Origin of the sequence: Streptomyces chromofuscus, assembly GCF_015160875.1 — a bacterium.
GTDB classification, from domain to species: Bacteria; Actinomycetota; Actinomycetes; order Streptomycetales; family Streptomycetaceae; genus Streptomyces; species Streptomyces chromofuscus.
Genome location: NZ_CP063374.1, coordinates 853211 through 968553, shown reverse-complemented (window position 1 = coordinate 968553; position 115343 = coordinate 853211). Strand labels below are relative to the sequence as shown.

Here is a 115343-nt window from a genome sequence, read left to right as displayed (position 1 = left end):
GGACCGTCGCGGTGCCGGTGACCAGTGGGGTCAGCGCGATCATCCTGCCGGACGGGACGATCACCCAGCGCACCGGCATGTTCGTCGCCGACTCCCTGGTCCAGGAGGTGCCGCTGCGCTCCTCCCTGACCCCCGCCACCCGGCTCGGCGTGCTGCCGGAGATCGCCCTGGCGCTGGTCGCGGCGGGCGGCCTCGGCTGGGCGGTCGCCGCCTCCGCGCGCGGGCGGCGCGCGGGTGCCGTGTAGCGGTACGCCCGCCGTACGCCCCCGGAAGGCGTCCGGGACCGCGCAGGCCGCCGGTTAAGGTCGCCCCATGGCAACTCCTGACTTCATCCGCACCCTGCGGGCGTCCGCCGGGCATCAGCTGCTGTGGCTCCCCGGAGTCACCGCGGTCGTCTTCGACGACGACGGCAGAGTGCTGCTGAACCGCCGCTCCGACACCGGCCGGTGGTCGCTGATCGGCGGCATTCCGGACCCCGGGGAGCAGCCCGCCGCCTGCGCGGTCCGGGAGGTCCACGAGGAGACGGCGGTGCGCTGCCTGCCGGAGCGGGTGGTGCTGGTCCAGGCGCTGAAGCCCGTCACGTACGACAACGACGATGTCTGCCAGTACATGGACATCACGTTCCGCTGCCGGGCGGTCGGCGGCGAGGCACGGGTGAACGACGACGAGTCGCTGGACGTCGCGTGGTTCGACGTCGACGCCCTGCCGGAGCTGAACGAGTTCGGGTTGCTGCGGATCAAGCAATCACTGTCGGACGCACCCACATGGTTCGACCCCACGACTTTCGAATGAAGTGTGGGGGCTGACCACATGGGGCGGGAAACGAGGGCTGCCTAGGGTCGACTCCATGACCGCGCCCCGTGTCCTTCCCGGCCCCCACGCCCCCACGCTCGACCTCGGCGGCCGCACGGCCCTCGTCACCGGCGCCGCCGGCGGTATCGGCCGCGCCTGTGTCCTGCGGCTCGCGGCCGCCGGCGCCAAGGTCAGAGCGGTCGACCGGGACGACGCCGGTCTGGAGGCCCTCGTCGAGCGGTCGGCGGGCCTGCCGGGCAGCGTCGAGCCACACGTCCTCGACCTCACCGACCTGGACGCCGCCGAAGCCGCGGCCGCCGGCACGGACGTGCTGGTGAACAACGCCGGACTGCAACTGGTCCGCCCCATCGAGGAGTTTCCGCCCGATGTCTTCCACACCGTGCTCACCGTGATGCTGGAGGCGCCGTTCCGCCTGATCCGCGGGGCGCTGCCGCACATGTACGGGCAGGGCTGGGGCCGCATCGTCAACGTCTCCTCCGTGCACGGCCTGCGCGCCTCGGCGTACAAGTCGGCGTACGTGTCCGCCAAGCACGGCCTGGAGGGCCTGTCGAAGACCGCCGCCCTGGAAGGCGCGCCCCATGGCGTGACCTCCAACTGCGTCAACCCCGGTTATGTGCGCACGCCCCTGGTCGAGAAGCAGCTCGCCGACCAGGCCCGGGCGCACGGCATCCCGGAGGAGCGGGTGCTGTCGGAGGTGATGCTGCAGGACAGCGCCGTGAAGCGGCTCATCGAACCCGACGAGGTCGCCGAGGCCGTGGCCTACCTGTGCAGCCCGCAGGCGTCCTTCATGACCGGCACGTCGCTCGTGCTCGACGGCGGCTGGACCGCGCACTAGTTCGATCGATGCTCGGGGTACCCGGACTTTTCCACAGGGCTGACGGGGCGGCCCGGCGATGAGGAATCCTGTGACCATGTCCCGCGATCACGTGCAGTCCGCCGAGCGCCCCACGGGCGACCCCGAAGCGCCCCCGTACGGCGCAGAGGCGCCGTACCTGGAGCTGCTGGCCCGTGGCGTGTCCGCCGACGCCTACGAGCAGCCGGTGCTGCTCGCCCGCGCCCAGGGCCGACCGGCCGAGTGGATCGCCGCACTCGAACACGCCAAGCTGCTCGCGCTGCGCGTCCGGTCCGAGCTGGAGGGGCGGCGCCGCCGGGAGGCCGAGCTGTCGGCGCTCTTCGAGACCGCCCACGACCTCGCCGGACTGCGCGACCTGGACGCCGTGCTGCAGGCGATCGTGCAGCGCGCCCGGTCGCTGCTCGGCACCGATGTCGCCTACCTCAGCCTTAACGACCCCGACCGCGGCGACACCTACATGCGGGTGACGGAGGGCTCGGTCGCGGCCCGCTTCCAGCAGCTGCGGCTCGGCATGGGCGAGGGCCTGGGCGGCCTGGTCGCGCAGACGGCCCGGCCGTACGTCACCGACGACTACTTCAAGGACGCACGCTTCCAGCACACCGACACCATCGACGCGGGCGTACGGGACGAGGGCCTCGTCGCCATCCTCGGCGTGCCCCTGATGCTGGGGCACCACGTGATCGGCGTGCTCTTCGCGGCCGACCGGCGCGCGCGGGTCTTCGAGCGCGAGCAGATCGCGCTGCTGGGCTCCTTCGCCGCCCTGGCCGCCGCCGCCATCGACACCGCCAACCTGCTCACCGAGACCCGCTCGGCCCTGGCCGGCCTGGAGCGCGCCAACGAGATCATCCGTGACCGCAGCGCCGTCATCGAACGCGCCTCCGACGTGCACGACCGGCTGGCCGAGCTGGTACTGCGCGGCGGCGGGGTGCACGACGTGGCCGCCGCCGTCTCCGAGGTCCTGGACGGCACGGTCGAGTTCACCGACGCCACCGCCGCGCCGGCGCAGGCCCTGGAAGCCTTCCGCACCGAGGGGCACGCGGTACGGCACGAGGACGACTGGATCGCCGCGGTCGCCGCCGGCGGCGAACTGTTCGGCGCGCTCGTGCTGCGCGGTCATCCCGGGCTCGACCCCGTCGACCAGCGCACGCTGGAGCGCGCCGCGATGGTCACCTCGCTGCTGCTGCTCGCCCGGCGCTCCGCCGCCGAGGCCGAACAGCGCGTCCGGGGCGAACTCCTCGACGACCTGCTCGACGCCCGCGACCGCGACCCGCGCCTGCTGCGCGAACGCGCCTCCCGGCTGCACGCCGACCTCGACGCCACCCACGTCGTCCTCGCCGCCCGCCTGGACGGCCCCGCGGCCGACGCCGATCACGAGGCGGACGCCCGCCGGCGCCTGTGGTCCGCCGCTTCCCACCTCGCCGCCACCCGGCACGGCCTGGCCGCCGCCCGCGACGGCGGCACGGTGCTGCTGCTGCCCCTCGACACCGGCGACACGGCGACGGACGTGGCCCGCCGCACCGCACGGCAGCTGGGCACCGCCGTCCACGAAGCGGTCACGGTCGGCGCCTCCGCACCGGTGGAGGACCTCACCGCCCGCCCCGACGCCGTCGCCGCCGCCTACGAGGAGGGACGGCGCTGCCTGGACGCCCTGCGCCTGCTCGGCCGCAGCGGGGACGGTGCCGCCGCCGAGGACTTCGGCTTCCTGGGCCTGCTGCTGGCCGGCGACCGTGACATCGCCGGTTTCGTCGACCGGACGATCGGCCAGGTGGTGGCGTACGACGAGCGCAGGGGCACCGACCTGCTGCGCACGCTCGACGCCTACTTCGCCTGCGGGATGAGCCCGGCCCGCACCAAGGACGAACTGCACGTCCATGTCAACACCGTCGCCCAGCGCCTGGAGCGCGTCGGCCGGCTCCTGGGCGACGACTGGCAGACGCCGTCCCGCGCCCTGGAGATCCAGCTCGCCCTGCGCCTGCACCGCTTGGCCGCCGCCCCGATACGGCACTGACCCCCGCACGCGCGGGCGTACGGGGGTCGGTCGCGGGGCCGGGTGTCAGACGGTGTGCGCGTCGGCCGTCCCGACGTTGGAGGGGGTCGCGTCCGTGGGGGATTCCACCTCCGCCAGGTCCCGGTTGCGGGTCTCCTTGGCCAGCAGCACGGCGACGATCGTGAGGAGCGCCGCGGCGATCACGTAGAGGGCGATCGGTGCGGAGCTCTTGTACTCGGACAGCAGCGCGGTGGCGATCAGCGGGGCAGGAGCGCCCGCCGCCACCGAGGCGAACTGGGCGCCGATGGAGGCGCCGGAGTAGCGCATCCGGGTCGCGAACATCTCGGAGAAGAAGGCGGCCTGCGGCGCGTACATCGCCCCGTGCAGCACGAGGCCCACGGTCACGGCGAGGAGCAGGTTGCCGAAGCCGCCGGTGTCGATGAGGGCGAAGAACGGGAACATCCACAGACCGATGCCGACCGCGCCGATCAGATAGACGGGACGGCGGCCGATGCGGTCGGACAGCGCGCCCCACAGCGGGATGACCGCGAAGTGCACGGCGGAGGCGATGAGCACCGCGTTGAGCGCGGTCTGCTTGGAGACGCCGGCGGAGGTGACGGCGTAGACGAGGATGAAGGCCGTGATCACGTAGTAGCTGATGTTCTCGGCCATACGGGCGCCCATCGCCACCAGGACGTCCCGCCAGTGGTGGCGCAGCACGGCGACCAGCGGCATCTTCTCGGTCGTCGCCGTGCGGTCGGTCTTGCGGGCCTCGGCCTGGGCGAGCGCCTGCTTGAAGACGGGCGACTCGTCGACGGACAACCGGATCCACAGCCCGACCATCACCAGCACACCGGAGAGCAGGAACGGGATGCGCCAGCCCCAGCCGGTGAAGGCGCTCTCGGACAGGACGGCGGTGAGGAACGACAGCACACCGGTCGCCAGGAGCTGCCCCGCGGGCGCGCCGGTCTGCGGCCACGACGCCCAGAAGCCGCGGCGCCGGGCGTCGCCGTGCTCCGACACCAGCAGGACGGCGCCACCCCACTCGCCACCGAGCGCGAAGCCCTGGACGAGCCGCAGCACCGTCAGCAGCACGGGTGCCGCGCTGCCTATGGTGGCGTGCGTGGGCAGCAGGCCGATCGCGAAGGTCGCGCCTCCCATGAGCAGCAGGCTCAGCACCAGCAGCTTCTTGCGCCCGAGCCGGTCGCCGTAGTGCCCGAAGACGAGCGCGCCGAGCGGCCGGGCGGCGAAGCCGACGGCGTACGTCAGGAATGACAGGAGCGTGCCGACGAGCGGGTCGGACTCCGGGAAGAACAGCTGGTTGAACACCAGCGCGGCGGCCGAGCCGTACAGGAAGAAGTCGTACCACTCGATGGTGGTGCCGATGAGGGACGCGGCGACGATGCGCTTGAGTTTGTTCGGAGCTGGTGGAGCGGTTGTTGGCGACGACATCGGCACCACTTCCTGGGGATGTGCGGGGACGGGTTGCGTGTCGCCATACCGTAGGAACATGCAGATCAAAGGCGTATGTGGCGGCGCAACATAATCGCGCGCCTTACAGTGAGCTTGGGCACCATGGGCTAGGGGGCGGACCTCCGACGTCAAGTGATCTCGGTGGCCTGCCGGACGACGCCGTCCTCGACGTGGGCCCGGATGGGTTCAGAGCCCGGGGGAACGCGCCGTCCAGAGCGTAGCGCCGGACGCGGGATGTCGACCGTCTTCTACGGAGCGTAGCGTTCTGGCGGGAGCGAGGCCGACCCGTCGCGGCCCCGTGGTGCCACCGGAGTGAGTAACGCCCCTTGCGACCCTGGTGTCCGTCCAGGCGGTTACGAGAGCCGCTGACCCTCCAGGACGTCGTGAGCGCGGAGGAAAGCGAGGACCGAGGCGCTGAACCGTGCGGGCCGCTCGATGTGCGCGAGGTGCCCGGTGTCCTCGATGATCGACACATCGGCGGCAGGCAAGCCCTCGTGCAGGAGGCGGGCCCATCGAGGTCCGCAGATGAAGTCCTGTTCGCCGGCCAGGACGAGCGTTGGTGTCGTGATGCCGGGCAACTCGGCCCGCACGTCGAACGGGGCGCCCTGCCCCCCGGTGGGAGCCGCGTACATCCGAAGGGACTGACGGGCGGGCGCGAACTCCTCCTCCCTGCCCCAGTAGTCGAAGAGATAGGCCGGCATCATCGTCCGCAGCACCGCAGTGGTGCCCTCGTCATCGAGCTGGTCGAGACGGGTGGTGAGGGCGGCGACGTAACCGGCGACCTCCGAATGGTCGTTGACACGGTCTGCAACGAACCGCTCCATGGCGGCGACCGCCGCCGACCAGAACTGCTCGTCCGCAACCGGCGACGTGTCGTACAGGACAAGGGCAGCGAGCCGTCCGGGGTGATCGAGGGCGTACTGCTGGGCGACGAAGCCACCATGGGAGTGGCCGAGCAGCGTGACCTTAGGCAGCCCCAGGTGTTCCACCACACCGTGCAGGAGGCGTGCGTACGTGGCCACGGTGTAGTCGCGCCGATCGGGGAGCCGACCGGAATCGCCCGTGCCGACCGGCTCGACGTAGACCATGGTGAGGCAGTCTTCCAGGCCGAGCATGCGCAGGTACTCCCAGCCGATGCCCGGTCCGCCGGAGTGAGCGATGCACACAGGGCCCGAGCCGGCGACGTGGTACCGCTGTTCGACGCGGACGGGACCATGCGGGACAGCGATCGTGTGGGTGCCGGGGGACAGAGGCGAGGACGGATCGTCGGTCGCGCGGGGGAGTGTCTGCGGCTGATACGAGTGCTTCACGCCTTCCGATGATCCGCCGAGGACGGGTGTACATCAACACAAGGCGCGACAGGTGATCACACTGTTATGAGATGAGACCACTGTCTTGCACAACATCGCGTGTCCCCACCGCCGCCGCACCGGCCCCGGCATGTGAGAGTGCGGTAGACTGAACACAGTGTTCCCGGCGTTGGGTTGGACACCCCAGTCAGGCGTCGGGAACGCTCCCGAACCCGCTGCCTAGAGCCCAGCGGGTGAGTGCCCCGGACGCCCATCGATCCCCCGCGAGTCGGCGTCCGGGGCCACCTTTTGGTCGCCTGTCAGGGTTTGTCCAAGACCGTTGCGCACGCCGGGGAGCCGTTGGCACGGCCCAGCGCCACCGCTGCGTCGCGGGCGCGCACCTGGGTATCGCCGACCTGTGCGACGGTCGCTTCCCCGGCCCCGCCCCGCTTTTCGAGTCCGCTCGGCGGCCGGCCCCTGGACGCACTGGCATGCGTGAGCGGACTGCCGGCCGCACGGACTCCGCGGACGCGACGAGTCACACCCGGCGTGAGTCGTTCTTTCAACCGCCTCGTGTCGCGGGGCCGTCGAGAAGGGGGTGGGGCCGGTTCCAGCTGCGGAGTTTGTCGGGGTTGAGGACGGCCCAGACCTGGGTGACGTGGTGGTCGCTGATGTCGAAGCTGATGACGGCGGCGACCTGGTCGTTGTGGCGTACGACGATCGCGGTGCGGCCGTTGGCGGGATGAAGGTGCAGGGTGGTGTGGGGGCGCGGGGTGAGGAGGGTGAGGAGGGCGCGGGCGACGTGCTGGTCGCCGTGCACGGGCTGGGTCAGGGCGCGGATCTTGCCGCCGCCGTCGAAGAACGCGGTGGCGTCGGGCGACAGCAGGGACGCCAGGTGAGTGGCGTCGGTCGCGACGCAGGCGCGCCGGACGGCACGGACGATGCTGTCGTGCTGTTGCGGTGTCGTGGGGTGTGCGCGGATGGTGCGCAGACTGTGGCGGGCACGGTCGGCGAGTTCGGCGCATTCGCGTGGTGTCTGTCCCACGATGTCCGCGACTGTTTGGGGCGGCATGGCGAAGACGTCGTTGAGGACGAACGCTGCCCGCTCGGCCGGGGACAGGTTGTCCAGGGCGTTGAGCATGACGTCGCTGATTTCCTCCGTCAGCGCCCTGTGCAGTGCGGTGGTGGTGTCACCGTCCGTCCCCTCGGCGTTCGCGGGCCGGCGTTCGGGCAGGGACAGGCGTGCCAGGCACAGGGTGCCCGTGGTCTTGGTGAGCCAGGTACGGGGGTCGGTGATGGCCGTTCTCTGGGCGTCGGTCAGGCTGTACCACTGCCGGTAGGCGTCGCTGACGGCGTCTTCGGCTTCGCCGCAGGCACCGAGCATCCAGTGGGCGACGTTGAGCAGATGCCGTCGCTCGTCGAGCAACTCCGCGATCGGTACCGTGTCACCGGTCTGACCCATGAGGCGTCCTTCCTCTCGCACGGCACCACAGCGCCATCACCGCGATCGGATGGCAGTGCCCTTGGCAGTGCAGACCGGACAAGCGCGGATCGTGTGACATCGGTTCACGGTCGGTGGCCGGTCGGCCGCAGGGCTACCGGTCCGGCAGAATGCGTGCAGACAGTGTGACAGCACGGGATGTTGCTCTACCGGACGGTGCTCCAGCGGCCCGCGGAGGTGGCCGAGACCCTGCAGAGGCACTGGAACGCGCACGCCGGCGCATGACGAGCGCGACGGCCGGACCGATCGGACGGCGGGGCCGCCGGACCGCCGTGGGCGACGCACGGCGTGGCCGGTCGGCTCGCCTCGTTCATCACGGCTGCCTCCGTCGGTCTCGCCCGGCCGGGCTCCTCGGCACTGGTAGGCGCGCGTTGCAGTGACGAAGAACTGTCGACGGCGGGCGGTCGGTGGGGTGGGGCGTACGGCGACGATGCCAGGGGCAGCCCGGCAACGGCGTCGTCGGATGCACGTACGGGGCCCCGCTCCACGACCGTGTGGCCGTCGGCCGGCGCCGGGCAGGTGTGGTGGTTACCCGGGCCAGGCTCGGTCATGTCACACCAAGCGGTGCCGACCGGTCTAGAAGGCGGAAGCCTAAAAGAAACAGAGGACACCGTGCGTGAGATCTTGATCGTGGGCGGCGGTTACGCGGGTTTCTACACCGCGTGGGGCCTGGAGAAGAAGCTGCGGCCGGGTGAGGCGCGGGTCACCGTGGTCGACCCTCGTCCGTACATGACGTACCAGCCGTTCCTGCCCGAGGTGGTCGCCGGGTCGGTGGAGGCCCGTCATGCCGCGGTCTCGCTCCGGCGGCATCTGCACCGGACCCGCCTGATCTCCGGTTCGGTGACGGAGATCCGCAACAGCGCGCACACGGTCACGATTCGGCCGGACACCGGGCCGGACTTCGACCTCCACTACGACGTGCTGGTGGTGACGGCGGGCGCCGTCACGCGCACCTTCCCGATCCCAGGGCTGAGTGACCAGGCGTACGGGCTGAAGCACGTCGAGGAGGCCGTGGCGATCCGCGACCGGCTGCTCACCTCGTTCGACCGCGCGGCGACCCTGCCGCGCGGGCCCGAACGCCGCAAGCTGCTCACCGTCACCGTCGTCGGTGGCGGCTTCTCCGGGGTGGAGGGCTTCGGTGAGCTGCTGGGCCTGGCGACCGCGTTGCTCAAGCACTATCCGGAGATCGGCGCGGAGGAACTGGCCTTCCATCTGGTCGAGGCCCGGGGCCGCATCCTGCCCGAGGTCACCGACCGGCCCGGTGAGTGGGTGGTGCGCTCGCTGGAGAAGCGGGGTGCGCGGGTGCATCTGAACACCCAGCTCGTCTCCGCGAAGGACGGACACGTCGTGCTGTCGGACGGAGAGGAGTACGACTCGGGTCTGCTCGTGTGGACGGCGGGCAACGCCTCCAACCCGATCGTGCACAACCACAGCGACCTTCCCGTCGACGAACGTGGTCTGCTGACCGTGCGTGCGGATCTTCGAGTCGGTACGGACACCGAAGTCGTGGCGGACGTCTGGGCGGCCGGCGACGACGCCTCGGTGCCGGATCTCGCGGCCGGACGACCGGACGCCCGCACGGTGCCCAACGCCCAGCACGCCGTCCGCCAGGGCAAGCGTCTGGCGAAGAACATCCTGGCGTCACTGCGCGGCCGGCCGACCAAGAACTACGTGCACCACAGTCTGGGGGTGGTGGCCACGCTGGGGCTGGGCCGTGGCATCTTCCAGTACCGGCGGCTGGTCATCAAGGGCTTCCCGGCCTGGCTGATGCACCGGGGCTACCACGTCCTGGCCGTACCGAGCTGGGAGCGCAAGGCACGCGTGTTCGCCGTGTGGGCCACCGCCGCGTTCTACGGCCGCGACATCGTCTCCCTGGTCTCGGTCCAGCGGCCGAGGAAGGCCTTCGTCTCCGGCGGCGACCCCCATCGGAGCGAAGAAGCCACGGACGTTGTCGCCGGATAGGCCGTCCTCGACACGGCCGGGCGGCGGGCGTCCCGCTGTGAGCACCTGCTGCCCGGAACGGCTACTGACCCACGAGGAGAACGGCGACATCGCCCGACGTGGCGCAGCCCACCGTCGGCTCAGGGCTTGACCGCGCGGTACAGGCCGCGGCCGACACGGCGGACGCGGGAGGTGCCGACCAGACGGTCGAGTGTGCTCCGGACGGCATTGATGCTGCCGCTGTCGGTGTCACGGCCCAGAGCGGATGCGACGTCGCGGGCACGGACGTCGACGTCTTCGGTCTTGGCGAAGTACGCCAGGATCTGTTCGGTGAGCCTGCCGTACTTCTTCGCGGCGTCGGCGTCGGCGTCGGTGTGGCCGGCCGGCGCCCGGCTCTCGTCGGCGTCCTCGGTCGTGTCCGCAGGCGTCGCGTGTCGCGCGGGCGCCGGCTCCACCGTCGAAGGCATGTCCACCGGACCGGGTGCTGCGGACGACGGAGCGGACGCGGGCACGAGGGCCTGGAGGGCGCTGAGGGCTCGCTGTACGGAGCCGAGGTGAGCTGCGACGGCAGCCAGTTCCCGCTCCAGCGCCTGCTTCTGAACCTCCAGCCGGGCCAGGTCCTCCTGGAGGCTCTCGGCGGTGATCTCGATGGTGCGAGCCTTGGAGGCCATGGAGACCGTGCGTTCCTCTCGTCCTCAACCCCTGTTCCGGCGGGGCCGCCGGCTGCGCCGGCTCAGCTTCCCGGCCCAGCACCGGGGATGCTACCCGGGCATCACAGGAAGCGGCCCGCGCCGGTCGGGAAGGGAGCGGGCGGGCGGCGGCGGAGCACATCGCACCCACCGCGACGCCTCACCGGCTCTGCCCGCCCGATCCGTCACGGACGGCGCGTCGTCGAATGATCGAGCCCGGTGTCACTCGCCTCGTCCGAGCGCGCCTTGCCGTCGGCGGGCACGGCCACCGAATGCTGCAGTTGCCTGAGGGCCTTGGAGACCGCGTCGATGCGGGCGTCCACCGTGTCGATAGCTTCCCGGAGCAGACTCAGCCGCCCCTCGAGCAGGGCGGCCTCCGCCGCGAGCGACGCGACGGCGGCGGCCGGATCGGTCCGCCGATCTGTGCTTCGGGGCATCCTCTGGTCCTTCCTCAGCTCGTGCCGGAAGCCCCTGGACGGGCCTCTCTCGAACAGCGATCGCTCGAACGCAGCGGCTGACGTGTGTCCCTGCCGAGCCATGCTTCTCCCTCTTCGCTGCGGGGCTCGGGCGGACACCGCCGCAAGCCGTCGAGACATAGACCGGGCAGTGGGGAGAGCTGTGACAGCCCGTCGTGCCGCGCTGCGCTGGTGCAGTTCGCAGCGTCAGGGAAGCGTGCATGGCACGACGTCGAGGACCTCCACGACGAACTGCCCTCAGTGGTCACTGACATCCAACATGTCGCACACCGATCTCTTCGGGAGATGAGTGTGTGAGCGGCGGCTCGGGGTAGATCGGACGGGCAGGGTCAGGTGGAAGTACGTTCCGCTGCGGGGATGTCACAACCCCTGCCCGAGTCCGGTCTAGCTGTCAAACCGACAGAGCGAGGACGTCGTGCTTTTCCCCGAGAGACGGAGGCGGCGTCCTGGGCCACCGCCGGTAACGTTCCGGTGCGTACGCCGCCGCAGTGGCAAGGGCGCCGAGGGGCCGTTCGGAGGGAGAAGGCCGCATGGAACCTGTCGGTGACACCATGCCGATCGCGGAGTTGCTCGACGAGCGGCGGCATCTGCTGGAGGTCGCTCACTGGATGCTGGGCAGCCGCATCGCGGCCGAGCGCGTCATCGACGAGGCGTACCGGGAGTGGTACGGGCTCTCCGATCGCCAGCGGGCGGGGATAACGGCGCCACGAGCCTGGCTCAGCCGGATCGTGGGGACCATCTGCCTGGCGCGGCTGTCTCTGCCCGACCCTCCCGGTGCCGCACAGGGTTCCCCTCGGGAGAGGGGCCGGACAGACACCGCCCCGGCGAGCGATGTCGGCGCGGAGCTGCTGCGGCCGTGGAACACGCTGTCGCCGGCCGAGAGAGCGGCGTTCGTGCTCGACGACGTCTTGGGCATGGCAACAGGCACGGTCGAGGGCGTCGTGGGACAGTCCGGACCGGAGTGGACCGAGCCTGCGAACCGGGCCCGTCACAGCCTCCGGGCCCGCCGCGCAGAGCCGACTCCACCGCGTCGGCAGGACGAGATCGCCCACGCCGTACGGCAGGCGTGCGCCGATGAGGACACCGAACGTCTGGCGTCCCTGCTGACCCCCGACGTCACCGCATTCTTCGACGGCGGAGGCAAGGTCCGTGCGCTGACGCGGCCCGTCACCGGCAGCGAAGGGGTCGCCCGGAGTCTGCTGACCCTGCTCGCCCGGCACCCGCGCACCACCCTGCAGACCTACCCCGTCAACGGACGCACTGGTCTGATCGCTCGCTACGACGACCAGGTCGCCGCAGTCGTCACCCTCGACATGGCCGGCTCCCGAGTCGTACAGGTCTGGGTCGTCCTCAACCCCGACAAACTGCGCTCCTGGAACCGTTGACATCCCTGACATGTCGCACCGAGGTCGGTCTCAGACACCGGGGACGGCCGCACAGCGGGAGCGGGAGCCGACGAAGGCGGCGATCTTTCTCGGGTTGAAGACCCACATCACCTGATGAACGCCCCGGTACGTGGCGGCGATGGTCATGAAGGTGGTGGGCCGGCCGTCCCGGTGGAGCAGGATTCCGCTTCGTCCGTTCGCCTCGACCGGCTCCACCTCGACCGTCGGCCAGAACCGTGGATAGGCGGTCGACAGGTTCGCCACGCGGGCACGGCCCAGGACGGGAACGCGAGCCGCTCCCCGGATGCCGTTCCCGTCGGACAGACTGACCGCGTCCGGCGTGAGCAGTGCCTCCAGCGAGGCGACGTCCCCCTGCCGGGCGGCGGCGACGAACGCGTTGAGCAGCTTCCGGTGCTCGGCGGCGTCGACGCTGTCCCGCTGGTCGTCGGTGAGGTGTTTGCGAGCCCGGCTGACGATCTTCCTCACGTTGACGACGCTCAGTTGCAGGATGCGCGCGATCTCGGGATAGGCGTAGTCGAAGGCTTCCCTCAGGACGTACGCGGCGCGCTCGGTCGGGGGCAGCCTCTCCAGCAGCAGGAGCAGGGCGAGTTCCAGCGCCTCCGCCCGTTCGGCGCCGACCTCCGGGTCATTGCTGGTGTCGACGGGCTCGGGCAGCCACGGACCGATGTAGGTCTCGCGGCGGACGCGGGCCGACTGGGCCACGTTGATGGCCAGCCGTGTGGTGGTACTCGACAGGAACGCCACGGGGCTGACCACGACGGAACGGTCGGTCCTCTGCCAGCGCAGCCACACCTCCTGGACGACGTCCTCGGCCTCCACCGCACTGCCCAGCACGCGATAGGCGATGCCGAAGAGACGTGGCCGCAGCTCTACGAATATGGAAACGGCCTCGCTCATGTCGCCTTCCACGGGGGGCGCCTCTGGATGCATGATCCTTTGGTCTCCGTCTCTCTGGTACCGGTGTTTTCGCGGATGCGACCGTGTGGCCGTCTGTCGAGGACCGCGAGGGTGGCGGCCGGGCGTACTGAGGGTTCTGGCGAGGTGGTGCAGTCACCTCCGCTCCAAGTGACCGGCGGCGCGGGCGCTTCGTGACAGGTTTGCGGTGCATTTCTTGCCGGACCTTCGCAGAGCGGGCAGTCGACCCCGCCCCGTAGCCGGCACGCTCGACGGCTGGGCGGACGGGGGGCTGCCGGTCGGTACCGGCCCGATGTCACACACGCGTCGACCGTTCGGTCTTTCACGGGGAAAGGGTGATGTATCGCCCACCGCGTTCCTGGCGTTCCCTCACGACGAGCCACCCCCCGAACCGGTGTTTGTTCCTCACGCAGGAGGTGTTCATGGATTGGCGTGCACGGGGCCTCTGCCTACGCCGAGATCCCGATCTTTTCTTCCCGATAGGCAGCGTCAACAGTGGTCCGGTGGCGTTCCAGACGGACGAGGCGAAGGCCGTCTGCCGGCGTTGCCCCGTGACGGAGCAGTGCCTGGCGTGGGCCGTCGACGCGGGCCCGGTCGAGGGCATTTGGGGCGGCACGACGGAGGGGGAGCGCCGTGCGATGCAGCGGCGCGCGGCACGCGAGTCGGCTGCGACGGAAACCGCCGCCTGAGCGCGGTGCCGTCGTCGACCGTCACCGATGTGGGTGGGCGGGTGGTCCCGGAACCGGGACCACCCGCCCACCCACATCGGCTTCCCGTCAGGCCGCGTGCTGGTCGACCCGCACCGCCGAGACGTCCAGGGTCAGAGTCACCTTGTCGCTGATGAGGACACCCCCCGTCTCCAGCGGCGTGTTCCAGGCCAGCCCCCAGTCCGAACGCCGCAGGGTGGCCGTGCCCTCGAAGCCGACCCGGTGCTGCCCGTAGGCGTCGTCGCCGGCTCCGCCGAAGACCACGTCGATGTTCAGGGGCAGTTCGATGTCCTTGATGCGCAGACTGCCCGTGAGGCGGAACTCGTCGTCGCCGAGCGGGACGATGCCGGTCGAGCGGAAGCTCATCAGGGGAAACGTCGCGGAGTCGAAGAAGGAGGGTCCTCCCAGGTGCGCGTCGCGCTCCTGGACCCCCGTGTCCAGACTGTCGGTCTGGACACTCACGTACGCCTCGGAACGGGACGGGTCGGAGCCGTCGAGTCTGAGAAGGCCCTCGAAACGGTCGAACCTTCCGCGGACCTTGGAGATCATGGCGTGCCGGACGGAGAAACCGATCGTGCTGTGGACCAGGTCGATGGTGTAGTTACCGGTCACCCCCGGGTACGGGCCTTGGCCGGGAGGAACGGCCTGATCGCGTCGGACCAGCATGGTGAGTTGCCTTCTCTGTGGTGGTGGTCTGTCGGTGACAAGGTGTGTCGGTGTCTCGACGAGTACCGTGCCGAATGTGGAAGGGGGCCTGCCGTCCGCGGTGCGGACGACAGACCCCCGCGCGAGTGGCGGGCCCTGCTCCCAGGGCCGGCCCGTCACCCGGCGACTCAGTGCTGCTGCGCGAGCCAGTCGGTGAAGCGGCTCTCCGACGTGTGCGTCCGGCCCGGGGAGCGGCGTGGTCTCCTGCAGCTCCGCACCGAAGTACCGTGCGTGCACGTCGCTCACGACCGTGCGCGGGTCGTTCTTGGCGGCCGGACCCTTGCGGGCCGGATCTGGACCGGGCCACACGGACGGTGTCACCCTCGGTCGCCGCCTCGGCGATGCCCTTCATGAACTCGCGTCGTCCTCGAAGGAGGGCGAGTTGGAGACGTCGACCACGACCGAGGCGCCGGTCAGGACCTCGGCCGGGCCCTCGCCCGTGAGCGTGTTGACGCCGGTGTTGGGGGCGGCCGGCACTGCCTCGTGACCATGCTCGTTGAGCTTGGCGAGCAGCTTCGAGCCGATCAGTCCGGTACCGCCGATCACTACCACCTTCATGCTGAAGTTGCTCTCGGGTGGAGGGAAGTCGTCCGCAGCGGGAAAGACCGGGCACGCACCATTCGTGTGTTCCCGGCCTGGCCGACGGGCGGCTATTCGACGAGCTTTCCGTCGGTGGTGACGTCCACCATCAGCGCCGCGATCTCGTCCGGGACGGGGGGAATACTCTCGCGGGTGATTCCGGTCGCCGGGGACCAGACGAGGTTGACGCGGAGGGCGGGGTCCATGTCGGGGAAATCGCTGCGGTTGTGACAACCGCGGGTTTCCCGGCGTTCCAGCGCCGCCTCGAGGGTGGCGCGGGCCGCCAGGGCGGCCGACTTGAGGTCGAAGGCGTGGGCGAGGTCCTGGAAGCCGGCGATGTCGGGATGGACTCCGATGTTCTCCATGCGCTTCTCGATGGTGTCCAGCTCCGCCAGGCCGGTGCGCAGACCCTGTTCGTCACGGACGACGCCGGCGTGTTCGGTCATGGTGTTGCGGATGGCGCGCTGGAGGGCGCGGACGTTCTCGGGTCCGTCCGCGGCGAGCAGTTCGTCGACTTCGGCGCGGGCCTGGGCCACGGCGGCCGCGGATCGGGGTTGCGCGGTCAGCGACTCCGAGTAGGCGGCGGCGGCCTGGCCGGTGATGCGGCCGTAGACGAGGAGTTCGATGAGACTGTTGCCGCCCAGGCGGTTGGCGCCGTGCAGGCCGCTGGAGGCCTCGCCGATGGCGTAGAGGCCGCGGACGTCGGTGCTGTGGTCCTCGGGACGGACCCAGACGCCACCCATCGAGTAGTGCGCCGTGGGGGCGACCTCGATGGGATCACGGGTGATGTCGAGCATCTGCAGTTCGAGGAGCGTCTGGTAGACCCGGGGGAGCCGGTTCATGATCGTCTGACGGGGGAGGTGGGAGACGTCGAGCCAGACCCCGCCGTTGGGGGTACCGCGGCCTTCCTTGATCTCGGTGTAGGAGGCGAGGGCCACGCGGTCGCGCGTGGACAGCTCCATCCGCTGAGGGTCGTAGCGGGACATGTACCGCTCGCCGAGGGCGTTGCGCAGGATGCCGCCCTCGCCGCGGGCCGCCTCACTGACCAGGGTGCCGGCGGCGTTCTCCGGTTCGATGATGCCGGAGGGGTGGAACTGGACCAGTTCGGGGTCGCGCAGGCGGGCCCCGGCCTCGACCGCCAGGCGGAAGGAGTCGCCGGTGTTCTCGTCCCGTCGCGAGGAGGTGCGTCGCCAGATGCGGGTGTGCCCGCCGGCCGCGAGGATGACGGCGTCCGCGTGGACCAGGTAGCGGGTGCCGTTGTTGAGGTCGAAGCCGTAGGCCCCGAAGACGGCCCCGTCGTGGACCAGGAGACGAGTGATGTAGACGCTGTCCAGCATGGGGATGTCCAGCTGGCTCGCGCGCCGGATGAGAGTGCGCTGGATCTCCAGGCCGGTGTAGTCGCCGGCGAAGGCGGTGCGGCGGAACTTGTGGGCGCCGAAGAAGCGCTGTGAGATCCGGCCGTCCCCTTCGCGGGCGAAGGCCATTCCGTAGCGTTCCAGGTCGTCGATGCCGAGGGCCGCGCCCTGGGTGACGATCTCGGCCGTGCGGGGGTCGCCGAGCAGGTAACTCTCCTTGAGAGTGTCCGCGGCGTGCTGCTGCCAAGTGTCCTCGGGGTCCATCGTGGCCAGGGCCGCGTTGATCCCGCCGGCGGCCAAAGAGGTGTGGGTGTCCTCCTTGGGACGCTTGCCGACGGCGATGACGTCGATGCCGGCCTCGGCCAGCTCGATCGCCGCCCGCAGGCCGGCCCCGCCGGTACCGATCACCAGCACCGTGGTGGCCAGACGTTGTTCGGTGATAGGCACAATTGCTCCCGTCGCTCTGGGTGGTCACTGAGTAGGACCAGGTCCGGCGGTGGTTTGTGACAACGGCGCCGCCGCTCCCGGCGTCCGGGGGCGAGGTGTGGTGACCACCGAGTGTGTTCATGTGTCACAACATGACGGCATCCCCGGTCATGTCGACGAGCCCGACGGCCGCACGAGCCGGCCCTGTGACGTGTTCGACGGCGAGGAGGAGGAGAGGGATGACATACGTCATCGCGCAGCCCTGCGTCGACATCAAGGACCGGGCGTGTGTGACCGAATGCCCCGTGGACTGCATCCACGAGGGTTCACGCACGCTCTACATTAACCCCGTGGAGTGCGTCGACTGCCACGCCTGCGAGCCCGTCTGCCCCGTGGAAGCCATCTTCTACGAGGACGACCTGCCGCAGCACTGGGCGCACTACCGGTCCGTCAACGCGGAGTTCCTCGCTGCCGCGACCCCGGGGCAGCGACACCAACGTGACACGCTCGGTGACCATCCCCTGGTCGCGGCCCTGCCCCCGCAGAACCCGCACAAGAAGGAGATCTCCGTTTTCGCCGTCCGGAAGGAGGAAGCCGCCGACGCGGACCTGTGGTTTCCGTCCTGAGCGGCGGCGCCGACCACCAGTGGCCGCCGCGGGGGCGGCCACGCCTGCCGGACGTACCGGTCACGAGGCGAGCGTGATGGTTGTCGGCGTGCCCCTCCAGGCCATCCGCGCGTAGGGACACAGCGCGTCGGCCTGCTCCATCAGACCGGTGGCCGTCTCCCGGTCGACACCGGGCCACCGCACGACCAGGTCGACGCGCAGCACATATCCACCGTCCCCGGGATCCCGTCCGAAGGCGACGGTCGTCACGACGGAGATGGCCGCGGCGTCGAGTGCCTCCTGCCGTGCCAGGAGGCTCAGCGCGCCGTGGAAGCACGCCGCGAAGCCGGCCGCGAAGAGCTGCTCGGGATTGGTTCCCCGGCCGTCACCGCCCAGCTCGGCGGGCATGCGCAGATCGAGGTCCAGGGCGCCGTCGGACGAGCGTGCCCGGCCGGAGGCCCGCCCGTGCGAGGTCACACCGCCGTGGACGGTCACGGTGGTCGTGTAGATGGGCGAGAACTGGTCCCCGTCGTAGTCCTTCTCGGTCGACAGGCTGGGCAACTGGATCCGCTCGGTCACGGCATGACTCCGATGTCGTCGCGGTACGGCGTCCCGGCAGACGTCCGGGAGCGCGTACACGGGGGCCTGGGGTGCCAGAGGGCTGTGACGGCCCGATTCGCGGTGCGCCCCGGGAAACCCGGGTGCCCTCTCGCGCAGCCCGTACCGCACCGCACACGACGCACGTCACGTTGTCTGTCTCCAGAGTTGTGGGTGGCCCGGGGGTTCCGGACTACTGGATGACCGACAAGTGACCGTTCCTGTGACGCCTGCCCGTCGACGATCCGAGGACGCCCGGCAGCAGCTCAGCCGCTCAGAGAGGTCACATAGGGCGACAGCTTGGCCGGATTCATCACCCACATGAGCCGGTCGATGCCCTCCGTCGAGACGTCGACGGACAGCAGGGCGACCGGCTCCCCGCCGGACGAGACCAGCACGGCCGGCCGGCCGTTCGCCTCGACCCGGGCTCGATCGGGGGCCAGGGTGTCGATACCGGCCTCACCCCGGGTGGCGAGTACGTAGGCGACCTGCCGGCCGTCCGCCACCCAGGAGGCCACGGCGGCCGAGCATCCGTACTCCAGATCGTCGGGATGGGCCACCACGGCGAGTGCCCGTCGCCAGTCGTCCGGCATCGGACGCAGAGGTGGGCGGGGGTTGTCGGTCATGTGTCCGCTCTCGTCGGTCGAACGTGGTGGGGCGGGAAGCCGGCAAAGGGCTGACGCCCGTGAGACCTCGGTGCCAGGGCGCCGGCGCGGGTGCGTGGCGTGCGGAAGCGGCGAATCGTCCGAGCACTCTGTGGGCCGACTCGATGTGCTCGGGCACCGTCGTGCGCCCTGCGGTGCGCCGGTGTCTCAGGGAAGAAGGCCCTCCAGGGGAACCGCGGGATCGGACAGGACGGCGTCGTCCGTCTCCACGCCGGACTCGATGAGGGAGCGGATCGTGCCGATGACGTCCCACACGTTGACGCTCATTCCTGCCAGGACCCGGTTCCCGGACATCCAGAAGGCGATGAACCGCCGCTCGTCCCGTGCTCCGCGGAAGACGACACGGTCGTAGCCGCCCGGCTCGGCGTAGCCGGTGTACTCCATCCCGAGGTCGTACTGGTCGGTGTAGAAGTACGGCAGCCGGTCGTAGACCGCGTCCTTGCCCAGCATGCTCAGCGCGGCGGTGCGCGGCTGGTGCAGCGCGTTGGCCCAGTGCTCGACACGCAGGTGCCGGCCGAGCCGCGGATGGTAGGCGTTGGCGACGTCGCCGGCGGCGTGGATGTCGGCCGCGGACGTCCGCAGGTGCTCGTCCGTGACGATGCCGTCGCGTACCTCCAGGCCCGCCTCCTCGGCGAGGCGGACGTTGGGTGTGATGCCCACACCCACCACCACGGCGTCCGCGGGCACGTGGGTGCCGTCGGCGAGCCGGACCCCGTCCGCGCGACCGCCGGTTCCGGTGATCCGCTCGATCCGGGCGTGGGGACGCAGGTCGACGCCGTGCTCCTGGTGCAGGCCGGCGAAGACCTCGGCCGCTTCCCGGCCCAGTACCTTGAGCAGCGGCAGCTCGCCGCGTTCGAGCACGGTCACCTGCGCGCCGGCCGTCCGGGCCGCCGCAGCCGTCTCCAGACCGATCCATCCGCCGCCGACCACCACGATCCGTGCGCCCTCGGTGAAGGCGGCCTTGAGACGCTCGCTGTCGCCCACGCGCCGCAGGTACAGCACGTTGTCCAGGTCCGCCCCCGGGACCGTCAGGCGGCGCGGTGAGGAACCGGTCGCCAGGAGCAGCTTGGCGTAGGGCACGCGACGGCCGTCATCCAGCGTCACCTCCTTGGCCTGCCCGTCGACCGACGTCACGCTCGTGCCCAGAAGCAGATCGACTCCGTGTTCCCGGTACCAGCCATCGGGGTGCACGTGGATCGACTCGCGGTCCTCCTTGCCCAGCAGGTAGCCCTTGGACAGCGGCGGTCGGACGTAGGGCCGCTCGGGCTCGTCCCCGATGACGACGAGGGGCCCGTCGTGGCCGTGTTCGCGCAGTTCTTCCGCGGCCTTGCCGGCGGCCAGGCCGCCCCCGACGATCACGAACGTATTCACACGCGACATGAGAATCCCAGTCTGAGGTTGTGAGGCACACACAGCGAGGCGTGTGGCACGGTCATCCATGAGACCGGGCGCAGACACCGGTTGTGACACCGTTGCGTCGCAGTGCCGGGGTGAGCGTCGCACCACCGGGGACGAGAACGTTGGCGTGCTGATCACCCCGCACGCCGGCGCGTTCACCCCTTCCTTGTGGCCCCGTCTCGAGGGGCTCATCCGGCGCCAGTTGTCCCGGTTCGCCGCAGGTCGGGAAGCTGGACAACGTCGTTCCACGCTGAGGGGCGCCGGCGCGGCGTCACCGAGTCCGGCGGGTCCGTGCATGCCGCAACAGGGGTGACACGACAGGTCGATCGAACGCCGCATGTCACACCGGAGCCGTCTCATCGGTCTTATGACGACAGCAGTTCACGAATCCTGCCCGAACAGCACAGCCATGGACGAGTCGGCTTCGCTGTGCCACATGTGCGTTCCTCCGGCCCGTGACGAGGCCGGCTCCGCGATGCCGCGGACCACCGGATCGCCACGGACGGCTCCACCGATGGCCCTCACGAGACGCAGGTGCCGCGGCCCCACGGCAGAGCCGGGGACCACGGCGCCCTCGGACGCAGCGGGTGATGCAGAAATGAAGGGTGAAGAGATGGGCAACGACAGCCGGCCGGCCGAGCCGGGGCAGGGGCGCACCGGGGAGAGGCTCGCCCAATGGTCGCAGAGCCGACTGGGCTACCGCCGTCTGGCCGGCTCTGCTCGGCGCCTGGTCTTTCCCGACCACTGGTCGTTCATGCTCGGCGAGATAGCGCTCTACAGTTTCGTCATCCTGCTGGTCACCGGCGTCTACCTGAGCTTCTTCTTCCACCCTTCCTCCGAACTCGTGGTCTATGACGGCAGTTACGCCCCGTTGCGGGGGCAGTTGGTGTCGGAGGCCTTCGACTCGACCCTGCACATCTCCTTCGACGTCCGTGGCGGTCTGCTCATCCGCCAGGCTCACCACTGGGCGGCACTGGTCTTCGTCGCCGCCCTGTTCGTGCACATGCTGCGGGTCTTCTTCACGGGGGCGTTCCGCAAGCCACGAGAGCTGAACTGGATATTCGGGTTCCTGCTGCTCATCCTGGCCATGTTCGGGGGTCTGACCGGCTACGACCTGCCCGACGACCTGCTGTCCGGAACCGGCCTGCAGGTCGTCAACGGCACGATCCTCTCGATCCCGGTCGTCGGGACCTACCTGTCGTTCTTCCTCTTCGGTGGCGAGTTCCCCGGCGACGACCTGATCGCCCGCTTCAACACCATCCACGTCCTGATCATCCCTGCACTGATGATCGCCCTGATCGTCGGCCACGTGGCCCTGGCAGTACGCCACCGGCACACCCAACACCCCGGACCCGGCCGTACCAACAGCAACGTCGTCGGCCTTCCGGCCAAGGTGTACGCCGTCAAGGCCGGCGGCTGCTTCTTCCTCGTGTCCGGCGTCATCTTCTTCATGGCCGCCGTCGCGCAGATCAATCCCGTGTGGAACTACGGGCCCTTCCGACCCGACCACGTCTCCGCCGGCTCCCAGCCCGACTGGTACATGGGCGTCGCCGACGGCTTCCTGCGCGTCATGCCCGGCTGGGAAGTCAGCTTCTGGGGCCACACCCTGGCTCTGGACAACTTCCTGCCCCTACTGGTCGGTGTGCTGCTCTTCCTGGCCATGGGCGCCTACCCCTTCCTCGAAGCCTGGGTCACGGACGACGACCGCGACCAGAACCTGCTGGACCGCCCCCGCAACCGCCCGGTGCGCACCGCGCTGGGCGTGGCCTGGCTCAGCGTCTACGCGGTGGCCCTCACAGGTGCCGCCAACGACCTGATCGCCACCTATCTGCACGTCTCTGTCAACGCCGTCACCTGGGCCGTGCGCATCGGCCTGTTCGTCGTACCGGTCCTGGCCTTCGTCGTCACCAAACGCGTGGCACTGGGCCTGCAACGGCGAGACCGGGACAAGGTGCTGCACGGGCGCGAAACCGGCATCATCAAACGTCTTCCGCACGGCGAGTACGTCGAGATCCATGAGCCGCTCAGCCAGGCGCGGCTGCACGCCCTGACCGCCCACGAACAGTACCGGCCCCTCGGGCCCGCAGCCCTGCGGGACGCGGACGGTGCCATGCCCAGCCGTACCCAGCGCCTGCGCGTCAGGCTCAGCCGCGTCCTGTACGGCCCGGGTACGCAGATTCACAAGCCCACGGCGGCCGAGTACAAGGAGATCGGCGGCCGGCACCGGTCTTGATCACTGGCGCACACAGTTCCCCCGCGGGACCTCCGTCCCGCCGGCCCGAGCGGCCGTCCTTCCCCCGCGCAGCGGCGACGGTGCCGTCGGCACAGCCGCCGCGCACCTCACTCGTATCTCGGAAAGGCGCTTGCAGTGAGCCGTACGTCCCGCATGTGTCTCCCTCACCGTTCTGGCTGGCGCCACTGTCGTCGCAGGCCTGCTCGTCACCACGGTCGCCCCGGCCTCCGCCGACAAGAACGACTCCTCGCCCGGCCCCAAGCCCACCGTCGTCCTGGTCCACGGTGCGTTCGCCGACTCCACCAGTTGGAACGACGTCATAAAGAAGCTCAGGCACGACGGTTGTCCGGTGGTCGCCGTCGCCAACCCGTTGCGCTCGCTGAGCGGTGACTCCGCCTACCTCAAGGACGTTCTGGCCGGCATCGACGGTCCCGTGGTCCTGGCCGGTCACTCCTACGGCGGCTCGGTGATCAGCAATGCCGCCACCGGCAACAAGAACGTCAGGGCACTGGTCTACGTCGCCGCCTTCCTCCCCGAGAAGGGCGAGAGCGCGGTCGACCTGTCGGAAAGGTTCCCCGGCAGCACTCTCGGCGATGCGCAGCGCTCCGTGCCGTTCACGAACGCCGACGGCTCGCAAGGCACCGACCTCTACATTCAGAACGACAAGGTCCGGCACCAGTTCGCGGCGGATGTGCCCCGTAACGAGACCGACCTGATGGCCGTCACCCAGCGACCGGTCACCAACGCCGCCCTGACCGACGGCGCGGCCGAGCCGGCCTGGAAGACCGTTCCGTCCTGGGTCCTGGTTGCCACGCGGGATCTCAACATCCCGCCCGAGGCACAGGAGTTCATGGCCGGGCGAGCCGGCGCCCACGTCACGCGGGTCCGAGCCTCGCACGCGGTGAGTGTCTCGCAGCCCGGGAAGGTCACCGACGTCATCGAGGACGCCGCCCGCTCGGTGCGCTGACCCTTCCGCGCAGCGCCTGCAGGGCCGGCGCCCCTTTGGTGGCCTGTCCCGTGACGGCGGCCAGGCATGGTCCGGGCCGAAGGCGTTGGTCGCGGCCACGCCCACTCCAGTGGCACGGTTCGTCGGCGTTGTCACACTCGGCCAGTTCGGCCGGTCGAGTGTGCGAACCCCGCTCCATCGACCGCCGGTCCGCCCGTGTATGTTCCGCACCGGGTCCGGCCGCCCAAGGACAACCTCATGCGCCGCGAACCGCGGATCAGCCCGATAGGCCCCGACGACCTCGCCGACACCGTGGCGATGCATCGTCGCTGTTCGTCGCAGACCCTGTGGAGCCGCTACCACAGGGCGATGGCCGACCCCCGGACGTACCTGCCCGCACTGCTGAACCGTCCGGGGTCGGTCCATCTGGCCGCACGGGACACCACGGGCCGCATCGTCGCCGTGGGCCACCTGATGCCGGACCATTCTGCCGTGGAGGCCGCGCTCCTGGTCGAGGACGCCTGGCAGGGCCATGGATTGGGTACCCGCATGCTGCACCGCCTGGGGCACCACGCGCTCGTCGGCGGCTGGGCGACGCTGTACGGCCTCGTCCTGTCCGGTGACGAGCGCATGGACGCCGTCCTCCGCCACGCGTCGGTGCCCGTGCACCGCCGGGAGGAGGGCGGCACCGTCACCGCCTGGATCCACGTCCGTGACCTGGCGGCCGGCCCACCCACCCGCCGACGGCGAGGCTTCCTCCGCACCGGGCAGCGGTGATCCCGACCGCTCCGAGGTCACTCAGAGAAGACGGCACCGCACAGGCATCCTTCGGGCGACATCCATTGCGGCGAGAGAGCCCGAAGCACCGCCTCCCGTGCGGTCGCTGGCTCTGCGGGTGCCGCTGACGTGTCGCAGACGATCAAGGTCGCCCGCGGGCTGCCTTTCGGCCGGAGCACCTTGGCGGAGCAATACCTGTGCCGCACCCACTCGTAGGCCAGCTTCTTACGGATCACCGCACAAGCTCCGCCCTGTCGGTGGTGGGATGGAGCCATGCGCCCTGAGCATTGTGTGACCAGAGCCCACATCCAGGTGTGGTACGGACGTGTGCTGCCGTCCGGGCCGGAACGGATCAGGTTCTGGGCGGTGCTGTGCGGATCGTTCCTGCCGATCCTCGTCTGGACTGGTGTCGCGTGCTTCGCGTACGTCGTCTACGACCCGCTCGCAGCGATGGTCCTGGGCGGGCTCTTCGCGCTTTCGTTCATCGTCGGGTTCGGGCTGCGCCGCAAGGCAAGGCACTCGGTCCGCTGCAGCGTCTACGGTGCGCTGGGCGGAGTACTCGACAAGTCCATGGCCGGGTTCTGAGGCGTTGCGGCGGGGAGAACTCTGGAAGGCCGGTGCGGACCGCCGCCCGCACCGGCACATTCTCACGCCGTGGCGTCGGGCTACAGGTCGCCCTCGAACGGCGCGGACTCCAGGATCTGCTTGACCGTGGTCAGGTAGCGAGCCGCATCCGCCCCGTCCACGAGCCGGTGGTCGTACGACAGCGACAGGTGCACCAGGTCCCGGATGCCGATGAGTTCGTCGTCACCGCTGCGCACGACTCCGGGCTTCCTGACCGTGGCGCCCACGCCCAGGATCGCGGCCTGGTTCGGTGGCACGATGACGGTGTCGAACAGGGACCCGCGGGAGCCGGTGTTGGAGATCGTGAAGGTCGCGCCGGACACGTCGTCGGGGGTGAGGTGACCACTGCGCGCCCGGTCGGCCAGGTCGTGGACGGCCCGGGCGATCCCGGCGACGGTCAGGTCGCCGGCCGCCTTGACGACCGGAGTCATCAGACCGCTCTCCGTGTCGACCGCGATGCCGACGTTCTCGGTGTCGAAGTAGGTGATGGTCCCCTCGGCCTCGTTGATCCTGGCGTTGACGGCCGGATGCGCCTTCAGCGCCTGGGCAGCGGCCATGACGAAAAAGGGCATCGGAGACAGCTTCAGGCCCTCGCGGGCCAGGAAAGCGTCCTTCGCCTGCTCTCGCAGCCGCATCAGCCGGGTGACGTCGGCCTCGACCGTGCTGGTCAGTTGCGCCTGCTCCAGCAGAGCCCTCTTCAGGTTGTCGCCGATGGCTTTGCGGATGCGGGTCATCCGGACCGTCCGACCGCGTAGCGCGGACGGTCCCGCCGCCGGGGCAGTCGGAACAGCGGGTGCGGGGGAAACCGGCGCAGTCGGTGTCGGTGTCGGTGTCGGTGCCGCTGCCACGGCCGGGGGCAGTGCCGGTGCCGGCGGCGGGATCGGCGTCGGCGTCGGAGCGGAGGGCGTTGCCGGGACGACCTGCGAAGCCTCGGCCGCCGGTGCGGGGTCGACCGCCGGTGCGGGGTCGACCGTGGGTGCGGGATCGACCGTGGGTGCCGGGTCGGCCGCCGGGGCGGTGTCCGGCGCACCGATGACGCCGAGACTGGCACCGACCTCGACGGTCTCGTCCTCGGCCACGTTGATCACCAGGAGAACGCCGGCCGCGGGGGAGGGGATCTCCGTGTCGACCTTGTCGGTGGAAACCTCCAGCAGTGGCTCGTCGGCCTCGACGCGCTCGCCGACCTGTTTCAGCCAGCGCGTCACGGTGCCCTCGGTGACGGACTCGCCGAGGGCCGGCAGGGTCACGGAAACCGTCATGATGTCGTTCAGCTCCTCACGGCTCGGCAGGGCGCAACGGCCCACCGAACCTGTCGTCCATGGCCTGCGCCATGCGGGGTCGGTCGCGGCACATCGCCGCTCACAGTTCGAGGCCGTAGCGTGCGCGGGCCTCCGCCACGGTCGCCTGAGGGATCTGCCCGGCCCGGGCCAGCCGGTCCAGTGCGGTCACCACGATCGACTCGGCGTCCACCCGGAAGTAGCGGCGCACGTCCTCACGCGTGTCGGACAGCCCGAAACCGTCGGTGCCCAGGGAGTAGTAGTCCTGCTCGATCCACTGGCTGATCTGGTCGGGTACCTGCCGCATCCAGTCGCTGACGGCCAGCACCGGCCCCGGCGCACCGGCCAGGGCCCGGGTGACGAACGGCGTGCGCTCCTCACCGCGCATGCGGGCGTCGTCGGCGCGCATCGCGTCACGGCGCAGTTCCGTCCAGGACGTCACCGACCACACGTCGGCGTGCACGTTCCACTCGGAGGCGAGGAGTTCCTGCGCGCGCAGGGCCCAGTGAATGGCCGTACCGGACGACAGGAGTTGCAGCCGGGGCCCGGCCGCCGCGGGTTCGGCGGGCCGGAACCGGTAGATGCCCCGGACGATGCCCTCCTCGATGCCCGGCACCGGCGGCATGGCCGGCTGGTGCTTGGGCTCGTTGTACACGGTCAGGTAGTAGAAGACGTCCTCGGGCTGCTCGCCGTACATCCGGCGCAGACCGTCCCGGACGATCACCGCGACCTCGAAGGCGAAAGCCGGGTCGTAGCTGATCGCCGCCGGATTGGTGGAGGCCAGCAGATGCGAGTGCCCGTCCCCGTGCTGCAGGCCCTCACCGGTCATGGTCGTGCGCCCGGCGGTGCCGCCGACGACGAAGCCGCGACCCAGTTGGTCGGCGAGTGCCCAGAACTGGTCACCGGTGCGCTGGAAACCGAACATGGAGTAGAAGATGTAGAACGGGATCATCGGCTCGCCGTGCGTGGCGTACGAGGTCGCCGCTGCGGCGAACTCGGCCACGGAACCGGCCTCCGTGATGCCCTCGATGAGCAACTGCCCGGTCGTGCTCTCCTTGTAGTGGAGCAGCTGGTCCGCGTCGACCGGATCGTAGGTCTGGCCCAGCGGCGAGTAGATGCCGGCCGTGGGGAACATCGACTCCATGCCGAAAGTACGGGCCTCGTCTGGGATGATGGGAACCCAGCGTGCTCCGCTCCGTTCGTCGCGCATCAGGTCCCTGACCAGCCGGACGAGCGCCATCGTGGTGGCGACCTCCTGGTGGCCGAAACCCTGCTTCAACGCCTCGAAGGGCTTGGTGGGCGGCTTCGGCAGAGGCTTGGCGATCACGCGCCGGAGAGGGGCGGGACCGCCCAGCGCGGCCCGGCGCTCGCGCAGGTATTGCACTTCGGGAGAGTTCTCCCCCGGGTGCCAGAACGGAACCTCGTCGCCGGCGAGCGCGCTGTCGGGGATGGGAAGCTCCAGCAGGTCGCGCAGGTCGCGGAACTGGCCCATCGTGAGCTTCTTCATCTGGTGGTTGGCGTTGCGGGACTCGAACGCCGAGCCCAGCGTGTGCCCCTTGACCGTCTGGGCGAGGACCACCGTCGGCGCGCCCCGGTGCTCCACCGCGGCCCGGTAGGCGGCGTACACCTTCAACGGCTCGTGTCCGCCCCGCGAGTTCTCGAACAGCTCGACCACCTGCGCATCGCTCAGGGAGGCGGAGACGGCGGACAGGGCGTCGCCGGTGAAGAAGTTCTTGCGTATGTAGGCGGCGTCCCGCGCGGCCAGCGTCTGCATCTGCGCGTCGGGCACCTCGCCCAGGCGCCGCACCAGGGCGCCGGTGGTGTCCTGCTCCAGCAGCGGGTCCCAGGCCTCGCCCCACAGGGTCTTGACCACGTTCCAGCCCGCACCACGGAACCGTGCCTCCAGTTCCTGGACGATGCTCGAGTTGGACCGTACCGGCCCGTCCAGGCGCTGCAGATTGCAGTTGACGACGAACGTCAGGTTGTCCAGGCCCTCGCGGGAGGCCAGCGTCAGGGCGGCCATGGACTCCGGCTCGTCCGTCTCCCCGTCGCCCAGGAACGCCCACACCCGTGAGGCGGAGGTGTCCTTGATGCCGCGAGCCTGCAGGTAGCGGTTGAAGCGGGCCTGGTAGACGGCGCCGAGCGGGCCCAGCCCCATGGAGACCGTCGGGAACTCCCACAGCCACGGCAGCCGCCGGGGATGCGGGTAGGACGGCAGGCCATGACCGCCCGCCTCCCGCCGGAAGGCGGCCAGTTGCTCCCTGCCCAGCCGTCCTTCGAGGAACACCCGGGCGTAGATGCCCGGGGAGGCGTGCCCCTGGAGGAACAACTGGTCGCCCGAGCCGTCACCGTCCTTGCCCCGGAAAAAGTGGTTGAAGCCGATCTCGTACAGCCAGGCGGCCGACGCGTAGGTGGAGATGTGGCCGCCCAGCCCCAGACGCGAACCGCGGGTGACCATCGCCGCGGCGTTCCACCGGTTGAGCGCGGTGATCCTGGACTCCATCGCCAGGTCACCGTCGAACTCCGGCTGCGCGGCGGCCGGAACGGTGTTGATGTGGTCCGAGGACAGCAGCCCGGGCAGGGACGTGCCGGACTGCGCGGCGAACTCGTGCACCCGCCGCATCAGGTACACCGCGCGCTCCGGCCCGGCGTTGCGCACGACGGCGTCCAGGGAGGCCTGCCACTCGGCGGTCTCCTCGCGGTCACGGTCGGGTAGCTGGTCGAGCTCACTGATCACAGGGTTCTCAGTGGGCCGGGACGGTTCACTCATGGCAGCCTTCCTGTCACGGCGTGGGTGTCGGCGACGCCGACCGCGGACACGGTGGCTGTCGCGGGGCGACTGGTGGGGAAGTAACGGCGACGACGTGTCGCCGTCCGGTGGATCAGCGGCTCTTGAGCCACTGGGTGAACGTGTGATGGCCCACATGGGCGTCCGGGCCGGGAAGCAGGGCTCGCTCCTCGAGCACCGCGCCGAAGAACGGCGCCCGAGCGTCGGCGATCACCGGGCCGGGCCGGCCCAGAGCGGTCAGCAGCTCGGCGGTGACCTCGTCGAGCCGGACCTCTTCGGGCCCGGCTGCCTCGAGGACCCCGAACAGCGGCAGGCCCACCGCGACATGGGCGAGCGCCGCGGCGACGTCGTCCGTCGAGACCGGCCGCAGCAACAACGGTGGCACATGCACACCGTCGGGCCGGGTGCCGGCGGTCGCGGTCGCCTCCACCGACTCGTGGAACGGCGTGGCACGCACCAGGGAGTACGGAACGGTGGTGTGCCGCACCAGGTCCTCCTGTGCCGCCTTGGCACCGAAGTAGCCCGAGCCGACCCGGCCGGCGCCCACCACCGACAGTGCCACGTAGTGCTCCACGCCTGCCGCGGTGGCGGCCTCGAGGAGGTGGCCCGTCGCGGTGGTGAAGAACTCCGTGCTGACCTCCTGATCCCGTGAGGGTGCGTCGGTGACGTCCACGACCACGTCGGCGGTGCGCAACGCCTGGTCGAGGCCTCGTCCGGTGCTGACATCGACTCCTTCCCCACGGGATACCGGCACGACCTCCACCCCGTGGTCCCGGAGCCGGGCGACGGTCCTGGAACCGGTCAGACCGGTGGCACCTGCAACGACGACTCTCATCTGGATCTCTTCCGTCGGGTAGCCGATGGCCCGCTGGGTGTCCGTCGACGGACGGTGGCGGACGTGGGCGTGGAACCGTGTACATCACACCTAGACAGGACTGGTCCGGTTCTTGTGACACCGAGCCGGGCGCCCGGTGCCGGTCACGGCCGACTGTCGTGCGGTGTCACAGATCCGGCTGACAGCCGGTCAGGACGGTCGAGCGGTCTTCACGACCGGACATGACCACGTGACGGCGGACGATGTGCCGTCTGGACACGGTGAAACCACGGAAGGTGCGACTCAGTGTCGGAGAACTCACAGCACACCCACCACGGCCACGACGGACACGGTCACGGCGGCGAGGACGGGCCGAGCTGGACCCGAGCGGCGAAGATGCTTCAGGACGCCTCGCCGATCACCGTTCCCGAGGGTGCCTCGGCGATGACCGTCCACGTGCAGTGGGAGCCCGGTGACCCCGGCACCCCGCCGCACCGCCACTCCGGCCCGGCGTTCGGCTACGTCATCAAGGGCGCGGTTCGCTTCGAACTGGAAGGCGAGCCCGAGCGCGTCATCGGGGCAGGCGGCACCTTCTGGGAGCCGGGCGGCGACGTCATCCACTACCAGGACGGCAACGCCCTGTCCGACGAGAGGACCGAGTTCGTCGTCACCATGATGTGCGCCCCCGGCAAGCCCATGCTCGAGCTGGTCGACGAGGAGGAGCTGAAGGAGCGCGCCCACCTGCGCGCTCCGCGGCCCACCGCCTGACCCTCGCGGGGGTCTGGCGCCGTCCGCTGCCCGGTGGCGGCGGACGGCGGTGTGCCGGTGCTACACCGGGCAGAAGCTTCCCCGGGTCCCATCCGGCATCGGCTGGGCAGCACTCCGCTGTCGGTCGCTCCTACTCGACGAAGTACGAGTCGTGCTTGTCGAAGAACGCGGCACGCTCCTCCTCCGAAGCGTGCGCCAGTTTGGACACCTGCTCGAAGTACTCCTCGCGCGGGGCGCCCGGGGTGAACAGGAGCAGCATGTCGGCGGGGGCGTCGGAGTCGTTCCGGAAGGCGTGCAGCCCGCCCTGGGGCACGTGCAGGAAGTCTCCCTTGCGCGCGTCGACCCACTGCACGCCGTCGAACACGCGCACTGTGCCGTCCAGGATGTAGAACGACTCCGAGATCCGCTTGTGGTAATGCGTCTTGGGTCCGCCCGCCCTGGGCCGCATCTCCACCCGGTACAGCCCGAACTCGCCCCGTGTGGTGCCGGTGGTCGCCAGATAGTGGATGGCGTCCTTCCCGGTGCCGCTCTCACCGATGTCCGGCGGTGTGGTGGCGGGTCGGAAGACGGCGCTGACCTCCCCGTCCTCGCCCCAGTACTTCTGCTCCGGGTACGGGTACGACATGACTGCATCCTTTCCTGTGGCCGGCGCGATGTCGTGCGCCGGCGCGGACCACTGGACAGCGGTCCTCTCAACAAGGAGACCGGTGGGCTTCCACCGATGTGACAGCCGGGGGTGGCCGGCCTGGTGTCATTCGACGGCCTGGTGACGGACGAAGCGGGACACCAGCGGCGGCTCCATCAGCCAGCCGTGTGTCCGACCGTGCGGCGGATGGGCAGCCGTGGCGGTCTGCCGCAGCGTGCCGAAGGCGATCGACGCACCGACGGCCAGCAGGCCTGCGCACAGCGGCATGGCCCGGCTGAACGACGCGTCGAAGGCCGCGTCCGACCGGTAGGTGTCCGGTCCCATCCCGACGAGCAGCGGCAGCGCCGCCACGGACACCAGCCCGGCCGCCCGCGCCGCGGCGTTGTTGATGCCGCTGGCCAGCCCGGCGTTCGAGGCATCCACCGAGGACAGCAGGGTCACGGTCAGCGGAGAGACCATGACGACCATGCCGGCACCCAGCACCAGCAGGGCGGGGAGGACGTCCTGCACGTAGGACGCGCCAGGACCGACCCGCAGCATCATCAGCATGCCCGCCGCGCACACCAGCGGGCCGACGGTGAGCGGTGTCCGCGGCCCCAGCCGCTGGGCGAGCGTCCCGGAGTGGGACGAGAACAGCAGCATCAGCACCGTGTTCGGCAGCATGGCCGCACCGGCTGCCAGTGCCGAGTATCCGACGACGATCTGCAGTTGCAGAGCGGTCAGGAAGAAGAACCCGCCCGTGCCCGCGTAGACGCACAGGGTGATCAGATTGACGGCGGTGAACTGCCGGGACGAGAAGATCGCCGGTGGCATCATCGGGTCGCCGCTGCGCCGCTCCGCGCGGAGGAACGCGGCGCCCGCCACGACGCTGCCGACGGCCGCGGCAATGGCCACCGGACCGCCGTCGCGTGCCTCGGTCAGCGCGTAGGTGGCCAGGGCGAGTGCCAGGGCGCCCAGGACGGCGCCGGGTATGTCGAAATCGAGTCGCCGTCGGCCCTCCGCGCCGGCCACGACGACCGCATCCTTCGCAGGCGTGCCCACGGACTCCGGGACGTGGCGCAGCGCGACGGGCACGCACACCAGCGCCGGGAGGACGCTCAGCAGGAAGGTCCAACGCCAGCCGGGGCCGTCCACCAGCCACCCGCCCAGGAACGGTCCGAGGGCGGCGCCGATACCGCCGAAGCCCGACCACAGGCCGATCGCGCGCGGCCGGTCGTCCGGGTGGAACGAGGCCTCGATGATCGCCAGTGAACCGGGGGTGAGCAGGGCACCGCCGACGCCCTGCAGCGCCCGGGCGGCTATCAGCGTGCCGGTGTCCGGAGCCAGGCCGCACAGGAGGGAGGCCACCGCGAACCACACGGTGCCCAGGACGAAGATGCGGCGCCGCCCGAAACGGTCGCCCAGGGACCCGCCCAGCAGGATCAGACCCGCCAGGGTCAGCATGTAGGCGTTCACCGTCCACTGGAGGACGGGGAGGTCGGCGTCGAGGTCGTTTCCGATGTGCGGCAGCGCGACATTGGTGACCGTCGAGCCGAGCAGTACGACGCCGGACCCCAGGACGGTGGCCAGCAGGGTCCACCGTCCACGAGCACTGGCGACGCGGAGGGAGACGGGACCCTCGGGAGTGGGGGAGTGATTCATGGTGTGTCCTGGCGTCGTCCGGTGAGGCGGTCGCGGCGGGTGTTCTCCTGCCGCAGGGCGCGCACGTCGCGTACGGCCGCTGCGAACTTGTGGCCCGGGTCCGCCACCGTGCGGTGGAGTCGGGGGCCGGTGAAGCGACGGGCCGTCGAGGAACCGTCCGAGGCCGGGAAGTTGCCGTCGGCCGTGCCGTCGAGGGTGACGGCGGGAACCGTGATCGGGGGCAACTCGGTGAGACGTGCCTCGAGGTCCGCATACTCCTCGGCGCCCGGCGCGAAACCGAGCCGGTGCCGGTACGGATGGAGCACGACGTCGGTGCAGTCGGGATTGGCGAAGGCCCGCGCGGCCCGCTCCGGATCGTGCTCGTGGAACGGCCACTTGGGGGAGTTCCGCTTCCAGATCACTCGCGCGATCCCCCGAGGGTCCTGGGCCAGACCGGCCCGGTCCCGCTCGGTGAGGAGGTAGTAGAAGCACCAGAAGTACCAGAACCCCGCGTCCAGTTCGGGTGCGAGGGGCTTCGCCGCCGCACCGATGTCCTGGATGAGGTGGCTGTTGACCGAGACCAGGCCGAGAACGCGCTCGGGCCACAGGGCCGCGGCGACGTTGGGGGCGCGCCCGCCCCAGTCGTACCCGGCGAGATGGGCCCGCTCCACGCCCAGGGCGTCCAGGAGGGCGACGACGTCGGCGCCCAGGGCGGCCTGCTGACCCGAGCGCGGAGCCGATCCGGAAAGCAACGTGGTGGGCCCGTGGCCCCGCAGATGGGGGACGACGACCCGGAACCCGCTGTCCGCGAGCAGCGGGGCCACGTCCACGTAGCTGTGGAGGTCGTAGGGGAAGCCGTGCAGGAGCGGCACGGTGTCGTCCTGCGCGGAGCCCGTCTCGTAGTAGGCGACTTCCAGTACGTCGGTGCCGACTCGTCGGAGAGGGGCGAGTACGGGGCGTTCTGACATGACAGTCCTTCGGATTCCGTTGCCCGTGGGGGAAGCCACGGTTCGCCGGGGACGTGAGGTCGCTCGGATGACGGCGGCAGTCGTTCCGCGTGCGACGCGGCCGGGCGGCACCGGTCGACCGGGCGCAAAGAAGCCACGCGGTTGTAGGCGTGCGAGACGTCGATCGGCGAGATCAGCGCGACGAGCTGGTCGCCGTAGTGCTGCGCGGCGTTCGCCCATGTCTCGTCCGGCACGCCGCCCGCACCACCGCTCCGGTCGAGTTCAGGTGCTCAGTGACCTGGCCGGCAAAGGTGTTGCCGAAGCAGTCGATACGCGCGCCCATGATGGAATCCCCTCAGGTGCCAATCGGTTACGGCCCACTGACCGGGAGCCTTCGGCATCTGTGACATCGTCGGTCGTCGACGCCCTCCCGTCGGACCACGCCGTCGTTCTGATCGGCGCCACACAGCGACCGGAAACACCGTGTGACAACGACCTGTGGTCGAGCCCCGCTTTCGAGGCCGCCGTCGGGCACAGCCGATAGCATCGAACGGACAGGCGAGGGCCGTCGGCCCGAATAGGCGCGGTCGTCCTGGGTCCGCAGACACCGGGCACGGCGAGCGCACCATCAGCGAACTCAAGGTGATCACCATGGCAACCGACAGTGGCCTGCACCCGAGCCTCATCGTCCCGATCGGGCACGTGGAGCCCGTTCCCCGCCGCATCCGGGGAATGATCGGCGGACGTGTCGCCTTCGACACCCGCCGCGCGCTGTACGTGTGGGAATGGCAGGCCTACCCACAGTTCAGCATCCCGGTCGAGGACCTGGTGGACGGCGTGCTCCACGACGACAAGCACATGGAGCAACTCGGTGCCGGCCCCGCGCACCGCCACACCCTTCGGGTCGGGCCGGAGGTCCGCCCGGGCGCGGCGTGGGTTTGGGGAGAGGGCGCCCCGGAGCCGCTGCACGACACCGTGCGTTTCGAGTGGGAGGCGCTGGACACGTGGTTCGAGGAGGACGAGCCGGTCTTCGTTCATCCCCGGAGCCCGTACTGCCGCGTGGACGCCCTGCGTTCCAGCAGCAGCGTCCGCGTCGAGTTGGACGGTGTCGTGCTGGCGGAGGCCCTCGATTGCGTGAAGCTGTTCGAGACCGGCCTGCCGACCCGCTACTACCTCGACCGCACGACCATCGACTGGACCCGGCTGCGGCACTCGGACACGGTGACCGAATGCCCGTACAAGGGGACGACGAGCAGCTACTGGTCGTTCGACAGCGACACCGCCTCCCACGAGGACATCGCATGGACGTACGACTTCCCGACCATCCACGCCAACCGCATCGCCGGGCTGACCGCGTTCTACAACGAGCGTGTCGATCTGTACGTCGACGACTTCCTGCTGCCGAGGCCCACCGACCCCACCCAGGGGGCCTCCGACTAGTGCCGCGACAGGCAACGTTCACCCCGTCCCGACGCCCGGCACGCCCTCTCGCCGCACCGGCCGGAAGCCCAAGTACATCCAGTACGAGGGCTTCCGGCCGGCACGTCGAGAGCACGCACCGGACGCCGCTCCTTGCCGGGCAAACGTTGCCTGCCGCGGCACCAGCGACGCCGAATCGGCGGCTCGGGCCGGCGAGGAATGCGCTCGATAAGGCCGTGGGCGGTGAGCGATTTCCGTGCCGTTTTCCCCGGCGCGTCACACATCGACTCCCGGCCCGGTCTCATGAGGTGGAAAGCCTTCCACAACACACCACCTCGCAAGGAGCTTGCCGTGAATGACATCATTCTCGAGCCCGCCGCACAGGAATTCGCGGACGCGACCGCCAAGCCGCCGCTGCTGTACGAACTCGGTGTCGAGGGCGCCCGCAAGCTACTCGACGACGTTCAGTCCGGGCCGGTCGAGAAACTCGACGTGGACGAGAAGTGGATCACTGTCCCCGCCCGGGTCGGCGACGTGAGGGTCCGCATCGTCAAGCCCGTCGGCAGCACCGGTGTCCTGCCCGTGATCCTCTACGTGCACGGCGGTGGCTGGATTCTCGGGAACGCCGGCACCCATGACCGTCTGGTGCGTGAGCTGGCCGTGGGCGCGGAGGCGGCCCTGGTCTTCGTCGAGTACGACCGCTCCCCGGAGGCGAAGTACCCCGTCGCCATCGAGCAGGCGTACGCCACCGCCCAGTGGGTCACCACCAAGGGCGCCGAAGAAGGTCTCGACGGCTCCCGTATGGTCGTCGCCGGTGACTCCGTCGGCGGCAACATGAGCGCCGCCCTCACCCACATGGCCAAGCAGCGCGGCGACGTGACCTTCCTGCACCAGTCGCTGTACTACCCCGTCACCGACGCGGGGCAGGACACCGAGAGCTACCGGACCTTCGCCCATGGACCGCACCTGACCGCGAAGGCCATGGAGTGGTTCTGGAACGCCTACACCGCCGACCCGGCGGAGCGGGACCGGATCACGGCCTCCCCGCTGCGCGCGACCCTGGAAGACCTCCAGGGGCTGCCGCCGGCGTTCGTCGTGGTCGACGAGAACGACGTTCTGCGCGACGAGGGCGAAGCGTACGCCCGCAAGTTGATCCAGGCCGGCGTGCCGACCACGAGCATCCGCTACAACGCCACCCTGCACGACTTCATGATGCTGAACCCGGTTCGCGGAACTCAGGCTTCCACCGCGGCGATCGAGCAGGCCGTCCACGTCCTGCGCAAGGCTCTCGGCACCGACTGACCCCTCGCGCAATTCCGCGAAGAATCCAGGCGTACCGGCAGTGACGCCCGGCGGACGAGAAGCGTGATTCCCGTGGAATTCGGCATTGGAATTCGGATTTCCAGTCCGGCCCGTCCGCCGGTACCGAAGGTCGGAACGCCCCGCGATCCAGCACAGCCGCACGCCCGATGACGCGCGTATCTCACTGGCAAAACGAAAGGCCACTCCCATGAGTGCACAGAAGCCCACCATCGTCCTCGTCCACGGCGCTTTCGCGGACTCCTCCAGCTGGAACGGCGTCGTCGACAAGCTCCAGTCCCACGGCTACCCGGTGGTGGCCGCGAGCAATCCGCTGCGCGGACTGGCTGGAGACAGCGAGTACGTCAGACAACTCGTCGCCTCCATCGAGGGCCCTGTGGTCCTCGCCGGCCACTCCTACGGCGGCGCGGTCATCAGTAACGCCGCCAGGGGACTCGACAACGTCACGGCACTCGTCTTCGTCGCGGCCTTCCTGCCGGACGAAGGCGAAAGCGCGATCACCCTGGCCGGCAAGTTCCCGGGCAGCACCCTCGGGGAGGCGCTCCACCCGGTGCCGATCACCCTGCCCGACGGGAGCCAGGGCGCGGATCTCTACATCGAGAAGAGCAAATTCCACCAGCAGTTCGCCGCGGACGTCCCCGAGGAGACCGCGGCGATCATGGCCGCCACCCAGCGACCCGTGACCGATGCCGCGCTGGCGGAGGGCTCTGCCACCCCGGCGTGGAAGGACGTCCCGTCCTGGGTTCTCGTGGCCACCGACGACCGGAACATCCCGCCGCAGGCCCAGACGTTCATGGCCGAGCGCGCGGAGGCCACGGTGGTGAGCGTGTCCGCTTCCCACGCCGTCAGCGTCTCTCGTCCCGGTGACGTGGCGCGCCTGATCAACGAGGCGGCGCAGGCGACCGGCTGAGCGGCCGGCGCCCAGCGCACCGGACCGTCGGGGAGCGCGTGCCGACGGCCGTTTCCCTTCTGGTGCCTGACCGTGTGACATGCGGTCAGGTGCCACGCATCCATGAAGAGGACCATGCGGCACGCACCGGCGACGAGGACCACGGCACCGACGACCGGGACCCGGCCGCACGCGAGTCCCACGTGGCCGGGCTCATCGGTCCACTCCATGGGTAAACCGACTTCATGGGGTGCACCGACGCGAAGGGCGCGGTGTGCGGAGCACCGGGCCACGGACTCTGGGAGAGCATCATGAACACGAACGAGCAGGCCGCTCGTGGACTGGTCGACATAGAGGCTTATCTGTACCGGGCGGCTCATCTCAGTGCCGCTCGCCGACGCGTGGCTGCCTTCACCGAGCAGACGGACGGGCTGACCCATGCGCAGAAGAGGGATATCGAGCTGTGGTATCTCGAGGAGCAGAAGTACGTGGCCCGCTTGGTGACGAAGCACATCGCCGACAGCATCGGCGCCGTAGAGGCGGCGAACCGCGTTCGGTTCGGGCGATGGCTGCGAGGGACACTGATCGCCATGGCAGTGATCACCGTGTTGACGTTCGTGTGCACGGCAGTCGTCGTGGGATCGGTGACCTGATCCGTCGAGGCGTCATCGGTTGGTGCCGCGCGGGTCGGTAGCAGAGGCTTCCAGCCACGTGCGCGCCGGCCGGGATGCGCGTCCCGAACGGTGTCCCGCCGGTTCGTTCTGCGCGGTCGTCCCGCTCCTCGGCAAGCGCTGCCCAGGTCGGAACGACGAGCGCGGTGAAGCGGATGACGGCGGGCCGGAAGGAACGGGACCGGATCGCGTCTCACAAGGGCGCACGGCGTTCGGGATGCAGGTCGGTGATGCGCCCGACCGCTTTCTGGTCAGCCTGGACCCTGAGTCTGCTCGCCGGGACCGTCGGCGACGAGCCGTTGCTCTGCCTGGTCGACGACGCGCAGTGGCTGGACCGTGTGTCGGCCCAGGCCTTGGAGTTCGTCGCCCGCCGGCTGCTCGCCGAATCGGTTCTGCTCGTCCTGGCCGTCCGCGAGTCCGGGATCCCGCGCAATCTTCGCCGACCTGCCCGAGCTCGCCGTGCGTGGACTGAACGAGCACGACTCCCGCAGACTCCTCGAATCGGTCGTCACCGGTCCGCTCGACCACTGTCCCTCCAGTCCCGGGTGGAACTCGTCGAAGCGGCCGCACGCTGGGCGGACCGCGCGTGCGACCGAGGCTGCGCGGACGTGGGAGGAGATGGCCCAGGTGAGCGGAACCCGTTGGGCGCTCGGCATCTCCGCAGCCACTCGTGCCCTGGTGAAAAGGGCGGGCCGCCGACAGCCTGCATCAGGAAGCGATCGAGCAGCTGGACACGGCGCAGGCCGGCATGGACAGCGCCCGGGCACGGCTTCGCTACGGTGAGTGGCTGCGGCGGGAACAGCGACGGGCGGAGGCTCGATCCCACCTGAGCGAGGCACACGAGATGCTCGGCGCAGCCGGGGCCGAGGCATTCGCGGAGCGCGCGCGACGGGAGCTGCAGGCCGCAGGGGTGAAGGTACGCAAACAGGCCGCTCCGACGTCGGCGGTTCTCACCGCGAAAGAGGTCGAGATCGCGCGACGTGCCCCGGTGGCTTCACGAGCCGGGAGATCGCCGCCCGACTGTTCCTCAGCCGCCACACAGTCGAATGCCGTTGCGCAAGGTCTTCGCGAAGCTGGGCACCTCCTCCCGCAAGGAGATCGGCTCGATGCAACGCGTAGGCGTGGCGACGACGTCCTGACCCTGCTCACCGGCACCGATCAGCACCGTCGACTCCCTGCGACCTGATCGGAACGACAGGCCCTAGGCGTGAGACGCGTCCGGTTCCGCCAGCAAAGTGGGTACGGTGACGATCGTGAGGTCCTTGGTCAGCAGGCGGTGCACGGGACAGCGTCCGGCGGCTGCCAGCAACTGCTCCCGCTGAGCCGGATCCAGGTCACCGGTCAGCCCGACGTTCTTGACGATGCGTCCTTGTTCCGCGAACCGCACGGCCACGTCGATACGCTCGAGTGGCCAGCGGTGTCGGTCCGCGTAGGCCCGCACAGCCATGGAAGTGCAGGACCCCAGCGCGGCCAGAAGCAGCTCTCCCGGGGTGGGACCGGCATCGGTGCCGATGGGCTCGGGTTCGTCGGCCGTGAGTGTGTGCGTGCCGATCGCGATCGAGCGGGTGAATCGTCTGCCTTCGGCAACGGACACGAGGCGCGTGGTCATGGGTCTTCCTCTCGGCCGGGGCGCGGGGACCATGGTGTGGGGCTCGTCCCTCTTCCGCAGTGACCGAGCGGCGTGCGCGCGTGTGACAGCCGGCCCGAGGGGAAAACCGTGCGGGCCTCATGCCGCGAGGCATCGACGCGGTACGGCTGCGGGTGCCGCGCACCGACCGCACGGCCGTGCACAGCCGTGTGCGCCCTGTCCGGAGGGGGGGACGAACATCGTCACGACGAGGAAGAAGGCCGCCGTCGACTTCTTCTCCCGGATCACCGGCCACCTGATCTCCGCCGCCCGGTCGAACGGGATCGAGCACCTGGTCACCCTGTAGGTCGTCGGCAGCGACGAGGCCGACTTCGGGCCGCGCGTCGCCCCGGCGGCAGCGTCTCCGTCAGCAGGTGGACCGCCCGCTCGACGGCGTCCTGCCGCTCGGCAGGTGAGCGGCCTTGGCGGTGGCGTCCGCCCCCCCCGCACTCACCTCCACTTTCGTGCTGTTTGTCACATATCGGAGGGCTATTCCATCAGAAGGGGAGGAACCGCTAATTCTTGGCTACGCGCTGATGTTCCGGGGGTCAGGACGAACCGGCGTGACATCGGAGGCGGAGAGGAGACGAGATCGCATGCTGCTCGATATGGACCGTCCCATCTTCAGGGACAGTGCCGACACAGGGTTCTCCGTGGAGGAGGGCACCCCTGCCGCCGACTCCGCTCCCCGCGTTGCAGACCGGACGGAGCGGGATCCCCAGCCCCATTTCCACGCTGGGCTCGCGCAGCCCGAGAAATGGCTGATCGGCGTGCCGTTCCGGCCCAGCGCGTCCCGTGTGATCTGGATGTACTACGTGGTGGACGAGGCCCATGACGTCCCCGAAGCGGTGCACGCCGCCATGGAGCGCGCCAACAGCGCCCAGGAGCGGCGGGCGCGGGGCGGAATCCCTGCGACGGCAGAGCACATCGAGGTGCGGAGGATCACGGTGGATGCCGTAGGGCGCACGTGCCTGGACGGCTCCTGGTGACCGTAGGCCGTGGTGTGCGGAACCACTGTCCCGCCGACCGGCCGGGGCATGCCATGCGAGTGACGCGGATCATGGGCATGGGAAGGCATGGATGCCCCGCGGCGAGCGATGTTCTCTTGGCCGCATGAACGAAAACCCCGAGGTTCCCTTCCCGACTCCGTCCCACTGGATCGACGGCCGCGCCGTCCCCGGCTCCGGGCCGCTGATCGACGTGGTGAATCCCGCCGACGAATCCGTCATCGCCGCGGTGCGGGAGGGCACGGCCGAAGACCTGGACACGGCGGTCGAGGCCGCGGTCGCCGCCTTCCCCGGATGGGCGTCGACGTCTCCGCAGCAGCGGGCGGACGTCATGCGGCGCCTGGCCGAGGGCCTGCAGAAGCACAGCGAGGAACTGGCGGCCACCATCACCCAGGAGATGGGCGCCCCGATCGCCTTCTCCCGGCAGGCACAGGTGGGCTTCCCCGTCGCGTCGACCTTGGCCGCGATCGCAGCGGCCGAGCAGTTCGAGTGGACGGAGGTGGTCGAGAACTCGCTCGTCATCCGCGAGCCCATCGGCGTGGTCGGGGCCATCACCCCGTGGAACTTCCCGCTCCAGCAGCTCGTGACCAAGGTCGTCCCCGCGATGCTGGCGGGCAACACCGTCGTCCTCAAGCCCTCGGAGCTGTCTCCCCTCAGCGCCCGGATGTTCGCGGAGATCGCCACCGAGGCGGGTCTGCCCAACGGTGTGTTCAACGTGGTGCAGGGCACCGGCCAGGTCGTCGGTGAGGCCCTCTCCCGCCATCCGAAGATCGACATGATCTCGTTCACCGGATCCACCCGCGCCGGCAGAAGCGTCTCCGTCGCCGCGTCCGGCACCATCAAGCGGGTCGCACTCGAACTGGGTGGCAAGGCGGCCCACATCGTCCTCCCCGAGGCCGACCTCGACTCCGCCGTCGCTCGCGGACTGGCTTTCGCCTGGGCCAACGGCGGTCAGGCCTGCGGCGCCTACGTGCGCATGCTGGTGCCCGAGGGCCTCCAGGAGACCGTTGTCGAGAAGCTCCGGGCAGCGGCCGAGGAATACGTCGTCGGTGATCCCGCCGACGAGGCCACGCGGATCGGCCCGCTCGCCTCGGAGACCCAGCGCCGGCGCGTCGACGACTACATCCGGCGTGGCATCGCCGACGGCGCCACGCTCGTGGTCGGCGGCCCCGGTCGGCCGGAGGGCTTCGAGACCGGTGCCTACGTCAAGCCCACGATCTTCTCCGACGTCGACCCCGAGTCGGTCATCGCCCAGGAAGAGATCTTCGGCCCGGTCCTCGTCGTCATCCCCTACGTCGACGACGACCACGCCGTCGAGATCGCCAACGGCACGATCTACGGACTCAACGCCGCGGTGACCGGTGACGAGCACCACGCCGTGGCGATCGCCCGGCGCCTGCGCGTCGGCCAAGTCGACGTCAACGGTGGACAGCACAACTTCCAGGCCCCGTTCGGCGGGTACAAGCAGTCCGGCAACGGCCGGGAGATGGGCCGTGCCGGTCTTGAGGAGTTCCTCGAGACCAAGGCGATCACCCGCTGACGGACCGCGTCGCCGTCACCCCCCGGACAGCGGGGGTTTCGTCGCCCGGTCCGAATGGAGGGCGGCCGTGGACGAACACACCTTCGCCACGGCCGCCGGCGCCTTAGGCCCTGCGGCGGAACAACGCTGCCAGAGATCCTCCCCCTCGATCCACCTGGCCGGCCCGGGGAAACACACTGTTCCGGGGAATGAGGAGTCCTGGCCGCATTGTTCACATCGTCGACGTCATGAGCGACGGCCGCGCCGATGCGGCGCACGCATCCCGTGAGCCCTCTCCCGTTCCCGCGAGCCCGTCCCGGACATCCGTGCACCGGCACATCCCGTCGTGGCGGCACGGCCCCGTGAGAAAGGACAACCATGGCGGACCGGGCAGCACTTGCAGCCTTTCTCCGGGCGCGCCGCGAGGCCCTGCAACCGGAGGACGTCGGGCTGCCCCGCGGCCGTCGCAGGCGTACCGGAGGCCTGCGACGCGAGGAGGTCGCGGCACTCTGCGACATGTCGGTCGACTACTACAGCCGGCTCGAGCAGCCGCGAGGTCCCCATCCGTCCGAGCAGATGCTCGCCGCGATGGCCCGCGGACTGCACCTGTCCCTGGAGGAGCGCGACCTCCTCTTCCAGCTCGCCGGCCACGCCCTGCCACACCGCACCCGGCGCGGCGACCACATCAATCCCGGGATGATGCGCATCCTGGACCGGCTCGAGGACACCCCTGCCCAGGTGATGAACCACCTGGGCGAGACGCTCAAGCAGACGCGCCCGGCGGTGGCGCTGCTGGGTGACGAGACGGCCCACACCGGACTCGCACGCAGTGCCCATTACCGCTGGTTCACCGACCCCGCCTCCCGCCTGATCCACCCCGAGGACGACCACGCCGAGCAGAGTCGTCTCATGGTGGCGGACCTGCACGGCGCCTACACCCGTGACGGCGGCGAATCGCGTGCTGCCGAGTTCGTGGAGGCGCTGAACAGGGAAAGCCCCGAGTTCGCCGAGATCTGGCGCGAGCGCCCCGTGCTGGGGCCCTACTGCGCCTCCAAGCGCTTCCGGCATCCGCAGGTCGGGACGCTGGAACTGCACTGCCAGACGCTGGTCGACCCCGACCAGTCCCAGCGGCTCGTGGTCTACACCGCGACTCCGGGAACCGAGAGCCACACCAGCCTGCGGCTGCTGTCCCTCCTGCCGATCACGCCGGGGACGCCCGTCACGGGCGGACCGTGAGGAAGACGACGAGTGGAACGCCGGCCCCTTGTGTGCCGTGAGTCCACCACCGCCGTCCGCACGGGAAGGTCCGCCGAACTCGACGTGCATCGACTGGTGCCGACGGGGTCGATTCCCGGCGTCCCGGATCTTCCGCGCGCCGGGGAGTTTCGCGCCGGCACACGTGCCGAGGCCCTCACCGCTCCGTGAAGAAGTGGAGGGTGCGAGCAGGTACCGGGGCCATGGCTGTGCCCGGGTGTCAGGCCCAGGTGAGGACGTGCTCGTGGGCCAGGCGCGGCATGCGGTCGAACTCCGGAGCGCCGGCCGGGTGGCCGATGTTGACGACGAGGATGGAGCGCCAGTCGCTGTCCGGGAAGAACTCCTTGTCGATCCCGGCCGGGTCGAAGCCGGCCATCGGTCCGGCGGCCAGACCGGAGGCGCGGACGGCGAGGATGAAGTAGCCGGCCTGGAGCGGCCCGTTGAAGGACGTGATGCCCTCGCGCTGGGCGGGCTCGCCTTCGAAGTGGTCCTTCATCTCCGGGCGGATCGGCACGATGTGCGGGATGTGGTCGTGGAAGCGGTTGTCCACGGCAAGGACCGCGACGACGGGCGCGGAGGCCGACTTGGGCCGGTTCCCTTCGTCGAGGTGCGGGAGCAGGCGCTCCTTGCCTTCGGGCGTACGGATGTACAGGACACGCAGTGGCTGCATGTTCGCGGCGGTCGGGGCCCAGCGGGCGAGCTCCCAGATGCCGGTCAGCGTCTCGTCGTCCACGGGTGTGCCGGCGAAGGAGTACACGGTGCGTGCGTCGGTGAAGAGCGCAGCGCGGGCCTCGTCGTTGATGCGGGGAAGGGTTGCGGGGACGGACATGCGGGAATCTCCGTACTCGTCGTAATGGAGTAGCAGCGAAAATACTGGCCGCTACGGAAAACAGAGTGACCTCACGCACGATAGCACCCGGTTACCCTGAGGGCATGGAGGAAGCAAAGGACACCCGATCGGCTGCCTTGGGCGGCGCCAGTGCGGGACAGCATCATCCGGCGGCCTGTGACGGCGCGCTGATCAAGGCGTTCGGCTTTCTCGGCAAGCGGTGGAACGGCGTCATCCTTGCCACCCTGCAGCACGGACCACTGGGTTATGCCGAGTTGCGGCGCGCGGTGGAAGGCATCAGCGACTCCGTCCTCTCGGAGCGGCTCTCCGAACTGTCCGCCGCTGGTCTCACTCTCCGCGAGGTGGAGCCCGGCCCGCCCGTCACGGTCCGCTACTGCCTCACCCCGGACGGGAAGGCTCTGATGCCCATCCTCAGTGAGCTGGCCGGGTGGGCGTCCCGCCACCTGCCGGACACGCCGCCGGCCTCGCAGCGCGGCGGCCGTGGATAGGCGGCTCGGCCGTCCACCGAGGACGGGACCGCGCAGTCTCCTACTCGAGCGACTCGGCGTCGGCTGAGACGTCGTGCATCAACTCGGCGATGTGGGTGGGGATGGGCGGGACGGGTTCGCGGCGCACCCCGGCCGTCGGGGACCACACCAGATTGACGCTCAGGTCCGGGTCGACATCGGGGTGGTCCGACCGGTTGTGACACCCCCGTGTCTCCCGTCGCTCCAACGCGCACTCGAGTGTCGCGCGAGCGGCGAGAACGGCGGACCTGAGGTCATAGGCGTACGCGAGGTCCTGAAAGCCGCCGATGTCGATGTGCACACCCGCGTTCTGCATGCGGTCCTCGATCTCGTCGAGTCCGGTGAGCCCGGTGGCGAGCCCGCTCTCGTCCCGCACCACACCGGCGAACTCCGTCATCAGGTGGCGCACCGACCGTAGCAGCGCGCGGATGTTCTGTTCGCCGTCGGCGGCCAGTAGCCGGTTCACGTCCGCCTCAGCGGCGCGTACCGCCGCCGGCGACCGGTGCTGGGCCGTGAGCCCGGCCGAGTACTCCGCCGCGGCCCGGCCGGCGATCCGGCCGTAGACGAGCAGTTCGATCAGGGAGTTCTCCTCCAACCTGTTCGCACCGTGCAGACCACTGGCCGCCTCCCCGATCACATAGAGGCCGATGACATCGGTGCTGTGGTCCTCGGGCCGGACCCGGACACCGCCCATGGAGTACTGGGCAGTCGGCGCGACCTCGATCGGGTCGTGGGTGATGTCGAGCATCTGCAGGTCCAACAGGGTCCGGTGCACCCGCGGCAGCCGCGTCAGGACCGTCTCACGCGGCAGGTGGGACAGGTCGAGCCACACGCCGCCGGCCTGCGTGCCGCGGCCCTCCCGGATCTCCGTGTAGCACGCCAGGGTCACCCTGTCCCGGCTGCCGAGCTCCATGCGCTCGGCGTCGTAGCGCGTCATGAACCGCTCACCGAGGTTGTTGAGCAGGACCCCGCCCTCGCCGCGTGCCGCCTCACTGACGAGCACACCGGCCGCGTTCTCCGGCCTGATCAGCCCGAAGGGGTGGAACTGCACCAGCTCTGGGTCCCGCAGCCGGGCGCCGGCTTCGACGGCGAGGCGGAAGGCGTCGCCGGTGTTCTCGTGGCGACGCGAGGACGTACGCCGCCAGATGCGCGTGTGCCCCCCGGTCGCCAGGATCACGGAGTCGGCGTGCACGAGGTAGCGCGAGCCGTCGACGAGGTCGAATCCATAGGCACCGAACACCGTCCCGTCGTCGACCAGCAGCCGAGTGACGTACACGTTGGACAGGACGGGGATGTCGAGCTGCTGTGCGCGTTCGCGCAGCGCTCGCTGCACCTCCGGGCCGGTGTACTCGCCGGTGGACACGGTGCGGCGGTACGTGGGGGCACCGAACTGGCGCTGGGCGGGCCCGCCATGACCCCGGTGGTCGGGGAGCGTGCCGTAGCGCCCCACGTCGTGGAACTCTCGCGCCGCGTGGCGGGCCACGACCTGCGCGGTGCGCGGATCGGCCAGCAAGCGGCTTGCCCGCAACGTGTCGGCTGCATGTTGTGCCCATGTGTCGTGGCCGCCGACGGCGGCGGGCACCCTCTCGAAACCTCCTGTTGCCAGGACAGTGTGGACATCGTCGGGCGCGCGTCGGTCCACCGCGACGACCGCGACACCGGCCTCGGCGACTTCTATGGCCGCTCGGAGGCCTGCTCCACCGGCCCCCACCACGAGCACGGACGTGGCGAGCTGGTGTCCGAATGAAGACATGGGACCTCCTGCGACTGCGGACGGGCAAGATCATAGGCAGTGGTCGACCGGATAGTGGGGCCGTGTGTGACAGGCTCGGAGCAATTTTCCGACGTGGACTCCGTCACAACATTGCGACACAAGGTGTGGTCCCTGTCCCAGGTATCGTGGCAAGGATCGTCCCGACAACCGTTGTGCGATTTTTCCATCCCCGGATTCCCCCAAGGAGCCACATCGTATGATCGCCAGCCCGCTTCCGGACCTCGTCGGCCGGCATCGCGAGTGCGCGGCGCTCGACGACCTGCTGGTCGGCCTGCGCCAAGGCGGGTCCCGAGTACTGGTGGTCCGTGGGGAAGCCGGCATCGGGAAGTCGGTGCTTCTGCAGTACCTGGCCACGCAGGCGTCAGGGGTGAAGGTGACCTGGGCGCAGGGCATCGAGGCCGACATGGAGCTGCCCTACGCGAGCCTGCACCAACTGTGCGCACCGTTCCTGGACGAGCTCGAAGAACTGCCGGAACCGCAGCGCGACGCCCTCCGCGTGGCCTTCGGGATGGCGGCCGGAGACCCGCCCGACCGCTTCCTGGTCGGCCTCGCCGTGCTGACGCTGCTCACCCGTGCCTCGGAGACGCGGCCGGTGCTCGTTCTGGTCGACGACGCTCAGTGGCTGGACCAGGTGTCCTTGCAGACCCTGGAGTTCGTGGCGCGGCGACTGCTCGCCGAGGCGGTCGCGATGGCGTTCGCGGTGCGCGACCCCGAGGGACAGGCGGCACTCAATGGTCTGCCGGCGCTGCGCATCGGCGGTCTCGACACGGCCCCGGCCGGAGAGCTCCTCGAGGCCGCTGTCGGCGGGCGGCTGGAGAAGCGTGTCCGGGACCGGTTCGTGGCCGAGATGGACGGCAACCCACTGGCGCTGCTCGAGTTCTCCCGTGGTCGCAGCGCCGCCGAGCTGGCGTACGGCCTTGACTCGTCGCGTCACCCGAGCGTCGAGGGGCCGGTTGCGAGCCGTGTTGAACGGGACTTCGCCAGCCGGCTCGGTTCGCTGCCGGCGGCGACCCGGACACTGCTGCTGATCGCCGCGGCGGAACCCGTCGGTGACGCGTGCCTGCTGGTTCGCGCAGCCGCCTTTCTCAAGATCACTCCCCAGGCCGCACCGGCCAAGGCGGCGGGCCTGATCGAGTTCGGTGAGTCGGTCCGGTTCCGGCACCCGTTGGTCCGTTCGGCGGTCTACCACGGAGCCGAACCCGAAGAACGCCGAGCGGTGCACCGGGCGCTGGCCGAGGCCACGGACCCGGTGCTCGACCCCGACCGGCGCGCCTGGCACGCCGCCCAGGCCGCCGACGGGCCGGACGAGGAGGTCGCCGCAGGGCTGGAGCAGGCCGCCGACCGCGCCCGGCAGCGCGGCGGCATCGCGGCCGAGGCGGTACTGCTGGAACGCGCGGTCGAGGTGACACCGGACCCTCGGCCGCGGGGGCGCCGAGCCCTCGCTGCCGCCGAGGCGCACTTCTCGGCCGCCGCGCCCGGCCGGGCCACGGAGCTCGCGACGGTGGCCGAACTGTATCCTCTGAGCGCCCTGGATCGCGCCCGCCTGGCGCGCCTGCGGGCCAGGATCCTCTTCGCCCGCAGCCGCAGCGACGAGGCGGCACCTCTGCTTCTTGAGGCCGCCGCGCAGTTCACCGCCGCCGGGTCGCCACTGGCGCGGGAGACGTACCTGGAGGCGATCAGCGCGACCATCTTCGCGGGCCGGGTCCACGGTCCCACAGGTGCCCGCGCCGCCGCGATCGCGGCCCGCAGATCCGGGGCGCCCCCCTCGGGCTCCAAGGCCGCGGATCTCCTGCTGGACGGCGTGGCCGCGCTCCTCGCGGACGGATACGAGACCGGTGTCCCGGCACTGCGCGGCGCGCTGGAACTGCTCGCGCACGAGGAGCTCGACACCCGGGAGGCCACCATGCGCTGGCTTCTGCTGGTGCCGGTCGCGCTGGAGGCGTTCATCCACTACGCCTGGGACCTGCACGCGTGGGACACGCTGTCGAGCCGCGCGGTGCGCCTGGCCCGCGACATCGGAGCGCTCGGCGCGCTGCCACCGGCCCTCATCTACGCCGGCGGCGTGCACATCCACTACGGCGACTTCGCCGAGGCAGCCCGGATGATCGGCGAAGCCGACGCGCTCGCCGCCGCGACCGGCCACGCCCCGCACAAGTACGCGACGCTCGTTCTGGCCGCGTGGCGAGGCGAGGCGGACGTCGCCGCCGGCATCATCGAAGAAGCCAGGGACCAGGCCGAACAACGAGGTGAGGTTTCCCTGCTGGGCGCCATGGGCTACATCCAAGGCGTGCTGTTCAATGGCCTGGCACGCTACGAAGAGGCCATGGAGGCCGCTCGCACGGGCATCGAGCACGATGGATTCAACTTCACCGGCCTGTCGCTGGTGGAACACGTCGAGGCCGCCACCCGGTGCGGTGAACTCGACCGGGCCCGCGCCTCGCTGGCCCGGCTGGTCGAACTCACCCGTGCCGCCGACTCCGGATGGGCGCGTGGCGCCGGCGCCCGCAGCCAGGCTCTCCTCGCCGACGGTGACGAGGCCGATCGTCTCTACCGGACCGCGATCGAGGAGTTCCGCCGCGGCAGTGTGACCGTGGAGGTGGCACGCACCCACCTGCTGTACGGCGAGTGGCTGCGCCGCAGCAACCGCCGATCGCCGGCGCGGGAGCACCTGCGCACGGCTCACGAGATGTTCGACGGAATGCGGGCGCACGCGTTCGCCGAGCGAGCCCGCCGCGAGCTGCTCGCCACCGGCGAGCACGTCAGGGCGCGGGAGGACAAGCCGGCGAGCGCCCTCACCCCCCAGGAGTCGCAGGTCGCGACGCTCGCGGCCGACGGCATGACGAACGCGAAGATCGGCGCGGAGCTGTTCATCAGCCCGCACACCGTGGAGTGGCACCTGCGGAAGGTGTACACGAAGCTCGGGATCAACTCGCGTCGCGCGCTGCCGGGTGCCCTCGCGAGCACCCCGGCCACGGACACCATGGATCAGGGCAAGGTGCCGGCCGGCTGAGGGACGGTGCGGGACCCCCCGGATTCCCCCTGGGGTCCCCACGGACTCGACCACGGGCGACAAGGGCGCGGTGAGCGGCGCTTCCGACCGAGGGTGGACTTATCGCCCTTGAGGGGCGCCCGCCCAAGAAGTGGAGTCACCGATGTCCGCGCCCAGCCCGGAGACGACGACGCCGACCGAACCCCCGGTCGTCCGGCCGGACGAGGGCGACCTGAACCTCGCCCTCGACATATTCCTGACCCAGCGGACACGACTGTTCCGCATCGCCTACCGCATTCTCGGCGACGCCACGGGCGCCGAAGACGTGGTCCAGGAGGTGTGGCTGCGCTGGCAGCTCACCCAGCGCGCAACGATCGAGAATCCGGCCGCGTTCCTGACCACGGCCACCAAGCGTATGGCGATCAACGTGATTCAGTCAGGGCGGCACCGCCACGAGATCCCGGTCGAGTCGCAGTTGGCCGACCTCGCCGACCGGTCCGCCCAGGATCCCGTGGCGGGTGCCGATCGGGCCGTGGCGGTCGAGGAGGCCCTGGCCCTGCTCATGGCGAGACTGACGCCGGACCGACTGGCCGCCTACGTGCTGCGGAAGGGTTTCGACTACGCCTACGCCGAACTCGCGGAGTTGCTGCGGATCAGCGCACCGCACGCACGGGTGGTGGTCCACCGCGCGCAGGCCCGCCTCGAGCGTGACCGCGAGCGGCCAGTCGCCGCCGAGTCGCACCGTCGCCTCGTCGCCGCGTTCCGGACCGCGGCCGACACCGGGGACCTGGAAGGCCTGGTGCGGCTTCTCGTCCCCGAGGGCCGTGTTCACCGCGTGCCGTCGTTGGCCCAGCGATCACCTGGTCCGGCCCATCTGCCCGCCCGGCACGCGGCGTGAGCGCTGCCGGACGGGTATTGGGCGTGCATCGGTCTCCACGGGTGCCTCCGGTCGGCCCGCACACCCAGCGGAGACGCCGACGCGGGAGGAGCGGCTCGTGCCCATGGAGCCGCGCCGCGCGGCAGCTGACGCCGGCGCCCACCGAAGAAGGTGATGAGCTCGGACGGGCCGGAGGCCCAGCACGACCGCGACCTTGCGGTCGGAGCATCGGGTGGCCTCCGGACATGACGGGGAGGCCAGTGACGGGGCTGTCTCCCCGCCCGGCGGCCGGGGTCAGGAGGGGTGAAGTTCGACAACGACGCGGTAGCCGGCAGGCTCTGAGGTGATGTGAAGGTCAGGGTCGTCGAACATGCGTCGCAGCGAGGCGAGCCACTCGGGATGGGTGGTGGCTCTGTCGAGCGCGGTGCCCGAACTCCAGTCAGCGATATGGACGAACCGTGTCTCAGGTGCGTCGGCGAGCGGCCTGTGCAGGCGGGACCGGACAAAGCCGGGTTGGGTCGACATGATCCGGGCGTTCTCTTGGTACACCTGGACGAAGTACTCGGCTTCGGCCGTCGGCACGGTGTAGCTCTTGATCAAGGTGACCGGCTCATCGACTCCGGTCCTGGACTGCAAGGCTTGACTCATATCGTGAAGACCGACGACGCCTCGATCTTGTGACAGCCCTCCGGCCGTTGGGCGTTGCTCCGAGACGGCGCCTCCTACCAGCGTTCGCCGGCCTTCTGTCACAACGACGGCCCCCGTCTTGTCTACACGGTGCAGACAAGCGGCGGCGGCTCACCCGCCACGCTCGCCTGCCGGGACGTCGTCCCGGCAGCAAGCAGTCGGACGCTGCGGACAGCAGGGAGGCCATCGCCTATGAGTGACGATGCCACGTTGATCACGCAGTGGAACCGGCTGACCCGTTTCCATCGTCGGATCGAGGCCCGCATGGAGCGACACCTTCATCGGCACCTGGGTCTGGGAGTGAGCGAGTTCTACGCCCTGCGGGCCCTGCGGGAGGGTGTCCGGGCCGGTACGGGTCTGCTCTACCTCAACGACCTGGCCAACGGGATCGGGCTGAGCCAGTCCGCCACCAGCCGTCTGGTGACCCGCCTGCAGGACCGCGGCCTGATCACCACGCACACCTCGTCGCTCGACCGTCGGAGCGTCGAGATCGAACTCACCGCCGTCGCACACGACGTGCTGCGGTTGGGTTCGCCCCTTCTCCACCAGGCGGTCGAGGAGGTGGTACGGCAACTCGGCGCCGAGGACACCGAGGAGGACCTGATCCGCTACCTCAGGGGGAGCGGGGACGGCGGCGCGACCCCTCCACCGGTCGACCACGTCACCGCCCGTTGATCTCAGCCCGCTTGTGCGTCGTCCCCGCAGGCGTCTCCTGAGCCGGTCCGCCTGCAACGCACGGCTCACCGCCCCTGCTCACCGCGCGCGACAGTGCCGTGGGTGCGTTCGTTACCCTGATGTTCGACGCACGCCGAACGTTCGGTAGCATGGTCGGCATGCCGGACCACTCGTCACCTGCCGACAGCGAGATCACCCTGCCACGCCTCCTGGGAGTGCTGGGCGATCCGACACGGCTGGGGATCGTCCGGATCCTGTCCGACGGCGCCGAACGAGGATGGGGGCAGTTCAGCGCTCCCGTCGCCAAGTCCACGCTCAGTCATCATCTCAAGACGCTGCGCGAGGCGGGTGTCACGCAGACCCGCCAGGAGGGCACGCGCTGCTTTGTGAAGCTGCGACGCGACGCCCTCGAGGCCCGTTTTCCCGGCCTCTTGTCGGCGCTGCTGTCTGCCGCTGTCACCGACAACGTCGGAGAACACGTCACCGAGCGTGACGATCAGGCGTAACTTCGTCGCTGCTCGGCGCCCGTACGCGACGACCGGTGAGCCACAGGCGGTGACCTCTCGCCGTAGGGGCCTGTGACGCGCGCTGCCGCGAGACTCGGTGCCGCAGGCGGCGGACGTGACAATCGCCTCACGCCGCCGTGTCATCCCGTGCCGCCTTGTTGCCGTGGTGACGAACGCCTCGGAGCGGTTTGGCCTGCGCGCGCCACGGGACGTTCACCCATCCGCGGCCGTCGTCTTCACTGCTTCCGCATTTGACGGGATTGCAGAGCCCGCCCATGATGTTCTATGTACAACGAACATCGAACAAGGGGCCCTGATGTCTGCGAACTCCCTGGACCAAACCTTCTCCGGCCATGTCGTGATCGTCACCGGCGCCGGGTCCGGTATCGGCCGGGCCGCGGCCGTCGCCTTCGCCGAGGCGGGCGCACACGTACTCGGGGTGGGCCGCCGTGAGGAGCCGCTGAAGGAGACCGCCGCGGCCCACCACAACATCGACGTCCTGGCGATCGACATCTGCGGCGACGGAGCACCCGCCAAGGTCGTGAGCGCAGCCGTGGAGCGGTGGGGACGCCTCGACCATCTGATCAACAACGCCGGCGCGACAGCGGTCATGCCGCTGGCGGAGACCGACAAGCAGACGATCGTCAGTCTGTTCGAGCTCAATGTCGTCGCGCCCAGCCTCCTGGCCCATGAGGCCCTGCCGCACCTGCGGAAGACCTCTGGCACGATCATCAACCTCTCCAGCACCTATGGGCACCGTCCCATGGCGGGCGGCGCGCACTACTCGGCCACCAAGGCGGCCATCGAACAGATGACGCGGAGTTGGGCCCTGGAACTCGCCGGCGAAGGGGTTCGCGTCAACTCCGTGGCTCCCGGCCCCACCCGCACCGACGTCATGCTGCACGCCGGTCTGACCCCCGAGGCGGCCAACGACATGTACGCCTATGAGCGCGACCGCATCCCCACCCACCGCATCGCGAGCGCGGACGAGGTGGCGCACTGGATCCTTCGGATGGCCGACCCGGCCGGGCGTCACGCGACCGGTCAGGTGATCACCGTCGACGGCGGGCTGGAACTTATCTGACTTTGCTGTCCTCGGCCCGCGCTCACGGCGGGCTGCAGGAGCCTGATTGCTTGTCACCAACAGGCGACATGCTCGGTCACGACTGTGTTCTGAGGTGGGCGCGTGGGGGAGGAGTGGCCTTGCCTCTTTGGCGGGTGACTTCTGACGTGGTCTCGCTCCTGCGGGCGGGCGCTCCTCAGTGAGCCGCACACCACTCATTGACGAAAGGCACGTCATGAAGGTCGCAGTCATCGGCGGAACCGGGCTCATCGGCTCGCAGGTCGTCCGGAATCTGAACGCCGCGGGACACGAGGCGGTACCGCACTCGCAGTCCACCCGAGTCGACGTCATCAGCGGTCAGGGGGTCGAGCAGGCCGTCGCCGGGGCCGACGTCGTCGTCAACCTGACCAACTCACCGACCTTCGACGAGGCCTCACCGGCCTTCTTCCAGACCTCGATGGACAACCTCCTGGCCGCCTCCCACAAGGGCGGCGTCGGACACTTCGTCATCCTCTCGATCGTCGGGGTGGACCAGGTTCCGCAGTTGGACTACTACCGCGCCAAGGTCCTGCAGGAAGACCTCCTCAAGGCCGGTCCGATCCCCTACTCGATCGTCCGGGCCACGCAGTTCATGGAGTTCATGGACGCCGTCCTGTCCTGGACCGCCGACGGCGACACCGTCCGTCTGCCCGCCACGCCGATCCAGCCGATCGCCGCCAAGGACGTGGCCGACGCGGTGGGGGAGGTCGCCGCGGGCGCCCCGCTGAACGGCATCCGCGACATCGGCGGTCCCGAGGTCTTCAACCTCGACGAGCTGGGCCGGATCATCCTGTCCCACAAGGGCGACCCTCGCACCGTGGTCACCGACCCCACCGCCGGGATGTTCGCGGCCGTCGAGGGCGACGTCCTCACCGGCAGGAACGCTCACCTCGCCGCCACCCGCTACACGGACTGGCTCGCCTGACCGAGGTCCAGTACCAGTTGCCGGCCCGCCGCGAGAACGACAGCCGTCCTGTTCCCGCGGCGGGCGGATAACCACTGCATGCGCGGCGCCGGTCGCCTCGGTGAGCCGGTGCAAGGCGTCGGCGGCCGCGTCGGGCTCGTTGCTGAGGACCGTTGCTGCCACCAGCGCGGTCGGCAGCGTCGGGGTCAGTGGAGAGGGCCCCGAACGGGGACCTCAGCGTACCGAGACGACCGTCAGGGACTTGACGGGGCCGGTGCCGCGCAGGGTGAGGTCGAACAGCAGGTGCCCCTTCCCAGGGCGTAGATCGGCCGTGCGACCAGGGGCGATCTCCCGTTCCGGGCCCTGCCGGCGCTCGCCCTGACGCGCGCCGTGGATGACGGTGACGTACACGGTGGACGGCCCGGTGTTGCGTACCCGCACCCCTGTGGTCGTTGCGCAGTGCCGCGGCTTGTCGGGCGTCGGGCACAGGTAACGCAGGTCACCGAAACCGTAGGTGCCGCAGGACAGCTCCTGGTCGGAGGGGAGAGCGGAGCGGCAGGTGCGCCCGGCGCCGACACGGTCGTCGCCCGTGTCGTCGGCGTCACGCGGGAACGACGTGCCCCAGGCGATCAGGGCCAGGGCGGCACAGCCCGCCAACGCGGCGGCGGCCAGGCCATGGGGCCATCCATGAGCGGTCGGCATCCGGGAGCGACGTACGGCGTTCACTGAAGTCCTCGACACGCACCTTGACCACGCATCGAGTGGATCTGTGACACGGGCGCGCCCGCCCGTCCGCTGTCATCGCCACGGCGGCCGTGACGCCCGAGGGCCCGTCTCCCGATTCAAGAGCGCGCCGTCGCCGCGGCCTGGCCCGGCCCTGCCCTTCCTGCCCGTTTCGGACGGGTGGTGGCACGCCGCCACGCCGTTGTCCCGCCCGTCGGTCGTCGGGCCGTGCCGCAGTTCGCCGCATGCCGCCCGTGCGTGCCCGGCTCCGTGACGACGTGGCATGCAGCCGCGACGAGAACGGGTGCGGACCTGGCGGGCGGCAGCTCAGGCCGGGAAGGCGAACAGGCGGTACTCGGACATCGTGGTGAAGCCGAAGCGCCGGTACAGCGGCTCACCGGCGGGGCTCGCCACGAGCGCTGCGCAGTGCATCCCCCTTTCCTGACCGACCCGGAGCGCGGCGACCGTCAACGCTGCCCCGATGCCTTGCCGGCGATGCGCCTCGGCCACATGTACGAGAAAGATCCCGGCCACCCCGTGGGCGGTGATGAGCACCGTCGACCCCACCACCCGGTCGTCCAGCACCGCGGCCATCCGGATGATGTCCGCGTTGTCCTCGCGTCGCGACTCGATGCACACCATCTCGGCCTCCAGGCCGGGCGCGATCCCCATCGACGTCCGGTACGTCCGGACCAGCTCCGCCAGCGATTCCCCGTCCCGGACTGTCTCCACACGCAGGCCGGCGGGTGCATCTTCCGAACCGGTCGGAGTGAGCGTGGTGCCCGGACCGGCCGGGTGGTCGAGCGACCTCACCATCACCGGCAGTACGGCGAGTTCCCGTCCGCCGTGGCGCCCCAGGGCGTCGGCGGTGCCCTCGGGGCTGTCGGGGCCGACCCACCACCACCAGGGAAGGCCCGCCAGATCCTCGCGGGCGGCAGCCACGGCCTGCCCGACCGCGGACACGGACCGCACGCGCACCACACCGTTGAACTGCGGCGTCGCAAGACCGCTGCGGAACTGATCGAGGACGGACCCAGGACGGCTCTCCGCGTCCCATCCCATGAGGTATTGACGGAAATTGGCGAACACCGCCGCCATCGCGCCAGGGTCCTGGGGAGCCTTCGGGGCCTGCGTCCGATCATCGTGCGGCATGCCGCTCGCCCTTGCTGCATTCACCACGAACACGACCCTCTTCACTGCACTGGTCTGCCACCTGACGGGGGCTCGGTGAGTGTAGTGCCGTGCGGGTTGCCGTCCCGACGAGGGGCCGTCGTCAACACTCCCACCGACTGCCGGATGTGAATGGCCAGTTCGGCGATTCGCTCGCCTGTCCCTCCGGCCCAATCCCTGTGCCACTGTGGCCCACCGTGTGCGTTATGGTTCTGGCTGGCACTCTCCGGCCCACGACTGTCCTCAGGACCGAGGATCAGCGACGTCCCTTGTCAGGGACCGTCCTGCGGCCCGCAGATGCTTTCAGCGTCTTTACCCGATCACGTCAGAGAGAATCGGATGCGCATCAAGTACGCGAGTCTCGTGCTCGCAGGCACTGCCATGATGGCCACCTTGGCTGTTTCGCCCGCCGGTGCCACCACCACCGACCTTCCCAGCCCGTCGGTCACGGGTGTGCTCGCCGTGCAGAAGCAGGCGATGGCATACGGCGCGCCCGGCGCGCTCACCCGCATCAACTCCGGTGCCTCCACCTACCGGATCGCCGCGGGGAAGGCTGACACCGCGGCCGGCACCGCAATGGACGCGGACCGCCGGTTCCGCGTCGGCAGTGTCAGCAAGAGCTTCACCACCGTCGTGCTGTTGCAGCTCGTCGCCGAGGGACGCGTCGACCTGGACGCGCCGGCGAACGACTACCTCCCCCAGCCGCTGCCGGACGATCGCATCACCGTTCGGCACCTGCTGAGCCACCGCAGTGGTTTGTGGGACTACACGAACGACATGTTCTATCACACTGTTCCGGGCTTCGAGGCGGTCCGGAACAAGGTGTTCACCTTCCAGGAACTCATCGACCTCTCGACCGCACACCAGCCCACCATCGTGCCGGGGGCCGCCTACAGCTACTCGAACACCAACTTCGTGGTCCTGGGCCGGCTGATCGAGCATGTCACGGGTGTGCCGATGGCCACGCACTACGATCAGCGGATCTTCCAGCCGCTCGGCCTGAGGAACACCTCCTACGTTCATCCGCGGACGACCATCGCCGGCTCCTACGCGCGGGGCTACGTCCGCGACGACGACACCACGCTGCCGCTGGTGGACTCCACCGAGCAGACCGTTTCCTGGGCTCAGTCCGCCGGAGCGGTCATCTCGAACTCGGCGGACCTGAACCGGTTCTTCGCCGCGATCGTCTCCGGCAAGCTCGTCCCTAAGCCGCAGTTGCAGCAGATGATGAGCATGGTGCCGGTGAACGCGGACGGCACCCAGTCCTACGGACTCGGCCTGCGGGGCAGGGTGCTCTCGTGCGGCGTGACGGTCTACGGTCACACCGGCACCGTGCAGGGCTACTACACGTACGCCTTCACCACGGCCGACGGCAAGCGCAGCATGACGTCGATGGCGAACACGTCCAACAACGGCACCGTCAACAGCGTCCTCGCCGGAACTCTGGAAGCCGCCTTCTGCGGCGTCGACCCCGTCAAGAGCGGCAAGGTCGCCCGCTCCGACGGTGAGGCCTTCACCGAGGACATAGCCCCCGATGTCGTCCGCCACTGAGGCTGCCACACACCCGTGAGGTGACCTTCTCGTCACCGAACGGGTCGCGGCGCCGGCGCCCAGGGGCCGGCGCCGTGGCCGTCGGGCGCCCATGCATGGCCGATACCGCGGACACTCGCCCGAGCGCCCCGGCGGCTCTTCAGGCCGTTGTCATGGGCGACCGCTCACGGATCTGGTACCTGTTCGGTCAAACTTCTCAGCAACGTGCGCGTGACCGCAGAGGCCGACTTCGCCCCGACGGAGGCGGTCAGGGCGGGCACACGACTCCCGGCCCTTCCCGCGATCGTCCGGGCCGGGCAACTCCAGGGCCGTCGACGGTCCACCCACAGCGCCGACACCTCCGGCACGACCGTCGACGACAGCCAGGGCGCGTTCATCTTCGACATCACCTTTCAACCCGGACAGAGCCGGCCCCGCGTCCTCACCGGCGACGCCCACGACAACACCCCGGCCACCTTCCCGCCATCGCGGTACTCGACCTGGCCCGCGCGGCTTCCCCGACCACACAGCCCGCCTCGCCGAGCGCCTCATCGAAGCGGCACCGGCCGTCGACTTCCGGCTGCCCGAGCTCTTCGCCGGCACCCGCCCACCACGTCCCGACGTCCCGCACCGTACCCGGCCTCCTGCCGCCCCCAGGCATGGTCGGCCGCCGCGTCCGTGCTCATTCTGCAGGCGTCCTCGGCCTGCAAGCCGACGTCCCTGGCCGGACGCTGACCGTCAGCAGCACGCCTCCCAGCCGCTTCCGGTCCCTGGACATCACCGGGCTCTCTCTCGCCGGGCAGCCGCTTGATGTCTCCGTGGACGACCAAGGCCGCGTGCACGCCACCACGACGGCGGATGTGCGAATGACTGCGGGCAGCGCTCGTCGAAGGGCGTCGCCTTCTCCCGATGCCTCATCGCGGAATCTCCGTGTGATCCGGTGATGTCGGGTCGCGCCCGGCTCGTACGCGGAGCGCTGGATGACGTGGGCGACGGGGCAGGCGCGCCGCGCCGGTGTGCCCCTGCATGAAGAAGTCGCCGGCCGGGCAACGTGAGAACGTCCGGCGTCACCGACCCGGTGACGCCGGACGTTCCGGAGTGGCTGGACGAGGCGCTCAGGCGTGGGTGAGCGTCTGCGGGGGGCCAGGGGAGTGCCGGGTCTCGTCCCGGCGGATCACCGGGCTGCGGGATCGTCCACCCGTGACCGGTCGGTGTGGGCGTCACGCGGGCGGTGGGTGGGCGCCCGGTGGTCTCCGGGAAGCAGACTCCCTACGACGGGTGCCAGGAGGGCGCCGAGCATGGGGGCCAGGAGATAGACCCACAGGAAGCCGGACTGTCCGGCGGCCAGCGCCGGGCCGAACTGACGGGCGGGGTTGAGGCTGCCGCCGGTGCTCGTGCCCAGCAGGGCGATGGCCAGGCCGACGAGGAGGCCCACCACGTGGGGGATGAAGCGCGTCAGCCGATGCGTCGGCAGGAACAGCCCCACGATGAGCACGAGCACGCCCATGGACGCCGTCTCTGCGAGGAACAGCACCGTGGCAGACCAGCCGGGAGCGGGCTGCAGGGCGGCATGGGCCACCGGAGGGGCGCCGGCGACGCTGCCCCAGACGCCCCGTGCCGCGAGCACGCCGAGCAGCGAACCGGCGAGTTGGGCCGCGATGTAGGGCACCACGGCCGCCCCCGGAAAGACCCCGAAGCGCCACATGGCCAGGGAGATCGCCGGGTTCATGTGGCCGCCGGACTGCTTGCCCGGAGGGCTGAGGATGAGCCCGGTGACCAGCAGACCGACGGACGCACCGACGACGATCAGCTTCAGATGGACGCCGGGGATCGCGTCGGAGACCGCGGACGGTCCCATGACCCAGCGGACGATCGTCACTACGCCGAACAGCAGGACGAAGGTCAGCAGGAGCTCCTGGGCACTGTGCCGGAAGGTGGGAAAGGGCGCGGTGGGGTCGTTCAAGGAGTGCTCCTGACGTGCTGTGCGCGGGTTCTCGGGATCAGAGGAGAAAGCACGTGTCGAAGATCTCGGTGGGTTCTTCCGGGGCGAATCCGCGCTGGGCGCGCCACTGGCGGTGCTGCTCGGATTCCGCGACAGCCTGGCCGAGGAGTTCGGCCTGGCGGGCGCCGGAGATGCTGGGTTTGACGGTGGCCTGGTAGCCGCCGAAGTGGGCGACCGGGCTCCACTGCGGGCTGATCACGGGGAGCTCCTCGTCCAGGCCCTCGTATGCGCCGGCGGCGTGGACGATGCGTCCGCCGACAACGGTGAGCAGCGACTCGATGTGCGGGATGTCCTGCTCCGGCACGGTGAAGAAGTCGTCGGAGAGGACGGCCAGGTCGCCGTAGTAGCCCGGTCGCAGGACGCCCTTGACGTCGTCCTCGCCGGTCAGCTTCGCGCCGCCCTGGGTGTAGAGGGCCAGAGCGGTCTCGCGGTCGACACGGTTGGCGGGGGAGTGGATGGTCAGGTCGCCGACGGTCTTGCCGGAGACCAGCCAGTGCAGGGCGACCCAGGGGTTGTAGGAGGAGACGCGGGTGGCGTCCGTGCCGGCGCCCACGGTCAGCCCGCGCTCCAGCATGGCCCGCACGGGCGGGGCCTGCTCGGCGGCGGCGGCACCGTAGCGGCGGACGAACGCCTCGCCCTGGAAGGACAGCCGGTTCTGGATCGACAGTGCCCCGCCGAGCGCGGCGATGCGGTCCAGACTCTCCGGGGCGACGGTCTCGGCGTGGTCGAACAGCCAGCGGTTGCCCGCCGGGAACAGCCCCTCGGTGGCGAGCTTCTCGAAGACCGCGAGGTCGCGTCGGATGGTCTCGTCGTAGGTGGCGTGCAGGCGGAAGCCCCAGCCGTTCTCGGACAGCAGGCGGACGGCCTGCTCGAACTCGGCTTCGTAGTCGCCGAGCTGAGGGCGGGGTTCGGTGAAGTTCTCGAAGTCGGCCGCCGCCCAGGTGAGGTTCTCACCGGCGCCGTTGAGGCGCAGCCACTCGTCGCCGTCGCCGGGCCGGACCATCTCGATCCAGCGCCTGAGATCCGCGAGTTCCTGGCCCGCGGTCTGCGGGAAGAGGTGGTAGGCGATCCGCAGGGACAGCCTGCCCTCCTTGGCCAGTTCGGTGACGGTGCCGTAGTTGTCGGGGAAGTTCTGGAAGCCGCCTGCGGCGTCGATGGCCGAGGTCAGGCCGAACCGGTTGAGCTCGCGCAGGAAGTGCAGCGTGGAGGTCTTCTTGTCCTCGCCCTCCAGCATCGGGGCCTTGGCCAGCGTCGAGTACAGGAGCATCGCGCTGGGCGCGGCCAGCAGGAGCCCGGTGGGCTCGCCGTCGCGGCCGCGGACGATCTGCCCGCCCTTCGGGTCGGGGGTGTCCTTGGTGAATCCGGCGGCCTTCAGCGCGGCGCGGTTGAGGATCGCGGACTGGTACAGGTGCAGCACGAAGACGGGAGTGTCCGGGGCCGCCGCGTTCAGTTCCGAGACCGTGGGCAGGCGGCGTTCGGCGAACTGGTCCGCGCTCCAGCCGCCCACCACCCGAACCCACTGCCCCTTGGGGGTACGGCCCGCCTGCTCGCGCAGCATCGCCAGCGCCTGCCGCAGTGACGGCACGCCGTCCCAGCGCAGCTCGAGGACGTAGTTGAGTCCGCCGCGGATGACGTGCAGGTGGGCGTCGTTGAGGCCGGGCACGACCCGGCGGCCCAGTGCGTCGACCACCCGGGTCCGTGGCCCGACAAGCGGTGCCATGGCGGCGTCGTCGCCGACGGCGGTGATGCGGCCGTCCCGGATGGCGACCGCCCCGGCCTGCGGGCGGGCGGGGTCGGCGGTGTGGACCTTGGCGTTGCGGACCACCAGGTCGGCGGCCTCGTCGGTGGCGACGGGGACCAGCCCGCCGACGGGAATCGTAGTCATGAAAATCTTCCGAAAGTCGTCGAAGAGGTGTGGCGGTGGGGTGCCGGTGAGTGCGTTCCGGTCGTGGAGTCCTGTCCGTCGCCCGCGGTGTACGGTCCGGTCAGGCGCTGCGGGGTTCCCCAGCGGGATCGCGGAGGAGGGCGAGGGCCGTGGCCGCGACGCTCACGGCGCTGATCAGCAGGGGCCAGCCCAGTCCGTGATGCAGCACGAGCCAGGCCCCCAGCAGGGCGCCGGCGAGTATGGCGAGGACCGCGATCACGCGGCGGGCAACCCGGGGATTGGGGCCGCCCGCGAGCGAGGAGTCGGAGGCCAGTCCGGTGACGGTGAGGGTGAGCACGGTGGTGGTCATGTCGGGGACCGCCAGCTTGCGTACGGTGCCGTTGCGTATGCCCATGGCCACCGCCGTCAGGACGATCAGCGGATAGCGCGCCTGGTGCGGGACGGCGAACGCCACGGCCGCGGCCGTGAGCAGGAGCACTGCCTCGGCGGCCAGCGAGATGCCGACCCAGCGGTGGCGAGGACGCTGCCGCAAGGCCAGTTCCAGGCGGCCGGCGACGACCGCTCCACCGAGGAACGCCGCGAGGGAGACCAGGGAGGCAAGGAGCGAGAAGCCCGGTGCCCCGGCCGCTGCGAACCCGATGATGACGACGTTGCCGGTCATGTTCGCGGTGAAGACCTGGCCGAGTCCGAGATAGCTGATCGCGTCGATGAGTCCGGTGACGACGGTGAGTGCGGTGAGCGCGACGGGCAGTCGATCGCCGTGAACGAGTCCGAACCTGGGACCGTGGGTGCCGGGGGTGCTGTTCACAGCGGGTTGGCTCCTTCGAACGGTGTGTTGTGTCCGTTGGGACACGAGGCCGCCGTGGGCTGACAGCCCGTCGGTCTCGGTCGGCCGTCGGGGTCTGTGGGCCGCCAGGCCGGGGCGGAATACCTCCGGCCCCGGCCTGGCAGGTTCGGATGGATCAGCCTGCGGCGTTGGCGCCGATGAACTTCTGCGCGTAGACGAGTCCGAGGCCGTAGGCGCCGTCGTGCTCCTTGGCGATGTCGACGACGGCGTCGTACGTCTCGGTGCGGGCCCAGTCCCGCTGCAGCTCCAGCAGGACCGGGATCCAGTCGACGGTGCAGGCGCCGGCCTTGGCCATGCGCTGGAGAGCGTGTGCGTGGGCCTCGGGCGTCATACCGCCGCAGGCGTCGGCGACGACGTACACCTCGTAACCCTGGGCAAGCGCGGAGAGGGTGGGCAGGACCACGCACACCTCCGTCCACAGGCCCGACAGGACGATCTTCTTGCGGCCGGTGGCATTGACCGCATCGATGAAGGTGCCGTCCTCCCAAGGATTCATCGTGGAGCGGTCGATGACCGGCTGCTCGGGGAAGACCTCGGCGAGCTGGGGGATGAGGGGACCGGAGAAGGTCTCCGCCGCAACGGTGCTCAGAATGACCGGGATGTCGAACGCCTTGGCGGTCTTGGCCAGTCCGACGGTGGCATTCACGATCGCCGTCCGGTCGCCGCTGCCGACGCCGAAAAACATCTGCGGCTGGTGGTCGACGAACAGGAACACCGAGTTGTCCGGGGTCAGAAGGTCTGCGCTCGGGGTCGGGGTGGCAACGATCCCGGTGTTGGCGAGCTCGTGATTCAGAGCCATGGGAAGTCCTCGCTTCTCAGGTCGGCGGATGACGCACTCAGCGCGCCATCTCATTCCGACTGTGTGAGACCGGACAAGCCACGATTACGTGACACCGTGTTGTCCGTCATCCCGGACGCGGTCGCCGCGATGCCCAGCCCTCCATGGCCCGGCTTACGGAAAAGGGCGGCAGGACAGAGCCTGGACATGGTGCCCGCAGCAGGTAGCAGCCGACGAAACGGTCAGCCGCTCCGGGTAAGAGCAAGGAGGTGTGTTCGTGATGTCCGAAGAGAGCCCACCATCGTTGACCTGAGCTCGATTCAGAACTCCCTGACGATGCTTCAGGAAGTGAGTCCGCCTTTCCTTCCCGAGGGTGCTTTGGCGATGACCCTGCGCGTCGAGTGGCCGCCCGGTCACCCCGGGCTTCCGCCGCATCGGCACTCAGGGCCGGCTTTCGGGCATGCGGTCGACGGCGCCATCCGGTTCGAAGCTTCGTCCGGGTGGAACCATTGGTCCCGGAGGGAACACATCACCCGCGGCCGTTCATGATCGCGGTCGTGGTGACCCTTCGTGGCTCCGGCACGGAATGTGATTCAGGACCACCCTCGGCCGTCGGTGAGAGTCTGCGCCCCCACGGCCGGTGATCGGCGTGCGTCTCGCCCCAGCAGGGATACGGTGGTCGCAGAAAGGAGTTTCGTCCGCGGGCTCCGGAGACACCGGCCGCGGTGGGCACGTCACGGCTGGGCCGAGCCGGCTCCGCAGGAGAATCCGACCGGGCCGACTTACGGCACAGCGCCTGCCTTTGCCTTCCCGGCATGCGCCGTGCGGCGCACACCAGAGGTCGGCCTCCGCTCTCGGATTGTCCTCAAACCTCCAACAGCTCGGCGAAGATCCAACAGCTCGGCGAAGATTCAACAGCTCGGCGAAAAGGTGCGTCATGAGGTTCACAGTGCTGGGGGGAAGCGGTCTTATCGGGTCGCAGGTGGTCCAGCGGTTGACAGAGGCCGGCCACGACGTCGTGTCCGCATCCCTTTCCACCGGAGTCGACGTGATCGGCGACAAGGGCCTGAAGGAGGCCGTGGAGGGTTCCGAGGTGGTGATCAACCTGACGAACTCCCCGGTGTTCGACGAATCCTCCATCGGCTTCTTCGAAACCGCGATGACCAACATCGGAGCGGCAGCGAAGGCGGCCGGCGTGGGCCATCATGTGATCGTCTCGATCGTCGGCGTGGACCAGGTGCCCGAGCTCGCCTACTACCGGGCCAAGGCCCTCCAGGAGAACATCCTCCGGGACGGGCCGACGCCGTACACGATCGTGCGTGCTACGCAGTTCTACGAGTTCGTCGGCGCGATCATGTCCTGGACGACCGAGGGTGACACCGTTCGGCTGCCCTCCACGCCCGTGCAGCCGATGGCTTCCGCCGACGTCGCCACGGCGGTCGTGAAGGCCGCCACGGGCGATCCGGTGCAGGGCATCCGCAACATCGCCGGGCCCGAGGTGCACCCGCTCGACGAACTGGGCCGGATCACGCTGGCGGCCCGCCCCGACGGCCGCCATGTGGTCACGGACGAAGAGGCCGGCATGTTCGCCGTGACCCGCAGAAGCGTGCTGCTGGCGCCGGAGGACGCCGAACTTGCCACCACACGCTACGAGGACTGGCTTCAGCGTCAGCCCTAGAGGAAGCGAGTGGCGCCCGGGACGGGAACGCAGTGGACGTCCGCAGAGATCCGGGCTCGTTCGTTTCATCCGTTGTCAGGCACACGATGTGACACCATCGCTGACAAAGCCCTCGCTCTACTTCTCTCGCGAGCGAGATATGCTGGGTGCGCGGAGTCGGCCGGGCCGACCGGACATGTCGAACGAGCAGTTCTGTCAGGCAGCGCCGTGCACTCCGGCACCCTGCCGCGGGTGCACATCGACGAGCCGTTCCCTGTCCCGAGGACCCTGTGAACACCAGCGACGAGGCCGAACGCGGCCTGACCGACATCGAAGGATTCCTGTACTGGGAAGCGCACCGACGTACCGCTCACCGCCGCGCGGCCGACTTCGCCGGACGCGTGGCCGGGCTGAGCGATACCCAGAGGGCCGAGATCGAGGGGTGGTACGTGGAGGAGCAGCTGCGCGTCTCCCGATCGATGACGCAGCACCTGACCGACCACCTCACGGCGGTGGAGGAGCACCATGCCAAGCGCTATGCGCAGCTGCGCCGTGGCGCGTACGCCGCGACGACCCTCATCACGGTCCTGATACTCGGCCTGTGCGTCGTGGTGCTCATCGGCACCGCCGGCTGACCTCAGCACAGCAGCCCCGGGAGCCTCACGGCCCTCAGCAGCCGCAACGTCCTCGGCGGTCTCGGGCGGCTCAGGGGGCCGATTCGAGGCTGAGCAGCAGCTTGCGCAAGGCTCGGGCGACGGTGGCCCGCTCGTCGGGCTCCAGCACGGACACGAGCTCCCGTTCCAGGGCGAAAAGTGCCTCGATGCGAGTGTCCAGCTCCGCCAGCGCCTGCTCCGTCAGACTGACCCGTGTACTGCGCCGGTCTTCCGGCGAGATGGTGCGGGTGATCCAGCCCTCACGCTCCAACCGGTTGAGCCGGCCACTGAGTCCCGCCGACGACACGATCAGGGACCGCATGAGCTGGCCGGGAGTCAGCGCGTAAGAAGGTGCTGCCCGGCGAAGTGCCAGCAGCAGGTCCATGTCTCCCACGTTGGCGATGGTCCTGCCCTCCCGGCGCCGCAGCCGGTCCGCCAGGACCTCTTCCGTCAGCCGCGCCGCGCGGAGCAGGCGCCCGATGACGGCCATGGACGAGACGTCCAGCTCGGGCCACTGAAGCCTGGACTGCCGGAGCATGGCATCCACGCTGTCGCCGCCGCTGGGCTCGTCCTCGAACTTCGCACTCATGTCGCGCTCAGTGTAGAACGCGACGCCGTCCGCACCGGCGGGTCGTCCCGCCGGTGCGGACGGCGGAGTCGACAACATTCTCATGGAGAACACGCACAGGGTGATGAACACTTCTGTAAGGCTGATCACAGCGTTCCGGGGCGCCGTCCACCTTCGGCCGACGGCGCCCGGAAGCGGGTGATCACCGCCCGGGGCGCGCGTCTCAGGAACGCTTCGCGCGGTAGAGTCCCCGGCCGGTGCGGCGGATCCGGGACGTACCGACCAGACGATCGAGCGTGCTCCGGACCGCGTTGATGCTCCCGCTGTCCGTGTCACGGCCCAGGGCCGCGGCCACGTCGCGAGCCCGCACATCCGCGTTCCCGGCCGTGGCGAAGTAGTCGAGGATCTGCTCGGTGAGTGCGCCGTACTTCCTCTGCCCGTCCGCGTCGGTGGCGGCCTCGGAGTCAGCGGGCCCCTGGGCGTCCTGCGGGGTGTCGGACTGCCTCACACCCCTTCCGGCCCGCGCCCCGTGGTCCTCCGACACCGGGGCGGACTCCTCGGATCGAGGTTCCGCGGGCGGCGACGGCTGGTCCTCGTCCGCAGCCGCAGCACTGCGCGCGACCGCCGGTGCGGCGCCGGAGGCGTCGGTCATCAGGACCTCGATCGCACTCAGGGCCCGCTGTACGGAGCCGAGATGCGCCACCACCGCAGCGAGTTCCCTTTCCAGCGCCTGCTTCTGCACCTCCAGGCGCGCCAGGTCCTTCTGGAGACTTTCCGCGGTGATCTCGATGGTGTGCGCGGTGTGGGTGCCGGAGACCATGTGTTCCTCTCATCATCAACCCTCTTCGGCGCGTCCCCGCCGAGCGTCTGCGGTGTCGCGCGGCCGGACGCCGGGTGGGTAACCCCCGACCCATCATAGGCCGCTGTGCATGCCGGAATACAGATGAATCACGAACGTGACACACGGTGGCGAGGTCGGGGGCGGGAGGACGTGTCCGGCTTTGAGTGGGCAGCTCGAGGAGCCGTCGCAGTCGCATACGCAGGGACCCGTCCACGTGCACGCTGAGGCCCCTTCCCGGCAGTTTACGGGCGTCGTCACGCCCGTGGGTCACATCGTTCACACTCTGTGCGTCGGCGAAGGACACACTTCGATGCCTGTACCAACTTGTTACCGCAGACCTGTCACAGGAGGAGAACCACCGCTGTCAATGAAACAGGCACGGTCGGAGCAGCGGTGACTGTCCGAGACCGGCTCCTCGGCAGCCGGGCTGCTGACCGAGGGAGCACGTGACGGCCGCAACGTCCGCGTCCGGTGGGCCGCTGCACCAGCGGGTCGCCGTGCGCCCCCGCGTGCCGGCGCCGCTCTGGCGGCACCGATGCCCCAAGGAACGGAGACAGCAGGTCGATGCATCTCGAGACGCCCCCCACGGAAGGTTGCCTCGAGGAGGCCGTTGCTGTGTTCATGGAGGTCCGGCCACGTCTCTTCGGTATCGCGTATCGCGTCCTGGGAAGCGCGGTCGAGGCGGAGGACGTGGTGCAGGAGGCGTGGCTGTGCTGGCAGCGGACCGATCGTGCGGCAGTGGTCAGCCCCGTGGCGTTCCTGTCGAGTGTCGCCACCCGGCTGGCCATCAATGTGGCACAGTCCGCCCGTGTGCGCCGTGAAACCTACATCGGCCCGTGGCTGCCCGAGCCCATCGACACGAGCGCCGACCCGGAGGCGGGTGCCGAGCGCGCCGAGGCACTGGAGATGGCGTTGCTTGTCGTCATGGAGAAGCTGAACCCCACGGAGCGCGCCGCGTACGTGCTGCGCGAGGCGTTCGACTACGCCTACGACGAGATCGCCGACATCCTTCGACTCAGCCCTGTCAACGTGCGGAAGATCGTGAGCCGCGCGCGGAAACGTCTCGCGGCGGAGCAGCGTGGCACCGTCGACACCGAGGACCACCGGCGGCTCCTGTACGCCTTCGTCTCGGCGGCGCAGACGGGAAACGTCGCCTCGCTGGAGACACTGCTCACACTTGCCGCCCGCACCCCACCCGACGGCGACGAGCCGTGACCTCGCTGACGTCAGCGCCGTAGGACGGAGGCGTTCACCGGTTGACGCGCGCGTTCCACCTCGGCAGGACGCCGGTACGAGGGTGCTCGGCCGGTGCCCGCTGCTCGCGTCACGGTCAGGGGAATGAAGGGCCGCCCGCCTCGTTCCACGTGCACAATTTGTCCGGGTTGAGGGTGACCCAGATCTGTCGGACGTGGTGATCGGCGACATCGAGGCTGATGACCGCGGCGACCTGGTGGTCGGAGTGCATCACGAGACCCGTCCGTCCGTTGACCGACCGGAGGCGAAGATCGGTGCGCGGGGGGAACAGTGTCGACAGGCACCGGGCGACCCGGTGGTTGCCGTGCACCGGCTTCACCAGGGCCCGGACCTTGCCGCCGCCGTCGAAGAACGCCGTGGCGTCGGGCGCCAGCAAGGACGCCAGAAGCGCCGTGTCCCGCGTGAGGCACGCCTGCCGGAAGGTCTGCGCCACCTGGTCGTGCTGGTGAGGTGTCGTGGGGCGCGAGCGTCGTGCCCCGAGGCCGCGCAGGGCCCGCTCGACCGGATCGGCGGGCTCCGGCTGCCCAACGTTGTCCGCCACGGCGTCCGGCGTCACCCCGAAGACCTCGTTGACCATGAACGCCGCCCGCTCGGCCGGGGACAGCGCATGCAGGGCATCCCTGAGGACCTGACCGACCTCGCTCCGGGGCGTTTCGTGCTGCCCCGCCGGTGTCTCACCGGCCCCCTCCACTTCGGCGGGGCCCCTCCCACAGTCCGGCGTATTCAGCCGGGCCCCGCAGATGCCGCCGACGACCTTGGCGAGCCAGGAACGGGGCGACTCGATGCGTGCCCGGGCCGGACCGGACAGTTCGTACCACCGCCGGTAGGTCTCGTCGACGACACTCTCGGCCTCACTGCTGCTGCCCAGCACCCAGTGCGCGAGGTCCAGCAGATGCCGTCGCTCCTCCAGCAACTCCACGATCGGCAGTGAGTCATCGGCGCAGCTCATACGGCATCCTCCCTCCTGCGCGGCGCCCTATGACGCCGTCACCGCATCCATGGGCCCCGACCACGTGCAGAAGGCACACGGCCCCTCTGCGACTGGATGCCCGTGCCGGTGGTCCGTGCGTTCAACATGTCAGACCGGATGGACACGGTTCCTGTGACACGGCCGGCCGGCCGGCCCGCCCGGGAACCGGGGCCGGGTCATTGGCGATCGTCTGGCAGTTGTCGGTGCGACAACACTGTCGCTACCGAGGGAGCACAGTGAATAAGCGGGACCGGCTGGTGCGGCGCTGCCGGCGGTGCGAAGGCCCGGGTGGCGTATGTACGCACGACCATTCATGTACGGCCTGTCGCCCCTGAGCGCGCGACGCGGCCGTCCGTTGCACCCGCGCGCACCCAGGTCACGCCGTCGTGCCGGAGGCGTTCTGCTGGTCCCGGGCGTCGGCCGAGGGCTCTTCGCCGTCGACGGGGCTGGTGGTGCTCGCCGGTCCACCCATGCGGTGCAGCGCGTCGGACACGGCCAGGATCTGGCTGTTGATCTCTATCAGCGCGCGGTGGAGTTCGCCGACACGTATCTCGAGCGCGATGGCCTTCGCGGTCAGCGCCTCGACCGTGGCCGCCACGGCGCTGTCACTCCCGGGTGTCTGGGCCATGAGAAGTCCTCTGCGGGCGGTGCGGGAAGGATGTGTTCCGACATACGGGACGGCTCACACACAGGACGACGGGGCGTCCGGCGTGCGGCGAGGGGCCATGTCAGGCGGTGGCGGGCCGGCCCGCGTGAACAGCCGACGTGGCGAGTGTCGGATTCCATGTCCCCGATGAGCACGCCCCTCGTCCTCGGTGACGTCTTGGTCAGTGCTTCGTGCGGGCCGGCGCCCGTGGCGGTGGTCTGCCGACGGGGGTCTCCCAGGCCTGAGTGCGGGTGGTCCCCCGGTAACGCAGGGAACCACCCCTCAGGACGTGCTCACTGCTGCTGCGCGAGCCATTCGTCGTAGCTCGTCCCGCCGATGTGGGCGTCGGGGCCGGGGAGGAGGCTGGTCTCCTCGAGTTCGGAACCGAAGTACTGGGCGTGGGGGTCCGCCACCACGGCACGGGGATCGCTCTCCGGGGCGAGGCCCTTGTCGATGAACTCCTTGAAGTCGAAGACGTCGGGACCGGCGATCTCGACCACGCCGTTGAGGGGTTCGCCGACGGCCGTGCGGGCCACGGCGGTTGCCACGTCGTCGGAGTAGATGGGCTGGATCTTCGCTGCGGGGACACGCACCGTGTCGCCCTCGGTCATCGAGTCCGCGATGCCCTTCACGAACTCGAAGAACTGCGTGGCATGGACGAGGGAGTACGCGATGCCCGACCCCTTGATGAGTTCCTCCTGCGCGAGCTTGGCGCGGAAGTAGCCGTTCTTCTCGAGCCGGTCGGTGCCCACGATGGAGAGCGCGACATGGTGGGTCACGCCGGCCTCCGCCTCCGCCGCGAGAAGATTGGTGGTCGAAGTGCGGAAGAACTCCATGACGGCGTCGGGCTCGAACGAAGGGGAGTTCGACACGTCAACCACGACCGAAGCACCCTTCAGCACGTCCGACAGGCCCTCCCCCGTCAGCGTGTTGACGCCGGTGTTGGGAGCGGCGGGCACCGCCTCGTGGCCGTGTTCCCTGAGCTTCCCGACCACCTTCGAACCGATGAGCCCGGTTCCGCCGATCACGACGACCTTCATGATGCATGTCCTCTCGGAGTTCTTTCGCCGGCCTGTGCTGGGCAGCCACCGCCCGGACACGCTGTCCGCACGCGGAGGTGGATGCCTCATGCAACAAAGAAGACAGAGCACTGACCGCGTTTGTGACAGCCGCGCGCCGGGGGATCCGGTGATGCGGATCCCACGCCAGGTTCGTCGCAGGCCTGAGCGGCCGGCGGAAGCAGGCGGCGAATCCCGCGGCGAACAGGCGCTCCGGGGGGCGTCGGGTGCTGCTCATGACCAACGTCACGTCGACAGTCCTGCAGTCGCGGGAGCCCGGGGTTTCCGGGACGGCTGGGTGGCCGACGGGACCTGACTCCCGTGAGACGGAGGGCTCCGCCAGGGTGCTCAGCCGCCGGCCGGCAGTGATGCGACGTACGACGACAGCTTCGCCGGATTCATCATCCACATGATCCGCCGGATGCCCTCCGCCGACACGTCGACGGACAGCAGTGCCACGGCGTTCCCGTCGGACGAGACGAGAACGGCCGGACGGCCGTTGGCCTCGACCCACCGGATGTGCGAGCCGGGCCAGAACCGCGGCGCGAAGGCGACGAGGTACTTGGAGACGTGCGGACGTCCGACGACCGGGATGCGCGACGCCCCGCGAACCCCTCCGCCGTCGGAGTAGCTCACGACGTCCGCGGTGAGCAGGTCCTCCAGCGCCTTGAGATCACCGGTCCGTGCCGCGGCGAGGAACACCTCCAGCAGACGCCGGTGTTCCGTGGAGCTGACCTGCTCCACGCGCCCGGCGGCCAGGTGCTTGCGTGCGCGGCTCACCAGCTGCCGGGTGTTGCTCTCGCTCGTTTCCAGGATGTCCGCGATCTGGCGGTAGGGGTAGTCGAAGGCCTCTCGCAGGACGTAAGCGGCTCGCTCCACCGGGTTGAGCTTCTCGAGGAGCAGCAGAACCGCCAGCTCCAGCGCCTCCGCCCGCTCCGCCCCCAGTTGCGGGTCCGAGGAGGTGTCCACCGGCTCGGGAAGCCAGGGCCCGACGTACGACTCCCGCCGCGCGCGTGCGGACTGGGCGAGGTTGATCGCCAGACGGGCGGTGACGGTGGTCAGGAACGCCATCGGCTCGACGATGTTCGCGCGGTCCGCCTTCTGCCACCGCATCCAGGTCTCCTGGAGGATGTCCTCGGCCTCGGTCGCACTGCCGAGCACACGGTACGCGATCCCGAACAAGCGCGGCCGCATCGCGAGGAACTGCCGCGCGGCCTGGTCGAGGGAATCGGCGTCGTCGCCAGCGTGCATGGTCCTCCCTTTCGGACCCGTGATCACCATGCTACAAGCCGGCGGTGCGGGGTGCGGGTCGTGTGGTGCGGGGGTGCTGTGCACCGGGACGGAGGTACGCACCGCTCGGAGCCACGAAGTCCCCGCCCGCCTGACATCGTTATCAACCGGGACGGCCCGCCGACCTCGGTGACCCGGGAGTCTCTTCCTCGACGAGGATTGCCGGGCCGGTGCTCCCGGTACGGTCGGCGACCTCTAGTAGGTCACCGGACCGCTCGACTCCAGCAACTTTCCCTGCCCGGCTGAGAGTTGCCGAGTGCTCCCCGAGGGCGAGTGAGCAGGCCGGGCTGAGTTCGAGTCGGGGGAGGCGGGCGACGGCCGGGTGGTGCTGTTCCCGCCGTGGCCGGTGCCGCCGGTGTGGCACCGGCCGCAGGGTCGCCACGTGGACCGGCCGGTAATGTGACGGTGCGTCAGCCGTGCTGCGGGGCGCATGGATTAAGCGCTTTCGATGCGGCGCGGTCGCTTGATCGTGCCGACGTGCACTCGTGGGCGGCACACCCTTATGCTCTGCTGCGGTCGGCAGTCGTTGCGGCGTAAACCATCTCCGTGACTCCACGACCCTGTGCCGCGGATCTGTCATGCCCCTTTGAGGAGACAGCACACCATGAACCGTCCGAGACCGCCGATCAAGCAGGTGCGCACAGCCGTGGGCCTTCTGAGCCTGCTGCTCTTCGCCCAGACGGCGTTCTGGCTCGTGTACGACATGGCCGACCGCGGCCCTACCGGCGCCTGGGCGCTGTGGAGTTCCGCATCCGGCTCGGGGCTGGCGGCGACGACCTCGCTCGATCTGGGGCTGGCGGCCCTGCAGTTGGCGGCCGGCTGGGCGGCGCTGGCGCAACTGCGCGGCGCCGGCGGCCTGCTCGTGGTGTCGTGCGCCGCGACCGTCGCGTTCCGGATGCCGGTGGTCTGGTACATGTTCCTCGACTCCCCGTCCGACCCGTGGTTCGGGACGCTGCGGGGGCCGTCGGTCACCGCGGTCGGCACCACCTGCCTCCTGGCGGTCGCGGCCGCTCTCGTCCTCGCCGTCCTGCTGCTGCTGGAACGGCGTCTGGAGGCCGAGGCCCGCGCCGCGGCGGACCTGGCCGACGGCGGCATCGTCCGGCCGGCGAAGGTCACGGCCGCGGCCTCCGGCGCGCTGGTCGCCGTACTGAACGTCTTCTACATCACTCGTAACGCGGTGACCGCGGTCCAGGTCGGCCCCAGCACGCTGACCGACCTGCTCGTCGGCAGGGGCACCGGACGCTCGGTGCTCGGCGTGTCGTCGCCCTGGCAGTGGACCGTCCTGACCGTGCTGTGCGGGATGGGCATGCTGGTCGCCTTCCGGCGCCGGCCGGTCGCTACGGGCATGTCCCTCGGCCTTGCCCTGCTCATGATGCCGCCGGCCTTCAGCGAGCTGTGGGGGTACCTCGTCACGGAGACCGTGGCGCAGACGGCGACGGACGTCACTCAGAATCTGCTGGAGCTGGTCGGTTCGGCGGCAGTGGTCGCTCTCATCCTGTCGGACGGGCTCCGGGACCGCCAGGAACGGCGGCTCACCCCCATCCCTCACCCGCGCGCCGAGGACCCGACGCCCGACACGGACCCGACGCCCGACGGGGACTCGACGCCCGACGGGGACTCGACGCCCGACGGGGACTCGACGCCCGACGCGGACTCGACCCCCGAAGCGCGCAGCCCCTTGGCGTCGACCGACGCGTAGGACGTCCAGCCGCTGAGCTGCCCGTCCGGGGCAAGGGAGCCCAACTCCGCCGCGCACGAACGGTCCTGCCGCGAGAACTCGTCTCGCGGCAGGACCGTTTCCGTGTGCCGCCGGGTGAGTGCTCTCACCCGTGCGTACGTTCCGCGACGCCCCGTCCCCGAATGTGACCGTCCCCATTGCGCTGCCGGGCCGCTGCCGTGAGTCTTCCGGGAACACGCGTCCGAAGAACTGTTATCCCAGGCCCACCGATCGATCTCCCCTATGACGGACAGCATCGTTCGGCGTCGAGGACAGGAAGTTTGTGATGAGCACAGAGCGCACGACGGAGTCGGTGGCACTGGTGACCGCTGCCCGCAGCGGCGACCCGGTGGCCCAGGATGCCCTGGTCAGCGCGTACCTCCCGCTGGTCTACAACGTCGTGGGGCGGGCTCTGAACGGCTCCGTCGACGTCGACGACGTGGTGCAGGAGACGATGCTCCGTGCCCTGGACTCGCTGGGCGGTCTGCGTGCTCCCGAGAACTTCCGCGCCTGGCTCGTGGCCATCGCGATGAACCAGGTCCGTGCGCACTGGCGGGACCGGCAGTTCGCGCCGGGCGCCGTCGAGGAGGCCGAGCATCTCGCGGACCCCGGCGCCGACTTCGTGGACCTGACCATGGTGCGGCTCCAGCTGTCCGGACAACGGCAGGAGACCGCACGCGCGACGCGCTGGCTGGAGCCCGACGACCGAGGGCTGCTGTCGCTCTGGTGGCTGGAGTGCGCCGGTGAGCTGACGCGCTCCGAGGTCGCCGCCGCCCTGGAGTTGTCGCCGCAGCACACGGCGGTCCGGGTGCAGCGGATGAAGGCGCAGCTCGAGGCGGCCCGGGTGGTGGTGCGGGCGCTCGACGCGCGCCCGCGCTGCGAGGAACTCGGGGGGCTGCTGGTCCCCTGGGACGGCCGGCCCTCGGCGCTGTGGCGCAAGCGCATAGCCAGACACGCCCGCGGTTGCGTGCGCTGCTCCGGCCTGTGGAGCGGGTTGATGCCGGCGGAAGGGCTGCTGGCCGGCCTGGCGCTGGTCGCCGCGGCCCCCGCGCTGCTGGAGCGGGTGCTCGCCGCCTCCGGCGGGACGGCCGCTGTCGGGTCGGCGTCCCGAGCTGCCGCGCCCCCGCCGGGCCGGGGCGGAGGCCCGGGCCCGGGAGCCGCGCGCCGTGGCGCACACGGCCGGGCGGCCTCCCGCACCGAGGCCCGTCGACAGCGGCGCGTCCGGCGCCGGGCCGCCGGGGTCGCCGTCGTCGCGGCCTGCGTGACGGGCGGCGGCCTCTGGTACCTGGACACGGACCCCGGGACCGGGACCGAGGAGCCGACGGCCGCCAGCACCGCCGGGACCCCCGAGGTGGACCTCTCGGCTCCCAGTGCCGCCCAGACCTCCCCGTCGGCCTCCGCGTCCCCCTCGCCGTCCGCGTCGCCGTCGAAGAAGGCGAGCCCCTCCGCGAGCCCACGTCCCACCATCACCAGGAAGACCGTGCCGGCTCCCCGGCCGTCCGCCCGGCCGACCCGGAGCGCGTCCAGCGCCCCGCAGACCCAGGCGCCCCCGACGGGCGACGTCGCCCAGGTCGTCGCGCTGGTGAACCAGGAGCGGGCGGCCGCCGGCTGCGGTCCGCTGAAGGAGGACGCGCAGTTGAACCAGGCCGCGCAGGGCCACTCGCAGGACATGGCCGCCCGCGACTTCTTCGACCACACCAACCCGGACGGCGCCGACCCCGGGCAGCGCACCACCGCCGCGGGCTACAACTGGTCCACGTACGGGGAGAACATCGCCCGGGGCCAGCAGACCCCCGAGGCGGTGATGGACTCCTGGATGAACAGCCCCGGCCACCGCGCCAACATCCTCAACTGCTCGTTCGAGGACATCGGCGTGGGCGTCCACGAGGGCTCCGGCGGCCCTTGGTGGACGCAGAACTTCGGCGCCCGGCAGTGAGCGGTGCGTCGGCGTCGGGCGGTGAGCGGTGCGTCGGCGCCCGTTGTTGAGCGGTACCTCGGCGTCCGGCAGCGAGCGGCCGAACCGCCCGACGGGTCCACGTGAATCAGCGCCGGGCGTGTCGTGACGCGGGCAAGGGGCACTGGGAGACGATGGGCGTTTCTCGGGCAGCCACGAGATCGTGCGGAGAGGGAGGGGCTGCGTGGACCAGCGGGCGGCTACGCCGGGCGGCAAGGCCGAGGGGATCGTCGTGACACGGACCGGCTCGGCCGGCCCGCGCCGGGGGGACGACACGACCGACAGGCGGCGGCGGATTCCCCGCACCGACGCGCTGCTGCGCGAGGCGCGCCTCGCGGAGGCGGCCGACCGCCTGGGACCGGCGACGGTGAAGGCGGCCGTACGGCAGGCACAGGAGCAGGCGCGGCAGGGATTCATCGCGCCGGAGGACGTGGCCGACACGGCCGTCGCCCTGCTGCCCCGCACGACCGGCGGGCTGCGGTCGGTGATCAATGCCACCGGCGTGGTGCTGCACACCAACCTGGGCCGCGCGTCGCTGTCCACGGCGGCCCGCCGGGCGGTGCAGGAGGCCGCCGGGCCCACGGACGTCGAACTGGACCTGCGCACCGGTGTCCGCGCCCGGCGCGGGCGGACCGCACTGGCCGCACTGCGCGACCGGGTCCCGTCGGCCGCCGCCGCGCACGTCGTGAACAACGGCGCCGCCGCACTCGTCCTGGTGGCGACCGCGCTCGCCGCCGGGAAGGACATCGTCATCAGCCGGGGCGAGATGGTGGAGATCGGGGACGGTTTCCGCCTGCCGGACCTGCTGGTGTCCACCGGGGCCCGGCTGCGCGAGGTGGGCACCACGAACCGCACCACCGTCGCCGACTACGCCGCCGCGATCGGCCCGGAGACGGGCTTCGTGCTGAAGGTGCACCCCTCCAACTTCCGCATCACCGGGTTCACCCGGGCCGCCGACGCCGGGGAACTGACGGGTCTCGGCGTCCCGGTGGTCGTCGACATCGGCTCCGGGCTGCTCGGACCGCACCCCCTGCTGCCGGACGAGCCGGACGCCGAGACGCAGCTCCGGGCGGGAGCGTCGCTCGTCACCGCGAGCGGCGACAAGCTGCTCGGCGGGCCGCAGTGCGGACTGCTCCTCGGCGAGGAGGAACTGATGAGGGCCGTGTCCCGGCATCCGCTCGCCCGCGCGCTGCGCGTCGACAAGCTGACTCTGGCCGCGCTGGAGGCGACGCTGACCGGGCCCGAGACCCCGACCGCCGCGGCGCTGGCAGCCGAACCGGCGGTGCTCCTCGCGCGCGCCGAGCGGCTCGCCGCGGCCCTCGGCGCCGACGGCATCGACGTCCGGGCGGTCGAGTGCGCCGCGACGGTCGGCGGGGGCGGTGCCCCCGGTGTGACGCTGCCGAGCGCCGCGCTGGCGCTGCCCGAGCGGTACGCCGCCGCGCTGCGCACCGGACCGGTCCCCGTGGTGGGGCGGCTGGAGGCGGGGCGGTGCCTGCTCGACCTGCGGGCGGTGCCGCCGGAGGACGACGAGCGGCTGGCCGAGGCCGTGCGGTCGGTCCCGGACCCGGCCGCGGGGAGGTGACCGGCATGCGGGTAGTGGCCACCGCCGGGCACGTCGACCACGGCAAGTCCGCCCTGGTGCGGGCGCTGACCGGGATGGAACCCGACCGCTTCGAGGAGGAACGGCGCCGCGGGCTCACCCTCGACCTCGGGTTCGTCTGGACCCGGCTGACCCCCGACGGAAGCCCCGCCCCCGACGTGAACCCGGATGAAGCAGGCCCCGACCGAGGCCCGGACGCGACCGGCCACTCCTCCGGCGAGCACGCCACGGAAGCCATCGCCTTCGTCGACGTACCCGGACACGAGCGCTTCGTCGCCACCATGCTGGCCGGGGTCGGACCCGTGCCCGCCGTGCTGTTCGTGGTGGCCGCCGACCAGGGCTGGCAGCCGCAGTCGCAGGAACACCTGGAGATCCTGGACGCACTCGGGGTACGGCACGCCGTGCTCGCGGTGAGCCGCAGCGACCTGGCGGACCCCGAGCCCGTGCGTGCCGACGCCGTCGAGCGCATGGCCGCCACCTCCCTGGGCGCCGTGCCGTCCGTCGCGGTCAGCGCGGTCACCGGAGCGGGACTGGACCGACTGCGCCGGGAGCTGGCCCGGTTGGGCCACGCGCTGCCCGTGCCGTCCGCCGACGCGGACGTACGGCTGTGGCTGGACCGCGCCTTCACGGTGCGCGGTCACGGCACGGTCGTCACCGGCACCCTGGGCGCGGGCACTCTGCGCGTCGGCGACCGGCTGGTGGCGGGGGACGGCACGACCGCGCTGCGGGTGCGCGGCCTGCAGTGCCTGCACGAGGACGTCTCCACCGTCAGCGCGGTGGCGCGCGTGGCGGTCAACGTGCACGGCCCCGCCGACGCCGCTCTGGGCCGGGGACAGACGCTGCTGACCCCGGACCGCTGGCTGCTCACCGACCTGGTCGACGTCCGGGTCGGCGGAACCCCCGCCGAGGACCTGCCCCGGACGGTCACCCTGCACATCGGGACCGCCGCCGTGCCGGTGACCGTCCGCCCGTTCGGCCCGGACACGGCCAGGCTGACCCTGTCCCGCGCGCTGCCCCTGCGGGTGGGCGACCGCGCCGTCCTGCGGGAACCGGGCGGCGGGCGCACGCCGTGCGCGGCGACCGTCCTCGACATACGACCGCCCCGGCTGACCCGGCGTGGAGCGGCCCGCGCCAGGGCCGCCGAACTGGCGGGCATGACCGGCCGGCCGGACGGCGCGGCGGAGCTGCGGCGGCGCAGGCTCGTCCGCCGCGCGGAGCTGGCAGCCATGGGAGTGCCCGCCCCATCGGCGCCGGTCGCCGGTGACTGGCTGGCCGACCCGGCGCACTGGGCGGCACTGCGCGACCGACTCGAAGCCGAGGTCGAACGTCACGCGGCCGAGCACCCGCTGGATCCCGGCCTGCCCGCCGAGGCGGCCCGCCGCCTGCTCGGCCTGCCCGACCGGTCCCTGGTCGACGCCCTCGCCGCGACCTCGGGCAAAGTGCGCGGCAGTCAGGGGCGCCTGTACGGCCCCGGAGACCTCCGCCCCACCCTGCCGCCGCCGGTCCGGGCATCCGTCGACGCCCTGCGGCAGGAGCTGACGCGGGCGCCGTTCCGCGCGCCGGAGGCCGGCCGGCTGACCGAACTGGGACTCACCCGCAAGCCCCTGGCCGCCGCGGTCACGGCGGGTGCGCTGCTGCGGGTCGGCGACGGGATCGTGCTGCTGCCGGACGCGGCCGCGCGGGCCGCCGCCGTACTGCGCCGCCTGCCGCAGCCGTTCACGCTCAGCGAGGCCCGCCGGGCCCTCGACACCACCCGCCGGGTGGCCGTGCCGCTGCTGGAGTATCTGGACGCCCAGGGGTACACCGAACGCGTGGACGACCAGCACCGGCGCTGCCGGGCCGGCGCGCAGAGCGGAGGCGGACGGGAATCGAACCCGCCTGCCCGAGATCCTCGGACACCTCGGTTTTGAAGACCGGGAGGGCCACCAGGCACCCACACGCCTCCATCGCCCGCCCAGGCTACCGGAGGACCCCACCGTCGACCGGAGGACCCGGCCATGACCACCGCACGTGAAACGCCCGTACGCCTCACGCAGTTCGCCCACGGCGGCGGCTGCGCCTGCAAGATCCCGCCGGGCGAGCTGGAGGGCGTGCTCGGCGCACTGGCCGCGCCGACGACGGCCACCTCCGACACCCCGCTCCTGGTCGGCCTGGCCACCGGCGACGACGCGGCCGTCGTCGCCCTGCCCGCCGGGAGCGCTGCCTCGCCCCTGGCGGTGGTGTCCACGGCGGACTTCTTCACCCCCGTCGTGGACGACCCGTACGACTGGGGCCGCATCGCCGCGGCCAACGCCCTCTCCGACGTGTACGCGATGGGCGGCCGTCCGGTGCTCGCCGTCAACCTCCTGGCGTGGCCGCGTGAGGTGCTGTCGTTCGACCTGGCCCGGGAGGTGCTGCGCGGCGGGCTGGACGTCGCCACCGAGGCGGGCTGCCACGTCGGCGGCGGGCACAGCGTGGACGATCCCGAGCCCAAGTACGGCATGGCCGTCACCGGCCTCGTCGATCCGGCGCGCCTGCTGCGCAACGACATGGGCCGGCCGGGCATGCCGCTGTCGCTGACCAAGCCCCTGGGGCTGGGCGTGCTGAACAACCGGCACAAGGCCACCGGTGAACGGTTCGAGCAGGCGGTGGCCACGATGGTGGCGCTCAACCGGGACGCGTCGGCGGCGGCCGTGGCGGCCGGCGCGACCTGTGCCACCGACGTCACCGGCTTCGGTTTCCTCGGCCACGCGCACAAACTGGCCCGTGCCTCGGGCGTGACCGCGGTCGTCGACACCGCCGCCGTGCCGTATCTCGACGGAGCGCGGGAGGCGGTCCGGGACGGCTACGTCAGCGGCGGCACCCGGCGCAACCTCGAGTGGGTGGCGCCGTCCACGGACTTCGGGGACACGGACGCCGACACCCGGCTGCTCCTGGCCGACGCGCAGACCTCGGGCGGGCTGCTGGTGGCGGGGGAGGTGCCCGGTGCGCCGGTGGTCGGCGAACTCGTCGCGCGCCGGGAGCACTCGGTCGTCCTCGTCTGAGGGCCGGGACCGGCGTCTGCCCCTGAGGTCAGGGGCGCCGGGTCCTCCCCTGAGGACCGGGACCGGTCAGGGCTCCGTGCCCGTCCGGTCGTCGATGCCGGCCCGAGCCTGGTAGGCGCGCACCAGCTCCACGGCGCCCTCGCCCCTGGGCCGGCGGCCCGGCCGGATGTCGACGGCGAACGCCTTGGTCTCCTGAATGTGGGTGTTCGGGTCGAGGGCCATGTGCACCAGTTCGTTGGCGGCGTCCCCGGTGCTGTAGCCGTTCGGCCCCCAGTGGTAGGGCAGGCCCACCTGGTGCAGGGTGCGCCCGTGCACGGTCAGGGGCGGTACGCGGTCGGTGACCAGCACCCTCGCCTCGATCACGGCGCGGGCGCTGACGATCGTCGCCCAGCCGGTGTGCTCCAGGCAGCGCTCGGCGGCCAGTTCGGGGGAGACCTCGCAGAAGAACTCCGGCTGCAGCTCCGCCAGGTAGGGCTGCCAGCGGGACATGCCGCCCGCGGTGTGGTGCTCGGTGAGCCGGTAGGTGGTGGCCACGTACGGGAACACCTCCGAGCCGGGCTCACCGCCGCTGGGCTGGTAGCGGTTGTCCGGATGCGGCGGCAGCAGGTGCCGTACCGGGTTGCGCTGCCGGCCGTACAGCAGGTTCTCGAACGGCGAGTCCTGCGGCTCGTAGTGCGTGGGCAGCGGGCCGTCGGTCAGGCCGGACGGCACGTACAGCCAGGCCTTGCCGTCGGCCTGCATGATGAACGGGTCGGTGCCGGACAGCGCCTCGGGGCCGGTCGCGCCCGCGGGAGGCCGGTGGTCGGGGGCCTTGTCCTTCTTGAAGTCGGCGACGTCGTGGCCGGTCCACTCACCGCGTTCCGCGTCCCACCACACCAGCGCCTTGCGTGCGCTCCACGGCCTGCCCTGCGGGTCGGCCGAGGCGCGGTTGTACAGGATGCGCCGGTTGGCGGGCCAGGCCCAGCCCCACTCGTTCGCCACCCAGTTCTGCTGCTCGCCCGGCTTGCGGCGGGCGGCCTGGTTGACGCCGTCGGCGCGGACGCCGCAGTAGATCCAGCAGCCGCAGGCGGTGGAGCCGTCGTCCCTCAGCTGCTCGGAGGAGGACAGCGGGTTGCCGCTGGAGTCGTAGCCGTTGATCTCGGCGAGGACGGCCTCGGCGTCCGGTTCGGCGAGCTCGCCCTTCGTCGGATAGTCCCAGGTCAGATCCAGCACGGGCCGGTCCATGGGGTCGGTGGACGCGGCCAGCTTCTCCCGGACGAGCCGCCCCAGGTGGTAGGTGAACCACAGGTCGCTGCGCGTCTCGCCGGGCGGTTCGACGGCCTGGTGGTGCCACTGGAGCAGACGCTGGGTGTTGGTGAAGCTGCCGTCCTTCTCGGTGTGCGCGGCGGCCGGCAGGAAGAACACCTCGGTCCGGATGTCCTCGGTCCGCAGCTCGCCCGTCTCGATCTCCGGGCCGTCCTTCCACCAGGTGGCCGACTCGATCAGGGAGAAGTCCCGTACGACGAGCCAGGCCAGGTTGGCCATGCCCAGGCGCTGCATCTTGGAGTTGGCGGACCCGACCGCGGGGTTCTCGCCCATCAGGAAGTAGCCCTTGCACGTTCCCCGCAGCTGCGACATGACCGTCTCGTAGGTGGAGTGGGAGCCGGTCAGGCGCGGCAGGTAGTCGAAGCAGAAGTCGTTGTCGGGGGTGGCGGCCTCACCCCAGTACGCCTTGAGCAGACTGACCAGGTAGGACCGCATGTTGCCCCAGTAGCCCTTGCTCGCCGCGTCGGCCCGCACGAAGGCGTCCAGATCCTGCTGGTGGTGGGCGTGCGGCATCGGGATGTACCCGGGCAGCAGGTTGAACAGGGTCGGGATGTCCGTCGAGCCCTGGATGGAGGCGTGCCCGCGCAGGGCGAGGATGCCGCCCCCGGGCCGGCCGATGTTGCCGAGCAGGCTCTGCAGGACGGCCGCCGCGCGGATGTACTGCACGCCCACGGTGTGCTGCGTCCACCCGACCGCGTACGCGAAGGCGGTGGTGCGGTCCCGTCCGGAGTTCTCCGTGACGAGGTCGCACACCTGGCGGAAGAGGTCCTGCGGGACGCCGCAGATCCGCTCGACCGCCTCGGGGGTGTAGCGGGCGTAGTGCCGCTTGAGCACCTGGAAGACGCAGCGGGGATGGGTGAGCGTCTCGTCCCGTTCGGGTTCGCCGCCGCCCACGTCGGCGCCGCCGGCCCCGTGGGCCTCGCCCCGGGCGGCTTCCGCCACGGAGCTGTCGCCGTCGGTGCGCCGGTCGTGGTCCTGGTCCCGCTCGCCCGAGGCCGCGCGGATCTCCATGCCGGCGTACTGCCAGCTGCTGGTGTCGTAAGTGCGGGTGTCCGGGTCGAGGCCGGAGAAGACGCCGTCGAGGTCCTCGGTGTCGCGGAAGTCCTCCCGCAGGACGACGGGGCCGTTGGTGTACGCCACCACGTAGTCGCGGAAGTACTTGTCGCTGCTCAGGACGTGGTTGATGATCCCGCCGAGGAAGGCGATGTCCGAGCCCGCGCGCAGCGGTACGTGGACGTCGGCCAGCGCGCTGGTCCGGGTGAACCGGGGGTCGACGTGGATCACCTTCGCGCCGCGGGCCTTCGCCTCCATCACCCACTGGAACCCGACCGGATGGCACTCGGCCATGTTCGAGCCCTGGATGACGATGCAGTCGGAGTTCTGCAGGTCCTGTTGGAAGGTGGTCGCGCCGCCGCGGCCGAACGAGGTTCCCAGACTGGGAACGGTGGAGGAGTGTCAAACACGCGCCTGGTTCTCGATCTGCACGGCTCCGAGCGCGGTGAACAACTTCTTGATGAGGTAGTTCTCCTCGTTGTCCAGCGTGGCCCCGCCGAGGCTGGCGATGCCGAGCGTGCGCCGGGTGCGGGTCTCGTCGACCTCCCACTGCCAGCCCGCCCGCCGCGCCTCGACGACCCGGTCGGCGATCATGTCCATGGCCGTGTCGAGGTCGAGCCGCTCCCACCGGGTGCCGTGCGGACGCCGGTGGAGGACGTGGTGCTCGCGGGCGCTGCCGGTGGTCAGCTGAAGGCTCGCCGAGCCCTTGGGGCACAACCGGCCGCGGGAGATGGGGGAGTCGGGGTCGCCCTCGATCTGGGTGACCCGCTCGTCCTGCACGTAGACGTTCTGCCCGCAGCCCACGGCGCAGTAGGGGCAGATCGACTTCACCACCCGGTCCGCGGAGGCGACCCGGGGGGTGAGCCGCGCGCTCGGCCCGCTCTTGGCCGCGGCGCCGCGGCCCAGGGGGTCGGTCCCCTTGAGCTGGCGGTAGACCGGCCAGGAGTCGATCCAGGTGCGCACGCCCATGACGTCTGCCCTTTCGGTGGTGCCCGCTGCCGTCCCGGGTGCCCCGTCCGCTACGGCTGATTGTCCCGCAGCCGGGCGGGCACGGCATCCGCTCGTGGCGCCGCGTCAACACATCCGCGGCATGGCGCGGAGTACCCGGCGGGCCGACGCCGAAACGACCGGCCTCCGGTGGCGCGGGCGCGGGTCCGGCCCGGGAGCCGCCGTGTCCGTCGGACGGGTCAGCGGCCGTCGGACCGCGCCCGTGCCTCCAGGCGTTCCCGCTGCGGTACGACGGTGTACTTGGGGTCCTCCGCGGAGGCGACACCGGCGTGGAACACGCCGAACCGCAGCGCGGCCGAACCGGCCAGCAGCGCCGCACCCGCCGCGACGGTGAGCAACCGGCTGCGCCCGCCCGCCAGGCCCCGCCAACCCGCGTACGCCATCGGCAGCGCACCACCGGCGCGGGGGCCTTGCCGGCCCGCGAACGCCGCCAGCGCCGCGCCGCCCGCCGTGAGTGCCTCCGCCGCGCGCAGCAACCGCTGCTGCTTGCCCTGCTCGTACGGCTCGGCAGCCAGGCCCATGCGCTGCTTCATCAGCCGGAAGGCCCCCAGCTCCAGCCCCGCGCCGAGCACCGCAAGACGGCGCGCGGGCCCCGTCTCCTGCCACGGCGCGCAGGCCAGGGCCAGCCCGGCCGCGGCGGTGGCGCCCGAACCCGCGAAGACGAAGGGCATCTCGCGGTGGCCCTCGTGCCACGACGGCACCGCGGTGTCGGACAGCAGCACGGCGGTGTAGGTGGCGACCGCCGGGCCGAGCGCGGCGGCGCCCGCCGTGGCGGCGGCCCCGACGATCCGGTGGCGGCCCGAGACGTCGGCGGCAGCGGCGGCCACCGTGAGCGGGACGTAACCCACCAGCAGCCACGATCCGAGGTTCATGGGGGAGGTGGGCTTGAAGATGCGCAGCATGTTCTGGAACCGGGCGGGGCGTCCCAGATCGTGCACGAGCGCCGCCAGGGACACCGAGATCGCGCCGGACGCGCCCAGTTTCGCCGCGCGGGCGAGGCCCGGACGGCCCGTGACATGGGCGCCGGCGGCGAGCAGCGAGGACGCCCCGGCGAGCCCGCCGAGGTAGAGGTAGCCCGCGATGTCCAGCGGCTTCCACGTCGGCCGGTTCAGGATCGGCTTGCCGTAGTACGAGGAGAACTCGACGTCGGGCACCATCGCCTGCTCGCCGCGCCCGCGGCGCCTGCGCCTGCGCCCGGTCCGCGCTCCGGTGAGGGCGTCGCGTCCGGGGCGCGCGCCCTCCACCCCGCCCCGGGTGACGTCGGATCCGGTCATCGCGGCCTCCTGACGAAACTGACGACGGCCATCGCGGCGAGCGACGCGGCGGCGGCCGCCGCGTGCCGCCACATCGCGGGCAGATCGCGGGTGGTGACGACCGGGTCGGGCGGCAGGCCGTAGACCTCCGGTTCGTCCAGCAGCAGGAAGAACGCGCTGTCGCCGCCGACGCCGTCCTGCGGGTCCTCGCCGTACAGGCGGGCGTCCGGGACGCCGGCGGCGTGCAACTGTGCGACCCGGGCCGCCGCCCGCTCCCGCAACTCGTCCAGCGGGCCGAACTGGATGGAGTCGGTGGGGCACGCCTTGGCGCAGGCCGGTTCCATGCCGACGCCGAGCCGGTCGTAGCACAAGGTGCACTTCCAGGCGCGTCCGTCGCCGCGCCGCTGGTCGATGACGCCGTACGGGCAGGCGGGCACGCAGTAGCCGCAGCCGTTGCAGATGTCCTGCTGGACGACGACCGTGCCGAACTCGGTGCGGAACAGCGACCCGGTCGGGCACACGTCGAGGCAGGCCGCGTGCGTGCAGTGCTTGCACACGTCGGAGGACATCAGCCAGCGCAGTTCGGTACGCCCGTCCGGTGCGACGGGGGAGATCGCCCCGGCCGGCGCACCCGCCGGGGCGGAGCCGGGCTCCGGGGTGGTGGCGCCCGGGCCGGGCGAGGAGGGCGAGCCGGCCGGCTGCCCGGGGGAGGCGGCCGGGCTGCCCAGTTGCCCGGCGGCCGCGAAGACGTCGACGTCCTCGTGGCCGACGCCGGGTTCCTGCCCGCCCAGCGGCTTGCGCTGCTCGATGAAGGCCACGTGCCGCCAGGTGCTGGCGCCGAGTCCCTGGGTGTTGTCGTAGGACATGCCGGTCAGTTCCAGGCCGTCCTCCGGAATCGCGTTCCACTCCTTGCACGCCACCTCGCACGCCTTGCAGCCGATGCACACGGAGGTGTCCGTGAAGAAGCCCACGCGGGGTGGGTGGTCGGTGTACCCGGCGGCCCCCGCCACGTCGGGCTGCGGGCCGAACAGCAGGTTGCCGCGGACCGGGTCCCCGCCCGTCGCTGCCGCTGGTGCGGTGGTGTCGTCCGTCATGCCCGGACCTCCTCGCTCACGACTCGTCGGCCTCCTGCGCCACTTCCGGGCCGGTCCCGCGGGACCTCGGCGCGGTGTTCGGGGGAACCGGCGCCGCACCTGCGTGCCGTGTGCCCGTGACCGTCGCCCGTCACGCACGCGGACGTGGTACGGCTCGGCAGGGGCCCCAGTGTCCGTACCGGCGCACGGCCGGGCCCGGGCTCCGCCGAGGCGCGCAAGCGCCCGCCCTTCCAGCAGACGCCGGACTCAGGCAGCCCGCAGCTCCAGGCACGTCCGTTCGGCGGCGAGGCGGGCCGGGGACGGCAGGGCCGGCCCGTGCGCCACTGGGCCGTTCCACCCGTGCGGCCCGCGCGTGTCATGGTGGCGGTCATGGCGACTGGTGTCGATCTGGCCGTGCTGGTCGGCCTGCAGGCCTCCGGGAAGTCCACGTTCTGCGCCCGACGGCTGTCGGGCCGGTACGCCGTGGTCGGCAAGGACCTGTTCCCGCGCGGCGCCAAGCACAAGCAGTGGCGGCAGATGCTGCTGGTGGAGGAGCACCTGGCTGCCGGGCGGCCGGTCGCGGTGGACAACACCAACCCCTCGCACCAGGAGTGGGGCCCGCTGGTGGAGCTGGCCCACGCCCACGGGGCGACGGCGAGGGCCTACTGGTTCCCGCCGGACGTGGCCGGGTCGCTGCGGCGCAACGCCACGCGTGCTGGCCGCGAGCGCGTCCCGGACGTCGGCGTCCTGGCCACACGGAAGCGGCTGCGCGAGCCGTCACCGGCGGACGGGTTCGACGAGGTGCGCGCGGTGCGGTTCGACGGCCGGGGCGGCTTCGAGGTGCGGACGCGGTGATGCCGGCGGAGGGCGACGTCGGCAGAGGCGATGGCGGCAGGGTGGCGGGAGGTGATGGCGGCTGGTGTCAGTGACGTGATGGCGGCAGCGGGTCGGCGACGGCCCGGTCCGCACGCAGGCCGCCCCGGCCGCCGGTCCCGCCGTCGCCGCTCACGTCGCCCATGCCAGGAGCCGCTCGCCCGGCTCCTGCTCCCGCAGATGCGCCAGCGACTGCTTCTCCAGCTGACGGACGCGCTCACGCGTCAGCCCCACGTGCTCGGCGACCTCGTGCAGCGTGCGCTGCCGTCCGTCGTGCAGGCCGTACCGCAGGCTGAGAATCAGGGCCTCGCGCGGCGCCAGCGTGTCCATCGCGCCCCTGAGTTCCTCGGCGAGCGCCTGGAACTCGGCGACCTCCGGTGCCTGCAGCACGTCGGTGTCGGGGATGAGGTCCCCGACGACCGTGCTGCCCGTGTCGTCCACCGGCGTGTCCAGGCTGACCACCTGCCGTCCGACGCGGCGCAGCCAGACGACCTTGTCCTCGGCGAGACCGCTCTCGCGGGCGACCTCCTCCACGGTCGCCTCCCGGTCGAGCCGGAGATGCAGGTTGCGCTCGATCTTGCCGAGCTTCTGCAACTGCTCGACGACGTGCACCGGCAGCCGTACCGTGCGGGCGTGCGTCGCCACGCCCCGCTCTATCGCCTGGCGGATCCACCACGTCGCATAGGTGGAGAACTTGAACCCCTTCGTGTGGTCGAACTTCTCCACGGCCCTGATCAGACCCAGGTTGCCCTCCTGGATGACGTCCAGCAGGGGCAGCCCGCGGTGGGCGTGCCGCTTCGCCATCGACACCACGAGCCGCAGGTTGGCACGGACCATGTGGTCCTTGGCCGCCTGTCCGTCGCGCACGGCGGCCTCCAGTTCCCGCCGTCGCTCCGGCGCCGGGCCGGGGCCGCCGCTCGCGGCCTCTTCCAGTTCCTCCATGGCGCGCACCCCGACCTCGATGCGCTGCGCCAAGCGGACCTCGTCGTCCGCGGTGAGCAACGGCGTCGCGCCGATCTGCCGCAGGTACTGGCCCAGGAGATCCGGTTCCCGGTCCGGCTCGGGAACGGCGTCGAGCCGATGCCCCGCACGGGCCCGGCGACCCTCCCGTGCGGCCGGCACCCGCTCACTTGCCGAGGGAGCCATCGTCGCGCTCCTTGTCTCGTCACGTCCCGGACCTACCGGGTACCCGAGGGGGGGGCGGCGAACCCGCGTGCCCGTCCACCGCGCGATGCCGCCGAACGGCCCCGGGCGCCTGCTCGTCCGCGGCCCGTCCGGGCGCCGGCGGCGGGCCGCGGACGACTTCGAGGAGACCACCTACTACCTGACAGCCACGCCCACAACCGCAATTCAGAGTCTCCGGCTTACCCGGGGCGGTTCAGACTCCGCCTCCAGCGCGACGCCATCGACACGCTCAGCACCGCCCTTGACGGCCCCGCCAACGACGAGTCGTCCCGCGACGACGGCGACGACCAGCCACTGTGCGGAGCCCTCGTCCGCTGACGTTGCCGTCAACTACTGCCGTCACCCCACGCAGAAGCCCCGTCAGGACGCACCTGACGGGGCTTCAAATTTGCCATTCGGAATGTGCACGGAGCCCCAACCGGCAGAGCCCCAAGCTCCCAAATGGGGGCCAATTAGATCACTACGTGGCAAGCCAAGGCGAGAGAATGGCGGCGAACTCTTCGTCAGAAATCTGCACCCCTCCCCAACCAAACCCCTCCCACGCTTGCGCACGCTGCAGAACAGGCAACGGAATATTGAAAGCAAGACGGAATGAAGCGATAAAGGAAATGACGCCAAATCCCGAACCCAACTTCTCCCTGGAAAGCAATGCGAGCTCCACCGCACCCTTTCCCTCTACATGAGCCGCTCTCAATTCGCGCGCGATTTCTTCCATATCATCCATCTCGCCTCCAGTTCACCTAAAGCAGTTATCAGGGGCTAGGGTGGGGCCCCATGCCTGAGCACAGGGCCCCACCCTAGCTCGCAAATCGCGTGGGCCAACTCTCTACCGGAAGATCACGCCCACGTTCGTATACTCCCCCGGCATACCTCGAAGTTCGGTTATCTCCACACTGCCCGAAAAGCCTGCCCTTTGAGACATCTTTCCGGTAAACGTGGCCCGCGCCGCATCTTCAAGCGATGCACCATTCCGCACAGCCGCGTTGAAGGAGTTCAAGTTGTCGCTGAGCTGCCCGCCATTCTGCCAATACGCTTTGACGCCCTTCACCTTGCCGCCGAAATGGGCAAGAGCGGAGTTAAACATCTCGCCACCTCGGGGCGTATCCGGGCCAGACCTGATCACAAACGAGACAAGTCCATCACTGTCGAGATCGGCGATGACTCCATTGCCGCTCGGTGCCACGTTCATGTATGTCGGGCACCCGTTGCTGTTGTGAACGAGGACCGGAGTCTGCCCCGCCAGCACATAGTACGTGTGCTACGCGGCGCCCTCGACCTGCTTTTTCGCAGGTCAAGCACGGTTTACTGGTCCGGTGAAGTGCGTGGGTGTCCGTGGTTGTGCGGGGTTGTTGCCGTCAGCTGCTGCCGTCAGGCGGTTCAGCCCAGGTACGGCTTCTCGCGCTGTTCCAGGAAGTGCTGGAGCCGGAGCCGTTGGGTGTGGTGCATCGGCAACTGGTCGATCTCTTCGCGCGGTACGAACCGGAGTTCGGTGGACTCGTCGGAGATCTCCAGTCGGCCGCCGGTGATGCGGGCGGTGAAGCAGACGTTGAACTGGCGGCGGACCTCGCCGTCGGTGTAGGCGATGATGTGTTTCGGGTCGGTGTAGGTGCCGACCAGGCCGGTGATCTCGACGTCCAGTCCGGTCTCTTCCTTGACTTCCCGGACGGCTGTGCCAGGCAGGGAGTCGGTGAGGTCCATGCCTCCGCCGGGCAAGGCCCACAGGTCGTTGTCGCGGCGGCGCTGGAGGAGGATGCGCCCGTGGTCGTCGGTGACGACGGCGGATGCGGCGACGACCATGCTGTTCGGCTTGGGTGCGTTCGGGTCGTCGTAGTACTCGGTGCGGGCCACGGTCAGCCTTCCTCTCGTACGGGGGTTGCCGTCGCCCACACGGCGTTGAAGCTCTCAGCGTAGGTGTCGAACATGCCGCTCTCCTGGTGTCGGCGAAGATGCCATACGGGGGCGGCGTAGGCGTTGACGCCCCAGACGTGTGCGTTGACGAGTTGCTGGTCGTCGGCGCGGTAGAGGGAGTTGTAGAGCGTGGTGCCGTGGGTGCGGACTTCGATGCCTGGGGTGGCGGCGAGGGGTCTGTAGTGCATAAGCGCGAGGCGGCAGCGGGATTCGATGCCGTGGCCGAACCGCTCCTCCTTGCCGCGGGTTTGGACGTTGTCGCTGTCGGGGTCCCCGATCGCGATGCGGACGGTGCAGCCTTCGGCGGCGCGTTCGGTGAGGAGTTCGTTCAGCCGCGGGTATGCCTCGTGGAGGAAGACGGCCGCGTAGACGAGGATGTCGATCCGTTCCCGAGCCTGGGCCATCAGGTCGGTGAACGTCGCGACGGGGAGATCGGCTCGCTGCTCGTAGAGCGCCACCAGTTCGGGGCTGATGGCGCGGGCGGGGCGGGCCTGGCGGAGCGCCGGCCAGAGTGCGTGCACGTCTTCTCCCAGGGCTTTGGCCGCCTGGAGGGCGGTGGCACGACGTGGGATACGCCCGAGGTTCACCCAGCGCTCGACCGACTTGGGGTCGACCTCGACCTGCTGAGCGAGTGCGGCGTACGTCCAGCCTCCCGCCGCCATGACGGCTCGTAGTCTCTCGTTCGGCACGAGTCTCCCCCTTCGTCTCAGGACGGCACCAGGGACGTTCTACACGGCGCAGGACGTCCCGGAGTGGGATTTGGTGGAGGTTCCTTCGTCCCGGTGACCGGCGTGAGGATCGGTGTCGGCCCTGCGGCACCAACAGGCCCAGGGGCACGCATCCATGCCGCCGAGGAGCGTCACCGTGCGAATGAGCGCCACCCCATGTGTTCCCGCCCTGCGACTGGCTGCCCGGTCGCGCGCCGCCTCGCCGGGGTGGTCACGATGACGGTCCCCACCCCTGACACCGGCGGGCACATCGTCTCGCCCGATGCCGGCGCCCTGGTGGTCGACCGGCGGAGCGGCAAGGTGGGCGTGGTGATGGGGCATGTGGGGCCGTACGTGCAGCTTCGGCCGCCGTGCGGTGGCCGGGAGTGGGACGTGCCGCCCGAGGACGTTCGCTCACCGACTCCGACGGAGGAGTTGAGCGCGAAGGTGGCCGTGGCCAATCGGAGGTGGGGACGGTGACCCCGCGCTCGGTCCTGCGCTACGAGACCTGGACGCTCCAGCCCGACCGCGAGCCGGACGCGGAGCCGGTCCTTACGCGATGCAGTGCGCCGTGGACGGAGAGACCTCGCCGACAAGCGAGGACTTCGCCGAACCGCAGGAATGGGTGCTGCGGCACTGCGGCCAGAACCCGTCCCACCACACCTACCGGGAGATCATCACCCGCCCCTGGCGGACCTGGCGCCAGATGTGACCTGCCTCGCCCGCCCAGGCGCCGCACCGCGCCGACCCACCCGACTCCCGTCCCTGCCGGGCGCGGCCGATCGAGGCTCCCCCGTCCTCGTCAGCCCCGGCAGGGACGGGCCTTCTCGTGCGTGCGGTGCTCATGGCTGTGGGAGTTCTGGCCTCTGCCACAGAAAGTCAGCCACGACGGCGGGCGTGCCGACCGATCACCCGTCACGTGTGTCTCGCTCAACCCCGCGCCGGCATCAGCCCAGTTATCTTCATCGTCACGGCCCCCAGCCAGCCAGCAAGCATGGGCGTCCGGGACGGCGCGAGCCCGCCGGGCGGCCTCTCAGGTGCCCGGCCAGTCTGCTGCTGAGCGGTCGGACCGAGGCTTCCGATTGGTAGTCCGGCTTACGCTCCCGGGCTCTGCGCGCCGAGTGGTCGGCGGCCGTCGCCAGCGGGGCGGCAGACAGGAGCAGGCGGCGGTCACCGACCGCCGGCGCGCGGCGGCCCGCGTCAGCGGGACGCCCTTGATCAAGTAAAGAAACTCTGAACAGCTCTCCGGAAGTCAACCCTGTCCGGTCCCGGTAGATGCTTGACACTTCGGTCCCAGCTGATGGTTGACAGTGGCCGTGTTCGGCTTTTCTGTGCGCGTCGTTGCGGTGCGTGTGGGGAGGCCGGGATTGGCGCTGGTGGAGTTGTCGGTTGTCGAGCAGAGATACCGGGCTGTCTTGGCGGTGCTGGCGGGTTCGACGGTGACGGAGGTCGCCGCGTCGCTGAGGGTGTCCCGGCAGACGGTGAGCGGGTGGAAGTCCCGGTATGAGGCCGCGGGGCTGGCCGGGCTGGTGGATCGGTCGCGCAGGCCGGCCTCGTGTCCGCATCAGGCGTCTGCCGAGGTGGAGACGGCAGTGTGTGAGCTGCGGCGCAAACACCCTCGGTGGGGTCCTCGGCGGATCGCTCACGTGTTGGAGCGGTCCGGGACTGTCACGCCGGTGCCGTCGCGGATGACGGTGTATCGGATCCTGGTCCGGCATGGTCTGGTGGAGCCTGGGGTGCGGCGCCGGAAGCGGTCGGATTACAAGCGCTGGCAGCGGGATAGGCCGATGCAGTTGTGGCAGATGGACATCGTCGGCGGGGTGATGCTGGTCAACCCGGTGACTGGTGAGCTGACCGAGGCGAAGGTCGTGACGGGTGTGGATGACCATTCCCGGTATTGCGTGATCGCGTCGGTGGTTGAGCGGGCGACGGGACGGGCGGTCTGCGCGGCGTTCGCCCGGGCCCTGCAGAGGTTCGGAGTGCCGGAAGAGGTGCTGACGGACAACGGCAAGCAGTTCACCGACCGGTTCGGCCAGGGTGGTGAGGTGCTGTTCGACCGGGTCTGCCGGGAGAACGGGATCGCGCACCGGCTCACCCAGCCGGCGTCGCCGACCACGACGGGCAAGGTTGAGCGGTTCCATCAGACCCTGCGGCGTGAACTCCTCGACGACTGCGGCGCGTTCGAGAGCATCGAGGCCGCTCAGACGGCGCTGGATGCGTGGGTGGAGGAGTACAACTCTGTCCGGCCGCATCAGGCGCTGGACATGCAGTCTCCGGCGGACCGGTTCACCCCGGTTCCCGAGCAGGAGCGGGACGTACTGAGCCTGAGGGTGCCCGGGGTGCTCGCGCTGGTGCCGCAGCAGCGGACTGCCCCTGCGGAGCCGGATCCGGCTGAGGCAATGCCTGTTCCCGTCGGCCCGTCTGAGGAGGTCCCGCCATCGGCGGCGGTGGAGCACGGTGGGCCGGTGGAGTTCGAGCGAGTGGTGCCTGCGAGCGGGAATCTGCAGGTCGCGGGCAAGCAGTTCTGGCTCGGCCCGGCCCGCTCCGGCCTGACGGTGACGTTCTGGGCAGACACCTCGGTGATCCATGTGCTGATCGCCGGGACGCGGATCAAGACGGTGCGCTCGCACCTGTCGGTGGCGGACCTGTCCCGGCTGGCGGCTCAGGGTGGGCGTGCGGCGGGGCCGTCGCCGCTGCCGACCGGGGACGGCGAGGCGTTCGAGGTGGACCGGACCGTGAACAACAGTGGGCTGGTGGGTCTGGGCGGGCGCCAGGTGCTGGCGGCGGAGATCCTGGGCGGCCGACAGGTGGGCATCCGGATCGACGACGAGACGCTGTCGTTCTTCGAGCCGTCCTCGCGGGAGCTGCTGCGGGTGCGGCCCAACCCGCTCACCCCCGACGAGGTGCAGCGTCTTCGTGGGCTGCGGCCGGCGGGCCCGCCGCCCCGTCCCAGGGCGGAGCCGGTGCGTGTCCAGCGGCGGATCAGCGCGGTGGGCACGATCATGGTCTGCCGCCAGACCGTCTCCCTCGGCCGCCCCTACGCAGGCCGGACCGTGACCGTGCACGTGGCGGAATCGACGATCACCGTCGAGCTGGACGGCCAGGTCCGCGTCATCCAGCGCACCACCGACATTCCCGTCCGCCACGTTAAGGCGAACAAGCCCTACAAGGTTTCCGATGTTGTCTAGGCCTACCGTCAACCATCACCTGGGATCAGAACGTCGGCCATCAGCTGGGACTAGACATCCGGAAGTCAACCCCCCTGCTGCCACGCCGTGGCGTGGTTCGGGGTCAGCGTCGGCGTCGGCCTTCGGTAAGTCTGTCGCGCAGAAGTTGGGCCTTGGCGGCCTTCTCCTCGGGGGTGTAGTTGCCGCTGAGGCGCTTGCGTTGCTCCATGACGGCTCGCATCGCGTCGCGGTGGGCTGTGGCGGCTTCGAATTCGACGCTGGCCTTCGCGAAGCGTTCCTCGGCGGCCTCCAGTTCGGCGGCGACTTCATCGTCGGTCTTGCCGCTGAGGCGTACGGCCTCTTCGTCCGCGCGGCGCTGGGCCGCAGACTTGTCAAGCATCTCGTGGTAGCGCTTGAGGAACTGGTCGTGCGGGCTGAGCTGGCGGACGAACACGCCCCGGCCCTGGACCGAGTAGATCAGCCCCTCGTCCTTGAGTAGCCGCAGGGCGTTCTGCGCGGTGGAGTTGGCGATGCCGAACTGTTCTTGCAGCTCGCGGGCGGAGGGGAGCTTGGCCCCTGGTGCGAGCCGGCCGTCCTGGATCTGCTTGCGGAGTGCGTCCGCGGTCTGCACGTACGGGGGGCGGGGGTCGTCGGTGGGTACCACCTGCCATCCCCGCCGAAGGTCACCGAGTCCGACGTACGCGGGGTCAGACTCGCTGGCGGCGGCCTCTTCCTCTTCTGGCTCGGGCTCGCCGTCGTGGGCGCGCACGTAGCTGCCCCGGCCCAGGACGGAGTAGATCAGCCCCTCCTCTTTGAGCAGGCGCAGGGCGTTCTGGACTGTCGAACTCGCGATTCCGAAGCGCCGTTGCAGCTCGCGTGCGGAGGGCAGTCGCTCGCCCGGACGCAGCTCGCCGTCACGGATGGCGGCGCGTAGGACGTCGGCGGCCTGCACATAGGGCGGCCGGGGGTCCTGGTCCAGGGGCAGCGTCATGACACGAGGGTAGCGGCGGACCGGCACCCACGGCATACCCGGCCGCCCCGGCGTCCGAGACGCACAGGTGTATCGATACGAATCGAGTGTTGCGGGTGTAGCGGGCGTGCGGTTATGGTCGTGGTCGAGTCGATCAAGCGGCTCCATCTCGAATGATGAGGATGTGATGGCATGGCCATGTCTCGAATCCGTGTTGCTCTGCTGCCGTCGGCGGTGTGCATCGCGGGCACCGAACCGGTGCTGAAGATCAAGGACCAGCAGACCGGGGAGGTCGCCACTGACCGGGAGACCGGCGCGTCGCTGTACACGGTGACCGTGATGCTCATGGAGGACGGCCGGGCCGAGGTCCTGAAGATCACGGTCCCGGAGACGGGCATCGCGGCCGGGCTGAAGCCGGGCGTGATGGTCCGGCCGGTGGAGCTGTTCGCCACCCCGTGGGCGCGGATCTTCAACGGTCAGCTCTCCGACGGCGTCGCCTACCGCGCCGCCCGCCTGGAGCTGGTCGCGGCGGAGGCGGCCCAGTGACCGGCTTCGACACGGGGAGCCTGACCGGTCACGCGCCGCAGGCGCTGTTGATCGCGGCCGTACTGGCGGGCATGTGGCTGCTGCTGGTCGTGATCCGCTACGTTCGGGCCGATCGGGGCACGCGGGTCAGCATGCGGCAGGCTGTGCGGGTGCGCTGGGGCTGGGTGCGCCTCGCGCGGATGGCCGGGCTGACGGTCACCGATAAGACCCCGGGCCTGCTCGCGCAGATCACCGCACAGAAGGACGGCCCCGCCCCCGCGCCCCGGGTGTTGACTCCCAGGATCAAGGTCAAGCCGGACCGGTTCGGCGTGATCGTCCGGGCCAGGACCCTGCCGCAGGTCGGGCTGGAGGAGTACCAGAAGGCGGCACGCTTCCTGGCGGACGCCTGGCGGTGCACGCGGGTCTCCGTCCTGCCCGACGGACCCGGCAAGGTGGTGATCCGTGGCGTGCGCTCCGACCCATTGACCACGCCGACCGAGCACCGGCCCACCGGCCGCCTGCCGGAGGACGTGGCGCGCTGGGAACTGGGGGTGGACGAGTACGCCGCACCCGTCTGCGTGTCTCTGGCAAACGTGCCCGGGGTGACGGTGGCCGGCACACCCGGCGCGGGCAAGACCTCGGGGATCAACAAGTTCGTCTGTGACCTCGCGCCGTCGGCGGCCGTGCAGTTCGTGGCCTTCGACGGGAAGGTGTCGCGGGCCGAAGAGGGCGACTACGCGGACCTGGTCAAGCGGATGTTCGCGTTCTGCGGCGATGACCTGGACGAGGCGAACGCGCTGTTCAAGCGGCTGGTAGAGCTGCGTCGGCGGCGGTCGTCGGTGATCCGTGACGTGCTGGGCGTGAAGAACGTGTGGCACGTCGGCCCCTCCCGGCTGTGGCCGCTCACGGTGGTGCTCATCGACGAGGCGCACACGTTCTTCCGTGAGTACAAGGGGAGCGACGCCGAGACGAAACGTTTGGCCGCGCTGACGGCGGAGAACGCCCGGCTGGTGGAGGACCTGGTCAAGAAGGGCCGCAGCGTCGGCATCCTGACCATCCTGATCAGTCAGAAGACCACCGGGGATGCCATCCCGACCTTCATCCGTGACGTGTGCCCGGTCGGGCTGTCGTTCGCGCAGAAGACCGTGGAAGCCGCGGTGGCCGCGCTGGGCGACGACATCCGCAACTGGCCGGACGCCAGCCCGGTGACGTTGCAGGACCCCGCCTACGTCGGGGTCGCGGTAATGGCGATGCAGGGCCGCCCCGGCTTCACCCGCATCCGCACCCCCTACGTCTCCGACGCCGACGCCGCCCGCATCGCGGAAGCCACCTCCCACCTGACCGCCGACCCCGCCCTGTGCCTGGACGCCCTCCTCGACACCACCAGCAACACGAACCCCGGCGACGACGGGCAGGACGGTCCGGCCGTCCCCCTGGCCAAGCCCTGAACGCCCCCGATCCCACGCCCCGAGAGGAGGCCCCGCGCATGGCGGAAGAGCGGTTCACCCGGCGCACCGTGACCATGGTGATGGCGGTCATCGCGGCCTTGGCCTTCGTCTTCTCCTTCGGCAACGTCTGGGCGCTCGCCCTGCGGCTCGGCGTCCCGCGCCCGATCGCGCCGCTGATCGCGCCCATGGTGGACCTGTCCGTCGTCGGCCTCCTGGTCGCGCTGCGGTTCCTGGCCCTGCGCGGCGTCCCCAAGGCGGAGCTGAAGGCCGGCACCCGGCTGTTGCACCTGTGCGGGCTGCTCACCCTCGGGCTGAACACCGCCGAGCCCCTGCTGACCGGACGCTACGGACGGGCCTGCCTGGACACCGTCGCCCCGCTCCTGCTCCTGGGCTGGGGGCACGTCGGCCCCGCCTTCCTCGCCCACTTCCACACGGCCGCACACCGGGAGGACACCACCGCAACCATCACCCCCGCACCCCTCGCTGAGCCGGTGCCCACCTCGGCGCCCGCTCCCGAAACGGCGGCACCGGCCCCTGAGCCGGTCCCCACCTCGACACCTACGCCGCCTCCGGCCGCAGTGCCTACCGTGCTCAAGGTCCCCGCCCCCGCCCAGGCCGTCGCCAAGGCGCCTGCCACCGGCTCCCGACCGGTCCTCCCCGCCGCACTGCTGAGTGCGGCCCGGCGCATCGCGGACACCTACCACGCCGAGCACGGAGCACCGGTCACCGCCGCCCAGCTCGCAACCCGCATGGGCGTCGCCCTGCCGGTGGCCACCGCCGCCCTCGCTCAGCTCTGAGCTACCCCGGCCACTGGCCGGATAACTCCTCCCTGAAATCCACGGCCACCCGATGGGCCTGGTTCGTCATGCCCCGAGCAGCACCAACATGCCTTCCCTGAAGGTCGGTTGCTGCTCGGGTCCCACCCCGAACAGAAGGGAGACGCCCCGAATGGTCACCCTGGACCTGCGCCACGTGGCAAGCCCCGCCGTGCGGGACCTGCTCCACCTCGTCAACCACCCAGACTTCGACCGCGCACAGCAGCAGATCGAACACCTCGGCGGCTGCACCGAACCCGTCCGCCTGACCGGCCAGAGCACTACCATCGACACCACAACCGGCGAGGTACTGCGCGCGTACACCGCTTCCGGGGAGCCCACGGGCAGCCTGCTCACCGCATGCGGCAATCGCCGCGCCTCCCGCTGCCCGGCCTGCTCCCGCGTCTACGCCGCCGACACCTACCACCTCATCCGGGCCGGCCTGTCCGGCGGCAAGAACGTGCCCGACACTGTCCGCACCCACCCCCGCGTCTTCGCCACCCTCACCGCCCCCTCCTTCGGCCCCGTCCACAACCGCCCCACCACGCCCGGCGGGAATGCCCGGCCCTGCAGCTGCCGCAAGCTCCACGAACCCACGGACGCCCTGCTCGGCACGCCGCTGAACCCCGCAACCTACGACTACGCGGGCGCCATCCTGTTCAACGCCCACGCCTCCGCCCTGTGGGCCCGCTTCACCACCTACCTGCGCCGCGAGATCGCCGCCCGGCTCGGCATGACCCAGAAGGCCGCCCGCACGGTCCTGCGCGTGTCCTTCGCCAAGGTCGCCGAGTACCAGAAGCGCGGCCTGGTCCACTTCCACGCCGTGATCCGCCTCGACGGCCCGGACGGCAACTCCACGCCCCCGCCCCCGTATGCCACCGTCGCCATGCTCGCTGACGCCATCCGGGCCGCCGCCCTTCGTGTCCGAGTGGCCGTCGTGTCGGATGCGATCGGGGAACGCGAACTCACCTGGGGCGAACAGCTCGACGTGCGCGAGATCGCCGCCTTCGGCACCGACACCGAACTCACCGATCAAGCGGTCGCCGCCTACGTGGCCAAGTACGCCACCAAGTCCGCCGACGCCTCCGGCACCCTCGACCGCGCCCTGTTCTGCCGCCCCTGCCAGGGACGCGGCGCCACCCTCCTGCCCCACGGGGCCGCGCTCCCCTGCACCGCCTGCGGCGGCACCGGGCAGGCCCGGCCGCTGCCTCGGCTCGCCGTCGCCCGGCACGTGCGGCAGATGATCCGCACCTGCTGGGAGCTGGGCAGGCTGCCCGAGTTCGCTGATCTCAAGCTCTGGAAGTGGGCGCACATGCTCGGTTTCCGGGGCCACTTCTCCACCAAGTCCCGCCGCTACTCCGCCACCCTCGGCGCGCTGCGCGACGCCCGCCGCACCTGGCGCACCGAACAGGTCCACGCCCACGCCAGCCTGCCCGAGCCCGACCCGGACACCACCCTCGTCGTCGGCCACTGGGCCTACCTCGGCACCGGCTACAGCCCCGGCGCCGCCCTCCTGGCCGCTGCCGTCTGGCACCGCAGAGAACTGGCACGCCAGTTCGCGTTCGAAGGGGGCTGCTGATGACCACGCACGCGCCCGCCGCGCCCCACCAGGCGCTGAGTACGCCGGAGGAGCTGCTGACGGTTCCCCAGGTCATGGCCCGCCTCCAGCTCGGCCGCTCCGCCGTCTACGACCTGCTCCGCTCCGGCCAACTCGCCTCGATCACCCTCGGCCGCGCCCGCCGCATCCCCACCCATGCCCTCACCGACTTCATCCGCACCCGCCTCGAACAGGAAGCCGCCGCCTGATGACCACGCCCCGAGACACCCCCGCCTCCCGCCGCGTACGGGCCAACGGCGACGGAACGGTCTACCAGCGCAAGGACGGCCGCTGGGAAGCCGCCGGATACGTCCTCGCACAGGGCAACACCCGCCGCCGCGTCCGCGTCTATGGCACTACCCGCAAAGACGCCCTGGCCAAGCTCACCGAGAAGATCGCCGCCAGCAACCGCGGCCTCCGCGTCCCCACCGCGCAGGGCAGCGTGGCCGCGTACCTGACGTACTGGCTGGAGAACGTGGCCGCCCACCACCTGCGCAAGAACACCCACACCCGCTACACCGCCTGCGTCAACCGGTACCTCATCCCCGGCCTGGGCAAGAAGAAGCTCGCCAAGCTCTCCGCGAAGGACGTCCGCACCTGGTTCAACCAGCTCCGCACCACCTGCCAGTGCTGCACGCGCGGCCTCGACGCCCGGCGCAATGAGCCCCGCTGCTGTGCCGCCGGCCGGTGCTGCCACAAGCTGCTCTCTCCGCTGACGCTCACCTACATCCACTCCGTGCTCAAGTCCGCCCTGGAGCACGCCGTACGGGAGGAAGAGATCCCGCGCAACGTCGCCCGTAACGTCCGCACCGGCACCCCCCGCCCCCGACGCTTCGAACCCCTCACCGCCGACGAAGCCCGGCAGTTTCTCACCGCCGCCCAGGGCCACCGGCTGCACGCGCTGTTCGAACTCGCCCTCCACACCGGACTCCGCAAGGGCGAACTCCTCGGCCTGCACTGGGAAGACCTCGACCTCGACGCGGGCACCGCCGCCGTCCGCCGCACCCTTCAGCGAACCGCCGCAGGCGGGCTCACCACGCTGCCCACCAAGACGCGGGCCTCCGAGCGCCGCATCGCCCTTCCCACCCGCTGCGTCCAGTCGCTGAAGCTCCACCACGAACAGCAGCAGCGCAAGCATGAGGCCGCGGGCACCACGTGGCGGCACGACGGGCACGTGTTCACCACTGCGCAGGGCCGACCGATCGACCCGACCAACCTCACCCGCGCCTTCCTCACGCTCCTCCGCAAGGCCGGCCTCCGCCGCATCCGCTTCCACGACCTCCGCCACTCCACCGCCACCCTCCTCCTGGAACAGGGCATCGAACTCGTCGTGATCAAGGAACTCCTCGGCCACGCCCACATCGGCGTCACCGCCACCGTCTACGCCCACGTCCGACTCCGCCTCCAGCGCGACGCCATCAACGCCCTCGGCACCGCGCTCGGCAGCCCGGAGAGCAGCCATACGGCCCGGGACGAAGGCGATGAACCGCCACCCTCCGCCGTCCCCGTCCGCTGACGTTGCCGTCAACTACTGCCGTCACGCACCGCAGAAGCCCCGCCAGGACGCACCTTGCGGGGCTTCATTTTTGCTGCTGCTAACGGATCTTCTACTTACCCGTCCGCCTCATCGCCTGTCACTCTGCAAAAACAGGATTGAGCCAGACCGAAACCAGATCACCGTTGTCGACGCCCAATACAGTTCCGCTAGCGATTTGGACAAACTTAGCGCCGACGGCATTGTTCAGACGAATGGCGACCCACCCGGAGGAAGAATCATACGAAACCCGCCACCTGTCTCCAGGGACCTCGAAAGAAACCCCAGGCTCGAAGGAGTGGTCCGACGAGATGAATACCCGTCCGGGATTGAACTGTGGAGCAATCAACTCGGCCACCACACCCCGAACGTTTGGGAAGTATCCCCAGGCGAACAGGACTCCCCGAGACTCAATATCGACCTCAAGTTGGAGCGTGCCGATCAGCACACTTGCAACCCCCTTCGAGCCGAGCCTCTCGCTCAACGACTCCCCGCTCTGCGCACTGAAGGAGAATCCGTACTCGGACTCGTCATAGGTGAGAACACCCTCAAGAGGAGATCCGTCTTGGATGGAGAATTTCATTTCTGGCTAGCCTTTTGTGCTCTTGAAGAGGAAGTGAACGATCCTGTTGGAATTTGCGTCGATGTTGAGCTCCCAGATCCCGTTGCTTCCGTTCATCGCTCCGGGCGTTCTCCACTCGACAACCCCAGGAGCGCCACGGGAATCCATCCTGGGTGCGGATCCCTCCATGATTCCCCGAAGGAGCTGCCCATTGTTGCCGTTCATGTAAGGGCGTGCAGCCTTACCGAAGTTGGGGGCATCGACATCCCGAGTACCAGCAATGTCCCAGGTGTGGTTTTCGACGGTCTTGGTCATCGAAAGGTTCTCAACATCAATCTTGGCTGCGAGATCCGTGACGCCACAGTTCCCATTGCTGTTGTGAACGAGGACCGGCGTCTCCCCTGCCAGCACATAGTACGTGTGCAGGTCGTCAACGGTCAGGTTGTACGTAGTGGCATGTCGTGTGTAGGGGCGGTTCGCGGTGACGATGACGGTGTTGCCGTCATCGGTGAGGAGGGTCGCACCGGGGGTGAGGTCGCCGGCTTCGATCCAGTCGCCTTCAGAGGGCGACCAGAACGGGTGTTCGTAAGTCGCCGTGACTTTCTCGATGCCGTCTTCGGTGGCGATGGAGAGCTCGTTGAAGTGCTTGTCATCATCGGTGATGATCAGCTTGGTGACTTCACGGGGGCCCGTCTCGCCGGTTTCCGGGTCTGTTGCCTGGACTGTATCGCCGACCTTGATGTCTTCGATGTCTTTGGTGGTGCCATCAGCCATGAGCACGTCGGTTCCGGCTAGGAAGCACTTCGTGCACTTGGCGGCCTCCTCAAGGACGTCGTCAGTCTTCTTTAGCTTCAGGAGCTTTAGGAGCTTCAGTGCCTTGAGGGCGGGAAGGTCGGTTGCGGCCCAGCCGCAGTGGGAGTTGAAGCCGGGATTGCTTCCACACGCCTTCCATTCATCGATGTCCGGCAGCACGAACTGCTCGAATATCTCCCAGTACCCCGGCGGCTCAGGAATGGGAGAATGGTAAGGCGTGCCGTTGTTGACGTACTCGTCGACGTTAGGTCCGTACCCGGTGTATCCGACAGTTGAGCATCCCGGGAAACCGCATCGGTAATCGGCAGCGGCCCCACTGGCGGTTGCCGTGCCCCCGGTCGTCCCCCCGCCTCCGCTGTTGATGCTGTCGGGCTGGCCACTTTTGCCTCCACTTGGGTTTGTGGGGCACGGCGTGCTATCGCCGTAGCCGTTACAGGCGAGGCCCATGCCGGTGGGGTCGCTGTGTGTGAGGGGGTTCTGGACGGCGTAGCTGTAGCCGTTGAGGGTTTGGTGTTTGTCGAGTTCGAGAAGTGGGTCGACGCTGATGAACTGGCCGACCACCGGGTCGTACTCGCGGGCGCCTATGTGGGTGAGCCCGGTCGACTCGTCGGCAGGTGCACCCAGGAAGGCCTTGTCGTCCGGCCAACTGGTCGCCTTGGTTCCTCGCGTGCTGCCGAATGGCGACGTGTATCGCTTGGTGACCGCGTAGGTGCCTGCTTCCAGGGCGATGCTGGACGTTCCGTGATGGTCGCTGGCGAGGAAGCTCAGTTTCGTGCCCGCGACTCCGCTGGTCGCTGTGCGGACGGCGATGGTCTGGCCGTTTGCGGTGTAGTAGCGGGTGCCGCTGAGTGTCTTTGTGGTGCCCTTGGTGGTGAGGCGTACTTCGTTGCCGCCTCCGAGGTAGAGGATGGCGTCGCCGTCGCCCTTGGCGCGGCGGATGAGTAGTTCGCCGTCCGCGTCGTAGAGGTAGCCGGTCTCCTTGGCGCCTTCGGTGAGCGTGGTGAGTTTGCCCTCAGTGTTCCAGGCGAGCGTTTGCTGGCCCGTTGCGCCCGGGCGGGAGGTGGTGTTGCCGGCGTTGTCGTAGCTGTAGGTGGCGGTTCGGGCGCCGGTGGTGTTGTCGAGGGTGTGGGGTTTGTTGTCTGTGGGGTCGTTGTAGGTGTAGGTGGTGGTTTGGTCGCCTGCGGTTGTGTGCTGCGTTTCGGTCTGGCGCTGGCCGGCCTGGGTGTAGGCGTAGGTCGTCCAGTAGGGGGCTGCGCCGTCGATGTTGGATATCGTGCGGCCGGAGGTTGCGCAGTCCGCGGTTTTGGGGGTCCAGGCTTCGGTGAGGCGGCGGTGGCCGTCGTAGGTGAAGCACTGGTAGTCGGCCTTCGTGGTGCCGCCTTGGGTGGTGGCGTCGAAGATGGAGGTGACGTTGCCGGCGTCGTCCTGGGTGTACTTGAGCTCCTGCGCCATGTAGCTGTGGACGTCGTCAGTGACGTAGGCGCGGGTCAGGCGGCGGGTGCCGGGCTCGTATTCCCAGTTGAGGTAGGCCTTCTTGGTCGAGCTGGTGCCGAGTTGGAGCTGTCGCAGGTCACCTTGTGGGGAGAAGGCGGCGCCGTGCAGGTAGCCGGTGGTTCCCGTGGAGGTGAGCTGCTGTCCGGTGGCGTTGTAGGTGTAAGAGACGATTTCGGACGGGAGGCCGCCGACAGCGGGGGATCCTGTCTGGGCGACTGTGCCGTCGGGCCGGTAAGTGGCGCTCAGGGACAGCGTTGAGGGTACGCCGGCATCACGGAACGCGTCGCCTTCGGGCAGGTCGAGTTGGCTGGCGGTGGCGTTGCCGAGGTTGTCGTAGGTGGTGATGCGCTTGGTGTAGGCCTTGCCTGTGGTTGTCGCGCCGCCGTCGTAGCGGACGCTTTCGTAGGGCTTGCCCTTACCCCGGGTTGCGGTGTCGAAGGTCCAGGCGGCGAGCTTGTTGGCGTCCGTTTTGTCGGTCTGCCACATTCCTGTCTGGCGGCCGAGCTCGTCGTAGCCGTACAGCAGTTTCTTGGTGCTGTCGTCGTTGGCGGTGGTGCTAGCGGTCTGGTCGAGTTCGTTATAGTCGGTGGTGGTCTTGCCCTTGTCCGGGTCGGTGGATTCGATCTGGCGGCCGAACAGGTCGTAGGTGTAAGTCCACTCGGTCTGGTCGGGCCCGGTGATGGTGTCCTGCTGGCCGGCCGGGTGGTAGGTGTAGCGGGTGGTGGTGTAGTCGGTGCCGGTCGGCTGCGAGCCTGCGTATTCGCGGCGCTCGGTCGTCTGGCCGAGGGCGTTGGTGACTACCGCGGTGGCCTGCCCGCCGTTGGGGGCACTGGTAGAGACCGTGTCGCCGGTGTAGGTGGTGGTGGTCCAGCGGGTGATGCCGTGCGTCTTGTTCACTGTTTCGGTGGGCCGGCCGGCGCCGTCGAAAGTGGTGTCCGTCTGGATCGGGGCCTGTCCGCCGGAGACTTCGACCGGGGTTGAGGTGGGCGGCGATGTGCTGTCGTAGATGTCGCCGTGCTGGCTGTAGGCCATTCCCCGCGTGTCGTACCGGGTCACGGTGATGATGCGGCCGCCTTCAGCTGCAGGTGTGGGCGACTGGGTCTGGCGGAGCCTGAGCTGGGCGTCGTAGAAGGCGTAGCTGGTGTTGTAGCCGGATGCGTTGTTGTTGAGGGTGCCGGTGGACACCCAGGACATGTCGGTGTTGGTGATGTTGTAGGCGTAGACGTAGTTGGGGGTTGCGCCAAGGGCCTTGGAGCGGTTGGGCAGCCAGACCTTGGTCAGGCGTCCGAGGCTGTCATATTCGGACTGGGTGACCATGTTGTTCGGGTCGATGACCTTCGTGGCTGCGCCGGTGGCGAAGTCGACCTGGGTGGTCGTCTTGTGCAGCTTGATGTTCTCTACGTCCGTGGCGGTCAGCGGTCCTGCGGCCGCGGGGGTGTAGGTGGTCTTGGAGACCAGGTTGTCGTTGGTGTCCTTGACGATCGAGGTGCGGCCAAGGGTGTCGTAGGTGGTGGTGGCGATCTTCTGCCACAGGGGTGCGTCGCTGCTGTCGTAGGCCTTGGCGCGCCCGCTCCAGGTGGCCTCGCCCTTGGTGGGCGTTTGGGTTGCCGGCCAGGTGGTGGCGGTGGGGTTGTCGTAGACGGTGGCGGTGTCGGAGATGACGTCGCCGGGGCGGCTGGAGTCCGCGGGCAGGTCCAGGCTCGTATCCGCGGTCGCGCAAGGCTTGGCGACGGTACGGCTGCGGGAGACGAGCGAGTTGATGCCTGCAGCATCATTGCGTGCGTACCAGGTGCGGGTGCACTTCTCGTCGCCGGTGACGGCTCTGTCGCCTTCGTCGTCGACGGTGGCGGGCATGCCGTAGTCGTCGTAGGTCGTTCTGACGGTGCGGACGCGATCGAGCGGGGTGATGCCGCTGGTGATCTTGGTTCGGGCGTGGGTGGCCGAGGTGCGCACGTAGTAGGACTCGATGTCCGCATACGACTTGTGCTGGGTGGCCGTGAGCTTGGACCAGGGGTTGTTGATGGTTCCGGAGACTTCGCTGCTGCCGTTGTAAGTGGCGGTTTCGCGGGTGAATCCGGCGTACTGGTTCAGGTCGTTGATCGCGGCCGCTCGGATGCCGGTGACCGTGACGGTCTTGCGGGCGGTCGGGTCGGGCGTTTTACCGTCGGGGCCGAGGACGCGGTCGCCGTGCATGCCCCGCATGAACACCGTGACGGTCTTGCTCTGCGTTGCGGTGGAGACGCCGGTGAGGTGGGTGACGCGCTCGTAGCCGCGCCAGATGGACCAGGTGCGTTCCTTGGCCGGGGTAAGCGGGTCCTCGTTGTAGTGCCAGGCACCGCCGCTTGCGGAGTACTGGTAGGAGTGCTCCACGGCCAGGCCGCCGCCCGTGGGGTCGCTGACGGATACGGCGCTGACCGGGTACTTCTGGAACCAGTCCAGGATGGGCTCCTGCTCGCCGTTGGGTGACCAGTACACCGGGTAACAGCGCTTGGTGTTGGTATCGACCCTGGGCATCGTCTGCCCGTAGGCGCAGTCGGCAGGCAGGTAGGAGACGGACGTCTTGGCGCCTGTTTCCGAGGTGACGGTCTTCAGGCGCGGCTTGTGCAGCGGCAGGATGTTGTCGGGGCCGTCAACGCGGTTGGCCAGCATCTCGTGCCCGAACTGCACCGGGTTCAGGGAGAGGTCGGTGCCGCGCTTGCCGGTGTGACGGATCTCGTCCAGCCACAGCGACTGGTCGCTGGAGTCACCGGTGTCGCCGGGATCGAGGTATAGGTGCTTGAGCGTCCAGGCATCCACCGGCTCGTAGGCAGGGGTCGCGGCGGCCGCGTTCCAGGCGTAGGAGGTGACGGTGGTCAGGCGCTTGCGGGTGAAGAAGGTGGGCCCGGTGTTGCCGGTGCACTTGACATCGGCCTTGCACACCGCGTCGAACGGTACGTCGGGCCAGTTGTTCCGGGTGGTTTCGGTCAGTGCGTCGCAGCCGGTGCCGGTAGCCAGGCAGCGCTCGTCGTGGCCGAAGACGACCTTGTTCGAGGCGGCCGGGATGGCAGAGAACAGGGTGCCGGCGCGCTGACCGTAGCGGATCTCCCTCAGGTAGCCGCCGCGTACGTACTCGGTGCCGATGGTGTCGTCGCCGAGCGTGTCGTAGTGGTTGGTTTCCGCGGTGTACCAGTAGGTGCTGGCGTTGCCGTGGCTATCTTCGACGTAGTCCAGGTTCCACCGCCAGGCCTGGGTCTTGGCCCGGCCGGAGAAGGTGGAGTCGGCGTCGTAACCGGGTTCGCCTTCGTCGTCGCCGAAGACCGGCACGGTCCACACGGAGTTGGTGCGGTCGTCCGCGCCGGCGCCGTCGAGCTTGTTCAGGCCGAAGACGTACTTGGTGCCGTCTCCTGTAGTGACCGCCCAATGCTCGCCGTTGTCGTCACCGTTGTCTGCGCCGGACGAGCGGATGACAGTGGAGGCGTCGTCGTTCTGCAGCCGCCACTTTCCGCTGGTGTCGTCCTTGACGAGTTCGGTGGCCTTGCCGTTGAGGACGAGGGAGGCGTTGTCGTACTTCCAGCACAGGTCGGACTTGTCCGTCTGACCGTCGTCGTCGCACGAGCCGTACTTGCGCTCGATGTAGGAGGAGGTCAGGTCGAAACCCTCGCCGACCTGGCTGCCCTGGTTGTTGGTGCTGGCGGTGCGCCCGTCGATGCTGCCCGAATCGTAAGACAGGGCCAGGTTCGGCTCAGGGCCGGCAGCGGCCGGCGGGACCCTCAGAGGGTAGGACCAGGTGAAGGTGCCCGAGCCGCCGCCTGCTTCCCAGGTGGAAGAGGGGGACAGCGGCGTCGCCTTGTAGTCGCCGGCCCCCGACTGGGTACCCGCGGCGAGCGCCAGCATCATCGGCGCGCCGCTGGCCGGCAGGCTCAGCGTGGCGGCGACGTTCTGCTGGGTGCGGTGGTTTTGGGAGTCGAGTTCGGTGCGGGTGCGGCAGCCAGCCTTGTCCAGGGTGCCGTCGGCGCAGTCGGGCAGGCGGAACAACTGCAGCCGCCCGGCCCAGTCACCGCCGTAGGCGGAGGCGAAAGCGGAGTAGCCGACACTCAGGCGTGCCTTGCCACCGGCGGGAGCGGAAACCTTCAGCACGACGCCCTTGACGCCGAGACGGGTCGCGTCCTTGCGGCTCAAGACCTCAACGGTGAGGGACTTCGCCGACCGGCCCTTGCCGGGTGTGCTGGCCGTGACGGGCAGGGTGCCCGCTTCCTTCTTGGACGTCGCACCAGTGCCGAGGAGCAAGATGGCGGTGCCTGCCGTGGGCCAGGTGACCGGGTGCTGCTGGTCCCGGCGGGCTCGTTCGGCCGCCTTACGGTCCGCCTGCGAGGGCTTCTCGCTCACCTTGGCAGTGAACGGGCGGACCTTCGCTGAACGAGGCGGCTCCAGCGTGGGAGCCCCGAGTGGATCGGGAGTAGCGGCGAAGGCGACGGGGGTGAGCAGGCCCGGGAGCATCGCCAGCCCGGTCAGGGTGGCTATGCGTCTGCTCCAGCGGCCTGTGCTTCCGCCTCCGCGGCCTGGACCGGGCCATGGGGTGCCGAAGTGTTTCACGTGATGTCTTCCTCACTAGGGCCAGGCAGCATCGTGCCTGGCCATGGACAACAGGGCGTGAAAGCGCCGTGCGGAGCGCACGGAGGAACAGGGAGCCTGCTGGGCGGGCGGTCTCGGGCGTCGTGCCTGCCGACCGCCCAGCAAGCGGAGGAAAGGGCGGTTAGCCGGTGATGCCGGGCGCCAGGACCTGCGATCCGATCTGATCGATCGTCATGGCGCCGGTCCACACGCGCAGCTGCTCCAGAGCGCCGGTGAAGTAGTGGGCGGTGCTGCCGGCCGCAGTTCCTCGGCCCCAGCTCAGCTCACCGCTGCCCTGCTGCGGGGTGGTGAAAGTGCCCACTTCCCGTGGCTGAGCCTCCTCCCCGACATACAAGTCCAGGTCGCCGTCGCCGGTGTCAGGATCGGCCTGTGCGTTGAAGACTCCGGTGAGGGTCACCCTGGTGCCGACCTGCGCTTCATCGGTGGCGGGTACGACGGTGCTCTGGGTGACCGTTCCGTCCGGGCCCACCGCGGTGCGGGCAAACTCCCACAGGTAGATGTGCTGCCCCAAGTCATTCTCGCGCTTGACCACCGACAACGCCCACGAGGATTCGCCGCCCATGGTCTGCCCGGCCACCTGGGCTCGGTATCCGAGCGGCTTGCTCGCGAGCTGGTCGGTGTTCAGGCGGACGTCGGCGGAGACGGTGAAGGAACCTGTCTCGTCGACCACCGGTCCCGTCGCTGCGGCATGGGCCGCGCCGTCTACGAGCAGCGCGTCGTCTTCCTCGCCGATCGTTGTTCCGGACACTGTCATGGCCGGCACGGGGTACGGCGTGCGACTGCTGATTTGGGTGCCCTGAGAGGTGGTGGCGTTCCAGTGAGCGACCAGTTCGTTGGCCGGCACCTCGTTCTCAAGCACTCGCGTCTCGTGGGCGAGTTCCGGCGCAGACAAGGCTCGCTGCCAGGCGGCGACCTCGTCCAGCAGGCCGACGTGGTAGGAGCTGTAGGTGCCGGCGGCCTTGAAGCGGCCGAACTGCAGGCCGCCGGTCGCGGTCCATGGGGTGTAGGTGGGGGCGGCCTGGGACAGGACGACCGGCTGGCCCTGCGGGCGGCCGTTGATGAACAGCTGGATGGTGTCGTTGGACGGGTCGGTGTCGGGGAGGTTGTCGGCACCCTCGGTCTTGAACACGCCCGCCAGGTGGGTCCATACGTTCAGCGGCGGCTTGTCCGTATCGGCGACCGAGCGGATGTGGACCGGGCTGGCCACGTCCTTGTCGGTGCGGTTGAACACCCACTTCTTCAAGGCGCTGGAGTAGTACAGCGCGAACGCGCTGCCGTTCGTACCGGGTGCGGACAGCACGACCCGGTTGGTGGAGGCGTCGTTCAGCTGCACCCAGGTGGAGACGGTGAAAGACTCCTGGGTGTTGAACACGGGGGTAGCGGTCGCCGCGTAGCTGGTCTGTTGTGCGGGATCCGTCGTGCCCCCATTCAGGCCCAGCGACTTGTCACCTTCACCACGGCGTGCCTTGTCCGGCCATTCGATTCTGGTTCCGCCCGGGGTCGCCGTATGCGGGGTACCCGTGTCGGGAGTGTCGGTTCCGTCGCCGTTGAGGTGCCACCGGCCCACCACGCCCTGCGCGGGTGCCACCTTGAAGGTGAACTCCTTGTACGGGCCCCACCGGTTGTAGACGTCCTTGGCCCGTACTGACAGCACTGTCGTCCCGGCCAGCGGAGGGACGACATCGCTCACCGTCGTCTTCAGAGCCCCGTTGGAGGACGCCTGCTTGGGCTTGGTGTACAGCAGGTTCCACTCGTACGCGGTGACGTCGGTCTTGCCGTCCTTGATGTCGGCGGTGTTCGGCTCGAAGGTGAAGGAGCCAGGCACACCCGGGCCGCCCTTGCCCTCACAGACATCCGCCGAGCACTGGGTGTAGGGCGAGAGGGACGTGATTGTGGGCTCCTTTGGAGCCGCGGAGTCGAGCTTGAAGTAGCACCAGGAGCTGTTGTAGGGGGACCACAGGTCGTCGGGGACCGTGTTGAAGGTCCAGTGCGACCGGGTACGCGCCTTGAGCCGGTACAGACCGCCGTCGACGAGTTTGGCGGTTTCCATCCGCTCCAGGTCGTTGTCCGCGTGCCAGCCGGTGCTGGGCGAGCTCCCGGACCAGACCCGGCGCCAGGGTGCGTCGTCCCCGCGTTCGACGATGAACTCGGCCCGCAGCAGAGCGCCCGAGGTCGAGCCGACTAGCGTCTGGAGCCGTGCCTGGACGGTCGGGACGCCCAAGGTGACGATGAGCGGGTCGGTAGAGGATGTCTTGCAGTAGGCGGTCGTGCCGTTAATGCCCGAGATGATCCCGACGTTGGTGGGGACGCCGGGCTTGTAGGCGTAGATGACCTGCAGTTCGGCGTTGTCGTCGAACCGCTTCCAGGCGCGCGGCTCGGTCTCGTCGTGGGCGCGCAGCATCAGCGTCAGCCGGCTGAAGGAGCCGTTGGCGAAGGAGCGGACGGTGCTGGTGAGGTTCTCGTCCGTCTCGGTGGTGTTGTCGTTGAACTCGATCCAGGCATCTGGCTGGTCCGGTGAGCACAGGTCGCCTCGGCCGGCCGACACAGCGCGGTCGCCGAGGTGGTCCAGCTGCGCCGGTCCCGGCCAGCCGGTCGCCTCAGAGATGTTGTTGGTGCGCTTCAGGTCCACGGTGTAGGGGGTGCAGTTGAACGACCACGTCTCCCGCGCACGGAATGTGGCGTCCAGCACGTGCTTGCCGGCCAGCGCAGTCGGCGCGAACTCGAAGTACATCCGGTCGATGTAGCCGCCACCACAGGTGTAGCCGTCGGCCGTGCCGCACTTGCCGACACCCTTGTCGCCGTCGAACATCCAGAACCGGTCGCCGTCAGATGAAATCTTGGTGCGCTCCTGCGCACCCAGACCCATCGGCGGGTCGATGAACACCGGGTAGACCGTCTCAGCGCCGCGCAGCAGTTCGAGGTCGGGGCGAACAGCAATGGAACTCTCCGCCACCGTCACCGGCAGCACCGCACTCGCGTCCCCTTCCCCGGGCTGCACCGGGTCGCCCGAGTCGTCCAGTGCAGCAGCGTCAGAGGTAGCGGCGGCGGGCTGCAACTGAGTCTGGGGCCCCGACGAACTGTCCCCCGCGGAGTCCCACATGAGCCCCGCCGGGCCGCGGAAGATGGCGTTGCCATCCTCGTCGAGCGCGCGCAGGCCACCACCCGCGCCCGGAACCAGACTCAGCCCATCACCGTCCGCGGTGATGACGAGGTGCTCCAGCGCAGGGTTGTGCGCGGCCTCGGGCGTCTTGACGACCAGGACCTCGCGATAGCCCTCAGCCGTGGCGGTCAACTGCAGGTCCACACCGTCGAACACCTCTGGATAGGTGGCTGTGGCACCGTCCAGGACCGGCTGCGGCAGGGTGTCGGTCCAGCCCAGGGTGACCGAACGGCCGTCCCTGCCCAGGCGGAGCATGTCCGCGCCGGAGCCGCCGCCGGAGAACGACACGTCGACCACAGCGCCCTTGGGGGCAACTCGCCCGTCAGGACGCCGCTCCAGCGTGGTATCGATCACCCCCCAGGTTCCGTCGTCCTGCCTCACCCGCTGCGGAGTGGTGGACTGCGTGAGCGTGAGCGTGCCGTCGGGGTTGGCATGCGTCGTGGTGAATTCGCTGCGCGCCGTCGTCACCTCCACCTGCTGACCGGAAGCCTTCGCCTGGGCCAGAGCGGCGGCTTCATCCACCTCACCAGGTGCCGCTTCCGCAGCAGCCGCCCTACTAGCCGAGGTTGCCGGCGCCGGCAACACGGGCAATGCCGTCAGCACCAGCGAGGCAGCAACACCCCCCAACACCGCGGCTATCGATCTTCGACTCCGCAGCACAGGCACCCCACCCCACCAGAACTTCACAGATCCCACCCTAAGGAAACAGAAATCTCACAGGATGCAGAGAGTAAAGACAGGGTTACGCAGGTGCGTCAATTAGGTGTGACGCAGGTCACGAGAACTTGTCCTGCTATGACCTGACCAGCTGGAATATCCCCGACCCTCTGCCAGTTGGACGAACGCGAGCCTCCCCGACGCAACGTCCCATCCCCTCGCGGATCGAACTCCCGAGGCTCACCGACACGCGCAAATGACGCATCCGTCCTTGCGGACCCCATGGGTCAGGGAGCCGACACAGGCGACCACCGCGTGACGCCGGGGAGCCCGGCTGGTCTTCCCCGCTCGGCTGATTGAGACGCCGACCAGGCAGGCTTGACGGCCACTCAAGAGCGATGCCTGCTGGGCACGGCGCAGTCGAAAATCCGCCGACCGTGGGCCCCTGCCCGCAGGAGTGGCGCTTCCACTCATGCCGCGACAGATCCCTCGGCTTCATCGGTCGCCGGCAACGACACACCTTCAACCTCGGCCAACCCGCCGGGGCCCCGCCTCATCAAGCCGGCGAACAACCCCACCGACAGCACGGCCCCACCGCCCTCGAGGCCGAGCCGGCGTCACCGACGCCCCATCCGCCGAATATCCATATCCGCAACCCCTCTCACCAGCAAAGACTTGCAAGTTGCGGAACATCCAGGATCAATTGCGGAAGCGATCGAGACGTCGAAACCCGTGCAGGTAGTCGCTTGCCGCATGAACATGACGTCCAGTCAGTCGTGAGGTATCTCACTGATCTCCCATACGATGCTTCCAAGCTTTCGTATGGCAAACACTGCTCGCCCCGCAGTCCCCGCGCCTGGGTCAACGGGGCGCTGTGGAGTTGGGCGCCGAGCGAGAACAGGCGCCGTCGTGCCGGGGAGGGCAGACGCGCGGCCAGGTGGGCCGGCCGGGCGGAAGCGGGGCCGACATCGAGGCCTCTGAAGTCCTTGCCCTCCAGGAACCGGCCCGTCGCCCGCACCGCAGCGACCGACGCGTCGAAGGCGCACAGGCGACGGGCCGTCCGCAACCGCTGACGCACCGTCCACCTCCTCCTCCGGCCGACGCCTCTCGCTCCGCGTGAACTCCGCGCCACGGGCGTCGGCGGCTCGTGGACGGGCCGCCGAGAACGCCCGGCGACCGGCGGCGGCCGGCTCCGCCTCGATCCACGGCGCGTACCCTGCGGCCGGGCTCCCTGCCTCGGCCACCCGTCGGCTCGTCCGTGTGTCGTCAGCCGTGCGGGACGACGGCGACCGGGCAGGCGGCGTGCCGCACGGCCGCGTGCGCGACCGGCCCCAGCTTCCAGACGAGGTGGGACGGGTGCGGCCGGCGTCCCACGATCAGGAGCCTGCTCCGGCCGCAGGAGGTGAGCAGAAGCTGGGCGGCCGGCCCGACGGCGACGCGTTCCGCGACCGTGACCTTGGGATACTTCTCCCGCCACGGCGCCAGCTCGGCGGCGAGCCAGGCGCGTCGCTCCTCTTCTGCGCGCGGGCCGGGTGACCCGGGGACGACCGTCACCGCGCGGAGCAGGTCGCCGTGCGCGTCGGCGGTGGCGAAGGCGAACTCCAGCAGCGCCTCGGCGGCCGGTCCCGGCTCCGGCACGCCGACCACGACCTCGTCGCGGTCCGCCGCCACCAGGCGGTCCCGGCCGGCCCCGACCGTGGGGTCGTCCGCCCGGACGACGACGGCGGGGCACCGCGTGAGACCGACGACGCGCAGGGCGGTCGAGCCGAGCAGGAAACCCGCCACCGAGCCGTGCCCACGGGAGCCGAGCACCAGCAGCTCGGCGTCGCCGCCGCGCGCCAGCAGGGCCTGAGCGGCGGGTGCCGCGACAAGGTCCGTGGTGACGGCGAGGTCGCCGTGGCGGTGCAGCAGTTCGGCCTCGGTCCGGCGCAGCACCTCCCGCCCGTACAGCCGCTCGCTGTGGGCGTCCTGGGAGATCGGCACGTCCAGCGGCTGGGAGGTCCACGAGTGGACCAGGTGCAACGGCGCGTGCCGGTCCACGGCTTCGCGGGCGGCCCACCAGGCAGCCGCCATGCAGGCCGACGAGCCGTCGACGCCGACGACGACGGGTCCGGTCATGACGCACCTCCGTGGGCCGGCGGGACACGCGACGTCCGGCTGCCGCGCATGTTCCTCGCCTCCAGGGTCGTCATCCCCCGCCTGCCGGGGCAGGGCCGGACGGGTGCGCCCTCGGGGACCGTACGGCCCCCGCCGGCGGACGACGAGGGCGGCGTACGACCACCCGTCAGGCGCCCGCCGGGGAAGCGACGCCGGTAGCGGCCGGCGCCTCCGGCGGGCCGCCGCAGAGCTCGAACGCGCCGGACAGGCCGGTGAGCCGCAGGACGCGCAGGAAGTGCGGGTCCTCGGTCACGAGCCGCAGCCGGCCGTGCCGGGCGCGGACGCGGTTCGCGGTCCGGCACAGCAGTCCGAGGCCCGTGCAGTCGATGAAGGTCACCGCGCGCAGGTCCAGCACCAGGTCGGGGAGCGGACGCGCGGTCAGGGCGTCGAGCCGTGCCGTGAGACACGGCGACGTGAGAACGTCTATTTCGCCGCTCAGCTCCACGAACGTCGTGTCACCGACGACACGAGTCGTGGGGCGGGGCGTGGCCCTGGTCTGAGTCTCGGACACAACCGAAGGACATACCCGTGCGCGCGGCCCGCGGTAGGGCCGGTCGGTCCCCCTCGACGTGGGGGCGAGGGGCCGGTGGGCCCGAGCGCGGCCGCACCCTGTCCGTGCGGCCGCGCTCGGGGGCCGACCGGCCCAAGCGCATTCCTCCGCCGCCGGTGAGGCTGGATGTGTGGGGCCGTCGCGGCCCCGCGTGCTCGGCACCAAGGAGGAACGTCATGAAGGGCTACGTCTTCCAGGGTCCCGGACGGTCCGCCTGGGAAGAGGTTCCGGACCCCGGCGTCGAGGACGCGACCGACGCGATCGTGCGGGTCGACGCCGTCACCATCTGCGGGACGGACCTGCACATCCTCGAGGGCGACGTGCCCGAGGTGCGGCCCGGCACGGTGCTGGGCCAC

The 115343-nt window shown here is 70.1% G+C and carries 90 protein-coding genes, 1 tRNA gene and 6 pseudogenes (2 of these 97 running past the window's edge); 48 read left to right on the top strand and 49 right to left on the bottom strand.

What is annotated here, in order from left to right:
- The 4 genes from lnt to IPT68_RS04310 all read left to right on the top strand — a co-directional run.
- Positions 1-245, top strand: the end of a protein-coding gene (gene lnt / locus IPT68_RS04325) for an apolipoprotein N-acyltransferase (RefSeq protein WP_189697376.1). It extends 1369 nt beyond the left edge of the window; the window shows 245 of its 1614 coding nt (coding positions 1370-1614); its start codon lies beyond the left edge, outside the window; the stop codon is at positions 243-245.
- A gap of 67 nt (positions 246-312) precedes the next feature.
- A complete protein-coding gene (locus tag IPT68_RS04320; RefSeq protein ID WP_189697377.1) occupies positions 313-792 on the top strand; it encodes an NUDIX hydrolase in 480 nt (159 codons plus the stop codon).
- Between the two features lie 55 nt (positions 793-847).
- Entirely contained in the window at positions 848-1648 is an 801-nt protein-coding gene (locus tag IPT68_RS04315; RefSeq protein WP_189697378.1) for a 3-hydroxybutyrate dehydrogenase, read from the top strand.
- 76 nt (positions 1649-1724) lie between these two features.
- A complete protein-coding gene (locus tag IPT68_RS04310; RefSeq protein WP_189697379.1) occupies positions 1725-3674 on the top strand; it encodes a helix-turn-helix domain-containing protein in 1950 nt (649 codons plus the stop codon).
- Positions 3675-3719: 45 nt separating this feature from the next.
- Here IPT68_RS04310 and IPT68_RS04305 read toward each other — a convergent pair whose 3' ends face one another.
- The 3 genes from IPT68_RS04305 to IPT68_RS04295 form a co-directional block, all read right to left on the bottom strand.
- Entirely contained in the window at positions 3720-5105 is a 1386-nt protein-coding gene (locus IPT68_RS04305; RefSeq protein WP_189697380.1) for an MFS transporter, read from the bottom strand.
- Between the two features lie 374 nt (positions 5106-5479).
- Positions 5480-6436: an alpha/beta fold hydrolase gene (locus IPT68_RS04300; protein ID WP_189697381.1), complete on the bottom strand. Its 957-nt coding sequence runs from the start codon at positions 6434-6436 to the stop codon at positions 5480-5482.
- Between the two features lie 541 nt (positions 6437-6977).
- Positions 6978-7877, bottom strand: a complete 900-nt coding sequence (locus IPT68_RS04295) for a sigma-70 family RNA polymerase sigma factor family protein (protein WP_189697382.1) — start codon at positions 7875-7877, stop codon at positions 6978-6980.
- Between the two features lie 651 nt (positions 7878-8528).
- On the opposite strand from IPT68_RS04295, the gene IPT68_RS04290 reads away from it, so the two are divergent.
- Positions 8529-9878, top strand: a complete 1350-nt coding sequence (locus IPT68_RS04290) for an NAD(P)/FAD-dependent oxidoreductase (protein ID WP_189697383.1) — start codon at positions 8529-8531, stop codon at positions 9876-9878.
- A gap of 119 nt (positions 9879-9997) precedes the next feature.
- Here the strand turns inward: IPT68_RS04290 and IPT68_RS04285 are convergent, their stop codons facing one another.
- Together IPT68_RS04285 and IPT68_RS04280 are read right to left on the bottom strand one after the other, a co-directional pair.
- Complete coding sequence (locus IPT68_RS04285; protein ID WP_189697384.1) at positions 9998-10528, bottom strand: hypothetical protein; 531 nt, start codon at positions 10526-10528, stop codon at positions 9998-10000.
- Between the two features lie 203 nt (positions 10529-10731).
- Positions 10732-10983 carry a hypothetical protein gene (locus tag IPT68_RS04280; protein WP_189697431.1) on the bottom strand — a complete coding sequence of 84 codons (252 nt, stop codon included), beginning with the start codon at positions 10981-10983 and terminating at the stop codon, positions 10732-10734.
- Between the two features lie 569 nt (positions 10984-11552).
- On the opposite strand from IPT68_RS04280, the gene IPT68_RS04275 reads away from it, so the two are divergent.
- On the top strand, positions 11553-12407 hold the full coding sequence (locus tag IPT68_RS04275) for a sigma-70 family RNA polymerase sigma factor family protein (protein WP_189697385.1): 855 nt from the start codon (positions 11553-11555) through the stop codon (positions 12405-12407).
- A gap of 30 nt (positions 12408-12437) precedes the next feature.
- Here IPT68_RS04275 and IPT68_RS04270 read toward each other — a convergent pair whose 3' ends face one another.
- Positions 12438-13358 (bottom strand): RNA polymerase sigma-70 factor, encoded by a 921-nt coding sequence (locus IPT68_RS04270; RefSeq protein ID WP_189697386.1) that lies wholly within the window; start codon positions 13356-13358, stop codon positions 12438-12440.
- A 407-nt stretch (positions 13359-13765) separates the two neighbouring features.
- On the opposite strand from IPT68_RS04270, the gene IPT68_RS04265 reads away from it, so the two are divergent.
- Entirely contained in the window at positions 13766-14032 is a 267-nt protein-coding gene (locus IPT68_RS04265) for a WhiB family transcriptional regulator (protein WP_189697387.1), read from the top strand.
- Positions 14033-14119: 87 nt separating this feature from the next.
- Here the strand turns inward: IPT68_RS04265 and IPT68_RS04260 are convergent, their stop codons facing one another.
- The 3 genes and pseudogenes from IPT68_RS04260 to IPT68_RS04250 all read right to left on the bottom strand — a co-directional run bounded on the left by IPT68_RS04260 (position 14120) and on the right by IPT68_RS04250 (position 17136).
- Positions 14120-14713, bottom strand: coding sequence for a YceI family protein (locus IPT68_RS04260; RefSeq protein ID WP_189697428.1), 594 nt, complete (start codon positions 14711-14713; stop codon positions 14120-14122).
- Positions 14714-14883: 170 nt separating this feature from the next.
- Positions 14884-15313: pseudogene (locus tag IPT68_RS33825) on the bottom strand (hypothetical protein).
- Positions 15314-15405: 92 nt separating this feature from the next.
- Complete coding sequence (locus tag IPT68_RS04250; protein WP_189697389.1) at positions 15406-17136, bottom strand: L-aspartate oxidase; 1731 nt, start codon at positions 17134-17136, stop codon at positions 15406-15408.
- 218 nt (positions 17137-17354) lie between these two features.
- Here IPT68_RS04250 and fdxA point away from each other — a divergent pair, with 218 nt between their 5' ends.
- Positions 17355-17741 (top strand): ferredoxin, encoded by a 387-nt coding sequence (gene fdxA, locus IPT68_RS04245; RefSeq protein ID WP_189697390.1) that lies wholly within the window; start codon positions 17355-17357, stop codon positions 17739-17741.
- A 60-nt stretch (positions 17742-17801) separates the two neighbouring features.
- Here the strand turns inward: fdxA and IPT68_RS04240 are convergent, their stop codons facing one another.
- From IPT68_RS04240 to IPT68_RS04230, 3 genes and pseudogenes are all read right to left on the bottom strand, one after another.
- The gene (locus tag IPT68_RS04240; RefSeq protein WP_189697391.1) at positions 17802-18299 is read right to left on the bottom strand and encodes an Ohr family peroxiredoxin; all 498 of its coding nucleotides are present in this window, start codon (positions 18297-18299) and stop codon (positions 17802-17804) included.
- Between the two features lie 446 nt (positions 18300-18745).
- Positions 18746-18943 (bottom strand): annotated as a pseudogene (locus IPT68_RS04235) (PIG-L deacetylase family protein); the annotation flags it as partial.
- Between the two features lie 186 nt (positions 18944-19129).
- Complete coding sequence (locus IPT68_RS04230; protein WP_189697392.1) at positions 19130-20362, bottom strand: NAD(P)/FAD-dependent oxidoreductase; 1233 nt, start codon at positions 20360-20362, stop codon at positions 19130-19132.
- A gap of 631 nt (positions 20363-20993) precedes the next feature.
- Between IPT68_RS04230 and qcrB the strand changes: the two genes are divergently transcribed.
- The 4 genes from qcrB (at position 20994) to IPT68_RS04210 (ending at position 24921) form a co-directional block, all read left to right on the top strand.
- On the top strand, positions 20994-22613 hold the full coding sequence (gene qcrB, locus IPT68_RS04225) for a cytochrome bc1 complex cytochrome b subunit (RefSeq protein ID WP_189697393.1): 1620 nt from the start codon (positions 20994-20996) through the stop codon (positions 22611-22613).
- A 199-nt stretch (positions 22614-22812) separates the two neighbouring features.
- Positions 22813-23580 carry an alpha/beta fold hydrolase gene (locus IPT68_RS04220; protein WP_228040724.1) on the top strand — a complete coding sequence of 256 codons (768 nt, stop codon included), beginning with the start codon at positions 22813-22815 and terminating at the stop codon, positions 23578-23580.
- A 237-nt stretch (positions 23581-23817) separates the two neighbouring features.
- On the top strand, positions 23818-24336 hold the full coding sequence (locus tag IPT68_RS04215) for a GNAT family N-acetyltransferase (RefSeq protein ID WP_189697394.1): 519 nt from the start codon (positions 23818-23820) through the stop codon (positions 24334-24336).
- A gap of 291 nt (positions 24337-24627) precedes the next feature.
- Positions 24628-24921, top strand: coding sequence for a hypothetical protein (locus IPT68_RS04210; protein ID WP_228040253.1), 294 nt, complete (start codon positions 24628-24630; stop codon positions 24919-24921).
- A gap of 80 nt (positions 24922-25001) precedes the next feature.
- Here IPT68_RS04210 and IPT68_RS04205 read toward each other — a convergent pair whose 3' ends face one another.
- The 3 genes from IPT68_RS04205 to IPT68_RS04195 all read right to left on the bottom strand — a co-directional run bounded on the left by IPT68_RS04205 (position 25002) and on the right by IPT68_RS04195 (position 29860).
- Complete coding sequence (locus IPT68_RS04205) at positions 25002-26219, bottom strand: 2-oxo acid dehydrogenase subunit E2 (protein WP_189697396.1); 1218 nt, start codon at positions 26217-26219, stop codon at positions 25002-25004.
- Between the two features lie 100 nt (positions 26220-26319).
- A complete protein-coding gene (gene aceE, locus IPT68_RS04200; RefSeq protein WP_189697397.1) occupies positions 26320-29007 on the bottom strand; it encodes a pyruvate dehydrogenase (acetyl-transferring), homodimeric type in 2688 nt (895 codons plus the stop codon).
- Positions 29008-29119: 112 nt separating this feature from the next.
- Positions 29120-29860, bottom strand: a complete 741-nt coding sequence (locus tag IPT68_RS04195; RefSeq protein ID WP_189697398.1) for an SDR family oxidoreductase — start codon at positions 29858-29860, stop codon at positions 29120-29122.
- A gap of 285 nt (positions 29861-30145) precedes the next feature.
- Between IPT68_RS04195 and IPT68_RS04190 the strand changes: the two genes are divergently transcribed.
- Positions 30146-30607 carry a cupin domain-containing protein gene (locus IPT68_RS04190; protein ID WP_189697399.1) on the top strand — a complete coding sequence of 154 codons (462 nt, stop codon included), beginning with the start codon at positions 30146-30148 and terminating at the stop codon, positions 30605-30607.
- 130 nt (positions 30608-30737) lie between these two features.
- On the opposite strand, the gene IPT68_RS04185 is transcribed toward IPT68_RS04190, so the two are convergent.
- The 3 genes from IPT68_RS04185 to IPT68_RS04175 all read right to left on the bottom strand — a co-directional run bounded on the left by IPT68_RS04185 (position 30738) and on the right by IPT68_RS04175 (position 33841).
- A complete protein-coding gene (locus IPT68_RS04185; protein ID WP_189697400.1) occupies positions 30738-31232 on the bottom strand; it encodes a cupin domain-containing protein in 495 nt (164 codons plus the stop codon).
- A gap of 126 nt (positions 31233-31358) precedes the next feature.
- Entirely contained in the window at positions 31359-32894 is a 1536-nt protein-coding gene (locus IPT68_RS04180) for an MFS transporter (RefSeq protein ID WP_189697401.1), read from the bottom strand.
- Positions 32891-33841 (bottom strand): alpha/beta fold hydrolase, encoded by a 951-nt coding sequence (locus tag IPT68_RS04175; RefSeq protein WP_189697402.1) that lies wholly within the window; start codon positions 33839-33841, stop codon positions 32891-32893. The genes IPT68_RS04180 and IPT68_RS04175 overlap by 4 nt, the downstream gene beginning before the upstream one ends.
- Before the next feature lie 630 nt (positions 33842-34471).
- Here IPT68_RS04175 and IPT68_RS04170 point away from each other — a divergent pair.
- From IPT68_RS04170 to IPT68_RS04155, 4 genes are all read left to right on the top strand, one after another.
- Entirely contained in the window at positions 34472-35260 is a 789-nt protein-coding gene (locus tag IPT68_RS04170) for a DUF427 domain-containing protein (protein WP_189697403.1), read from the top strand.
- 330 nt (positions 35261-35590) lie between these two features.
- The gene (locus IPT68_RS04165; protein ID WP_189701234.1) at positions 35591-36541 is read left to right on the top strand and encodes an alpha/beta hydrolase; all 951 of its coding nucleotides are present in this window, start codon (positions 35591-35593) and stop codon (positions 36539-36541) included.
- A 208-nt stretch (positions 36542-36749) separates the two neighbouring features.
- Entirely contained in the window at positions 36750-37469 is a 720-nt protein-coding gene (locus IPT68_RS04160; protein ID WP_189701233.1) for an alpha/beta fold hydrolase, read from the top strand.
- Between the two features lie 290 nt (positions 37470-37759).
- On the top strand, positions 37760-38101 hold the full coding sequence (locus tag IPT68_RS04155; protein ID WP_189701232.1) for a hypothetical protein: 342 nt from the start codon (positions 37760-37762) through the stop codon (positions 38099-38101).
- A gap of 1219 nt (positions 38102-39320) precedes the next feature.
- Here the strand turns inward: IPT68_RS04155 and IPT68_RS04150 are convergent.
- Positions 39321-39728, bottom strand: coding sequence for an OsmC family protein (locus tag IPT68_RS04150; protein ID WP_189701230.1), 408 nt, complete (start codon positions 39726-39728; stop codon positions 39321-39323).
- 626 nt (positions 39729-40354) lie between these two features.
- On the opposite strand from IPT68_RS04150, the gene IPT68_RS04145 reads away from it, so the two are divergent.
- The 3 genes from IPT68_RS04145 to IPT68_RS04135 all read left to right on the top strand — a co-directional run bounded on the left by IPT68_RS04145 (position 40355) and on the right by IPT68_RS04135 (position 43508).
- Entirely contained in the window at positions 40355-40735 is a 381-nt protein-coding gene (locus IPT68_RS04145; protein WP_228040251.1) for a hypothetical protein, read from the top strand.
- 91 nt (positions 40736-40826) lie between these two features.
- Positions 40827-42293 carry an aldehyde dehydrogenase family protein gene (locus tag IPT68_RS04140; RefSeq protein WP_189701228.1) on the top strand — a complete coding sequence of 489 codons (1467 nt, stop codon included), beginning with the start codon at positions 40827-40829 and terminating at the stop codon, positions 42291-42293.
- Positions 42294-42650: 357 nt separating this feature from the next.
- Positions 42651-43508, top strand: coding sequence for a helix-turn-helix transcriptional regulator (locus IPT68_RS04135; protein ID WP_189701227.1), 858 nt, complete (start codon positions 42651-42653; stop codon positions 43506-43508).
- A 238-nt stretch (positions 43509-43746) separates the two neighbouring features.
- Here IPT68_RS04135 and IPT68_RS04130 read toward each other — a convergent pair whose 3' ends face one another.
- Positions 43747-44355, bottom strand: coding sequence for a malonic semialdehyde reductase (locus IPT68_RS04130; RefSeq protein WP_189701226.1), 609 nt, complete (start codon positions 44353-44355; stop codon positions 43747-43749).
- A 104-nt stretch (positions 44356-44459) separates the two neighbouring features.
- On the opposite strand from IPT68_RS04130, the gene IPT68_RS04125 reads away from it, so the two are divergent.
- Positions 44460-44864 (top strand): winged helix-turn-helix transcriptional regulator, encoded by a 405-nt coding sequence (locus IPT68_RS04125; RefSeq protein WP_189701225.1) that lies wholly within the window; start codon positions 44460-44462, stop codon positions 44862-44864.
- A gap of 40 nt (positions 44865-44904) precedes the next feature.
- Here the strand turns inward: IPT68_RS04125 and IPT68_RS04120 are convergent, their stop codons facing one another.
- Entirely contained in the window at positions 44905-46635 is a 1731-nt protein-coding gene (locus tag IPT68_RS04120; protein ID WP_189701224.1) for an FAD-binding protein, read from the bottom strand.
- Positions 46636-46852: 217 nt separating this feature from the next.
- Here IPT68_RS04120 and IPT68_RS04115 point away from each other — a divergent pair, with 217 nt between their 5' ends.
- Positions 46853-49666, top strand: coding sequence for a helix-turn-helix transcriptional regulator (locus IPT68_RS04115; protein ID WP_189701223.1), 2814 nt, complete (start codon positions 46853-46855; stop codon positions 49664-49666).
- Between the two features lie 142 nt (positions 49667-49808).
- Positions 49809-50543 carry a sigma factor gene (locus IPT68_RS04110; protein ID WP_189701222.1) on the top strand — a complete coding sequence of 245 codons (735 nt, stop codon included), beginning with the start codon at positions 49809-49811 and terminating at the stop codon, positions 50541-50543.
- A gap of 273 nt (positions 50544-50816) precedes the next feature.
- On the opposite strand, the gene IPT68_RS04105 is transcribed toward IPT68_RS04110, so the two are convergent.
- Positions 50817-51122 carry an antibiotic biosynthesis monooxygenase family protein gene (locus IPT68_RS04105; protein WP_229818483.1) on the bottom strand — a complete coding sequence of 102 codons (306 nt, stop codon included), beginning with the start codon at positions 51120-51122 and terminating at the stop codon, positions 50817-50819.
- A 279-nt stretch (positions 51123-51401) separates the two neighbouring features.
- Here IPT68_RS04105 and IPT68_RS04100 point away from each other — a divergent pair, with 279 nt between their 5' ends.
- The 4 genes from IPT68_RS04100 to IPT68_RS04085 all read left to right on the top strand — a co-directional run bounded on the left by IPT68_RS04100 (position 51402) and on the right by IPT68_RS04085 (position 54417).
- A complete protein-coding gene (locus IPT68_RS04100; protein WP_189701220.1) occupies positions 51402-51884 on the top strand; it encodes a MarR family winged helix-turn-helix transcriptional regulator in 483 nt (160 codons plus the stop codon).
- 158 nt (positions 51885-52042) lie between these two features.
- Positions 52043-52390: an ArsR/SmtB family transcription factor gene (locus tag IPT68_RS04095; RefSeq protein ID WP_189701219.1), complete on the top strand. Its 348-nt coding sequence runs from the start codon at positions 52043-52045 to the stop codon at positions 52388-52390.
- A 316-nt stretch (positions 52391-52706) separates the two neighbouring features.
- A complete protein-coding gene (locus IPT68_RS04090) occupies positions 52707-53474 on the top strand; it encodes an SDR family NAD(P)-dependent oxidoreductase (protein ID WP_189701218.1) in 768 nt (255 codons plus the stop codon).
- 214 nt (positions 53475-53688) lie between these two features.
- Positions 53689-54417, top strand: a complete 729-nt coding sequence (locus IPT68_RS04085) for an SDR family oxidoreductase (protein WP_189701217.1) — start codon at positions 53689-53691, stop codon at positions 54415-54417.
- A gap of 213 nt (positions 54418-54630) precedes the next feature.
- Here the strand turns inward: IPT68_RS04085 and IPT68_RS04080 are convergent, their stop codons facing one another.
- Both IPT68_RS04080 and IPT68_RS04075 read right to left on the bottom strand, forming a co-directional pair.
- On the bottom strand, positions 54631-55122 hold the full coding sequence (locus tag IPT68_RS04080; protein WP_189701216.1) for a hypothetical protein: 492 nt from the start codon (positions 55120-55122) through the stop codon (positions 54631-54633).
- 324 nt (positions 55123-55446) lie between these two features.
- Positions 55447-56271 (bottom strand): GNAT family N-acetyltransferase, encoded by an 825-nt coding sequence (locus tag IPT68_RS04075; RefSeq protein WP_189701215.1) that lies wholly within the window; start codon positions 56269-56271, stop codon positions 55447-55449.
- 357 nt (positions 56272-56628) lie between these two features.
- On the opposite strand from IPT68_RS04075, the gene IPT68_RS04070 reads away from it, so the two are divergent.
- Positions 56629-57840: a serine hydrolase domain-containing protein gene (locus IPT68_RS04070; protein ID WP_189701214.1), complete on the top strand. Its 1212-nt coding sequence runs from the start codon at positions 56629-56631 to the stop codon at positions 57838-57840.
- 1153 nt (positions 57841-58993) lie between these two features.
- On the opposite strand, the gene IPT68_RS04065 is transcribed toward IPT68_RS04070, so the two are convergent.
- The 4 genes from IPT68_RS04065 to IPT68_RS04050 all read right to left on the bottom strand — a co-directional run bounded on the left by IPT68_RS04065 (position 58994) and on the right by IPT68_RS04050 (position 63352).
- On the bottom strand, positions 58994-59782 hold the full coding sequence (locus IPT68_RS04065) for an MIP/aquaporin family protein (protein WP_189701213.1): 789 nt from the start codon (positions 59780-59782) through the stop codon (positions 58994-58996).
- 37 nt (positions 59783-59819) lie between these two features.
- Positions 59820-61706 carry an amidohydrolase gene (locus IPT68_RS04060; protein ID WP_189701212.1) on the bottom strand — a complete coding sequence of 629 codons (1887 nt, stop codon included), beginning with the start codon at positions 61704-61706 and terminating at the stop codon, positions 59820-59822.
- 100 nt (positions 61707-61806) lie between these two features.
- Positions 61807-62514 carry a YoaK family protein gene (locus IPT68_RS04055; protein ID WP_189701211.1) on the bottom strand — a complete coding sequence of 236 codons (708 nt, stop codon included), beginning with the start codon at positions 62512-62514 and terminating at the stop codon, positions 61807-61809.
- Positions 62515-62668: 154 nt separating this feature from the next.
- Entirely contained in the window at positions 62669-63352 is a 684-nt protein-coding gene (locus IPT68_RS04050) for a hydrolase (RefSeq protein ID WP_189701210.1), read from the bottom strand.
- Positions 63353-63667: 315 nt separating this feature from the next.
- Here IPT68_RS04050 and IPT68_RS33815 point away from each other — a divergent pair.
- The 3 genes and pseudogenes from IPT68_RS33815 to IPT68_RS04040 all read left to right on the top strand — a co-directional run.
- Positions 63668-63820 (top strand): annotated as a pseudogene (locus tag IPT68_RS33815) (cupin domain-containing protein); the annotation flags it as partial.
- Positions 63821-64268: 448 nt separating this feature from the next.
- Entirely contained in the window at positions 64269-65009 is a 741-nt protein-coding gene (locus IPT68_RS04045) for an SDR family oxidoreductase (protein WP_189701209.1), read from the top strand.
- A 269-nt stretch (positions 65010-65278) separates the two neighbouring features.
- Positions 65279-65623: a hypothetical protein gene (locus IPT68_RS04040; protein ID WP_189701208.1), complete on the top strand. Its 345-nt coding sequence runs from the start codon at positions 65279-65281 to the stop codon at positions 65621-65623.
- A gap of 70 nt (positions 65624-65693) precedes the next feature.
- Here IPT68_RS04040 and IPT68_RS04035 read toward each other — a convergent pair whose 3' ends face one another.
- Together IPT68_RS04035 and IPT68_RS04030 are read right to left on the bottom strand one after the other, a co-directional pair.
- Positions 65694-66230: a MarR family winged helix-turn-helix transcriptional regulator gene (locus IPT68_RS04035; protein ID WP_189701207.1), complete on the bottom strand. Its 537-nt coding sequence runs from the start codon at positions 66228-66230 to the stop codon at positions 65694-65696.
- 202 nt (positions 66231-66432) lie between these two features.
- Positions 66433-67029, bottom strand: coding sequence for a hypothetical protein (locus IPT68_RS04030; RefSeq protein WP_189701206.1), 597 nt, complete (start codon positions 67027-67029; stop codon positions 66433-66435).
- A 585-nt stretch (positions 67030-67614) separates the two neighbouring features.
- Here IPT68_RS04030 and IPT68_RS04025 point away from each other — a divergent pair.
- Positions 67615-68256, top strand: a pseudogene (locus tag IPT68_RS04025) (sigma-70 family RNA polymerase sigma factor); the annotation flags it as partial.
- Positions 68257-68380: 124 nt separating this feature from the next.
- Here IPT68_RS04025 and IPT68_RS04020 read toward each other — a convergent pair.
- From IPT68_RS04020 to IPT68_RS04005, 4 genes are all read right to left on the bottom strand, one after another.
- Positions 68381-69253 carry a sigma-70 family RNA polymerase sigma factor family protein gene (locus tag IPT68_RS04020; protein ID WP_189701204.1) on the bottom strand — a complete coding sequence of 291 codons (873 nt, stop codon included), beginning with the start codon at positions 69251-69253 and terminating at the stop codon, positions 68381-68383.
- A gap of 397 nt (positions 69254-69650) precedes the next feature.
- Complete coding sequence (locus tag IPT68_RS04015) at positions 69651-69902, bottom strand: hypothetical protein (protein WP_189701203.1); 252 nt, start codon at positions 69900-69902, stop codon at positions 69651-69653.
- A gap of 311 nt (positions 69903-70213) precedes the next feature.
- Positions 70214-70960, bottom strand: a complete 747-nt coding sequence (locus IPT68_RS04010) for an SDR family oxidoreductase (protein WP_189701202.1) — start codon at positions 70958-70960, stop codon at positions 70214-70216.
- Between the two features lie 366 nt (positions 70961-71326).
- Complete coding sequence (locus IPT68_RS04005; RefSeq protein ID WP_189701201.1) at positions 71327-72229, bottom strand: RNA polymerase sigma-70 factor; 903 nt, start codon at positions 72227-72229, stop codon at positions 71327-71329.
- 643 nt (positions 72230-72872) lie between these two features.
- Between IPT68_RS04005 and IPT68_RS04000 the strand changes: the two genes are divergently transcribed.
- From IPT68_RS04000 to IPT68_RS03985, 4 genes and pseudogenes are all read left to right on the top strand, one after another.
- The gene (locus tag IPT68_RS04000; RefSeq protein ID WP_189701200.1) at positions 72873-73967 is read left to right on the top strand and encodes a hypothetical protein; all 1095 of its coding nucleotides are present in this window, start codon (positions 72873-72875) and stop codon (positions 73965-73967) included.
- Positions 73968-74271: 304 nt separating this feature from the next.
- Positions 74272-75921 (top strand): sigma-70 family RNA polymerase sigma factor, encoded by a 1650-nt coding sequence (locus IPT68_RS03995; RefSeq protein WP_189701199.1) that lies wholly within the window; start codon positions 74272-74274, stop codon positions 75919-75921.
- Positions 75922-76171: 250 nt separating this feature from the next.
- Positions 76172-77521, top strand: coding sequence for an L-seryl-tRNA(Sec) selenium transferase (gene selA / locus IPT68_RS03990; protein ID WP_228040721.1), 1350 nt, complete (start codon positions 76172-76174; stop codon positions 77519-77521).
- Between the two features lie 5 nt (positions 77522-77526).
- Positions 77527-79308: pseudogene (locus tag IPT68_RS03985) on the top strand (GTP-binding protein); the annotation flags it as partial.
- An 83-nt stretch (positions 79309-79391) separates the two neighbouring features.
- Here IPT68_RS03985 and IPT68_RS03980 read toward each other — a convergent pair.
- A tRNA-Sec gene (locus IPT68_RS03980) sits at positions 79392-79484 on the bottom strand.
- A gap of 52 nt (positions 79485-79536) precedes the next feature.
- Between IPT68_RS03980 and selD the strand changes: the two genes are divergently transcribed.
- On the top strand, positions 79537-80562 hold the full coding sequence (selD, locus tag IPT68_RS03975) for a selenide, water dikinase SelD (protein ID WP_189701198.1): 1026 nt from the start codon (positions 79537-79539) through the stop codon (positions 80560-80562).
- A 66-nt stretch (positions 80563-80628) separates the two neighbouring features.
- Here selD and fdh read toward each other — a convergent pair whose 3' ends face one another.
- From fdh to IPT68_RS03955, 3 genes are all read right to left on the bottom strand, one after another.
- Positions 80629-83889 carry a formate dehydrogenase gene (gene fdh, locus IPT68_RS03970; RefSeq protein WP_228040249.1) on the bottom strand — a complete coding sequence of 1087 codons (3261 nt, stop codon included), beginning with the start codon at positions 83887-83889 and terminating at the stop codon, positions 80629-80631.
- A 218-nt stretch (positions 83890-84107) separates the two neighbouring features.
- On the bottom strand, positions 84108-85202 hold the full coding sequence (gene nrfD / locus IPT68_RS03960; protein ID WP_189701196.1) for an NrfD/PsrC family molybdoenzyme membrane anchor subunit: 1095 nt from the start codon (positions 85200-85202) through the stop codon (positions 84108-84110).
- Positions 85199-86275 carry a 4Fe-4S dicluster domain-containing protein gene (locus IPT68_RS03955; protein WP_228040247.1) on the bottom strand — a complete coding sequence of 359 codons (1077 nt, stop codon included), beginning with the start codon at positions 86273-86275 and terminating at the stop codon, positions 85199-85201. The genes nrfD and IPT68_RS03955 overlap by 4 nt, the downstream gene beginning before the upstream one ends.
- Before the next feature lie 369 nt (positions 86276-86644).
- On the opposite strand from IPT68_RS03955, the gene IPT68_RS03950 reads away from it, so the two are divergent.
- The gene (locus IPT68_RS03950) at positions 86645-87109 is read left to right on the top strand and encodes an ATP-binding protein (RefSeq protein ID WP_189701195.1); all 465 of its coding nucleotides are present in this window, start codon (positions 86645-86647) and stop codon (positions 87107-87109) included.
- Between the two features lie 150 nt (positions 87110-87259).
- On the opposite strand, the gene IPT68_RS03945 is transcribed toward IPT68_RS03950, so the two are convergent.
- The 5 genes from IPT68_RS03945 to IPT68_RS03925 form a co-directional block, all read right to left on the bottom strand.
- Positions 87260-88273, bottom strand: coding sequence for a sigma-70 family RNA polymerase sigma factor (locus tag IPT68_RS03945; RefSeq protein ID WP_189701194.1), 1014 nt, complete (start codon positions 88271-88273; stop codon positions 87260-87262).
- Positions 88274-88772: 499 nt separating this feature from the next.
- The gene (locus IPT68_RS03940) at positions 88773-89036 is read right to left on the bottom strand and encodes a hypothetical protein (RefSeq protein ID WP_189701193.1); all 264 of its coding nucleotides are present in this window, start codon (positions 89034-89036) and stop codon (positions 88773-88775) included.
- A gap of 102 nt (positions 89037-89138) precedes the next feature.
- Positions 89139-89501, bottom strand: a complete 363-nt coding sequence (locus IPT68_RS03935) for a hypothetical protein (protein ID WP_189701192.1) — start codon at positions 89499-89501, stop codon at positions 89139-89141.
- A gap of 188 nt (positions 89502-89689) precedes the next feature.
- Entirely contained in the window at positions 89690-90160 is a 471-nt protein-coding gene (locus tag IPT68_RS03930) for an NUDIX hydrolase (protein ID WP_189701191.1), read from the bottom strand.
- A gap of 2 nt (positions 90161-90162) precedes the next feature.
- On the bottom strand, positions 90163-90882 hold the full coding sequence (locus IPT68_RS03925) for a helix-turn-helix domain-containing protein (protein ID WP_189701279.1): 720 nt from the start codon (positions 90880-90882) through the stop codon (positions 90163-90165).
- A gap of 282 nt (positions 90883-91164) precedes the next feature.
- Here IPT68_RS03925 and IPT68_RS03920 point away from each other — a divergent pair, with 282 nt between their 5' ends.
- From IPT68_RS03920 to IPT68_RS03910, 3 genes and pseudogenes are all read left to right on the top strand, one after another.
- The gene (locus tag IPT68_RS03920) at positions 91165-91407 is read left to right on the top strand and encodes a hypothetical protein (protein ID WP_189701190.1); all 243 of its coding nucleotides are present in this window, start codon (positions 91165-91167) and stop codon (positions 91405-91407) included.
- Positions 91299-91639 (top strand): annotated as a pseudogene (locus IPT68_RS35185) (DUF7848 domain-containing protein). Before IPT68_RS03920 ends, IPT68_RS35185 begins: the two are co-directional and overlap by 109 nt.
- 670 nt (positions 91640-92309) lie before the next feature.
- Positions 92310-94115 (top strand): IS481 family transposase, encoded by a 1806-nt coding sequence (locus tag IPT68_RS03910; RefSeq protein WP_407699465.1) that lies wholly within the window; start codon positions 92310-92312, stop codon positions 94113-94115.
- A 103-nt stretch (positions 94116-94218) separates the two neighbouring features.
- Here the strand turns inward: IPT68_RS03910 and IPT68_RS03905 are convergent, their stop codons facing one another.
- A complete protein-coding gene (locus IPT68_RS03905) occupies positions 94219-95085 on the bottom strand; it encodes a GntR family transcriptional regulator (protein ID WP_189702401.1) in 867 nt (288 codons plus the stop codon).
- A 171-nt stretch (positions 95086-95256) separates the two neighbouring features.
- Between IPT68_RS03905 and IPT68_RS03900 the strand changes: the two genes are divergently transcribed.
- From IPT68_RS03900 to IPT68_RS03875, 6 genes are all read left to right on the top strand, one after another.
- Positions 95257-95610 (top strand): SCO3933 family regulatory protein, encoded by a 354-nt coding sequence (locus IPT68_RS03900; RefSeq protein WP_189702400.1) that lies wholly within the window; start codon positions 95257-95259, stop codon positions 95608-95610.
- A complete protein-coding gene (locus tag IPT68_RS03895; protein ID WP_308438852.1) occupies positions 95607-97037 on the top strand; it encodes an FtsK/SpoIIIE domain-containing protein in 1431 nt (476 codons plus the stop codon). The genes IPT68_RS03900 and IPT68_RS03895 overlap by 4 nt, the downstream gene beginning before the upstream one ends.
- Before the next feature lie 38 nt (positions 97038-97075).
- Entirely contained in the window at positions 97076-97834 is a 759-nt protein-coding gene (locus IPT68_RS03890; protein ID WP_189702399.1) for a DUF2637 domain-containing protein, read from the top strand.
- A gap of 151 nt (positions 97835-97985) precedes the next feature.
- Complete coding sequence (locus IPT68_RS03885) at positions 97986-99431, top strand: zinc finger-like domain-containing protein (RefSeq protein WP_189702398.1); 1446 nt, start codon at positions 97986-97988, stop codon at positions 99429-99431.
- A complete protein-coding gene (locus IPT68_RS03880) occupies positions 99431-99658 on the top strand; it encodes a helix-turn-helix domain-containing protein (RefSeq protein WP_189702397.1) in 228 nt (75 codons plus the stop codon). The genes IPT68_RS03885 and IPT68_RS03880 overlap by 1 nt, the downstream gene beginning before the upstream one ends.
- Positions 99658-100965, top strand: coding sequence for a tyrosine-type recombinase/integrase (locus IPT68_RS03875; RefSeq protein ID WP_189702396.1), 1308 nt, complete (start codon positions 99658-99660; stop codon positions 100963-100965). The genes IPT68_RS03880 and IPT68_RS03875 overlap by 1 nt, the downstream gene beginning before the upstream one ends.
- A 118-nt stretch (positions 100966-101083) precedes the next feature.
- Here the strand turns inward: IPT68_RS03875 and IPT68_RS03870 are convergent, their stop codons facing one another.
- The 5 genes from IPT68_RS03870 to IPT68_RS03850 all read right to left on the bottom strand — a co-directional run bounded on the left by IPT68_RS03870 (position 101084) and on the right by IPT68_RS03850 (position 114948).
- A complete protein-coding gene (locus IPT68_RS03870) occupies positions 101084-101566 on the bottom strand; it encodes a hypothetical protein (protein ID WP_189702395.1) in 483 nt (160 codons plus the stop codon).
- 6 nt (positions 101567-101572) lie between these two features.
- Positions 101573-108424: a polymorphic toxin-type HINT domain-containing protein gene (locus tag IPT68_RS03865; RefSeq protein ID WP_407699459.1), complete on the bottom strand. Its 6852-nt coding sequence runs from the start codon at positions 108422-108424 to the stop codon at positions 101573-101575.
- A gap of 160 nt (positions 108425-108584) precedes the next feature.
- Entirely contained in the window at positions 108585-112145 is a 3561-nt protein-coding gene (locus IPT68_RS03860) for a LamG-like jellyroll fold domain-containing protein (protein WP_228040243.1), read from the bottom strand.
- Between the two features lie 1401 nt (positions 112146-113546).
- Entirely contained in the window at positions 113547-114398 is an 852-nt protein-coding gene (locus tag IPT68_RS03855; protein ID WP_189701947.1) for a universal stress protein, read from the bottom strand.
- A gap of 166 nt (positions 114399-114564) precedes the next feature.
- Positions 114565-114948 (bottom strand): STAS domain-containing protein, encoded by a 384-nt coding sequence (locus IPT68_RS03850; protein ID WP_189701946.1) that lies wholly within the window; start codon positions 114946-114948, stop codon positions 114565-114567.
- 215 nt (positions 114949-115163) lie between these two features.
- Here IPT68_RS03850 and IPT68_RS03845 point away from each other — a divergent pair, with 215 nt between their 5' ends.
- Positions 115164-115343: the 5' end (the start) of a zinc-dependent alcohol dehydrogenase family protein gene (locus IPT68_RS03845; RefSeq protein ID WP_189701945.1), read on the top strand. 891 nt of this gene lie beyond the right edge of the window; only the first 180 of its 1071 coding nucleotides appear in the window; the start codon lies at positions 115164-115166; its stop codon lies off the right edge, out of view.

Bases quoted from the DNA above. Each gene is read 5' to 3' on its own strand.
- IPT68_RS04320 (WP_189697377.1), top strand. From the start codon at position 313: ATGGCAACTCCTGACTTCATCCGCACCCTGCGGGCGTCCGCCGGGCAT.
- IPT68_RS04315 (WP_189697378.1), top strand. From the start codon at position 848: ATGACCGCGCCCCGTGTCCTTCCCGGCCCCCACGCCCCCACGCTCGAC.
- IPT68_RS04310 (WP_189697379.1), top strand. From the start codon at position 1,725: ATGTCCCGCGATCACGTGCAGTCCGCCGAGCGCCCCACGGGCGACCCC.
- IPT68_RS04305 (WP_189697380.1), bottom strand. From the start codon at position 5,105: ATGTCGTCGCCAACAACCGCTCCACCAGCTCCGAACAAACTCAAGCGC.
- IPT68_RS04295 (WP_189697382.1), bottom strand. From the start codon at position 7,877: ATGGGTCAGACCGGTGACACGGTACCGATCGCGGAGTTGCTCGACGAG.
- IPT68_RS04285 (WP_189697384.1), bottom strand. From the start codon at position 10,528: ATGGCCTCCAAGGCTCGCACCATCGAGATCACCGCCGAGAGCCTCCAG.
- IPT68_RS04280 (WP_189697431.1), bottom strand. From the start codon at position 10,983: ATGCCCCGAAGCACAGATCGGCGGACCGATCCGGCCGCCGCCGTCGCG.
- IPT68_RS04275 (WP_189697385.1), top strand. From the start codon at position 11,553: ATGGAACCTGTCGGTGACACCATGCCGATCGCGGAGTTGCTCGACGAG.
- IPT68_RS04270 (WP_189697386.1), bottom strand. From the start codon at position 13,358: ATGCATCCAGAGGCGCCCCCCGTGGAAGGCGACATGAGCGAGGCCGTT.
- IPT68_RS04265 (WP_189697387.1), top strand. From the start codon at position 13,766: ATGGATTGGCGTGCACGGGGCCTCTGCCTACGCCGAGATCCCGATCTT.
- fdxA (WP_189697390.1), top strand. From the start codon at position 17,355: ATGACATACGTCATCGCGCAGCCCTGCGTCGACATCAAGGACCGGGCG.
- IPT68_RS04230 (WP_189697392.1), bottom strand. From the start codon at position 20,362: ATGTCGCGTGTGAATACGTTCGTGATCGTCGGGGGCGGCCTGGCCGCC.
- qcrB (WP_189697393.1), top strand. From the start codon at position 20,994: ATGGGCAACGACAGCCGGCCGGCCGAGCCGGGGCAGGGGCGCACCGGG.
- IPT68_RS04215 (WP_189697394.1), top strand. From the start codon at position 23,818: ATGCGCCGCGAACCGCGGATCAGCCCGATAGGCCCCGACGACCTCGCC.
- IPT68_RS04205 (WP_189697396.1), bottom strand. From the start codon at position 26,219: ATGACGGTTTCCGTGACCCTGCCGGCCCTCGGCGAGTCCGTCACCGAG.
- aceE (WP_189697397.1), bottom strand. From the start codon at position 29,007: ATGAGTGAACCGTCCCGGCCCACTGAGAACCCTGTGATCAGTGAGCTC.
- IPT68_RS04195 (WP_189697398.1), bottom strand. From the start codon at position 29,860: ATGAGAGTCGTCGTTGCAGGTGCCACCGGTCTGACCGGTTCCAGGACC.
- IPT68_RS04185 (WP_189697400.1), bottom strand. From the start codon at position 31,232: ATGTCGTACCCGTACCCGGAGCAGAAGTACTGGGGCGAGGACGGGGAG.
- IPT68_RS04180 (WP_189697401.1), bottom strand. From the start codon at position 32,894: ATGAATCACTCCCCCACTCCCGAGGGTCCCGTCTCCCTCCGCGTCGCC.
- IPT68_RS04175 (WP_189697402.1), bottom strand. From the start codon at position 33,841: ATGTCAGAACGCCCCGTACTCGCCCCTCTCCGACGAGTCGGCACCGAC.
- IPT68_RS04170 (WP_189697403.1), top strand. From the start codon at position 34,472: ATGGCAACCGACAGTGGCCTGCACCCGAGCCTCATCGTCCCGATCGGG.
- IPT68_RS04160 (WP_189701233.1), top strand. From the start codon at position 36,750: ATGAGTGCACAGAAGCCCACCATCGTCCTCGTCCACGGCGCTTTCGCG.
- IPT68_RS04155 (WP_189701232.1), top strand. From the start codon at position 37,760: ATGAACACGAACGAGCAGGCCGCTCGTGGACTGGTCGACATAGAGGCT.
- IPT68_RS04150 (WP_189701230.1), bottom strand. From the start codon at position 39,728: ATGACCACGCGCCTCGTGTCCGTTGCCGAAGGCAGACGATTCACCCGC.
- IPT68_RS04145 (WP_228040251.1), top strand. From the start codon at position 40,355: ATGGACCGTCCCATCTTCAGGGACAGTGCCGACACAGGGTTCTCCGTG.
- IPT68_RS04140 (WP_189701228.1), top strand. From the start codon at position 40,827: ATGCCCCGCGGCGAGCGATGTTCTCTTGGCCGCATGAACGAAAACCCC.
- IPT68_RS04135 (WP_189701227.1), top strand. From the start codon at position 42,651: ATGGCGGACCGGGCAGCACTTGCAGCCTTTCTCCGGGCGCGCCGCGAG.
- IPT68_RS04130 (WP_189701226.1), bottom strand. From the start codon at position 44,355: ATGTCCGTCCCCGCAACCCTTCCCCGCATCAACGACGAGGCCCGCGCT.
- IPT68_RS04125 (WP_189701225.1), top strand. From the start codon at position 44,460: ATGGAGGAAGCAAAGGACACCCGATCGGCTGCCTTGGGCGGCGCCAGT.
- IPT68_RS04120 (WP_189701224.1), bottom strand. From the start codon at position 46,635: ATGTCTTCATTCGGACACCAGCTCGCCACGTCCGTGCTCGTGGTGGGG.
- IPT68_RS04115 (WP_189701223.1), top strand. From the start codon at position 46,853: ATGATCGCCAGCCCGCTTCCGGACCTCGTCGGCCGGCATCGCGAGTGC.
- IPT68_RS04110 (WP_189701222.1), top strand. From the start codon at position 49,809: ATGTCCGCGCCCAGCCCGGAGACGACGACGCCGACCGAACCCCCGGTC.
- IPT68_RS04100 (WP_189701220.1), top strand. From the start codon at position 51,402: ATGAGTGACGATGCCACGTTGATCACGCAGTGGAACCGGCTGACCCGT.
- IPT68_RS04095 (WP_189701219.1), top strand. From the start codon at position 52,043: ATGCCGGACCACTCGTCACCTGCCGACAGCGAGATCACCCTGCCACGC.
- IPT68_RS04090 (WP_189701218.1), top strand. From the start codon at position 52,707: ATGTCTGCGAACTCCCTGGACCAAACCTTCTCCGGCCATGTCGTGATC.
- IPT68_RS04085 (WP_189701217.1), top strand. From the start codon at position 53,689: ATGAAGGTCGCAGTCATCGGCGGAACCGGGCTCATCGGCTCGCAGGTC.
- IPT68_RS04075 (WP_189701215.1), bottom strand. From the start codon at position 56,271: ATGCCGCACGATGATCGGACGCAGGCCCCGAAGGCTCCCCAGGACCCT.
- IPT68_RS04070 (WP_189701214.1), top strand. From the start codon at position 56,629: ATGCGCATCAAGTACGCGAGTCTCGTGCTCGCAGGCACTGCCATGATG.
- IPT68_RS04060 (WP_189701212.1), bottom strand. From the start codon at position 61,706: ATGACTACGATTCCCGTCGGCGGGCTGGTCCCCGTCGCCACCGACGAG.
- IPT68_RS04050 (WP_189701210.1), bottom strand. From the start codon at position 63,352: ATGGCTCTGAATCACGAGCTCGCCAACACCGGGATCGTTGCCACCCCG.
- IPT68_RS04045 (WP_189701209.1), top strand. From the start codon at position 64,269: ATGAGGTTCACAGTGCTGGGGGGAAGCGGTCTTATCGGGTCGCAGGTG.
- IPT68_RS04035 (WP_189701207.1), bottom strand. From the start codon at position 66,230: ATGAGTGCGAAGTTCGAGGACGAGCCCAGCGGCGGCGACAGCGTGGAT.
- IPT68_RS04030 (WP_189701206.1), bottom strand. From the start codon at position 67,029: ATGGTCTCCGGCACCCACACCGCGCACACCATCGAGATCACCGCGGAA.
- IPT68_RS04020 (WP_189701204.1), bottom strand. From the start codon at position 69,253: ATGAGCTGCGCCGATGACTCACTGCCGATCGTGGAGTTGCTGGAGGAG.
- IPT68_RS04015 (WP_189701203.1), bottom strand. From the start codon at position 69,902: ATGGCCCAGACACCCGGGAGTGACAGCGCCGTGGCGGCCACGGTCGAG.
- IPT68_RS04010 (WP_189701202.1), bottom strand. From the start codon at position 70,960: ATGAAGGTCGTCGTGATCGGCGGAACCGGGCTCATCGGTTCGAAGGTG.
- IPT68_RS04005 (WP_189701201.1), bottom strand. From the start codon at position 72,229: ATGCACGCTGGCGACGACGCCGATTCCCTCGACCAGGCCGCGCGGCAG.
- IPT68_RS04000 (WP_189701200.1), top strand. From the start codon at position 72,873: ATGAACCGTCCGAGACCGCCGATCAAGCAGGTGCGCACAGCCGTGGGC.
- IPT68_RS03995 (WP_189701199.1), top strand. From the start codon at position 74,272: ATGAGCACAGAGCGCACGACGGAGTCGGTGGCACTGGTGACCGCTGCC.
- selD (WP_189701198.1), top strand. From the start codon at position 79,537: ATGACCACCGCACGTGAAACGCCCGTACGCCTCACGCAGTTCGCCCAC.
- nrfD (WP_189701196.1), bottom strand. From the start codon at position 85,202: ATGACCGGATCCGACGTCACCCGGGGCGGGGTGGAGGGCGCGCGCCCC.
- IPT68_RS03955 (WP_228040247.1), bottom strand. From the start codon at position 86,275: ATGACGGACGACACCACCGCACCAGCGGCAGCGACGGGCGGGGACCCG.
- IPT68_RS03950 (WP_189701195.1), top strand. From the start codon at position 86,645: ATGGCGACTGGTGTCGATCTGGCCGTGCTGGTCGGCCTGCAGGCCTCC.
- IPT68_RS03945 (WP_189701194.1), bottom strand. From the start codon at position 88,273: ATGGCTCCCTCGGCAAGTGAGCGGGTGCCGGCCGCACGGGAGGGTCGC.
- IPT68_RS03940 (WP_189701193.1), bottom strand. From the start codon at position 89,036: ATGGATGATATGGAAGAAATCGCGCGCGAATTGAGAGCGGCTCATGTA.
- IPT68_RS03935 (WP_189701192.1), bottom strand. From the start codon at position 89,501: ATGAACGTGGCACCGAGCGGCAATGGAGTCATCGCCGATCTCGACAGT.
- IPT68_RS03925 (WP_189701279.1), bottom strand. From the start codon at position 90,882: ATGGCGGCGGGAGGCTGGACGTACGCCGCACTCGCTCAGCAGGTCGAG.
- IPT68_RS03920 (WP_189701190.1), top strand. From the start codon at position 91,165: ATGACGGTCCCCACCCCTGACACCGGCGGGCACATCGTCTCGCCCGAT.
- IPT68_RS03905 (WP_189702401.1), bottom strand. From the start codon at position 95,085: ATGACGCTGCCCCTGGACCAGGACCCCCGGCCGCCCTATGTGCAGGCC.
- IPT68_RS03900 (WP_189702400.1), top strand. From the start codon at position 95,257: ATGGCCATGTCTCGAATCCGTGTTGCTCTGCTGCCGTCGGCGGTGTGC.
- IPT68_RS03890 (WP_189702399.1), top strand. From the start codon at position 97,076: ATGGCGGAAGAGCGGTTCACCCGGCGCACCGTGACCATGGTGATGGCG.
- IPT68_RS03885 (WP_189702398.1), top strand. From the start codon at position 97,986: ATGGTCACCCTGGACCTGCGCCACGTGGCAAGCCCCGCCGTGCGGGAC.
- IPT68_RS03880 (WP_189702397.1), top strand. From the start codon at position 99,431: ATGACCACGCACGCGCCCGCCGCGCCCCACCAGGCGCTGAGTACGCCG.
- IPT68_RS03875 (WP_189702396.1), top strand. From the start codon at position 99,658: ATGACCACGCCCCGAGACACCCCCGCCTCCCGCCGCGTACGGGCCAAC.
- IPT68_RS03870 (WP_189702395.1), bottom strand. From the start codon at position 101,566: ATGAAATTCTCCATCCAAGACGGATCTCCTCTTGAGGGTGTTCTCACC.
- IPT68_RS03855 (WP_189701947.1), bottom strand. From the start codon at position 114,398: ATGACCGGACCCGTCGTCGTCGGCGTCGACGGCTCGTCGGCCTGCATG.